Here is a 113,477-nt window from a genome sequence, read left to right as displayed (position 1 = left end):
CATGGCGAGCGCTCGCCTGCGATCACGCCCGCATTCCCTCCGCGACCAATGACCGCTTCAGCCCTTGGCGCGACCAGCGGATGATGTAGGCTGCGGCGAGACGCAGGACTGGACGAATGATCGGCGGCAACGCAGCGGCCGGCGCACACGCATGAGGGGCCCATGACCGACCATCTGATCGTGACCGACGAGGGCGAGACGCGGACGATCAAGCTCAGGCGCCCGGAGAAGAAGAACGCGATCACCCAGGCCATGTATCTCGGCATGAGCGATGCGATCGACACCGCGCAGAACAATCCGCTGGTGCGATGCATCATCATCACCGGCGGCTCCGGCGTGTTCACGGCCGGCAACGATCTCGAGGACTTCCTGCATGCGGGGTCGGCCGGCAACGACGCCGCGCGCACCTCGGCGGCGACCAAGTTCCTGTATTCGCTGGCGCATAACGTCAAGCCGATCATCGCCGCGGTCGACGGCGTCGCGATCGGCATCGGCACGACGATGCTGTTTCACTGCGACTACGTGCTGGCCTCCACCACGGCGACGTTCTCGACGCCCTTCATCCATCTCGGCCTGGTGCCCGAGGGCGCCTCGAGCCTGTTGATGCCGCAGACCATGGGCTATCAGCGGGCGTTCGCGATGCTGGTGATGGGGCGCACCATGACGGCGACGGATGCGCAGATCGCCGGCTTCGTCAACACGGTGGTGGCGCCGGGCCACACCGAGGTCGAGGCGCACAAGGTGGCGCGCGACATCTGCCGGCTGCCGGCCGAGGCGGTGGCGATCGGGCGCAAGCTGATCCGCACCGCGCCGGACGAATTGACCCGGCGCATCGACCAGGAGGCCTATCTGTTCGCCGAGCGCATGACCTCCGAGGAGGCGGTCAGCGCGTTCAAGGCGTTCCTATCGCGCAAGAAGAAAAAATGAGCGAGGCCGCGGCGGGCGCGCATGGCGCAGTTTGATGTCATCGTGATCGGCTGCGGCGCGGTCGGCAGCGCCGCCGTGCTGCATCTCGCCAAGGCCGGGAGGCGCGTGCTGGGCATCGACCGCTTCCAGCCGCCGCACCGCTTCGGCTCGACCCATGGCGAGACCCGCATCACCCGCGCGGCAATCGGCGAAGGCGTCGACTACACGCCGCTGGCGCAGCGCTCGCACGCGATCTGGCGGGCGCTGGAGCGAGAAACCAGCACGCGGCTGTTCGAACAATGCGGCTGCCTGTTCATTCCGAGCCAGCACGGCGGCGAGGTCCACGGCGTCAGCAGCGCGCAGTTCTTCAGCAACATCGAAACCGCGGCGCGGCTGCACGGCGTCGACGGCGAGACGCTTTCCGCGGAGCGGTTGCGTGCGGATTATCCGGCCTTTGCCACCGCGCCCGGCGATCGCGCCTTTCTCGATCGAGAAGGCGGCTATCTCCTGGTCGAGGACTGCGTGCGCACCGAGCTCGCGGTCGCCGCGCGCCATGGCGCCGAGTTGCTGACCGGCCGGCGCGTGACAGCGTTTCGCCGTGCCGCGGGCGCCCTCACCGTGACCATGGACGACGACACGACGGCGTCGGCCGACAAATTGATCGTCACCACCGGACCATGGATCACCGAGATGATCGCGCCGCTGCGCCGCCGCGTCCACGTCACCCGGCAAGTGCTGTACTGGTTCGAGCTCCTGTCCAATCCGCAGCATTTTGGACCGGGCACGCCGGTGTTCATCTGGGACGTCACCGGCCGCGATCGCGCGGCCTCCGACATCTATGGCTTTCCCTGGCTGGGCTCGCAGGACAATGGCGTGAAGATCGCGAATGAAGTGATGACCGGCGAGACCGATCCCGACGACGTGGCGCGCGAGGTGACCGCGGACGAAATCGCCGCGACCTATGAGACCTATGTCCGCTCCTTCGTGCCGGATCTCGGCCCGCGCTGCCTGCGCAGCGAGGTCTGCCTCTATACCAACGCGCCGGGCGGCCGCTTCGTCATCGACCACGATCCGGGTGACGCCGACGTGATCTACGCCTCGGCCTGCTCGGGCCACGGCTTCAAGCATTCGCCGGCCGTCGGCGAGGCGCTCGCGGCGATGGCCCGGGGCGAGACGCCGTGCGTCGACCTCTCCGGCTTCACACTGGACCGGCTCGCCGCCGCCGATCCAGCATAGCGGGCGCCGCAACTACTTTGCGGACTGCAGCGCAGCCGTCTGCTTGGCGAGGCCTTCGTTGAACTGCGTCTCGAGCTTGTCGAGATAGGCGTTGAATTCACCCGGCTTGACGAACGGGTTGGGCGCGCCGTCGGCAATCTTCGCTCGCTTTCCGGCCATGTCGTACATCTCCGGATGCGGCGCCAGCAGGATGTCGGGATGCGCCGTCTTGGCCCAGGCGAAGGTCTTCTTGTAATCGTCGACGATGCCCGGATAGGTGGGACGGCCGACCAGCCGGTTCAGCGCCACCGTTGCGCTGCAGAAGAAGATCAGGCTGCGGGTGGCGTCGCCATCCTTCACGTCGGTCGTCCAGCTGGTGCAGCCCGGCGAATGGCCCGGCGTCTCGTGCGCCGTCAAGGTGACGCCGCCGAGCGTCACGGTGTCACCCTCGCGTACGGCGCGGTCGACCTTGACCGGCGGGAAGCCGAGATAGCGCTCCTCCTCGCGGCCCGGATAGAAGCCGCCTTCCAGCAGCGGCACGTCCTTGGCGCCCGCCACCATCTGCGCCCCGGTCTCCTGCTTGACCTGCGCCAGCCCGCCGGTGTGGTCGATATGGGCGTGGGTGTTCAGGATGTATTTGATGTCGGCGACCTTGAAGCCGAGCTTGCCGATGCTGGCCTCGATCTGCGCGGTCGATTCCGGCATCACGGTATCGATCAGGATGTGGCCCTGCGGCGTGGTGATCAGGTAGGAGGCGAGCCCGTTGGTGCCGACGTAATAGACGTTGTCGATCACCTTGAACGGCTCGGTCGGCTTATTCCACGCCGCGACCATCTCCTTCATCAGGTCCGGCAGCGATTGCGCTGCAGCGGAGCCGGCCACGAGCGACAGTGTGGCGGCGAGCAGCATCATTCTTTTCATTCCGGCCTCCCGATGTATTGTTGTTATGAAATCATTTTATGTCATTGCGACCGCGGCGGGGCAATCGCGCTTCGTCCCGCGGCCCCTGCATCACACGTGACCCTGCCATGAGCCGTCTCTCCCGCTTCGCCCTCGCCTGCCTGCTGACCGGTGCCGCCGTTGCCAGCATCGCCGGCCCGCCAGCATCGGCCGAGGACGAGCCGGTGGCGTTGCGCATCCTCGCCATCAACGACTTCCACGGCAATCTGAAGCCGCCCGCCTCCGGCATCCGCGTCGCCGATCCCGCCGATCCAACCAAGACCACCGTCGTTCCTGCCGGCGGCGCCGAGCACATGGCGAGCCTCGTCAAGCTGCTCGCCGACGGCCAGCCCAACACGATCTTCGTCGCCGCCGGCGACCTGATCGGCGCGAGCCCGTTCCTGTCGGCGATGTTCCACGACGAGCCGACCATCGAATCGATGTCGCAGATGGGGCTCGCGCTGTCGGCGGTCGGCAACCACGAGTTCGACGAGGGCAAGGCCGAGCTGTTGCGGATGCAGAACGGCGGCTGCCATCCGACCGATGGCTGCGGCGGGCCGCAGCCGTTCACCGGCGCCAAATTCCATTATCTCGCGGCGTCGACGTTCCTCGCCGGCACCGACAAGACGGTGTTTCCGCCCTATGAGATCCGCACCTTCGAGGACATCCCGGTCGCCTTCATCGGGCTGACGTTGAAAGGGACCGCCGGCATCATCTCGCCGGCGAGCGCGGCCGGCCTCGACTTCCGCAACGAGGCCGAGAGCGTCAACGCGCTGATCCCGGAATTGAAGGCCAAGGGCGTGCAGGCGATCGTCGTGCTGATCCACGAGGGCGGCTGGCCCTCGGGCGGCATGAACGAATGCCCCGGACTGTCCGGACCGATCGTCGACATCGTCAAGGAGCTCGACAGCGCCGTCGACATCGTCATCTCCGGCCATACCCATCAGGCCTATGTCTGCACCGTCGACAAGCGGCTCGTCACCTCGGGCGACAAGTTCGGCACGTTGGTGACGGCGATCGACGTCAAGCTCGACCGCACCACGCGCGACGTGATCAGCGCCACCGCGACAAACATCGTCGTCGACACCACCCTGCCGAAGGATCCGGCGCAGACCGCGCTGATCGACGCCTATGAGAAGCTCGCGGCGCCTTACGCTAACCGCCCCGCCGGCGTGCTTGCCGCGACACTGTCGCGGCTGCCGAACGCCTCCGGCGAGAGCGTGCTCGGCGACGTCATCGCCGATGCCCAGCTCGCAGCGACAGCCGCGGCGGACAAGGGAAGCGCGGTCATCGCGATGACCAATCCCGGCGGCATCCGGACCGATCTCGTTCGCCGCGACGGCGGCGCGGTGACCTATGCCGACGTGTTCGCGAGCCAGCCGTTTCGCAACCAGCTGACGACGGTCACCCTGACCGGCGCCGAGATCAAGGCCGCGCTGGAGCAGCAATGGCTCGACCCGGCGCGGCCGCGCATCCTGCAGGTCTCCAGCGGTTTCTCCTATGCCTTCGATGCGAAACAGTCCGCGGGCGCTCGGATCGACGCCGCCAGCATGATGCTCGACGGCAAGGCCATCGACCTCGCCGCGTCCTACCGGGTCACCATCAACAACTACCTTGCGCTCGGCGGCGACGGCTTCACCGCGTTCAAGAGCGGCCGCGATCCGATCACGGGACCCTATGACGACGAGGCGCTGTTCGCCTATCTCAAGTCCAATGGCCCGCTGGCCCCGCCGCCGCGCGGCCGCATCGTCAACAAGGCTTCGTGACGCCTGCCGCGCCCGCCGGAAAGCCGGTCATATCGCCCGCGGGGCTCTTTCCGAGGCTGCGTTCAGCGCATAGATTGGGCACTCCCGCAACGCGCGAGTGGCAGAGCCCTGATGTCGACGCTGTATCTCTCTCATGAAGCCTGCCTCGATCACGCCACGCCGTCCGGCCACCCAGAGCGCGCCGACCGCCTGCGGGCGGTCGAGGAGGCCCTGACCGAGGAGCGCTTCGCCCTGCTCGATCGCGACGAGGCCCCGGAGGCCGATATCGAGCTGGCCCTGCTCTGCCACAACGAGCACTACGTCACCGAGCTGCGCCAGATGGCCCCGACCTCGGGCATCATCTATCTCGACGGCGACACCTCGATGTCGCCGGGCACCTGGGAAGCCGTGATGCGCGGCGTCGGCGGCGCCGTCGCGGCAACCGAATCCGTGATGTCCGGCCGCCACCGCAACGCCTTCGTGGCGGTGCGTCCGCCCGGGCACCATGCCGAGATCGCGAAGCCGATGGGCTTCTGCTTCTTCGACAATGTCGCGATTGCCGCCCGCTATGCCCAGCGCACCTTCGGCATCGAGCGCGCCGCCATCGTCGACTTCGACGTCCACCACGGCAACGGCACCCAGGACATCTTCTGGGCCGACAAGAGCGTGATGTACTGCTCGACCCACCAGATGCCGCTGTTCCCGGGCACCGGCGCCCGCGGCGAGCGCGGCGAGCACGACACCATCGTCAACGCGCCGCTGGCCTCCGAGGACGGCAGCCTCGAGTTCCGCTCCGCCTTCGAAAACCTGATCCTGCCGCAGCTCACCAAGTTCAGCCCCGAGCTCGTGATGATCTCGGCCGGCTTCGACGCCCATTACCGCGACCCGTTGGCGTCGCTGAACCTGCGGGCGGAGGATTTCGGCTGGGTCACCCGCAAGCTGATGGATCTCGCCGACAAATCCGCCGGCGGGCGGGTCGTTTCGGTCCTGGAAGGCGGCTATGACCTTCAGGGGCTTAAAGAATCCGTCTCGGCCCACGTTGCGGCCCTGACCGGGGCGTGATCCCCAGGTTCCAGCCGATCCCACCCTCGGCGGGGCCTGACATGGCCGCGACCGGGGTGTAAAAGCACGGCCCCGGAGTTGAGTGAGCTGCAGGGAACCCGCATGGCGGACAACACCGTAACCGACGTCAAGAAGCTGTCGTTCGAGCGCGCGATCGAGGAGCTGGAATCGATCGTGAAGCGGCTCGAGGACGGCAAGGTGCCGCTCGAGGAGTCGGTGGCGATCTATGAGCGCGGCGAAGCACTGAAGCGGCGCTGCGAGGAGCTGCTGCGCCAGGCGGAGGCCCGGGTCGAGAAGATCACGACCGACGCCAGCGGCCATGCGACGGGAACCGTGCCGCTCGACGTGCAATAGCGGCTTGCGGCCGAACGGCCCTCTCCGAGCAACAGTCCGGATTTATTTCGCTGCCGCCGGGCGCGAGTTGACGCGGGCAAAGCGCGCCTCTCAATCGTGCAATTCAGCCGCAGATCGGCGCAACTGCATCGAAGAGCTCGGCCGCGAGGTGGCCCTCGGCGAAGTCTCGGCCGCCGCGTTGGCCACTTGAGACCCAGAGGTGCGTCCTTCGTTTACCATGCGACACGATTTGAATCGGCAGTTCGCCCCTGATCCTGTGATCGTGCCGATCCAGGTCCGCGATCATCCGGCGCAATCATGACGACGTGCTTCGCTCGCAGCTCTTTCGCATCGACTTGACGGCCAACGAAAGGCCGCACGCCGACGACTTCTTCATGATCGTCTACGGACCAATCCCTTACGCGAACGCATGGCTCACGGCGCCGCGGCGTGCGCAATCACCGCATCGGCGGATTTTGCGCCGCGGGAAAAGGCCTGGACCGAGCCGGCTTCCCCGGTCTATTCCGGAGCGCCGGCTGCCGTCGATTTGAGCAGTTGAATGGAACCTCCGGCACGCCGCCGCGGTTGAGAGGTGGCGCAAGGGTACCGTTTGCGGGCTTGCCAACTCCCGTCGGGTTGGCTTTAAGACGCACTTTGGTGTAAAGCTTCTCGCAACTGCGGGTTTTTGGAAGTGTTTATCCTCTCTGGAGGGAGGAAACTAAGCGCTTGCAGGAGCTAGCAAAACTGACTTGGCTGAACGACTTGGCGATCTTGGGCGACTAACGAGGACGGCAAGGCCACCAAGAGTGACTTACATCACATAGATCGATCCCAAACCCGGCTAGTCTCCGGACTGCGGCTTCGATCCGCGCGGATGTCACCTTCAAGACTTCAGGTTTCGCCGCCCGTTACGATGAACCTCTCAGATGTCGGCCCTTGAACCCGACCTGCAAAATTGGAATGTCACCGTGACCACATTTAGTAAGACGCCGCTTCTCGACACCATCAAGACTCCGGAAGATCTGCGCCGGCTGAAGGTCGAGCAGGTCCGGCAGGTCGCCGACGAATTGCGCCAGGAGACCATCGACGCGGTCTCGGTAACCGGCGGTCATTTCGGCGCGGGTCTCGGCGTGGTCGAGCTGACCACGGCCATCCACTATGTGTTCGACACGCCGCGCGACCGCCTGATCTGGGACGTCGGCCACCAAGCCTATCCGCACAAGATCCTGACCGGTCGCCGCGACCGTATCCGCACCTTGCGCACCGGCGGCGGCCTCTCCGGGTTCACCAAACGCGCCGAGAGCGACTACGATCCGTTCGGCGCCGCGCACTCGTCGACCTCGATTTCCGCCGGCCTCGGCATGGCGGTTGCGCGCGACCTGTCGGGCGGCAAGAACAACGTGATCGCGGTGATCGGCGACGGCGCGATGTCCGCCGGCATGGCCTATGAAGCCATGAACAATGCCGGCGCGATGAACTCGCGCCTGATCGTGATCCTCAACGACAACGACATGTCGATCGCGCCGCCGGTCGGGGCGATGTCGGCCTATCTGTCCCGCCTCTACTCGGGCAAGACCTACCGCACCCTGCGCGACGCCGCCAAGCAGCTCGGCCAGCATCTGCCCAAGGTGATCGCCAACCGCGCCAGCCGCGTCGAGGAATATTCCCGCGGCTTCATGATGGACGGCGGCACGCTGTTCGAGGAGCTCGGCTTCTACTACGTCGGCCCGATCGACGGCCACAACCTCGACCATCTGCTCCCCGTCCTGAAGAACGTCCGCGACATGGAGACCGGCCCGATCCTGGTCCACGTCGTGACCCAGAAGGGCAAGGGCTACTCGCCCGCGGAAGCGGCGGCCGACAAATATCACGCGGTGGCCAAGTTCGACATCGCCACCGGCACCCAGGCCAAGGCCAAGCCGAACGCGCCGGCCTATCAGAACGTGTTCGGCCAGAGCCTGGTCAAGGAAGCCGAGAAGGACGACAAGATCGTCGGCATCACCGCCGCGATGCCCTCGGGCACCGGCATCGACATCTTCGCCAAGGCGTTCCCGAAGCGCACCTTCGACGTCGGCATCGCCGAGCAGCATGCCGTGACCTTCGCCGCCGGCCTCGCGGCCGAAGGCTACAAGCCGTTCTGCGCGATCTACTCGACCTTCCTGCAGCGCGGCTACGACCAGATCGTCCACGACGTCTGCATCCAGAGCCTGCCGGTCCGCTTCGCGATCGATCGCGCCGGCCTGGTCGGCGCCGACGGCGCGACCCATGCCGGCTCGTTCGACAACGCCTATCTCGGCTGCCTACCGAACATGGTGATCATGGCGGCCTCCGACGAAGCCGAGCTGGTGCACATGGTGGCGACCCAGGTCGCGATCAACGACCGGCCGAGCTCGGTGCGCTATCCGCGCGGCGAAGGCCGCGGCGTCGAAATGCCCGAGGTTGGCGTTCCGCTGCCGATCGGCAAGGGCCGCATGATCCGCCAGGGCAAGCAGGTCGCCCTGCTCTCCTTCGGCACCCGGCTCGCCGAGTGCGAGAAGGCGGCCGACGAGCTCGCCGCACACGGCCTGTCCGCCTCGATCGCCGATGCGCGCTTCATGAAGCCGCTCGACGAAGAGCTGGTGCTGAAGCTCGCCCGCGAGCACGACATCCTGATCACGATCGAGGAAGGCTCTGTCGGTGGCTTCGGCTCGCACGTAATGCAGTATCTCTCCGATCAGGGCATGCTCGACGGCGGCCTGAAGATGCGCACCATGGTGCTGCCGGACGAGTTCCAGGACCACGACACGCCGGCGGCGATGTACGCCCGCGCCGGGCTGGACGCCAAGGGCATCGTCCGCAAGGTGTTCGAGGCGCTCGGCAAGGATTACACGACCGAGTCGGTCAAGCTCGCCTGAGGCGAGCTTGCGTCCCGCCGTGGTGGTGAGCCATGAAGATCTATCTGGCAGGTCCCGACGTGTTCCTGCCGGATGCCATTGAAATCGGCCGGCGGAAAGTCGCGATCTGCGATCGCCATGGCTTGATCGGCCGCTACCCCCTCGACAACAGCGTTGACCTCGCCTCCTCCGACGCCTCGCGCCAGATCTTCCATGGCAACGAGGCGATGATGGACGACGCCGATGCCATCATCGCCAATCTCACGCCGTTCCGCGGGCCCGGCGCCGATGCCGGCACCGTCTACGAGCTCGGCTACATGGCGGGCCGCGGCAAGCTCTGCCTGGGCTATTGCAACGATCCCGCCGTCTATGCCGACTGCGCCCGCCGCTTCACGACGGTGACGGAGCAGGACGGCCGCCTGGTCGATGCCGAGGGCCTGACGGTCGAGGATTTCGGCCTGCCCGACAACCTGATGATGATCCACGCGCTCGACCTGTACGGTGCCCCGCTGGTCCTCCCGCGCGAGCGGTCGGGGGATGTGTGGCACGACCTGGCGGCGTTCGAGATCTGCGTGAAGCTGGCGGCGGAGCGGCTCCTCGGCAAGACGCCGTAGGGTGGGCAAAGCGGCGCCGTCAGGCGACGCGTGCCCACCGTGGATCCGCGCCCACAATCGAAATGGTGGGCACGGCGCGTCAATTGCGATACGAGCTTGCGGAGCGGCCGGTGCACGCGCCTTTGCCCACCCTACGAACTCACTATATGAGGCGCGATCTCGCCTCACACCACTGTCGTCCCGGCCTGGTGCGCAATTGCGCACGCGGCGCCGGGACCCGACCACAGGACGTCGTGTTGGGCAGACTCGTAGTTGCCATCTCCCTACAAACTAAGTCCTGTGGTTATGGGTCCCGGGTCGGCGCATCAACGCGCGATGCGCGCTGATGCTTGCCCGGGACGACACTGAATTTGGTGTGCGTGCTCAACAATTCATGACGACTGATCAAACTCATGCCCCCTGCCCGCAAACGCGCTGATATCCTGCTCGTCGAACGCGGCCTGTTCGAGAGCCGCGCGCGGGCGCAGGCGGCGATCGAGGCTGGGCTCGTGTTCGCAAACGACAAGCAGGTCGGCAAAGCCTCGGAGAGCATCCCAGTTGATTCCGTGCTGCAGGCGGAGCCGGCGCATCCCTGGGTGTCGCGTGGCGGAGTCAAGCTTGCGGCAGCACTGGAGCATTGCGGCATCGAGGTCGAGGACCATGTCTGCCTCGACGTCGGCGCCTCCACCGGCGGCTTCACCGAGGTGCTGCTGGCCAATGGCGCGGCTGTCGTATTCGCCATCGATGTCGGCCGCGACCAATTGCATCCCTCGCTGCGCAATCATCCGAAGATCGTGTCGATGGAGCAGACCGACATCCGCAGCTATGACGGCAAGCGCCTGCCGCAGCGCCCCGACATCGTCGTGATCGACTGCAGCTTCATCTCGCTCAAGGCGGTGCTGCCGGTCGCATTGTCGCTCGCGGCCTCGCCGATGAGCCTGCTGGCGCTGATCAAGCCGCAATTCGAGGCGAAGGGCGCACACGGCAAGGGCGGCATCATCAAGGATGCAGCGGTGCACGCCGCCGTCTGCGACGACATCGCCACCTTCGCCGCCTCGCTCGGCTGCAGTGACATCGAGATCTTCCCATCATCGATCAAGGGCGGCGACGGCAACGCCGAGTTCTTCCTGGGAGCACGCCGTCATGGTTGAGCGTCTCGTCATCGACCATGTCGGCCATCGCGGCGACGGCGCCTCGCTGTCATCGGGCGAGGCGCTTTACGTGCCCTATACGCTCGCCGGCGAGACCGTCGAGGCGGCCGTCGTTCCCGGCCATCCCGATCGCCGCAAGCTGCTCGCGGTGGAAATTCCGAGCCCCGAGCGGATCGCGCCGTTCTGTCCGCATTTCGGCGTCTGCGGCGGCTGCGCCATCCAGCACTGGGCGCCCGAGCCCTATCAGCAGTGGAAGCGCAACATCGTCGTCGAGACGCTGCGGGCGGCCAAGGTCGACTGCGACGTGGCCGATCTGATCGATGCCCACGGCGCCGGCCGGCGCCGGGCCACCTTCCACGCCCGGATGGGCACGCACGAGGTTCTCCGCGTCGGATTCTCGGCAGCCAACAGCCACGACATCGTACCGATCGACCGCTGTCCGATCCTCGACCCCGCGCTGGACGGTGCGCTGGAAGCCGCGTGGGCGCTGGCGGAGGCGCTGAAGCCGACCGGCAAGCCGCTCGACATCCAGGCGACCGCGACAAGCAACGGCCTCGACGTCGACATCCGCGGCTCCGGCCCGCTGCCGCCGCCGCGCATCGCGGCGCTGTCCGTCGTCGCCGAGCAGCACCGGCTGGCACGGCTGACGCGCCATGGCGAGCTGGTGCTGATGCGCAATGCGGCCGTGGTCGCGATGGGCACGGCACAGGTGACGTTGCCGCCCGGCTCGTTCCTGCAGGCCACCGTGCAAGGCGAGGAGACGCTGGCGCAATTGGTGCTGGAGCGGATCGGCAAAGCCAAGCACGTCGCCGACCTGTTCTGCGGCGTCGGCCCGTTCGCGCTCCGGCTCGCTACGCGGGTGCGCGTCACCGCCATGGACAATGATGCCGGCTCGGTCGCGGCGCTGCAGAAGGCGGCCGGTACGCCCGGCCTGAAGCCGATCAAGGCCGAAACGCGCGACCTGTTCCGCCGTCCCCTGATGCCGCCGGAATTGCGCGACATCGACGCTGTCGTATTCGACCCACCGCGCCAGGGCGCTCAGGCGCAGGCCAAGCAGCTCGCGGCCAGCAAGGTGCCGGTGATCGTCGCGGTGTCCTGCAACGTGACGACGTTCGCGCGCGATGTGCGCATGCTGATCGACGGCGGCTACAGGCTCGAGACCGTGGTGCCGGTCGACCAATTCCGCCACACGCCGCATGTGGAGCTGGTGGCACGGCTGGTGCGGTGAGCTGATCTCGATGCCTGCACGTCATCGCGAGCGAAGCGGCGAAGCAACGCAGGCATTCTTCTTGGCCCTGGATCCTTCGCTACGCTCGCGATGACGAGGACATGTCTACCTGACCACGCTGACCTTAACCGGCGCGACGCCGGAGGTGACCATGCCGAGCGCCTGCGCGGCTGAGTAGGACACGTCGACCACCCGCCCCTGCACGAACGGTCCGCGATCATTGACGCGCACCACCACGGAGCGGCCGGTCTTGACGTTGGTGACCTGCAGCCGGGTGCCGAACGGCAGGCTGCGATGCGCGGCCGTCAGCTCGGACGGATTGAAGCGCTCGCCGCTCGCGGTCTTCTGGCCTTCCGAATAGTAGCTGGCGAGACCGGACGCTCCGGAGTGCGCCGGCGGCGGGCTGAGCTCGGCCCGCCGGACGCGCACCACTGACTCCGGCGCCGTCTCCGCACGCTGCACCTGCGGCCGGAATTCGGCTCCGGCTTGCTTCGTCGGCGCCGCCCAGCGCGCCTGCCGGACCGCCGATGATTGCGCGCAGGCTGCGAGCGAAGCCGCCGCCGCACACACCAGCGCTGCCCTGAGAAGTTGGCAAGCGAGCCCTGCACGCGGACCTTGGATGACTGACGAGCGCCTGACGCGCTGCGCGGGATGGGCTGTCCGGTCGATGATACGCATGTTCTGTGCGCCTCCGCCTCAACCCGCTCATGGTCGCGGCCCAATCGCGGCAGCACGGTGGCGAAGGGAAACTTGCGAGAGGTGCAACCCCTGGTTTTTGGAAGATTGTGGCTTAATGGCAACAGATCAGCCTGAACGGCGGCCCTGTGGAGTTTTTCCACGCAAGAACTTCATACTGTCATGCTGGGAGAACACGTGAATGCCTGACCCGCTGCTGACCCGCATCGTTGGCGAACTTGCCGATGTCCCGGGACTGCGCGCCATCGCGCTCGGTGGATCACGTGCGCGCGGCACCGCGCAGGCGGGCTCGGACTACGACGTCGGGCTCTACATCGCATCCAGGCACGACCTCGACACCGCCGCGCTGCGCGAAGCAGTGCGGCGGCTCGTCGACGCCCCGCAAACGGTCGAACTGACGGCGGTCGGCGGCTGGGGACAGTGGGTCGTCGGCGGCGGCTGGCTCAGAATCGACGGGCACAAGGTCGACCTGCTCTATCGCGAGATCGATGCGGTCGGCGGCGTGATCGACGACTGCCGGAAAGGGCGGATCGAGATGCACTACCAGCCAGGCCATCCGCATGGCTTCGTGTCGGCGATCTGGATGGGCGAGGTCGCGCTCTGCCGCCCGCTGCACGATCCCGCGCAACTGCTGGCGGGACTGAAGTCGCGCTGCACGCCCTATCCGCGCCGCCTGCGCGACGCGATTATTGCGCGCTTCCAGTGGGAGATCGCATTCAGCATCGATAATGCCGAGTTGGCTGTCGGGCGTGGCGACCATACCCACGTCGCGGGCTGCGCCTATCGCGCCCTCGCCTGCCTTGCGCAGGTGCTGTTTGCGGTCAACGGGCGCTACCTGATCAACGAGAAGGGTGCGCTCAAGGAGGCCGCGACGTTTGGACTGGCGCTCGGCGGTCTCGCGGCGCGCGTGGAGCTCATCTGGCAATCGATCGGCAATGGCGAATTCGGTGCGGCGCTCCGCAGCCTGCGGGAGGTCGAGGCCGAATTGAAACAGGCGTTGGTCCATGCTGCGACGGCCGGCTGAGATCGGCGGCGCCTTACCAATCAAGCCTCCCCGCGCGCTCGTCTGCTCGGCAGCCCGGGCCTGCTGGTCACCGCCCCCAGCGGTCCTGCCAGATCTTCTCGCCGATCGTGCAGGACACGCGCGGCTCCTTGTCGGCATCGTCGGCGACCGGCACGATGCGCGGCGGCGGTACCCGTCCGGCGACCTCCATCAGCAGCTTGGTGCGGATGGCTTCCTTGAATTCGTCGCGGCTCTTGATCGTCACCACGAACGAGCCGTGGCCGCCGGTTACGCAATCCTTGTAGTAGAGATCGAGGTTCTCGATATCCATCGTCGAGTAGGACGGCTCCTTGACCATGATCGGCAGGCCGTTGATCGTGATGCCCTTGTCGACGGCCTCGTCGCGCGCGATCGTCACCGGTGAGGGACCATTGTTGTTGGGCCCGTCGCCGGAGATGTCGATAACGCGGCGCAGCCCGCGATAGGGGTTCTCATCGAACAGCGGCATGGCAAAGTAGATCGCGCCGGAGATCGAGGTGCGCGACGCGCGGCGGATCGGCGTCTTCATGATCTCGGCGGCCACGGCGTCGGCACTTTCCGGTCCGTCGATCAGGCGCCATGGAATGATGATCTTCTGGTCGCTCGAGGCCGCCCATTCGAAATAGGTCACGGCGATGCGGCCGTGCACGCCGCTCTTCAGTGCCTGCAGGAACTCGCGCGAGCTGAGCGCCTGGGCGTAGCCTTCGCGCTGGATCGCCAGCTCGTCCAGATCCATCGAGTAGGACACATCGACGGCGAGGATCAGTTCGACGTCGACGGACGCTTCCTTCTCGCTCAGTTGCTGAGCCGGCTGGGCCCTCGGCGCTGCCACGACGGTGGCGACGTCGCCGCCGGCCAAGGCGCCTGCCAGACACGCCACCCCGATCGAGATCCACCAGCGCATGAGCTGCCCTCCAATCGCGTCTGACGATGGTGACATGCAATCCGCAGAGCGCAAAGCGGGAACGCACACATCCATTCACATTCCGGTTAGTCCCCGGGGTTTGCCCGGATGTCAGGCAGCTGCGTGCGCCCATCGCGCAAGGCATGCAGCCCGTGGTTTCCCGGAGCAGCCGAAGCCTGTATCGTGGCCCGACTGCCGCATCAGGAACACAGGCGCGCCCTTAGAATGAACGATGCCGTCACCAAGCCCAAGACGAAGGTACGCACCAAGACCGAGCGTCCGCGGCTCTACAAGGTGATCCTCGTCAACGACGATTTCACCCCGCGCGATTTTGTGGTGATGATCCTGAAGGCGGAATTCCGCATGACCGAGGACCAGGCCTACAAGGTCATGATCACGGCGCATAAGCTCGGCGTCTGCGTGGTGGCCGTGTTCACCAAGGACGTTGCCGAGACCAAGGCGACCCGCGCGACCGATGCCGGCCGCGCCAAGGGATACCCGCTGCTGTTCACTACCGAGCCGGAGACCTGAGCCGGCGGCGAACTAATTCCCTTCCTCACGCAGCCCATACACACGTTGTGCGGTCGCGAGGCCAGCGATCGGAAATTCACCGAGATCGGTCCAGAGATCGGTCAGCGGCTCGGGACAGGCGCCGGCAAAGGCCTCGGACGCGACCACCGTCCGCTGCAGCCGCGCGGCCATCTTCTCCAACCGTGCGGCGAGATTGACGGCCGGGCCGATGCAGGTGAAGTCGAGCCGGTTGCCGCCGCCGATATTGCCATAGAGCAACCGTCCGACATGCAGGGCGACGCCGAAGCGAAAGCGCTCGACCCGGCCGCCAACCGCATATTCCAGCGCATCGACACTGGCGCGCGAGGTCCGCGCCGCCGAGAGCACGCGCCCGCAGACCGCGCTCGGATCACCGTCCTGTTCGGGAATCGGAAACACCGCGAGCAGACCGTCGCCCATGAACTTCAACACTTCGCCGCCCTGCTCCCGGATCGCGGCAACCTGGCAGTCGAAGTAGTTGTTGAGGATCTCGACCACGTCTTCGGCCGGCAGCCGGTCCGACAACGGCGTGAAGCCGCGCAGGTCCGACAGCCAGATCGCCGCATCCATCGTATCGGTATGGCCGCGGCGGATCTGGCCGCCGAGAATGCGCTCGCCGGCGCTGTTGCCGACATAGGTGTCCAGCAGCATCGAGGCAGTCCGGCGCAGCGTGACGATCTCGGTGTAGCGTGCCAGGGCCGGCATCAGCGACCGGATTGCGTTCACGTGCTGCTCGCTGAAGCCACGGGGATCCCTCGTGGTCCAGCTCGAGGCATGGATCGCCCGATCGACGAAGGTCAAGGGCAGCGCGAGATAGTCGGTCGCCCCCTCGGCGCGCACATCCATCAGGATCGGAAAGCGCTCGGCCTCCGAGCCGCGAGGATCAGCCCTGAATTCCGCCCCGCTCTCGAACACGAGCGCGAGCGGGCTGCTCCTGTAAATCGGGCGGCTCTCAAAGCCGAAATCAACGGTGGAGGTCTCGACCTCCGCTCCCGGCCGCCAGATGAAGCTGCGGCCCGCAATGTCCGGATGCAGGGTGCGGACGAACACGCCGACGCGCCACAACGGCACACCGAGCCCGACCAGCCGCTCGCAGCATTCGGACATCATCTGGCCCGGCGTCGCTGCGGACCGCGCACCGTCGACCAGCCAGTCCTTGATCTCCTGCAACTTGGGGATGTCCATGGGACGACATTAAGCGAGCAGCGTGACAACAGCAAACAGCCGCGGCGGCCGCGTGCCTCTACCCCACCTGGCCGCGATGGCGCAGCAGGTGATCGGCCAGCACGCAGGCCATCATCGCCTCGCCGACCGGAACCGCGCGGATGCCGACGCACGGGTCGTGCCGGCCCTTGGTCAGGATCTCGGTCTCCTGGCCTGAGCGGTCGACGGTCTGGCGCGGGGTGAGGATCGACGAGGTCGGCTTGACCGCGAAGCGCAGCACGATCGGCTGCCCCGTCGCGATGCCGCCGAGAATGCCGCCGGCATTGTTGGAGAGGAAGCGCGTGCCGTCATTGGCCGAGCGCATCTCGTCGGCATTCTCCTCGCCGGTCAACTCGGCGGCGCCGAAGCCGGCGCCGATCTCGACGCCCTTCACCGCATTGATGCTCATCATCGCCGCGGCGAGCTCGGCATCGAGCTTGCCGTAGAGCGGCGCGCCAAGTCCCGCCGGCACGCCCTCGGCGACGATCTCGAGCACGGCGCCGATCGACGAGCCGGACTTCCTGATGCCGTCGAGATAGTCCTCGAAGAACGCCGCCTTGTCCTTGTCGGGGCAGAAGAAGGGATTGCGCGCGACCTCGTCCCAGTCCCAGTTGCCGCGGTCGATCTTGTGCGGGCCCATCTGCACCAGCGCGCCGCGCACCTTCACGTCCGGCAGGACCTTGCGCGCGACGGCGCCGGCCGCGACGCGCGTCGCGGTCTCGCGCGCCGAGGAGCGGCCGCCGCCGCGATAGTCGCGCAGGCCATACTTGGCCTCGTAGGTGAAGTCGGCGTGACCCGGACGAAACTTGTCCTTGATCTCGGAATAGTCCTTGGAGCGCTGGTCGGTGTTCTCGATCAGGAGCGCAATCGGCGTGCCCGTGGTGACCTGCGCTCCCGTGTCGGGATCGGCCATCACGCCGGACAGGATCTTCACCTGGTCCGGCTCCTGGCGCTGGGTGGTGAAGCGCGACTGGCCAGGACGGCGGCGGTCGAGATCACGCTGGATCTCCTCGGCCGTCAGCGGAATGCGTGGCGGACAGCCGTCGACGACGCAGCCGATGGCGACGCCATGGCTCTCGCCGAAGGTGGTGACGCGGAACATGTGGCCGAAGGTGTTGAAGGACATGATCTGATCACCCAATCGGAAAAACCGTCATTCCGGGATGGTCCGAAGGACCAGACCCGGACTCTCGAGATTCCGGGTTCGCCTCTGCGAGGCGCCCCGGAATGACGGGGATAACTAACTGTACTTCTCGAACCCGTTCTCGCCGAACACATAGACCGCGCCCTGCTGGATCGGCAGGTCGACGGCGCCGTGCGGCGTCTCGAAGCCCAGCGCGACCATCAGCGCCCGCGCCGTGCCGCCATGGGCGACCGCCACGATATCGCCAGACAGCCCATCGTACCAGTCGCGCACGCGGCGCTCGACGTCGGCATAGGTCTCGCCGCCCTCGGGCGCCAGCGACCATTTGTCGGTCAGCCGCCTGGCATAGAAGGCGGGATCTGCCGCCTGCATTTCCGGCAGCGTCGCCCCTTCCCATTTGCCGTAGCCAATCTCGCGCAGCCGGGCATCGAGCGCATAGCCCTCGGCCGGCAGCCTCAGGGTCTCCCGCACCAGCTCCATGGTCGCGCGGGCGCGGCTGAGCGGACTCGCGACGTAAGGCAGGCCTGCCGCATCATGGCCGTTGCGCGCAACGATCTCGGCCAGGATGTTGCCGGCCTGGACCGCCTGCACCTGCCCGAGCGCGTTCAGCGGAATGTCCTGCGTGCCTTGCAGTCGGCCGAGCGCATTCCATTCCGTCTCGCCGTGGCGGATGTAGTAGATCGTGGGCCGTGGCATTGCGCGTTGACGTTATTCCTTGAACGCTATTCTTTGGCGCCGACGGAATTGCTGAGCGAGATGTCGGGCGCCTCGGGCCGCTTCATGCCGACGACGTGATAGCCGGAATCGACGTGATGCACCTCGCCGGTGACACCGCGCGACAGGTCGGACAAGAGATACAGCGCGCTGTCGCCGACCTCGTCGATGGTCACGGTCCGACGCAGCGGCGCGTTGTACTCGTTCCACTTCAGGATATAGCGGAAGTCGCCAATGCCCGAGGCGGCCAGCGTCTTGATCGGTCCTGCCGAGATCGCGTTGACGCGGATGTTCTTCTCGCCGAGATCGGCGGCGAGATAGCGCACGCTGGCCTCCAGCGCGGCCTTGGCGACGCCCATCACGTTGTAGTGCGGCATCCATTTCTCGGCGCCGTAGTAGGTCAGCGTGATGATCGAGCCGCCGTCCGTCATCAGCTTCTCGGCGCGCTGCGCGATCGCGGTCAGCGAGTAGCAGCTGATCAGCATGCTCTTGGAGAAATTGTCCTGCGTGGTCTCGATGTAGCGCCCGTCGAGCTGGTCCTTGTCGGAGAAGGCGATGGCGTGGACGACGAAATCGATCTTGCCCCACTTCTCCTTGAGCACGTCGAACACCGCATCGATGGTGGCGGGATCGGTGACGTCGCAATGGCCGAGCACGAGGCCGCCGAGCTCGGCCGCCAGCGGCTCGACCCGCTTCTTCAGCGCGTCGCCCTGGTAGGTCAGCGCGATCTCCGCGCCCGCCGCACGCGCCGCCTTGGCAATGCCCCAGGCGATCGAGCGGTTGTTGGCCACGCCGAGAACGACCCCGCGCTTGCCCTGCATCAAACCTGAAATCTGCGCCATGCGGCTTCCCATCGAACTGATTATTAAGGACTGGACGTACACCACCGGTCTGGCCCGGTACAGCCCCATTCCGCCCGCTCTGTGGCAAACTCCCCGCAGGGCTTGCGGCCCGGAATAGGCGCGTCATCGCGGTGTTATGATCTTTGCAAGGCACAGGCTGCGGCCTGCGCCCGTGTCATCGCAGCGAACAGCCGCAGGGCATTCCATGAACGCGTTCCGCCAGAGCGTCGAGGCCATGATTCCGGCACTGCGCCGTTATGCCCGGGCGCTGGCGCGCGACATGGACGCGGCCGACGAGCTGGTCCAGGACACGCTGGTGCGGGCGCTGCGCTCGGAACGGCTGTTCCTGGGCGGCGACATCAGGAGCTGGCTGTACACGATCCTGACCAATCTGAACAAGAACCGCCGGCGTTCACTGGCGCGCCGGCCCCACTTCATGCCGCTTCGGGACGACAATCCCGACGCCAGCGGCACCGAGGCCGAGGGCCGGGACATCGAGCGCGCACTGGCGACCCTGGTGGAGGAGCAGCGCGCAGCGCTTCTCCTCGTCGTGCTCGAAGGCATGAGCTACCGCGAGGTCGCCGACATCCAGGGTGTCCCGATCGGCACCGTGATGTCCCGCCTCGCCCGCGCTCGCGCCCATGTCCGTGCCGTGCTCGAGGGCGAGCGGCCGGCGCTGCGGAGGGTGAAATGACCACTGCACAAAAGCCGCCCTGCCATGTTCGCCTGCTCAAGCCTGCAGCGACCGCGCATCGCCGCAGCCGCTCGATTGCCATGAGATCCCGATGATGACCGACCCGACCATTCCCGTCACCGAAGACGAGCTGCACGCCTATGTCGACAACGAGCTGCCGGCCGAGCGCCGCAGCGACGTCGAGCGCTGGCTGGCCGAGCATCCGGCGGACGCCGAGCGGGTGCAATCCTGGCGCAGCATGGCCGAGGCGCTTCACGCCCGCTACGATTCGATCGTCAACGAGCCGGTGCCGCCGCGGCTCGACCTCGACGGTCTGGACCGCCAGCCGCGGCGCTGGGTCATCGGTGCGATAGCTGCAAGCGTGGCGGCCTTCGCGGTCGGCGGCGCGGTCGGCTGGGTCGCGCGTGGCGCCGCGTCCTCGCCGTCGCCGCTGCAGGCCCTCGCCGGCGAGGCGCTCGATGCGCACCGGCTCTACGTCGTGGAGGTGCGCCATCCGGTCGAGGTCCCCGGCGACGAGAAGGCCCATCTGCAGCAATGGCTGACGCGGCGCTGCGGTCGCACCGTGCAGGCGCCGGAGCTGGAAACCACCGGACTGAAGCTCGTCGGTGGCCGGCTGCTGCCGGGACCGACCGGCCCGGCCTCCTTCCTGATGTATGAGAGCACGTCCGGCGAGCGCTTCACGGTGTATGCGACCAAGGTCGGGATCGAGGCGGCCGAGATGCGCTATACGGCGCAGGGTACCACCGCTGCGCTGTCCTGGGCGGAGCGCGGCGTCAGCTACGTCGTCAGCGGCAGCAGCGACCGGACGCGCCTCACCCAGGTTGCGCGCCTTGTTTATGATCAGTCCGAACGGACGGGCGGCTAGCGGCGAGACGCCGGAGATCTTGGCCCCCACGAGTACCGTCACAATTCCCGATACGATCTGAAGGGCTTGCTCGCAGGCTACAGGAGATGAGCGAGGGGAAGCGGTGCCTGCGTCCTCCCGCGCAGGGGGACACGCCAAGGTCGGCGCCGCAATTCGGTCACCGGAAATCTGGAATCCGGTCACCGGCACGTCTCAATATAGCGCCAAATGTTCACGAAAAAATGAGGAGTGTTCGATCCGCCGATCGACACGGAAGCGGCCTCGATTGGGGTTTTGTACCGCGCTGGTCCCCCTTTCGAGGCCGCACTTTTTTCTCGGCTTTCCAGCCCGCACTTCAACTTCTAGACTACATATCCGCAATATGCAACCTCAGGAGATGTTGCTGCGCGGATTGTAGGGATGGCGATCGCGCCACTTGGTCATCAGCGCCTCGAGCTCGGCGTCGTTGCCGTCGGGCAGCACGATCCGGGTGGTGACGAACAGATCGCCGGCCGAGCCATCGCTCTTGGGCAAGCCCTTGCCCTTGAGCCGGAAGGTCCGGCCGCTGGACGTGTTCCTCGGGATCGACAGCTCGACCGCGCTGCCGAGCGTCGGCGCCCTCACCTTGGCGCCCAGGACCGCCTCGTAAAGCGTGATCGGCAGATCGAGCCTGAGGTCGCTGCCCTCGACCTTGAAGAACGGATGCGGCGCGATCTGGATGGTGATCAGGAGATCACCCGGCCGGTGTCCGGGCGCGCTCTCGCCCTGCCCCTTCAGCCTAATCTGCTGGCCGGCGCTGACGCCGGCGGGGACCTTGACGTTGAGCTCCTTGCCCGACGGCAGCCGCACGCGCTTCTCGCCGCCCTTGACGGACTCCTCGAGCGAGACCGACATCGCAACCTTCAGATCGAGGTCGAGGCCGACACCGCCGGCGTCGAACTCGAACGGGCTGCCCCCGCCGCGCGCGCCGCGCTGGGCGCCGCCGAACATGCTGTTCAGAATGTCCTCGAAACCGCCGCCGCCGAAGCCGCCGGCCGGCCCGCCGCCACTGCGGAAGGTATAGTTCTCGAAGCCGCCTCCTGGACCGCCGCGCCCGGCGCCGCCACCAGGAAAGCCCTGGAAGCGCGGCTTGCCGTCAGCGTCGATCTCGCCGCGATCGAACTGCTTGCGCTTCTCCTCGTCGCCCAGGATCTCGTTGGCAGAACTGATCTCGGCAAACCTTGCCGATGCCTTCGGATCATCCTTGTTGCTGTCGGGGTGGTGCTTCTTGGCGAGCTTGCGATAGGCGCTCTTGATGGCCGCAGCGCTGGCGCTTCGCGGCACCCCCAAGACCTCATAGGGGTCGCGCATCCGTCACGTCTCCTTACAGAAAGTCAGATACTAACCTATGGGCTCCCCGCCCGCTTTGCATTTCATCTGGGGAGTCCGTTGTATTTTTGCAACGGGTTTCAGACGATCCCAGCTAGCTTTGCTGCCAGGGCTTGAGCGTCTGGATGTCCCAGCGCCCCCGCTCGATCCGGCACGCCGACCCCTGCAGCCAGCGCTCGGTCTTGCCGTTGACGTAGCTCGCCAGGAAATCCCGGCAGGTACGGCCGTTGTCCGCGGTGTAGGACTTGGCGATCGGCGTCACCGAGCCGCGGGCGCCGGTCTGCGGATTCTGCCAAGGCTGGCTGGAATCCTTGGTCCCCTTGGTCAGCACGTCCGACGCAGCGTTGCGGGCAAAAGCGAGATCGGCTTCGGTCGGCTCGCGCTCGGGCGGCGGGCTGATCGCGCCGGTGACCTCCGCATCGTCCATCTTGGCAAAGGCCGTTTCAGGGTGCGACAGGCTGCAGCCGCTGCCGGACAAGCCGATTAGAATGAGTGTCAAAGCGGTGCCGGCATGACCGATCGCGGATAGGCCAAGCCGGACCGATGCCCTATATAGGGCCGGACCAGAATGGACTTGCACGCGCCTGGCCGCGGGTGAACGCAAAACTCGGACTCCCCATACACATGACCGACCCCACGAGCATCAAACACCAGACAACCTTAACATCCGGTACATCGGCCGATTTTACCCAGGCCGGCGAGCCGTTTGCGCTGTTTGCGGCGTGGTTTGCCGAAGCCGGCAAGAGCGAGCCCAACGATCCGAATGCGATGGCGCTGGCAACGGTCGACGACAGTGGGTTGCCTGACGTGCGCATGGTGCTGATGAAGGGCTATGACGCGGACGGCTTCGTCTTCTACAGCCACAAGGCCAGCCAGAAGGGCCGCGAGCTCGCCGCCAATCCGAAGGCCGCGCTGCTGTTTCACTGGAAGTCGCTGCGCCGCCAGGTCCGCATCCGCGGCCTCGTGACGCCGGTGACCGACGATGAGGCCGACGCCTATTTCGCGACCCGGCCGAAGCAGGCGCAGCTCGGCGCCTGGGCCAGCAAGCAGTCGCAGCCGCTGGAAAGCCGCTTCGCGTTCGAGCAGGCGATCGCCAAGGTCGCCGCGCAATACATCATCGGCGACGTGCCGCGCCCGCCAGGATGGAGCGGCTGGCGCATCACGCCCGTCAGCATGGAGTTCTGGCACGACCGGCCATTCCGCCTGCACGACCGCATCGAATTCCGGCGCGAGGCTTCGGGCCAGCCCTGGACCAAAGTGCGGATGTATCCGTAGGGGATCGCCGCGCGCGCTTGCGCCCGGCCTCTAGACGTCCGACGCGCCAACGAATCGCCATCGCGCGCGTGAATCAGGCGCCGAACACACAACCATTGTGGTAAGTTGATCCGTCCGGGATCGTGAAAGACGCAATTCATGCCGACCTCTTCCAACCAGCCACGGCGCACGATGCTGCTGACCGGCGCCAGCCGCGGCATCGGCCATGCCACCGTGATCCGCTTCTCCTCTGCCGGCTGGCGCGTCCTCACCTGCTCACGGCACCCCTTTCCCGAAGAATGCCCGTGGGGCGCCGGCCCCGAGGACCATGTCCAGGTCGACCTGTCCGATCCCGAGGACACCGTGCGCGCGATCGCCGAGATCAAACAGCGGATCGACGGCGGCGAGCTGCACGCGCTGGTCAACAACGCCGCGATCTCGCCGAAGGGCGCCGGCGGCGCCCGGCTCGGCACCGTCGACACCGACCTCGACACATGGAATCACGTCTTCCGCGTCAACTTCTTTGCGCCGATCATGATGGCGCGCGGCCTGATCAAGGAGCTGAAGGCGGCCAAGGGCTCCGTCGTCAACGTCACCTCGATCGCGGGCTCGCGCGTGCATCCCTTCGCGGGCGCGGCCTACGCGACCTCCAAGGCGGCGCTGGCCGCCCTGACCCGCGAGATGGCGTCGGATTTCGGCCGGGTCGGCGTCCGCGTCAACTCGATCGCCCCCGGCGAGATCGACACCTCGATCCTGTCGCCGGGCACCGAGAAGATCGTCCAGGAGCAGATCCCGATGCAGCGCCTCGGCACCCCCGACGAGGTTGCCAAGATCATCTATGTGCTGTGCTCGGAGACCAGCTCCTACGTGAACGGCGCCGAGATCCACATCAACGGCGGCCAGCACGTCTGAGGCAATCGACGCAGAGACGCTTGCCCGTCTTCGATTTGGTTCATAGCGGCGATTTGGTTCATAGCGGCTTGCCACGTTCGGCAAGTTCCGGATGACCGGACGAAGGCGCGATTAACGCCATCTCCGAAGATCGCTACGGAACCTACCGACCACCACAAACAAGACAGCGCTCCCGGAGGGAACGCTGTTCATGGGATGGGATCGGCGCACCGAATTTCCGATCATTGGCAGCGCGGGCGGCATTGCCTGAATACCGCCCGGTCGAGAACGGTCGTTCAGCCTTCGCACACCAAACCGCGCAGAATCTGCGCGGCGCGCCAGCGCAGGCGGTCGGACTCGACGTTGAGAGCGCTGGAGCAATCATCATCGCGCTCGTCGTCCTCGAGTTCGGCGCCGCAGTAGCGGCAGGTACGCGGCGACAACGCCACGACAATGTCGGCGCGGCTGCGCTGATAGCTGGCAAGATCGATCACGTTGTTCGATGCCATTATGCGTTTCTCAACCATTGCCGCCGCCTCTTGGATAAGGCGCGATGAACGCGCCCTCGAGCTCTGCCTTGCATGCCACGCGCCGAGGCGCTCGTTGTTTGTCATGCTGGTGCAGATTTATCGCAGAGAAGTTTCGATCAAACGTTCAGCGTTCCCGTCAAATTTTACCTGAGGAATTGGGGCGGCTTTGCAGCGGCATTGCAGCCGGCCTAACAAGTATTTCCTATTATGTGTTGCATCTCACCGCTTGTGTCACCTTAAGTGCATAGCGACGGACAGCATGACGATCAATCAATGACATGTCTACGCCGCTGCTAACAACAGGGCGCGAATGAGGCATCGCCTGGAATGACGGCACAATGCCGCAGGCCTCGCGCAGATTCGTCCCTCTCGCGTAGAGCCTGGATTTTCAGGCCCGCGGCACTACAGCCACTTCTTCAATTTGAAGATGTAGTACGGCACGATCGCACAGATCAGCATCAGCACCAGCGCCATCGGATAGCCGTGCACCCATTCGAGCTCCGGCATCATCTTGAAGTTCATGCCGTAGATCGATGCGATCAAGGTCGGCGGCATCAGCACCACCGCCATCACCGAGAACAGCTTGATGATGTTGTTCTGCTCGAGGTTGACGACGCCTAACATCGCATCCAGCACGAAGGTGATCTTGCTCGCGAGGTAGGACGCGTGGTCGGTCAGCGAAGCGACATCGCGCTGCATGGTCTTGAGCTGCTCACGCATGTCCTTCGACCACTTCACGCCTTCGACCACCGCAGACAGGAAGGTGACGAGGCGGCCGATCGACACCAGGCTCTCACGTACCTTCGAGGTCAGGTCGCCCTTGCGGCCGATCGCGATCAGGATCTGCGAATATTGCTTGGCATGGCCGTGACGCTCATTGTTAGGCTCGAAGATCTCGTGGCTGACCTGGTCGATATCAGCCCCGACCTTCTCGAGAATGTCGGCGCAGCGGTCGATTACCGCATCGAGCAGCTCCATCAGCACCATCTCGCCGGTGATCCCGGGCGCACAGTTGCGGGCGAGCTTGGCCTCCACCACGGCGAACGGGCGCGGCTGGTCGTAGCGCACCGTCACGAGACGGTGGCCAGCCAGGATGAAGGTGACGGCCGTGGTCCTGGGCATATCGGAATCCGAGTGACACATCAGCGTGGCCGTCATGTAACGGGCCCCGTTCTCGATGTAGAGACGGCTGGAGATCTCGATCTCCTGCATGTCCTCGCGGGTCGGCACCGCAATCCCGGCCAGCTTTTCGACGGCCCGATCCTCGGCGTTGCTCGGGTTGACCAGGTCGACCCACACCGCATTCTCGGGCAGAGCCGCGGGATCGGTGACCGCCATCTTCTTCAGCGCGGCTTCCGACGGGACGAACACCGAGAACATGGACAAACTCCGAATCGCGAAACGTGAATTTCGGGGACTTAGCGGTGGGATGCTGCTGCCTTGTGACGCAGCCTGCGGGCCCGGTCCATGGGCTTTTCTCGCCAATGCCCCGCAGCCTCTCGCGCAACGCCCAGCGGAGCATGACCGTGCCATTCGGAGCACAGCTGTGGATGACTGCCCGCAACTTTGCGGCAAAAAAGCAACAATCGCGGCGCTGCAGCGTGACCTGTGCGTGTAGCGGCTGGAATTGAGAACGATTTTGACGATAATGGGACATGTGGAATCGCGCTGCAGTGGCGCGGCCGTGTCATTGCAACGTCAGCTGTCGATTGGAATTGGTGACATGTCGCTGAAGGTGAAACTCGGACTCCTGGCCGCCGGCCTGATGCTGTCGGGCTGCATGCAGGCCACGACGTACGAGGCGACCAACACCCAGGCCTTCAAGCCGAAGGACAAGGAGCTTCTCGCGAAGATCCGCTACACCAACACGCCGGTGGCCGAGCCCTATCGGCGCGCAATCGTCGACTATCACCGCAAGGAAGCCCCGGGCTCCATCGTGGTCGATTCCGACAGCCACTACCTCTATTACGTGCTCGATGGCGGCAAGGCGATTCGCTACGGCATCACCGTCGGCGAAGAGGCCATGGCGTGGTCGGGCATCGCCAAGGTCGGGGCCATGACCGAATGGCCGGCCTGGCATCCGACCAAGAGCGAGATCGAGCGCCTGGGCGTCCCGACCTTCGTGGCGGCCGGTCCGGACAATCCGATGGGCTCGCGCGCGATGTACCTCTATGCCAACGGCAAGGACACGCTGTTCCGCATCCACGGCACCAACCAGCCGGAATATATCGGCGCCTCGATCTCCTCGGGCTGCATCCGCCTGACCAACGAGGATGCGATCGATCTCTATAACCGGGTGAAGGTCGGCACCATCGTCGTGGTGCTGGATCCGAAGAAGGGTGATTCGCCCTACAAGCCGCAGATGGCGCTGCAGGGCGGCGGCACCTACGCTGCGATGCAGTGAGCATCGCCTGCGGCGGACGAAATTCAAAAGCCGAGAAACGCGTTTAGCATCCTTCTTTGAGAGCGCCGGGCAACCGGCGCTCTTTTGTTTTGGGCGCTAGAGCGCGATGCCTCTTGGTTGAATCGACTTAACCGCAGGCTCGCTTCACCTCTCCCGCTTGCGGGGGAGGTCGGCGCGAAGCGCCGGGTGGGGGCTCTCTCCGCTCGGGCAGCCTCAATCGCGGCAACACCCCCACCCCAGCCCTCCCCCGCAAGCGGGAGAGGGAGCGCACCTTCGTTCGCAGCTAGCAACCAGACCTCGTCTCATCACGCGCTAGAACAATCCACGGAACGGATCCCAGCTTCGGCGACTGTGATGGCGCTTCCGCGACGCCGGCTTCGAGGGCAAGGCTCGCTCCCCATTCTGGCTCGTCTGCGCGCGCTGGTCGCGCCCGGCTGCATCGCGGGTTTTGTCCGACGCTGCGGATGGACCGCCTGCCGGCGGCTTGGCGGTCGAGGATCGCGCCTCTGGCGCAGCGGCTTCGACCTTTTTCTGCTCGGGCGCCGGCTTTGACGCCGTGCGCCGATTGCGGGCCGAATCGGCTGGTTTTTGCGCGGGAGAGCGCTCTTCCACGGCGGACCGTTCGGTCCCCTCGTCAGCTGACGGAGCGGTGCCGTCCGCTGCGGTAGACGTTCCGGCCTCCATCTCCGCCGAGACGCCGCGACTGGTGCCGTTGCGCTCGGCCGGGGTGCTCGCGGTCTTCCTGGAGCGTTCAGTGCCGGCCTGTTCGGTCTCGCGCGGCGGCGCATCGTCAGGCCGGGCCGCGGGCATCAGGGGCGCGACCTTCGGCAGCGGGTCGAGCACGTCCCACTGGCAGATCCGGTAATTGTTCCGCCGCTCCATCAGGTCGAGATGGATGTGATCCTCGTGGTACCAGTCGGAGTCGGGGCCGAGCACGGTGGAGAAATGGGTGCACACCGCGTGCAGCACCGCCTCGCGCAAATCGCGCGGCTGGGTGCGGTCGGTGAGATCGATCATGCGGCCGTCGGCCAGCCTGAAGCCGTGGACGTCCAGCGCATTGGCACGGCCGTGCTCCGATAGCTGCGCGCCGCTGACATTGTTGCGGCCGCGGCACTGATATGAATCGAAATTGTCGAGCGCGGTGACCGCGCTGCCGAGCCGTTCGGCCAGCGGCGCCACATCGTCGCGCACCCAATTGACGACCGCAGTCGCCATCGGACAACGCATGGTCGCCGCGGGCGTCAGCGCCACCCTGCGCTTGTCAGGCAGCACCACCGCCTCCAGCCGCACCAGATCCTGGCCGCCGCAGCCGCCAGGACCCTTGATCGGCGGAATCGACGGCGCGATCGCGACCTCTTCGGTCAGGGCCAGCCTGCAAGCCGAAGGCGGCGGCGGGGCTTTGGCATCCACCTTCGGACCGGTGCTGGCCTCGTCGCGCGGAGCGGCATCCTCGCCCTTGGCCGCCTCCCGCGCCGGCGCGTCGGCCGGCCGCGGCTGCGGAAGCGGCACTTTGGCAACGCCATCGGCCAGCTTCGCAGCGAGCTCAGAGGCCGCGGGCGGGCTGCGGTGCGCCGATTTCGCGGCCGCCGCCGGCGCCGCCATGAGCCAGCTCAATGCGATCGCCACGGCCACAGCGCTAACCATCACGCCCGGCGCGACGTCGTGGCCATCACAAGTCCATTTGCGTCGGATGCGGCACGCGCTAAAATTGACCAAAGAGACCAAAAGACCCTCGCTGCAAGCGAATACCGGAGGAACGACCTGATGCTTGGTTTGATGCAAGACTGGCCCCTGCTTTGTCACCGGATCATCGAGCATGCGGCGACAATCCACGGCTCCCAGGAGGTCGTGACCCGCTCGGTCGAAGGCCCCATCGTTCGCACCACCTATCGGCAAATCCACGACCGCGCTCTCAAGGTCTCGCAGAAGCTGACGCGCGACGGCATCAAGCTGGGCGACCGCGTCGCCACCATCGCCTGGAATACCGGCCGCCATCTCGAGGTCTGGTACGGCATCATGGGAATCGGCGCGATCTGTCACACGGTCAATCCACGCCTGTTTCCCGAGCAGATCGGCTGGATCATCAACCATGCCCAGGACCGCATCGTCATCACCGATCTGACGTTCGTGCCGATCCTCGAGAAGCTCGCCGACAAGCTGCCGAGCGTCGAGCGCTACATCGTGCTGACCGACGCCGCACACATGCCGCAGACGACGCTCAAGAACGCCGTCGCCTACGAATCGTGGATCGGCGAGGCCGACGGCGATTTCGCCTGGGGGACCTTCGACGAGAACACCGCAGCCGCGATGTGCTACACGTCCGGCACCACGGGCGATCCGAAAGGTGTGCTGTATTCGCATCGGTCCAACGTGCTGCATGCGTTGATGGCCAATAGCCGGGATTCACTCGGTACGTCCGCAGCAGACACAATGCTTCCGGTGGTTCCGCTGTTCCATGCCAACAGCTGGGGCATTGCCTTCTCCGCTCCCTCGATGGGCACCAAGCTGGTGATGCCCGGCCCCAAGCTCGACGGCGCGTCCGTCTACGAGCTGCTCGACACCGAGAAGGTGACCTACACCGCCGGCGTGCCGACGGTGTGGCTGATGCTGCTGCAGCATATGCAGGCGCATAACCTCAAACTGCCGCATCTGAAGATGGTGGTGTGCGGCGGCTCGGCGATGCCGCGCTCGATGATCCAGGCCTTCCTCGACATGGGCATCGGCGTGCGTCACGCCTGGGGCATGACCGAGATGAGCCCGATCGGCACGCTCGCCACCCTGAAGCCGCCGTTCCTCGCCGCCGACGGCGACGCCAAGCTCGACGTGCTGCAGACGCAGGGCTTCCCCCCGTTCGGCGTCGAGATGAAGATCACCGACGATGCCGGCACCGAGCTGCCATGGGACGGCAAGACCTTCGGCCGGCTCAAGGTGTCCGGACCCGCGGTGTCGAAGGCCTACTACAAGGTCGACAGCAACATCCTCGACGATGAAGGCTTCTTCGACACCGGCGACGTCGCCACCGTCGATGAACATGGCTACATGCGCATCACCGACCGCTCAAAGGACGTCATCAAGTCCGGCGGCGAATGGATCTCCTCGATCGACCTGGAGAATCTCGCGGTCGGCCATCCCGCCGTCGCCGAGGCTGCCGTCATCGGCGTCTATCATCCGAAATGGGATGAGCGCCCGCTGCTGATCGTGCAGTTGAAGCCCGGCCAGACGACGACGCGCGAGGACATCCTGAAATACATGGAAGGCAAGATCGCCAAATGGTGGATGCCCGATGACGTCGCCTTCGTCGACGGCATTCCGCACACGGCAACCGGCAAGATCCTGAAGACCGCGCTGCGCGACCAGTTCAAGAGCTATCGCTTCCCCAACGCCGCGGCCTGAGCAGGCCACGTCCAACGGCGCATCATTACGAGCGGCCTCTCCATCACCGGGGAGGCCGTTCTGCATTGCAGCCGGCATACAGCGTTGACGTGGCGCAAGGCTCGACGAGATCCAATCGCTACAATGCCGTGATGAACACGACAGGATCACGGACCGCGCGCATGACATGGCGCGACGTGCCGTCGACGGTGCTGACGCTCGGGCTGGTGTCGCTCCTGATGGACATCTCCTCGGAGCTGATCCACGCGCTGCTGCCGATCTTCCTCGCGACCGTGGTCGGCGCTTCTACGGTGACCATCGGCCTGATCGAAGGCGTGGCCGAGGCCACCGCGGCGGTGACGAAGGTGTTCTCCGGCGCTCTGTCGGACCGGATCGGCAAGCGCAAGCTTCTGGTCGGGATCGGCTATGGGCTGGCGGCACTGACCAAGCCGGTGTTTCCGCTCGCCAGCACGTCGTGGCAGATCCTCGCCGCACGCTTCGTCGACCGCATCGGCAAGGGCATCCGCGAGGCGCCGCGCGACGCGCTGATAGCCGACGTGACGCCGGAAGGCATCCGCGGCGCGAGCTACGGCCTGCGCCAGGCGCTCGACACGGTCGGCGCCTTTGCCGGTCCCCTCCTCGCCGTGGCACTGATGGCGCTCTACGCCAACGACTTCCGCGCGGTGTTCTGGTGGTCGGCACTGCCGGCCGCGCTCGCCGTGCTGCTGATCCTGTTCGGCCTGCGCGAACCGGTGGAGACCGCGCCTGTGCCGCGCCGCGATTGGCCGATCCATGCGCGCGAGCTGCGCCGGCTACCACGCGCCTATTGGATCGTGGTCGCCATCGGCGCGGTATTCGCGCTGGCCCGCTTCAGCGAGGCGTTCCTGGTGCTCAAGGCGCAGGCCGACGGCCTTCCCCTATTCCTGATCCCGCTGGTCTACGTGCTGATGAACCTGGTCTATGCCGGCGTGGCCATGCCGGCCGGAATCCTTTCCGACCATATCGGCCGCAGCAACGTGCTGACCTGTGGCCTCGTCGTGCTGACAGCCGCCGACCTGACGCTGGCATTCCTGCCCGGCCTGATCGGCACCGCGATCGGCGTCGCGCTTTGGGGCCTCTATCTTGGACTGTCGCAGGGGCTGCTCTCGGCGATGGTCGCCGATACCGCCCCACCGGACTTGCGCGGCACCGCCTTCGGCCTTTTCAACCTCGTCACCGGCGGTGCGCTGCTCGTCGCAAGCCTGCTGGCGGGCTGGCTGTGGCACGCCTATGGGCCGCGGGCGACGTTCACGACCGGCGCAGCATTCTCCATCGCGACCGTCCTGTTGATGCTGACGGCCTTGCGCGTCCGCCCCAGCGAAAGCACCTGAGACGGTGTCCGGATCATCCGCCCTCTCCGGACCAGACGCCTCTTGAATTTACCCCATCCGCGTGGTCTCACACGGATGACTCGGCCGCCCGGCGCAACGCAGGCAGCGGCCCAACCCGGCAGTTCCTGACACGATGGCACGCAGGTTTCACGCCCCCTATCTGTCGGAGCCGATCTCCAGCCTCGCGACCTGGACCCGCAATCTGGCGGTGTTCTCGGTCGTCGCCGTGCTGGTCTCGATCCTGATCCTGCGCTTCGATTTTCTGGAGATGAAGCCGGCGCTGGCGACGTTCTTCGGCGCGCTGGGGCTTGCCGCGCTGTCGATCCTGCTCGGACTTGCCGCCTTCGTCGCGATCTGGCGCAACGGCAGCCGCGGCATGAGCCGGATCCTGCTCGCCTTCATGATCGATGCCGTGGTGCTGGCCTATCCGGCCTACCTCGCGCTCCAGTACCGCAAGCTGCCGAAGATCTACGACATCACCACCGACCCGATCGATCCGCCGCGCTTCGAGGCTTTGGCGCCGCTCCGCAACGGCGACGGCACCAACACGGCCGTCTATGCCGGGCTGTACTCGGCCGAGCAGCAGCAGAAATTCTATCCGGACATCGAGCCGGTGCAGATCGAGCTGCCGCCCGATCGCGCCTACGCGATCGCCCTGAAGCTGGTCAACCGGCGCAAATGGTTCGTGGTCGACGAGCGCGCGCCGCAGCCGCCGCGCCGCGTCGGCCGCATCGAGGCCGTCGCACGCACACCGATCATGGGCTTCCGCGAGGACATCTCGATCCGCATCCAGCCCGACGGCGAGGATTCCCGCGTCGACGTCCGCTCCGCCTCGCGCTATTTCGAGTCCGATATCGGCAGCAACGCCGCGCGCGTGACCAAGCTGATCGAGGACCTGTCCAACGCCGGCGAGGCCGAGGCGCAGAAGCCGGTGAAGAAGGTCACGCCGCCGCCGGTGGCGGCGAAGGGGAATGCGAAGACGGTGAAGAAGTGAGCGGGGCGAATGGCGAATAGGGAGTAGCGAATAGGGAATGAAGTCTTCCCGGCTCGCACTCTTCCCCTACTCGCTATTCCCTATTCGCTATTCGCTACACCAGCCGATACGTCCCGCCGATCACCGGATCGCCCTCCGTTGCGACGATGCCGCGGGCGACGAGGTCTTCCAGATGGGCGAGAACGGAGTAGCCCGCCGCCGTGGTGAGCCGCGGGTCGATGCCGATGTAGATCGCGCGCACCATCGTCGGGATGTCAGCCTCGCCCTTGGCGAGACGATGCAGGATCGAGGCTTCGCGCGCTTGGCGGTGGCGCATCAGGAAGCGCGTGTAGCGTGGTCCCTCCGGAATTTCCGGGCCGTGGCCTGAGAAATACAGCTCCTCAGGTCGCGCGGCGAGCCGCTCCAGCGAGGCCATGTAGTCGACCATCGCGCCGTCGGGCGGCGCCACGATCGAGGTCGCCCAACCCATCACGTGATCGCCGACGAAAGTGGTGCCGCGCTCGCCCCAGGCGAAGGCGAGATGGTTGGCGGTATGGCCGGGCGTCGCCACGGCTTCGAGCTGCCAGCCCTGCCCTTCGATCACGTCGCCGTCAGCAACGGTGACATCCGGCGCAAAGTCGCGGTCGACGCCGGATTCCGGATTGTGCTTCTCGCTCTCGTAGCGCGGCCGCGAGGCGCGATGCGGGCCCTCCGCATAGACGGTGGCGCCGGTCGCGGCCTTCAGCCGGCCGGTGTTCGGCGAGTGATCGCGATGGGTGTGCGTCACCAGAATGTGCGTTACCGTCTCGCCTCTGATGGCATCGAGCAGCGCCTGCGCATGGGCCTCGTTGTCCGGGCCGGGATCGATGATCGCGACGTTGCCGGTGCCCACGATGTAGCTGACCGTGCCGGTGAAGGTGAACGGACTCGGATTGTTGCAGAGGACGCGGCGAATGCCGGGGCGCACCTCTTCGACGACGCCCGCGGGAAGCGGGAAATGACGGTTGAACGGGACGTCTTCCTCGGCCATCACTTGCCTCATCTTTCGACGGGCACTTGATGACCCGTTTCTCGGACGTCATGCCCCGCGCAGGCGGGGCATTCGGTACGCCGCGACATCTCGACTGATCCTGTTGTTTCCGAGTACCGGATCGTCCGCTGGAGCCTGTCCTCAAGCTCGCCAAAGGCGAGACCCGGGGGCGGACGATGACAGTTGGGGACTCCTGCCGAGCCCCCGGAACGACGAAGACTAGAAGAACGCCTGGATGCCGGTAATGGCGCGGCCCAGGATCAGCGCATGAACGTCATGCGTGCCCTCGTAGGTGTTGACCGTCTCGAGGTTGGCAGCGTGGCGCATCACCTGATACTCGATCGAAATGCCGTTGCCGCCGTGCATGTCGCGCGCGACGCGGGCGATGTCGAGCGCCTTGCCGCAATTGTTGCGCTTGACGATCGAGATCATCTCCGGGGCCATCTTGCCCTCGTCCATCAGGCGGCCGACGCGAAGCGAGGCCTGCAGGCCGAGCGCGATCTCGGTCTCCATGTCGGCAAGCTTCTTCTGGACCAGCTGCGTGGCAGCCAGCGGCTTGCCGAACTGCTTGCGGTCGAGCGTGTACTGGCGAGCGCGATGCATGCAATCCTCGGCGGCGCCGAGCACGCCCCAGGAGATGCCGTAGCGGGCGCGGTTGAGACAGCCGAACGGCCCCTTCAGACCGGACACGTTGGGCAGCAGCGCGCTCTCCGGCACCACCACGCCGTCCATCACGACCTCGCCGGTGATAGAGGCGCGCAAGGAGAGCTTGCCGCCGATCTTCGGCGCCGACAGGCCCTTCATGCCCTTCTCGAGGATGAAGCCACGGATCTGGTTGTCATGCGCGGCCGACTTGGCCCACACCACGAACACGTCGGCGATCGGCGCGTTCGAGATCCACATCTTGCTGCCGGTCAGGCGGTAGCCGTCGGCGACCTTCTCGGCGCGCGTCTTCATGCCGGCCGGATCGGAGCCGGCATCCGGCTCGGTCAGGCCGAAGCAGCCGACCCATTCGCCGCTGGCGAGCTTCGGCAGATACTTCTTGCGCTGGCTCTCGTCGCCATAGGCGTAGATCGGATACATCACCAGCGAGGACTGCACCGAATTCATCGAGCGATAGCCGGAATCGACCCGCTCGATCTCGCGCGCCACCAGGCCATAGGCGACGTAGCTCGCATTGGCGCAGCCATATTCCTCCGGCAAGGTGATGCCGATCAGGCCGAGCTCGCCCATCTCGTTGAAGATCTCGCGGTCGGTCTTCTCTTCGAGATAGGCCTTGGTCACGCGCGGCAGCAGCTTGTCCTGGGCGTAGGCGCGCGCGGTGTCACGCACCATGCGCTCGTCCTCGGTCAGCTGATCGTCCAGCAGGAAGGGATCGTCCCACTGGAAGCTCGACTGGGCCGGCTTGTCCTTTGCCTGAGGGCGCGCGCTCATGAATGGTCCTTTCGCGTCTCGCTGCGCACGGGTCGCAGCAGTCTAGAGGTTAAATCCTGGAGGTTCAGCCTTCAAGCCGCTCGTTGGCGACGATCTCGATGCCGAAACCCGACAGGCCCTTGTAGTCATGCGCCGACGACGTCAGGTTCCGGATCGAGGTCACGCCGAGATCACGCAGGATCTGCGCACCGACGCCGACCTCGCGCCACTGACGATGGCGATCGGCCTCCGCGGTGTGCGGCTCTTCGACCGGCTCGACGGGAACGCCGGCCGCCCCGTCGCGCAGATAGATCAGCACGCCGCGACCGGCCTGCTTGAAGTGCTGCAGCACCGCCTGGATACGCTGCGGACCTGCGATCAGATCCTTCACGATGTTGGGCTTGTGCAGCCGCGTCAGCACGTTCTTGCCGTCGCCGATGCCGTTATAGACGAACGCGGCGTGGGTGATCGGATCGAACGGCGAGCGGTAGGCGAAGCCCTGCAGCGGCCCGATCGGGCTGTCGGTCGTGAAGGTCGACACCCGCTCGATCAGCTTCTCGCGCGCCTGCCGGTACGAGATCAGATCGGCGATCGTGACATGCTTGAGATTGTGGGCCCCGGCGAAACGAACGACCTGCTCGCCTTTCATGACCGTGCCGTCGTCGTTCATCAACTCGGAGATGACGCCGACCGGCGGGAGCCCCGCGAGCTTGCAGAGATCGACTGCCGCCTCGGTGTGGCCGGAGCGCAGCAGCACGCCGCCGTCGCGCGCGATCAATGGGAAGATGTGGCCGGGGCGCGCGAAATCAGCGGCGCCGGCATTCGGGTTGGCGAGCGCACGACAGCAGGAAGCGCGCTCTTCGGCCGAGATGCCGGTGCCACCGTCCGGCTTGTAGTCGATCGAGACGGTGAAGGCCGTGGTGTGGTTGGAATCATTGTGCGCGACCATCGGGTCGAGCCGCAGCCGCCGCGCGTCGTCGGCCGTGATCGGCGCGCAGACGATGCCGGAGGTATGGCGAATGATGAACGCCATCTTGTCGGGCGTGCAGAGCGAGGCGGCGACGATGAGATCGCCCTCGCCCTCGCGGTCGTCGTCATCGGTCACGACGACCATCTCACCCTTGGCGAAGGCGTACAGAACTTCCTGGATCGAGTCGGCCATTGCAAGTCTCGCTGCTTTTCCGGGCTGCTTTAGCCGGGATCGCAGGCGCGCGCCAGAGCGGTGGAACCGCCGTTCGAAGGTCGCCTTCCCCCGGGAAAAGGACCTGCCCTGCGAGGACAAGCGCCCTGGTATCTGTTTAAAGTCGCCTCAAATCGAGAACAAGGGAGCCGCGCCTCATGGCCGCATTCGATTTTGCACCCCTCTTCAGCCCCGGCCTGCCCGCACCGGCCGCGCGCTGGACGGGACTCGCAAAATACAGCTTCGTCGGTGGCAACAACGACGCCGATGCCGTGCCCGTGGAGGGCTTGCGCGCGGCCGCCGACGCCGTGCTCGCCCGCGAGGGACGCGCGCTGGCTACCTACGGCCTCGCGCATGGGCCTCAAGGTTACCGGCCGCTACGGGACTTCCTTGCCGCCAAGCTGACGCGGGACGCCGGCATGTCGGCGCGCGCCGACGACATCATGATCCTCTCGGGCTCGCTGCAGGGCCTCGACCTCGTCAACCAGGCGCTGCTCACGCGCGGCGACACCGTGCTGGTCGAGCAGGACAATTACCAGGGCACGCTGACGCGGCTGGCGCGACTGGGCGTCAAGGTCATCGGCATCCCGCTCGACCGCGACGGCATGCGAACGGATGCGCTGGCGACGGTGCTGGCCGATCTAAGGGATCGCGGCATTCGGCCGAAATACATCTATACCATTCCGACGGTACAGAACCCGACCGGCACCATCATGCCGGAAAGCCGCCGGGCCGAGCTGCTATGGCTGTCGCGCGCCTATGGCGTACCGGTGTTCGAGGACGACTGCTACGCCGACCTGATCTGGGATGGCAAACGGCCCCGCGCGATCCACGGCATGTCCGACCATGGCGGGGTGATCCATCTCGGGTCGTTCTCGAAGTCGGTCGCGCCCGCGTTGCGGGTCGGCTTCCTGGTCGCCCCCTGGGAGATCATGTCGGTGCTGCTGTCCCTCAAGACCGATGCCGGCTCGGGCGCGCTGGAACAGATGGTGCTTGCGGAATATTGCAGGCCGCATTTCGCGACCCACGTGCCGCAGCTGGTGCGGGGCCTGCGCGCCAAGCTGGACACCCTGATCGAGGCGCTCAACGCCGAGTTCGGCACCGCCGCCGAGTTCGAGGCGCCGAAGGGCGGAATCTTCCTCTGGCTCAAGCTGCCGGACCAGGTTGACGCGATGAAGCTGTCACAGGCCGCGCTCAAGCGCGGCGTGTCGATCAATCCGGGACCGGAATGGTCCACCGACGCCGCGCATGCGCGGAGCCGCCTGCGGCTGTGCTTCGCCAGCCCCTCGCATCAGGACATCCGCGAGGGCATCGCGGTGCTCGCCGACGTCTGCCGGGAGGAGTTCGGCGTGCCACTGCGCTCGTCCAATGTGGAGCGGACGCGCGCGATCGAGTGATCGCGCGCTGCTCATCGCACCGAAAATGGCGACTGGTAGGGCCGTCCGAACGGCACGCCATTGATCACCGTCTGCACCGGCTTGAGCTGCAGCTTGCCCTCGCGCTTGTTGCCGCGGGTATCGACGAAGCTGACGGGACCCTCGACCAGGTCCATGATTGCGACGTCGGCCGGCGCGCCGACCTGCAAGCTGCCGATCTTCGGCGCACGGTTGATGATCTTGGCCGGCGCCGAGGTCGCCATGCTCACCACCTGCTCCAGCGAGAGTCCCATCGCCATGAATTTCGCCATCACGTTGGGCAGGAACGGCATGCCCGGGCTGTTGCCGGAGAACACGTGGATGTCGGAGGAGATGGTGTCCGGGCCGCAGCCGCCGGGGATCGCGACCTCGGCCACGGTGAAATCGAAGCTGCCGCCGCCATGGCCGACATCGAACAGCACGCCGCGCTGCTTGGCGGCGAGCGCCGCGGGCAGCAGCTTGCCGTCCTGGACGATGTTGGTGAAGGCGCCGCCCATGTTCGGCGCGCCGGAATAGGCATGGGTCAGGATGTCGCCGGGGCGCAGCAGGTCCAGGATCTGCGACATCAACTCACCGGTCTCGACGCCACCGATATGCACCATCATCCGCGCCGGCCAGCCGCACAACTCGCAGGCCTTGATGCCGCGCTTCAGCGGCTCGAGCCCATGCTTGAAGATCACGTTCTCCGACATCCGCACCTTGACGCCGAGCAGAAAGTCCGGGTTCTCGGCCAGCGCCATGGCGCAGGCATCCACCTGGGCGTTGTCGATGTTATAGAGCTCCGCGACCGGAAATGCCGACAGACCATTGTTGGCGATATGCACGAAGGCGTAGATGCGGGCGCGCGACTGGGCGGCGATGAAGCGGCGCAGCGCCGCCAGATTGTTCACCCCGGCATCGCCGGCCGAGACGACCGTCGTGGTGCCCTGGAATTGCACGAGCTCGTCCGGCGGAATCCCGATCGCCGAGCCATAGGGATAGACGTGGCTGTGGAGGTCGATGAGGCCCGGCATCACCAGCCGGCCGGCAGCGTCGATCGACCGCAGCGCACGCTCGACCGGAATGTCCGGTTCGAGGGCCTCGACCACGCCCCAGCGGATCCCGATGTCGCGCCGGCCGCGCAGGGCCTGGCTGGGATCGATGACGTCGCCGCCCTTGATGAGAAGGTCGAACTTGTCGGCCGGCCCCATCGCCGCGTGAGCCGGGCCCGACACCGCAGCCATGGCGGCCGCTCCGGAAGACAACAGGAAATGACGGCGCGACAGCGCGGACATGCTCGGCCTCCCCCACATCTTATTTGTAGTTGCCGATAGCATGCGCCTTGTCGGCGGCTCCGGCAAGACCCGCACCGGAAGATCGACGCTTCGGGCCTATCTCGCAGGTCCGACATTGCGCCGTTGACGCGGTGCATTAAGATGGACGGACGACATTCCTGCGAGACCCCATGACCTCGATCTCCCAACGCCTGCTCGCAATCCTCCTGCTCGCATCATCCTTTGCGCCGGCCGCCTCGGCGGACGATACGGCCGAGGTGGCACGTGCGTGGGGCCTGATCGGAACCTGGGCTGCTGATTGCAGTGCGCCTCCGGTCAGAGGCCGCGGCGCCATCATCTCCTACGAGATCTCGCCGGACGGCAGCCTGGTCTATCGCCGCGACCATGATCCCTCCGACGTCAATGAGGTCGCCACCGCGCGGATCGAACCCGACCAGACTCTAGTCCTCTCGATCGTCCTGTCGAGGGCGCGCCAGACGCGCGAGAATGGGATCATCAAGACGACGGACGGCGGCATCCGCTCGGTGTTCAATCGTGGCGAGGACGGCAGCTATACCATTCGCGAGGCGCGCTTCGTCGCCAACGGCAAGCCGACGCCAGCGCTCAGGAAGTGCGACTGACGCGGCAGGCTCGAGACGCAGCTCGCCCGCAAGCGTGAAGACCAAATCTGAACGTGTATTCAGCAACTTCGTGGAAGGTCCTGCGGAACGTTCTTTCACACTTCAAGTTGATCCCGCACTTTCATTCTGGAGGACAACATGAAGAAAATCGCTCTCGCGCTCGCTTCCCTTGCAGTCGTCGCTCTCGCGGCACCGTCGATCGCCAACGCCGAGACGGTGGTCATCAAGCGTGGCGGCCATCACTACCACCACGGCTGGGATCGCTCCCACGCCGAATACCGCATGCATCGTGAGTACCGGCCTCACCACTATGTCCGGCCGCTCCACCGCCATCATGACCGCACCGTGATCATCAAGCGCGACTGATCCGCGGACTTCGACGCAGCAATGGCCCCGCAAGGGGCCATTTTCTGTGGTCCATTCACCCTGGCCCGATGCACGGTCGTCAGCGATCCCAGTCCGGCGCAAAGGCCGGATTGACGAAGCGCTTGTCCTTCGGGAGGGACGCGATGGTGGCACGATCCTCATCATCGAGTTGAAGCTTCATCGCATCCCAGTTCGCCCGCTGACTTTCCGGGCGCGCTGCCTTGGGGATCGCCGCCACCCCATCCTGGTCCAACAGCCATTTCAGCGCGACCTGGGCGGCGCTGGCGCCATGCTTCCTGCCGATGGCCCCCAGCGTCTCGTCGGCGGCGGCGCGTCCCTGCGCCAGCGGGCAATAAGCCACCAGGGGAATTGACCGGCTCGCCATGTAAGCCATCAGCTTCGACTGATCGAGCATCACGTGATACTCGACCTGGTTGCACGCCACTGGCGCCCGAATCTCCTCGACCGCCTGCTTCAGCAGCGCGACGGTGAAATTGGCGACGCCGACCGCGCGCGTGCGCCCCTCCTCCTTCAGCTTCAACAGTGTCTCCAGCGCAGCCGGCAGGTCCATTCCCTTGGCCGGCCAGTGGATGAGATAGAGGTCGACGAACTCCAGCCTGAGCTTTTTCAAGCTCGTGTCGAACGCGCGGCGGATCGCATCCGGCGCAAGGTTCTCCGGCCAGACCTTCGTGGTCACATGCAATTCAGCCCGCGGTACAGACGCGGCCGCAAGCGCGGCGCCGATCGCATCCTCATTGGCGTACATCTCGGCAGTATCGATGTGGCGGTACCCGAGCGCGAGCGCGCTCTCGACGGCCTCGCGGCAGACGGTGCCCTGCATGCGAAAGGTGCCGAGCCCGAGCTTGGGCAGACGAATACCCTGGGTGTCGATGGCGTTCATGAATTCTCCTGGAATCGCGCGAACCACTCGCCAGCGAACGCCGGCGGCAGCCTCGAAACATCAAGACCTTGGCGGGAAGCGCTCAGCTTGCCTTCGCTCCGCTTGGGAGTTCAAGCGAGCCGGCATCCACCTCAATCAAGATGTCGGGAGGTCGGTTCCGGCGTGCAGGCGCACGCCGAGCCTGTCTGCTCAGCGCCAGTTGCAGATGCCGCCGCTGCCGGGCCGGCACGGCCAGGTCTGGATGCGCGTATCCATCGCCTGCGCGTCCAGCGGATTGCCGCGCCGATGGACGAGCTTGGTGCGAGCGGCGCCGCGGGGCCGCTCGGCCGTCCTGGTGCCATGAGCGCGCCGGGTGGCGACGGCGCGCGGGATGCCGGAGCGCTCGTCCGGGTCGATCGCGGAACGGACGGCGACCGCAGGTCGATCTGATTTGGCTTCGATAGGCACAGGTTCGAAATGCGCCTCGGGGCCGAGCGGCTCCGGCGACAACACGGCCTTCGACAGATCAAGCTTGAGGAAGTCACCCGGCCGATAGGCCCCCGCCACAGCATCGCTCGCCGTGAGCAACACCGCGCATGTAATCGTGCCGATAACAGCTCTCAACACCATCCCATCCTCCCGTTCCCCGCGTAACGCCACTTACGCGCCCCCGCCGCGAGATCTCTGCACGCCGGCTGATGGCGAACTCGCAGCGCCGCCCGGCTGCAAGAGCCAGCTAAGAGCGCCTGACATCACGCCGCACATCATGTTCGATGATCGACCGTTATCAGTTCGGAGAAAGCGCCCACCAACCGCCGGTCGTTCGACGCATCATAGCCAAAGTTCCGCGCTCGTCTCTGATGTAGGTCACGGCGCCGTCATTTCCAGGCCCAAAACTGCGAGTCACAGTTACCGCTGTGCACGCAAATGGGCGCTGCGAGCATCAGTCATACCAATCCGTCGACCCGGATGCGGCATCGCAGCGTCTCTGCAGAGTCCGGGGCGATGTGCATGACGCCGGGCTTGGCCACAAACTCGCCGTCGAAATCGAGCGGACTGGCGAAACCGCGCCACGGCTCGATGCACAGGAACGGCACGCCGCCGGGCTTCGACCAGATTCCAAGCTGACGAAAATGATCCCAAGTTAACTCAAGCGCCGGTCCTGTGGTTCCGACGAGGCGAACCGAACGGCTGGCCGGCTGATCGAGGATCACGGCATCGTCGTCGAACAGACGTTCGCTCAACGGGAGAACGCGCCCCTCGATCGGTGAAGGCTCCGGCCGCTCGCGCAGCAAACCGCCAGTCAGACGGCGGATCGGCGCCGGCTCCGGCTCTGCAAAAATCAGCCGATAGCTCTCCTTCGGCTGGCCGGGGAGCAGCGGCCAGTTGAAGGCGGGATGGCCGCCGAACGAGGCGGGCAGAACCTCCGCGCCGGGGTTGGCGATCTCGACCGCCACGTCCAGCGCATCAGCGGTGATCCGGTAGCTCACCGTGAGACGGAAGGCGAACGGATAGCGCGCCCGCGTCGTCTCGTCGTCGGTCAGCTGCAACACGCACGACTCGGCCCCGCGCTCCAGCCAGGTGAATCGCAGGTCGCGGGCGAAGCCGTGCTGCGTCATCGGATAGGTTTGGCCGCGGTGGTGGAGCTGGTCATTCTTGAGTCGGCCGACGATCGGAAACAACCATGGCGCATGGCGCGGCCAGACGGCTCCGGCCTGCCAGAGCAACTCCAGGCCCCCGCCCGTCTTCAACGAGCACAGCTCGGCGCCATCAGCCTTGACCGCGGCAGTGATGCCGCCCGCGCTGATCGTGTGAAGGTCGTCGCTCATTGCCGTCACCGACGTCGCAAAAGAATCGCACGAGGTGATGCCGGATTGCGGCAGCAACGTCCAGGGGTGTGGTTCATCACCAGCGCGTAGACCACCGCCACAAGCACAGGGGACGGGAATGTCGAACACGCGACCGAAGCCGCACTCATAGGGCCCGCGCTGTGTCTGAAGGGTAGGCAACCCGCGCCAAATCTTCGTGCAGGCCGCAGCTTGCCGGCCCTGATCATTCGTGTACGAATGACCGAAACCGGCTTGATGCTGCGCCGCGTGCAGGCGCAGACTGCCGCAAATGCTTTGCCAGGAGAGAAGGATATCCCGATGGCCCATGACGCGCCGCAAGCGACCGGTCCCAGCAAGCTGGTCATCCGCAACATCGGCCTGATGCTGTCCGGCGCGCTGGAACGGCCCATCCTGGATGCCGACACGATCGTCGCCGAGAACGGCAAGATCACGGGAATCGGCCGCTTCAAGGACGTCGACACCGAAGGCGCGACGACCATCGTCGATGCCCATGGCACGACGGTGGCGCCGGGCCTCATCGACAGCCACGTCCATCCCGTCGCCGGCGACTGGACGCCGCGGCAGAACCAGACCAACTGGATCGACTCCTATCTGCATGGCGGCGTCACTACGATGATCTCCGCCGGCGAGGTGCACATGCCCGGCCGTCCGCGCGACGTCGTCGGCCTGAAGGCGATGGCGATCTTCGCGCAGCGCGCGTTCTGGACGCTGCGGCCCGGCGGCGTGAAGGTGCATGCCGGCGCGCCCGTCATCGAATGCGAGATGGTCGAGGACGATTTCAAGGAGCTCGCCGCGGCTGGCGTCAAGCTGCTCGGCGAGGTCGGTCTCGGCGGCGTCAAGGATGGCCCCACCGCACGCAAGATGGTCGGCTGGGCACGCAAATACGGCATCCAGAGCACCATCCACACCGGCGGTCCGTCGATCCCCGGCTCGGGCCTGATCGACAAGGACGTGGTGCTGGAGGCCGGCACCGACGTCATCGGGCACATCAATGGCGGCCACACCGCCCTGCCCGACGACCAGATCCGCTGCATCTGCGAGGGCTGCAAGGCCGGGCTCGAGCTCGTGCACAACGGCAACGAGCGTTCGGCGCTGTTCACCCTGCGCACCGCGCGCGAGATGAACGAGCTCAACCGCGTGATCCTCGGCACCGACGCGCCGGCCGGCTCCGGCGTGCAGCCGCTCGGCATCCTGCGCATGGTGTCGCTGCTGTCCTCGCTCGGCGACGTGCCGGCCGAGATCGCGTTCTGCTTCGCCACCGGCAACACCGCGCGGATGCGCGAGCTCGACTGCGGCCTGATCGAAATCGGCCGCTCCGCCGATTTCGTCATCATGGACAAGGCGCAGCACTCGCCGGCCAAGACGCTGCTCGACAGCGTCCAGCTCGGCGACCTCCCGGGCATCGGCATGACCATCATCGACGGCATCGTCCGCACCCAGCGCAGCCGCAACACGCCGCCGGCCACGAAGATCCCGGAGATCGTGGCGAAGTAGGATCGACCGGCTTTCTCCGCCGTCATTGCGAGCGCAGCGAAGCAATCCAGGGCCGCATGTGAAGCTCTGGATTGCTTCGGCGCAAGGGCGCCTCGCAATGACGCCGTGAGTTTGATGAAGATTGCGTAGCAAGGTTGGGCAAAGGCGCGCGCGACGCGCCAGCGCCGTGTGCGACGCACCCAGCGTCTTCGTCGCAGCATGGATGGTGGGCACGACGTATTCGCTACGCGAATGCGTCTTTGCCCACCCTACACGACCTGCGCTCGTGGCGACTACCGCAGCCTGTTCAACAGCGCCAGCAGCGTCTCGCGTTCCTTGGCATCGAGCGGCGCCAGCGTCTCCTTGGAGATCGCCAGCGCGAGCGGTGCGGTCTTCTCCGCGAGCTGCTGGCCGGCGCGGGTCAGGCTGACTAACAGCCTGCGACCATCCTGCGGGTCCGGGCTGGTTTCAGTGAGACCGCGCGCCGTCAGCCGATCGATCACGCCCTTGATGGTCGCGACATCCATCGCCGTGAACCGTCCGAGCTGGTTCTGAGAGCACGGTCCGGTCTCGACCAGCTTCGACAGCGCCGCCCATTGCGTCGGCGTCAGGTTGCTGCCGATGTCGCGCGCGAAGATCATGGTGTGGCGCTGCCACACCTGCCGCAGGATGAAGCCGATCTGGTCGTCCAGCACATAGGCCGTCCGGGCCGGCTTTGGCGCAGCCTTCGCGGCTTGCTTGGCCTGTGGCTTCGGCGTCGTCTTGGTCGCCGCTTTTGTCGATCGCTTCAGCGGGGCGCTCTTGGCCATATCTTTCCTCGCCTCAGATCGACAGATGCGCGTCGCGGATGTCGGGCCGCGCGTCGAGCTCGGCCATGGTGCCGGAGAAGCAGATGCGACCGCGCTCGATGATGTAGGCGCGGTCAGAGATCAGCTTCGCGAAATGCAGGTTCTGCTCGGAGACGACCAGCGAGACGCCTTCCTTCTTCATGGTCAGGATCGCATCGACCATCTGCTCCACGATCTTCGGCGACAGGCCTTCCGAGGGCTCATCGAGCAGGACCAGCGACGGATTGCCCATCAGCGTGCGGGCGATGGTCAGCATCTGCTGCTCACCACCGCTCATGCGGCCGCCCGGGCGGCTCTTCATCTCGCCGAGATTGGGAAACAGCTGATACAACTTCTCGCGGGTCCATTGCGGGGCATTGGGCCGCGGCTTCTGGCGCCCGACCTCGAGATTCTCCTCCACCGTCAGCTCGGTGAAGATTCTGCGCTCTTCCGGAACATAGCCGAGGCCGGCGCGGACGATCTCATGGGTCGGCGCGGACGAGATGTCCTTGCCCTCGAACATGATCTGGCCCTCGCGCAGCTCGACCAGGCCGACGATCGAGCGGAAGGTTGTCGATTTGCCGGCGCCGTTGCGCCCGAGCAGTGCCACCACCTCGCCCTCGCCGACCTCGAGGCCGATGTCGAACAGGATATGCGCAGGACCGTAGTGGCTGTTGAGATTGGCGACGGACAGCTTCATGCCGGAGCTCCCTCGCGATGATCGGCATCATACAGCAGGCCTTCGCCGAGATAGATCGCCTGCACCTCGCGATTGGCCCGCACCTCGGCTGGCGATCCCTCGGCAATGAGGCTGCCGCGATTGAGCACGAGAATGCGGTCCGCATGCTCGAACACCACGTCCATGTCGTGCTCCGTGAAAAGGACGCCGATCGACTGCTCACGCGCGATTCCGGCGGTCAGCCGCATCAGCTCGACGCGCTCGCGCGGCGCCATGCCGGCAGTCGGCTCGTCCATGAGCAGCAGCTTCGGCTGGTTGGCGAGCGCGATCGCGAGCTCCAGCCGTTTGAGGTCGCCATAGGCGAGCTCGCCGCAGGGACGCTCGGCATAGCCGGCCATGCCGACGAGATCGAGCAGGCGATCGGCTTCGTCGCGCTCGATGCCAACCATCGGGCTCCAGAAATCGAACAGGCGGCGATGATGCGAGACCAGCGCGACCTGGATGTTCTCACGCACGGTCATGGTCGGATAGGTCGCGGTAATCTGGAAGGTCCGCCCGACTCCGAGCCGCCAGACCTCGCGCGGCTTGCGCCCCGTGGTCTCCTGCCCCATCACGGTGATGCGGCCGCTGTCCGGCACGTTCTGGCCGTTGAGCATGTCGAAGCAGGTGCTCTTGCCGGCGCCGTTCGGACCGATCAGCGCGAGGATCTCGCCGGCCTGCAGCGTGAACGACACGTTGCGGACGGCGTGAATGCCGCCATAGGATTTAGACAGGCCTTCGACCGAGAGCAGCGACACGCCGAGACTCATTGTGCACCCTCCATCTTGGCCGACAGCGAAGCCCCCTTGGGGGCCGCTGCGCGGCGCCGATGCATGACGGTTTCGACCACGCCCACGATGCCTTTCGGGAACACCACCACGATCAGCACGATGAAGATGCCGAGCACGAGCTTCGACCAGTCGGTCTGGCTGACCAGCCAGATGTTGAGCGCCTTGTAGACGATGGCGCCGAAGATCGCGCCGGGCACCGTCTCGACGCCGCCCAGCAGCACCATGACCAGGGCATCGACCGACAGCGAGATGCCCATGTTGTCCGGAAAGACGCTGCCCTTGAGATAGGCGAACAGCGCACCGCCGAGGCCGGCCGTCGTGCCGGCGATGATGAACGCCGTCCACTGGATACGCTTGCCGTTGATGCCGATCGACTCGCTGCGCAGCGGAGAGTCGCGCATTCCGCGCAAGGCGTAGCCGAACGGCGAGAAGGTGATCAGACGCAGCACGCTGACGACCAACGCGGAGACGCCGAGCGCGAGCCAGTAGAAATGCGACGGCGACGCGGCCCATTTCTCCGGCCAGAGCCCGAGAATGCCGTTGTCACCGCCGGTGACCGCGACCCATTGGAACGCGATCGACCACACGATTTGCGCAAAGGCCAAGGTAAGCATCGCGAAATACACGCCCGAAAGCTGGACGGCGAAGGCGCCGAACACGGCCGCACCAAGCGCGCCGAGCAGCGGCCCCAGCAAGAGGCAGGCGATCATCGGCAGCCCCGCCATCTTCGCGAGGAAGGCGACGCCGTAAGCGCCGAGGCCGAAATAGGCGGCATGACCGAACGAGGCGAGCCCGCCGACCGCCATCAGGAAATGCAGCGACGCGGCGAAGATCACGAAGATCGCGATCTCGGCGCCGACGGTCAGCGCGTAGTTGCCGGCGATGAAGGGCAGCATCGCCGCCAGCGCCAGCGCGACGAGAGACGCCAGCCGCTCGACCGAGCTCAGCGGACGCCAGGGAATGACGGTGAGACCGGGTGTGCGCCGCGCCGGCGCCTCCTTCTTGCCGAACAGGCCCCAGGGCCGCACGACCAGCACGACGGCCATCACCAGGAACACCAGGATCAGCGAGATCGTGGGGAAGATGAGAATGCCGAAGGCATTGAGCTCCGAGACCAGAACCGCGGCAACGAAGGCGCCGAGGATGCTGCCGAGGCCGCCGATCACGACGACCACGAACACCTCGACGATGATGCGCAGATCCATCGCGTGATGGACCGCGTCGCGCGGGATCTGCAGCGCGCCGCCGAGCGCGGCGAGGAAGACGCCGACGGCGAACACCGAGGTGAACAGCCACTTCTGATTGACCCCGAGCGCTGCGACCATGTCGCGGTCCTGCGTCGCCGCGCGCACCAGGATGCCCCAGCGGGTGCGCTGGAACAGCAACCAGAGCACACCGAGCACGATCGGACCGAGCGCGATCAGGAACAGGTCGTAGCTCGGGATGTTCTGACCGAAGAAATCGACCGCGCCCTTGAAGCCGGGCGCGCGGCGGCCAAGCAGATCGTCCGGCCCCCAGATCAGGACGACGAGATCCTCGACCATCAGCGTCAGGCCGAACGTCGCGAGCAATTGGAACAGCTCGGGCGCATGATAAATCCGGCGCAGCAGCACCATCTCGACGAGCACGCCGACCGCTGCGACCACCAGCGCGGCCACCACGATGCCGCCCCAAAAACCGAGCGCGCCGGATAGCCGCTCGGTCAGCGTGAACGCGACATAGGCACCGAGCATGTAGAACGCGCCATGGGCGAAATTCACGATGCGGGTGACGCCGAAGATGATCGACAGTCCCGACGCCACCAGGAACAGCGAGGCTGCACTGGCAAGGCCGGTCAGGAACTGGACGAAGTAGAAGGCCATGGGCGGTCCGCGTGAGGAGATCGTCGAATCGATGAGCCGCATTTGCGCTCGGGCGCTCCTTCAGAGAGCTGACGAGCAAGCGTGGGGTGAGGGATCTCGGCCCGAACCTGTAGATCAGGCGTCGTATTCCCTCACCCCGCCCGCTCTCCCCCTGCGGGAGAGGGAGAAGCAGGATCGTGTGGATCAGTCCTTCGGCCGGAGCTTGCCGACTTCCGCGTCACCAGGCAGATAGTCCGAGCCCTTGCGGTAGACGGTGTCGACCATGATGCCCTTGCCGTCCTTCAGCGCGGTCTTGCCGACGTAAGCGCCGAGCGTCGACTGGTGGTCGATCTTACGGAACGTGATTTCACCGAAGGGCGACGGCACGGACAGTCCCTCGGCCGCGGCGATCAGCTTGTCGGTATCGGTCGAGCCGGCCTTGGCGAGAATGGCGGCCGCCGACTTGATGGTCTGGTAGCCGACGATCGAGCCGAGCCGCGGATAGTCGTTGTACTTGGCCTGATACGCCTTCAGGAACGCGTCGTGCTCGGGCGTCTTGATCGAGTACCAGGGATAGCCGGTGACGATCCAGCCCTCGGGCGTCTCCTCCTTGAGCGGATCCAGATATTCCGGCTCGCCGGTCAGGAAGCTGACGACCTTGCGGTCTTTGAACAGGCCGCGGGTGTTGCCTTCGCGGACCAGCTTCACGAGATCGGCGCCGAAGGTGACGTTGAGGATCGCCTCCGGATTGGCGGCGGCGACGGCCTGCACCACCGGACCGGCGTCGATCTTGCCCTGCGGCGGCCACTGCTCGTCCACCCACTGGATGTCGGGCCGTTTCTCCGACAAGAGCTTCTTGAACACCGCGACGGCCGACTGGCCATATTCGTAGTTCGGCGCAATGGTGGCCCATCGCTTGGCGGGAAGCTTGGCAGCCTCCTCCACCAGCATCGCCGCCTGCATGTAGTTCGACGGACGCAGGCGGAAGGTGTATTTGTTGCCCTTCGCCCAGGTGATGGCGTCGGTCAGCGGCTCGGCCGCCAGGAAGAACACCTTCTTCTGGTTGGCGAAGTCGCTGACGGCGAGGCCAATGTTCGACAGGAACGTACCGGCGAGCATCGCGACGTTCTCGCTCGAGACCAGCTCGTTGGCTGCGGTCTGCGCATCGGCCGGCTTGCCGCTGTCGTCCTTGGAGACGACGACGAGCTTCTTGCCGTTGATGCCGCCGGCTGCATTGACCTCCTCGACCGCAAGCTGCCAGCCCTTGCGATAAGGCTCGGTGAACGCCGGCAGCAGCGAATAGCTGTTGATCTCGCCGATCTTGATGACGTCCTCGGCGCGCGCCGCGCTCGTCAGTCCCGCGACGGCAAGGCCCAGGCCTGCCGCAAGCATCGTTCTCCGTCGCATCCCTTCAGCCTCCATGTTGAGTCGAATTACCGTAGACCGTCCTCGCCCTTGATCTCGGCGACCGTGAGCCCGCCGACGCGCGGCAGCGGACGGCCGCTGTCGGTGACCGCGAGCGCGACCATGATCTCATTGGCGCGTGGCGCGTCGTTGATCTGCACCTCCATGCCGTCGAAATGACTGCGCACGAAGGCCGCATCTTTGTGGCCGAGCGGAATGTCGAGCGTGCAGCCAACGCCGCCGCGCTTCTTCGACGAGGGGATCAGCGCCGCGCCCTTGCCGAGCACCTTGCGCACCGGCGCCCCCATCTTCGGATGCAGGATCGCGGCCGCATGCTCCAGCTCGCCATCGCTGCCGACGGCCGCCGCCTTGCCATAGCTGTGCGCGGCCGGACCCTCGATGCCGAGCGCGGCGACCGCGCGCTTGGCCAGCATCTCGCCGAGCTCCTCGCCGATCGCGATCAGCGGCGACAGGTCCTCGACATAGCGGCCGGCAAACGGATTCTCGATCACCGCCACTGCCGCAGCCCGCCGCGTCGGCGGCGAGACGGACCGGCCCATCTCCTGATGGACTTCCTCGACCACGGTCACGATCTTTCTGATGACGGCGCTCATCGTCGACCCTTCGTATTCTGGCACATCATGCATCAAACCTCACGCCGCCGCCGCCCGCAACTGCGGCCGACGAACGATCTCGAGCGCGCGCGGACCGACAACGCGAATGTTGCCGCGGAGCTGCAGAACAGCGCCTTCGATCAGACCGGCCGACAGCAGCGACTGCCCACGATGCTCGCCCGCGGCCAGCGCTTCGGCAACCTCGACATCACGGAGCTCTCCGACCTCGCATGTGACGAGGCGGTCACCGAGATCGCTCTCCGGTTGCAGCTCGCACGCAGGTCGGCGAAGCACGGCCGGATGACCCGGAAGGTCGACCGCGTTGCCGATCACCGTCGCAGCCGCATCGGCCTGCGCTGCGCTACGCGCGAGCACCGTCACCGCATCGGCAATGCCCAGTGAGAAGCTGCGACCGTGGCGGCCCGATGTGGCGACACCGCCGATCGCGTCGGCAGCACGAAGCGTCATCCTCCGCATCACGCCCGCGCCGTCGGGACGGTCCATCAGCCCGACGCTGAAGGTGGCGGCATCCCGCAGATGGAGTGCGATGTCACCACCATTGTTGACATAAGCCCGCGTCAGCTTCGCCGCGCCGCACATGGCGCCGAGGATCTCCTCGGCGACGCTCCCGGCAACCGCGGCCATCGGCGTGATGAACATTTCGCGCGCGAACGGCGACACGGCCGCATGCATCCGCCTCGCGACGACACCTTTTAATTGGCATCGATCGTGATCGGCTCCCCTGCGCAGATCGGACAGTTCGGCACACAGCTCGTCCAAGAGACCCGTGAAACGCTCGGCCGCCGCACGATAGGCCGCACCAATATCGCCATCGGCCGCATCTGCGCCGATGATCAGATCGATCGGGCCGTCCTGCAGATGCAGCCGCCGGTCGGGCAACAAGGCGATCTGTGGCCGCCGGCTCATGCGCCCGGCCTCGGCCACGGCAGTTGGCGGATGTCCTTGCTGACATCCTTGAGCGAAGCGAGCGGCTGGACGTAGTCCATGTGCCCGCCGAGCGCCGCATAGTCCGATAGCCTCAGCGTGAACTCGATCGGCGCGACGATCGCCGGCGTCGGCACATAGCCGAAGGCGCCGGCCGGCATCTGGGTCACGTCGACCATATAGGTGATGCCGCCGCCCGGCCAGACATAGACCGGCGCACCGCCGCTCGTCACCCGCGTCAGCGTATCCTTGACCGAGCGCGTCAGCCGCACCGGATTGTCGGTGACGCCAGCGCGCAGCGAGCCGCCGGCACCGGCCATGAACAGCACGGTGCACAGCGCCGGCTCGCAGTTCTCCTGGATGCGCTCGACCGAGAACTGCAGCTCCGGCGGCATCTCGCGCTGCACCGGCCTGAGCGACTCGTCGAGCACGTAGTATCCGGCATGCTCGCCCGTCGTGGACACCATCAGCAGCGTCGTTCCCGGCTTCGCCGTCTTCGGATCGAACGGCCCGAGAATCGACAGCGGATCGGAGATGTCGGTGCCGCCCCAGCCGGTTCCGGGCTGCGCCACCTGGAAGTAGCGGCCCGGCGTGGAGCGACGTCCCTTCATCTTGATACCTGTCGCGGGAATGTCGAGCAGCTTGCCGGCCTGGTGCTCCGAAAGAACGCCGGTGATGTGATCATCGACCACGACGACCTCGTCGACCTTGCCCTGCCATTGCTTGGCGAACATGCCGATCGTGGCCGAGCCGCAGCCGACGCGCATGCGCTCTTCCTTGACGCCGTTGACGATCGGGGACTGCCCCGCCTGCACGATCACGCTGGAGCCCCCGTCGACCACGAGTTCCACGGCTTTGCGGTTGCTGAGGTCCATCAGCGCGTCACAGGTGACACGCCCCTCCTTCTTGGAGCCGCCGGTGAGATGATGCACGCCGCCGAGCGACAGCATCTGCGAGCCGTATTCGCTGGTCGTGACGTGACCGACCGCCTCGCCGTCGACGCGCACCGTCGCCGCTTCCGGTCCGAGATAGCGGTCGGTGTCGATCTTCACCTTGACGCCGCAATAGCTGAAGATGCCCTCGGTCACGACCGTGACCATGTCGACGCCATCGACCACCGACGACACGATGAACGGCGCCGGCTTGTAGTCCGGATAGGTGGTGCCGGCGCCGATCGCGGTAACGAACAGCTCGGGCTGATGCACGATCTTGCCGTCCCAGTCGCCGCTCGCCTGGAACGGCACCAGCTTGCCGCCATGCGACACCGTGCGCTCCAGCAGGATATGCGGATCGACGCGCACCAGCACACCGTCCTGATTGGCATAACGGTCGCAGGCACCTGCCGCGCCCGGCTTGATGTAGCACATCACCGGACAGGCATCGCAGCGGATCTTGTCCGCGGCACCGTCGCTCGCCGTTTCGGTCACCATGCAGAGAAGCCTATCTTGAAGCGGAGCTGGCGGCAAACGTCCACACGCCGCGGCAATTCGTTCGTACACGAATGATGTCGCGCCCCTCCGCCGGCTGTCAAGCGCCACCGCGAACGAAAAGCACGATTGCCGGATAAACGATCAGTTTGCCCTGCACAATGACGACAAATCGTGCATACGCTGCAGCGCAAAACGTGGCACTTGCATGTTAGTACACAAACGATACGCTCGGAGCGATCGCCATCGCATCCTCGTTGACGATAGCATAGCGGACGACAGAAGGGCATGACGCCAGCAACGATTCGGCTGACCGTGAACGGACGGGCGCACGACGTCGCCGCCGCGCCCGGCACGCCCCTGCTTCATGTGCTGCGCAACGACCTCGCCCTGAACGGTCCGAAATACGGCTGCGGCCTGGGTGAATGCGGCGCCTGCACCGTGCTGATCGACGGCCGCGCCGCCCGCTCCTGCGTCATTCCGGTGGAAGGCTGCATCGGCCGCGATGTCACCACGCTGGAAGGGCTGGGCTCGCGCGAGGCGCCCGATCCGGTGCAACAGGCCTTCATCGCCGAGCAGGCTGCGCAATGCGGCTATTGTCTCAACGGCATGATCATGACGACCAAGGCACTGCTGGCGATCAAGCCCGATCCGTCACGCGACGAGATCAAGCAGGCGCTGCGCTACAATCTCTGCCGCTGCGGCGCCCATGTCGAGATCCTCCGCGCGGCGATGCGGGCGGCCGGCCACACGCTCGAGGCGCTGGACTGATGAACGATCGCCTCACCAAGGACGAAGACATGCCTCGCGGCTGGCTGGTCGTCGAGCGTCCCATGGCCGGCAACAATGGCCGGTTCGAAACCTTCATCCGGATCACGGCGGCAGGCGAGGTCTCGGCCTTCAACGGCCATGTCGATCTCGGCACCGGCATCCGCACCGCGCTGGGACAGATCGTTGCAGAAGAGCTCGACGTCTCCTTCGCCCGCGTCGTGGTCGTGCTCGGCGACACCGCGGTCGTGCCGAACCAGGGCGCGACCATCGCCAGCGAGACAATTCAGATCACCGCCGTACCCCTGCGCAAGGCGGCGGCGCAGGCGCGCGCCTTCCTCTTGGCGCGAGCGGCCACGCAGCTCGGCCTCGACGTTCAGGATTTGACGGTCGAGGACGGGCTGATCCGCGGGCCCAACAACCGCGTCCTCAGCTATGGCGAACTGATCGGCGATGAGACGATCAGCCTCGCGCTCGCCGACGATATCATCGTCAAGTCGGTGAACGACTATCAGGTCGTCGGCCGCTCGGTGCCGCGCGTCGATCTGCCGGCGAAGGCGACCGGCGAGCTCATCTACGTACATGACGTGCGCGTGCCCGGCATGCTGCACGGCCGCGTCGTGCGCCCACCCTATGCCGGCGTCGATGCCGGACCGTTCATCGGCACCAGCCTGCTTGACGTCGACAGAGACTCGGTGCGCGGCGTCCCGGGCCTGATCGACGTCGTCGTCATCGGCGACTTCATCGGCGTCGTCGCCGAGCGCGAGGAGAACGCGATCCTGGCCGCCGAGCGCCTCGAGGTGAATTGGAAGCCGGTGCCGACCTTGCGCGATCTCGACGATGTCGAGAACGCGCTGCGGGCCAATCCGTCCGAGCCGCGACGGCTGCTCGACAAGGGCAATGTCGATGCCGCCATCGCCGGCGCCGCCAAGCCGATGCGGCGGACTTATCTCTGGCCTTATCAGATGCACGGCTCGATCGGTCCGTCCTGCGCTGTCGCCGACTATCGCGACGGGCAGATCCGCATTTATTCCGGCACGCAGAATCCGCACATCCTGCGCGGCGATCTCGCCAGGCTGATCGAGTGTCCAGAGGATCACATCGAGCTGGTCCGGCTGGAGGCCGCCGGCTGCTATGGCCGCAACTGCGCCGACGATGTCACGGCCGATGCGCTGCTGCTGTCGCGTGCGGTCGGCCGCCCGGTGCGCGTGCAGCTGACGCGCGAGCAGGAGCATCTGTGGGAGCCCAAAGGCACCGCGCAGCTGATGGACGTCAATGGCGGCCTCAATGCCGACGGTTCGGTTGCGGCCTATGAATTCGCCACGCGCTATCCCTCGAACGGCGCGCCGACGCTGGCCTTGCTGCTCACCGGCCGCATCGCGCCGGAGCCCGCCGTGTTCGAGATGGGCGACCGCACCGCGATTCCGCCTTATGATTACGACCATATGCGCATCACAGCGCATGACATGCCGCCGATCGTGCGCGCCTCCTGGATCCGCGGCGTCTCGGCGCTGCCCAATACCTTCGCGCACGAGTCCTATATCGACGAGCTCGCTGCGGAGGCCGGCGTCGACCCGATCGAATACCGGCTGCGCTATCTGAAAGACGAGCGCGCGCGTGATCTCGTGAACGCCGTGGCCGAACGCGCCGGCTGGACGCCGCGCCCCGTGCGGGAAGAGAAGACGCCCGAGAACGGCGTCGTCCATGGCCGCGGCTTCGCCTACGCGCTCTACGTCCACAGCAAGTTTCCCGGCTACGGCGCGGCATGGTCGGCCTGGATCGCCGATGTCGCCGTGAATACGACGACCGGCGATGTCAGCGTCACGCGGGTGATCGCAGGCCAGGACTCCGGCCTGATGATCAATCCGGACGGGGTACGCCACCAGATCGAAGGCAACGTCATCCAATCCACCAGCCGGGCGCTGATGGAGGAGATTCCCTTCACGCGCGGCAAGGTCGCGGCACGGGAATGGGGCGCCTATCCGATCATCACCTTCCCCGACGTGCCTGAGATCGACGTGCTGATGCTGCCGCGACCGGATCAGCCGCCGCTCGGCGTCGGCGAGTCCGCGTCCGTGCCAAGCGCCGCCGCGATCGCCAATGCGATCTACGACGCCACCGGCGTCCGCTTCCGCGAGCCGCCATTCACGCCGGAGCGCATCCTGAAAGGACTGCGCGGCGAGCAGGTCGACCCTGCGAAGCCACAGTCTCTTCCTGCACCCGAAAGGCCCACGGCGACATGGCTCAAGCCGTTCGCGAAGCGCGGCGGCCTCATCGCCAGCGCCGTCGCGGCCTGCGCCGCGGCCATCAGCGTCGCGGCAGCCGTGCTGCCCTGGCGCGCCATCGCGCCGATCACCCGCCCCGATCCCTCGGTCTATTCCGCTGCGACGATCGCGCGCGGGGAGGCGCTCGCGGCGCTCGGCAATTGCGCGGTCTGCCACACCTCGGACGGCGGCCTGATCAATGCCGGCGGCCGTGCGCTGGAGACGCCGTTCGGCACCCTGTTCAGCACCAACATCACGCCCGACGTCGAGACCGGGATCGGCGCCTGGTCCTATCCCGCCTTCGAGCGCGCGATGCGCGAGGGCGTGCATCGCGACGGCCGGCAGCTCTATCCGGCGTTCCCCTACACGCATTTCGCACGAACCGATGATGCCGACCTGCAGGCGCTGTACGCCTACCTGATGGCACAGGCACCGGTCCGACAGCAGGCGCCGGACAACGCGCTGCGCTTCCCGTTCAACCTGCGGCCGCTGGTCGCCGGGTGGAATGCACTGTTTCACGACACGCAGCCGTTCAGGCGTGATCCAACACGATCAGAGCAGTGGAATCGCGGCTTCTATCTCGTCGAAAGCCTCGGCCATTGCAGCGCCTGTCACTCGCCGCGCAACGCGCTCGGCGCCGAGCAACGCAACGCATATCTCGCTGGCGGCTTCGCCGATGGCTGGGAAGCCCCAGCGCTGACCTCGCTCTCGAGTGCCCCGATCCCGTGGACCGAGGACGAGCTCTACACTTATCTCCGCTCCGGTCAGTCGCGCTTCCATGGCGTGGCCGCCGGTCCGATGGCACCGATCGTCAAGGATCTCGCGACGCTGCCCGATGCCGACATTCGGGCTATGGCGATCTATCTCGCCTCGTTCCAGACGCCCTCGCCCGCGGCAGCGAAGCTGGAGGCGATGGCCGCGGAGTTGGAAGCGCGCACCAAGGTGACCTCGACGCCGTCTCCGGCGGCACGGCTCTATCTCGGCGCCTGCGCGGTCTGTCACGAGGTCGGCGGCCTGCCATTGTTCGGCAGCCGGCCTTCGCTGGCGCTGAACAGCAACCTGCACAGCGCCACACCCGACAATCTGATCCAGGTGATCCTGCACGGGATCATGAAGCCGGCCTCGTCCGACCTCGGCTACATGCCGGCGTTCAAGGAGCATCTCAGCGACGTCCAGCTCGCCGAACTCGTCGCCTATCTCCGTCAGCAATTTGCCCCGGACAAGCCGGCCTGGACGGGCGTCGACGCCGCCGTCGGTCGCATCAGGTCCGCCGTGGCGCAGTGAGGCCGAGCATGCTCCTTCAGCGCCCGGCGCCCCGACCACCACCCTGACGCGCATTCGGGCACCTCCTTGCCAGTAATTTCGCCTTGCGACAGTCGCCCTGCCGCTTCTAGAATTTGAGACTATGTTCCAAAAAATGGAACAAACGGTATCATCATGAGCGCCCTGACCAACGCCATCGACATCCTGCGCTGCTTTTCGACCGCGCGACCCGACCTCTCCTTTGCCGACGTCCAGGTCCTGACCGGCAAGCCGAAAAGCTCGACCTCACGTCTGCTCCGCTCGCTGCGCGATTGCGGCCTGCTCGAGCAGGACCCGCATAGCCGACGCTACCGCCCGGGCCTGCTGACCTTCGAGCTCGGGCGGCTTCACCGTGCCCATGACGACCTGATCGCCACCGCCGAGGGCGAACTGCGCGATGTCTGCGCGCGCACTGGCCACACCGGCTACATCGCCGTGCTCGACGGCTATCAGCAGGTGGTGCTGCGGATCGTGCCCGGCTCCAATCCGCTGCGCGTCGTCAACCCGCCCGGCCAGCGCACGCCGGCAATCATCACCTCGAATGGCCGCGCCATGCTGGCGCGTCTGTCAGACCAGGAGATCCGGGCGCGCGTGCCGCTCGACTACCCGAAGGTCCCGGCCAACTCGCCGCAGAACTTCACCGAGCTGATGGCGCGGCTGAACGAGATCCGCCGGACCGGCATCTCGGACGCCGCCGACGAGGCCATCGAGGGCGTCGGCTCGCAGGGCTTTGCGCTGGCGAGCGGCGAGAGCGGTGAGCTGATCGGCATCGCCGTCTCCTATTCGGTGCAGGCGACCACCGAGATCGAGCGCGCCAACGTCCGCCGCGAGCTCGGCGCAATGGCCGCCAAGCTGCGGCGCATGACCGGCGATCCGCTCGGCCAGACCATCGAGCAACTGGCCGGACTGGCCTCCTGATGACGAGCAGCAGCGCGCCGCGCGTCAACAGCATGGCGCTGTTGATCCTGCCGAGCGCGTTGCTGTTCGCGCTGTTCTTCTTCCTGCCGATCGGATTGATGGCGCTGATGAGCGTCCTGACCGGCAACCCCGTGGTCATGCCGAACGTCGCCCTCACCGCCAAACACTATGCCCGCATGGGCGATGACGGCTACTATCTCGAGGTGATCTGGACCACGATCCGGATCGGCCTCTGGACGACCCTGGCCGCGCTCGTGATCGGCTACCCGCTCGCGCATTGGATGGCGCGGATCAAGAGCCGCACCGGCCATGCGCTGCTGCTGATGGCCGTGCTGGCGCCGATGCTGACCGGCATCGTGGTGCGCACCTTCGCCTGGATGACGCTGCTGTCCGACAAGGGTGTCATCAACCAGATCCTGACCGCGCTCGGGCTGATCACCAGGCCGTTGCAGCTGATGTACAATGAGACCGGCATCATCATCGGCCTCGTCCACATCTATGTGCCTTTCATGGTGCTGACGCTGACTGGCGTGATCGGCCGCATCGACGAGCGGCTGGAGCAGGCGGCGGAGAATCTCGGCGCCAGCCCGTGGCGCGCTTTTCTCGAAATCACCCTGCCGCTCAGCCTGCCCGGCATCCTCGCCGGTTCGCTGCTCGTCTTCGCGCTCGCGATCAGCGCCTACGTCACGCCGATGCTGCTCGGCGGCTTCCAGATCATGACCCTGCCGATCCTGATCTACCAGCAGATCTCCGCGAACTTCAACGTCGGATTCGCGGCTGCGCTCGGCATGGTGCTGCTCATCATTTCGCTCTCGCTCGTTGTCGCGTATAATCACGTGCTCGGCCTCGTTTCGGGCCAGCGCGAGCTGCAATGAGGGCCAATATGACGAGCCTTGCTCCAGGATCGCGGCCGCCGCTTGCTGCGCCGATCGATCTGGCGGCCACACCTGCCCTTCGCAGCAAGACGCGGCCGCTCCGGTGGGGTCGCAGGCTCTATCTCACCGCCAATACCGGCATCCTCGCCTTCCTGCTGACGCCGATCGCGATCGTGATCGTGTTCGCGCTGAACCCCACGCCTTTCATCCAGTTTCCGCCGGTCGGCGTCTCCTTGCGCTGGTTCGAGAAGTTCTTCGCCTCGCGCGACTTCATGCACGCGCTGCTCTTCAGCATCGAAGTTGCGGCCATGACCACGGTCGCGGCCACGGTGCTTGGCGCGTCGGCCGCGCTGGCGATCGCCCGCGGCAACCTGCCAGGCTCTCGGCTGATCGTGGCGACCATGCTGTCGCCGCTGATGCTGCCCGCGATCCTGACCGGTCTTGCATTGTTCCAGTCCTACGTGCTGCTCGATGTCGGGCGTCCCTTGTGGGGCCTCGTCGCGGGCCATACGCTCGTGACGATTCCCTACGTCGTGCGCACCACGCTCGCGGTGTTGCATAATTTCGATGTCAGGCTGGAGGAAGCCGCGCAAAATCTCGGCGCCAGCCCCACCCGGGCCTTCTTCGAGATCACTCTGCCGCTGGTGAAGCCCGGCGTTCTGGCAGGCGCGATCTTTGCTTTCATCGTCTCGTTCGACCAGTTTCCGGTGTCGCTGTTCCTGGTCGCGCCGGGTAGCGAGACCTTGCCGATCACGCTGTTCAACTATCTGAAGTTCGATCTCGACGGCACCATCGGCGCGGCCTCGGTGGTCTCGATCCTGCTCGCCTTCATCGTCGTCATCGCGCTCGACCGCACCGTAGGTCTTCGCTCCTACGTCAAACTCTAAGGGAGATCCCGGACATGACCGCCTCATCGCGTCGTTTTCCTCTGAGCCGCCGCCGCCTGCTGACCGCGGCTGCGTCGCTCGGCGCCGGCGTTGTCGCTGCTCCCTATGTCGCGCGTGCGGATGAGCCCGTTCTCAACGTCACCGGCTGGGGTGGCAAATGGGGTGACGTGATGAAGGCCGAGATCGGCCCGGCCTTCGAGAGCGAGTTCAAGTGCAAGCTCAAGACCGACACCGCGCTGCCGTTCCTGCCAAAACTGCAGGCGAGCTCACGCTCGGCCCCGGTCTACGACGTGCTGCACACCAACTCCAACGAGCAGTGGGCGGCCGTGGAGATGGGTCTCGTCGAGCCCAAGGTCGACCCCAAGCTGGTTCCGAACGTTGCCGACGTCTACCCTTACGCCGTCAGCGACAAGATCGTCGGCGTCTGCATCTTCACCAGCGCCATCGGTCTCGGCATGCGCACCGACAAGGGCTATGGGAGCGTCACGTCGTGGAAAGACTACTGGGATGCGAAATTCAATGGCGCGCGCGGCGGCTATGTGATCCCAGCCAATAGCCTGGGACAGGCGTTCGTGATGATGTGCGGCGCGCTGTATGGCAAGGGCCAGACCGACCTCGACGCCGCCTATGGAGCGCTGGAGAAGCTGAAGCCGATCAAGCTGGTCGACTTCACCGGCGCGATGGAGAAGCTGATCCTGTCCGGTGAGGTCGGCCTCGGCATCCTGCATGATTCCGGCATCTATCGTTACGACGGTCAGAACCAGCCGGTCGACTTCGTCACGCCGAACGAGGGCGTGCTGTCGCTCGAGCAAGTGCTGAGCATCACGCCCGGCAGCAAGGTGAAGGAGCTCGCCAACGCCTATATCAACTACATGCTGCGCCCCGAGGTCCAAAAGCGCCTCGCCGAGACGGTGTGGTATTCGCCGGCCAACAAGAAGGTCAAGCTCGACGCCAAGTATGACGCCAAGCTGCTGACGACGCCGGAGAAGGTCAGCAAGCTGATCCAGGTCGACTGGAAGTGGTACAATGCACGAAAAGACGAGATCGACAGCCGGGTCAACCGGATCTTCCGCGCATGAGCGCTGCCATCGAGATCGCCGCGGTCAGCAAGATCTATGACGGCGGCGTACGCGCACTCGATGCGGTTGCCGTGAACATCAGGCCTGGCGAGTTCTTTTCGCTGCTCGGCCCGTCCGGCTGCGGCAAGACCACCACCCTGCGCATGATCGCCGGCTTCGACAGCCCAAGCGCCGGCGAGATCCGCCTCGACGGCGCCGACATCACCCATGTGCCGGCGCACAAGCGCGACATGGCGATGGTGTTCCAGAACTACGCCCTGTTTCCGCACCGGACCGTGGCCGAGAACGTCGCCTTCGGCCTGCGCATGCGCAAGATCGACAAGGCGACGATTGCCGCGAAGGTGAAGGCAGCGCTGGCGATGGTTGAACTCGGAGGCCTGGAGAACCGCAGGCCGGCGCAACTGTCCGGCGGACAGCAGCAGCGCGTCGCGCTCGCCCGCGCCATCGTCATCTCGCCGCGCGTGCTGCTCTGCGACGAGCCGCTCGGCGCGCTCGACAAGAAACTGCGCCAGCAGATGCAGTTCGAACTCAAGCAGCTGCAGAAGACGCTCGGCCTCACCCTCGTGTTCGTCACCCACGACCAGGAAGAGGCGCTGGCAATGTCGGACCGTATCGCGGTCATGAACGCCGGCCGCATCGAGCAGATCGGTACCCCGGTCGAGATCTACGATCAGCCGCGAACGCGTTTCGTCGCGGATTTCATCGGCGACACCAACATTTTTCGCGGCCAGCGCGTGACCTTGGACAATGGCGTCGGCATAGCCGTCGGCAACGGTCTGGTGCTGGCCCTGGCGGACACGGTCGCAGCAGCCGAGGGCGAGGTTCTGTCGGTCGCGCTGCGGCCGGAGAAGATATCGGTGTCGCCAGCCGAGGTGGCCGATGCCAAGCGGACGGGCATGTCCGTGCGCGGCACCGTCGAGAGCACCAATTTCCTCGGCGGCGCGGTGCTGTACCGCATCGCCCTGGAGAGCGGACAGCACGTGCTGGCGCAACAGCCGAATTCCGGAGCTGGTCCGCTCCACGCGCCCGGTCAAACGGTCACGCTCGACTGGCGTCCGGCCGATCTCGTCATTCTCGAGGATTGATATTGTGAACGTTAGATTCTTATTCCCGCAGCAGTACCGTGCGCTGCAGTCACAGAGCAGCGTCGAAGAGCTCGTGCCGTGAGCGCAGCCGTCATGAAGACGATCAGCATCGACGACATCGAGGCGCTCGCGGTCGGCGCCTGGATCCTCGGCACCGGCGGTGGCGGCAGTCCCTATCTCGGCCTGCTCAACCTGCGCCGGCTCTATGCGGAAGGACATCGCGTGCAGATGATGTCGCCGCTCGACCTCGCAGACGACGACTGGGTCGCCGTTGTCTCCAACATGGGCGCCCCCTTGGTCGGGCAGGAACGGCTGGCCGACAGCCGCAGCATCGCGCGTGCGGTGCGCATGCAGGAGGAGATCAACGGCATCACATTTCGCGCCGTGATGTCGGTCGAGATCGGCGGCGGCAACGGCATGCAGGCGCTGATGGCGGCGGCGCATCTGAACATCCCCGTGGTCGACGCCGACTGCATGGGCCGCGCCTTTCCTGAGGCGCAGATGACGTCGGTCGCGATCGGCGACCTCAAGCCCTATCCCTGCACGCTCTACGATCCGCGCGGCATCGAGGCCGTCGTGACCAAGGTGCCGAGCTGGAAGTGGATGGAGCGCGCCAGCCGCAAGATCTGCGTCGAGATGGGCTCGATCGCCTCGACCAGCAAGGCGCCGCGCACGGGCCGCGAGGTCAAGGACTGGGGCATCCATTTCACCACCACCAAGGCCATCGCGATCGGCCGCGCGGTCGAGGCCGCCAACAGGAGCCACCACGATCCGATCGCGGCGATCCTCGATTGCGAGGGCGGCCAGCGGCTGTTCAATGGCAAGATCGTCGACGTCGAGCGCCGCACCACCGAAGGATTTCTGCGCGGCAGCGCCGTCGTGGAAGGCAGCGACGACGATCGCGGCACCCGGCTCAAGCTGTCGTTCCAGAACGAATGGATCGTGGCTTGGCGCGATGGCGAAGCCATCGCGATGGCGCCGGACCTGATCTGCGTGCTCGACAGCGTCAACGGCCACGGCATCGGCACCGAGACGGTGCGCTACGGCCAGCGCGTCACCGTGATCGCGCTGCCCGCACCGGCCGTGCTGACCAGCCCGCGCGGGCTCGAATTCGTCGGCCCACGCGCCTTCGGCTATGACCTCGATTTCCGGTCGCTGTTTGCGACCCCTGGAGCTCCCTGAGAATGAAGCGGATTGGCATTGACGTCGGTGGCACCAACACCGACGCCGTCCTGATTGCCGACGACGAGGTCGTCCACTCCGTCAAGAGCGCAACCACCGCCGACGTCACCTCCGGCATTCTCGCCGCGCTCAAGGCGCTGCGAGAAAATCCCGCGGCGGCCGTGCCGGTCGACGCGGTCGTGATCGGCACCACGCACTTCATCAATGCGGTGGTGCAGCGGCGGCACCTGCAGAGGATCGGCGCCATCCGAATCGGGATGCCCGCCTCCGCCTCGCTGCCGCCGTTCTGCGACTGGCCGGCCGATCTCGCCGCGCTGGTCAGCGCCGAGACCTTCATGCTCGAAGGCGGCCACGATTATGATGGCCGCCCCTTCATGCCGCTCGACACGGCCGGACTAAGGGCCGCCGCGCACGCGATCAAGGCCAAGGGCCTGCGCGCGGTCGCGGTCGCCTCGTCGTTCTCGCCGCTCGACCCGAGCTGCGAAAACACTGCGCGCGAGATCCTCGCCGAGATCTGCCCCGAGGTCGCCGTCACCCTGTCGCACGACCTCGGCCGCATCGGACTGCTGGAGCGCGAGAACGCCGCCCTGCTCAATGCCGCGCTCCACGACCTCGCGGTCACGACGGTCGCCGCCTTCCGCAAGGCGATCGCGGAGTCCGGCATCGATGCGCCGCTGTTCCTGACGCAGAACGACGGCACCGTGATGCAGGCGGAGATCGCGACCGCCTTCCCGGTCATGAGCTTCGCCTCCGGCGCCACCAACTCGATGCGTGGTGCCGCGTATCTCTCCGGCCTCGACGACGCCATGGTGGTCGACGTCGGCGGCACCACCAGCGACATCGGCCAGCTGCACCACGGTTTTCCGCGCGAGGCCAACGCCGTCGTCGAGGTCGGCGGCGTCCGCACGCTGTTTCGCATGCCCGATTTGCTCTCGATCGGGCTCGGTGGTGGCAGCCATGTCGAGCAGGATCCGGTCCGCGTCGGCCCGCTCAGCGTCGGATACCGGCTGACATCCGACGCGCTGGTATTTGGCGGCGACCGTCTGACCGCGACCGACATCGCGGTCGCGGCGGGGCTGATCGACATCGGCGACAGATCGCGCGTCGCGCATCTGCCGAAAAGCCTGATCGACGCCGCGCTCGCCGACGCCCACCGCAAGCTCGAGGGCGACATCGACCGCATGAAGACCGAGGCCGGCGACGTGCCGCTGCTCGCGGTCGGCGGCGGTGCCTTCCTGGTGCCGGAGCGCCTCGCCGGCATCTCCAACATCGTCCGCGTCGACCATGGCGACTGCGCCAATGCGGTCGGCGCCGCCATCGCCCAGGTCTCCGGCGAGGCCGACCAGGTCTTCCGCGACCTGACCCGCGACGAGGCCATCGCCGCCGCGCGCGGCATCGCCGAGGCACGCGCCGTGCAAGCCGGCGCCGCCCCCGATACGCTCAAGACGGTCGACGTCGAGGACATGCCCATCGCCTACCTCCCCGGCAACGCGCTGCGCGTCCGTGTTCGCGTCGCCGGCGCCATCGCCGAGCCGACCATCGGCGCGGCGGCGTAGTCCATTGTCATCACGCCAGCTCGGCGATCCGCTCGACCCCGGCCTCCGCGCCTTGCGCCTTGGCCGCCGCCATCGAGCCGCCGAGGTCAATGCCCCGGCAGGCGTTGTCGACGACGATGGCCGCGAAGCCGAGCCGCCGCGCATCGACCGCCGAATAGTGCACGCAGAAATCGGTGGCGAGACCGACGAGAAAAACCCGCTTCAGGCCGCGCTCGCGCAGATAGCCGGCGAGGCCGGTGGGCGTGGTCTTGTCGTTCTCGAAGAACGCCGAGTAGGAATCGATCGTGGCACGAAAACCCTTGCGGATGATGAGCTGCGCCTTGTCGGTCGCAAGATCGGCATGGAAGGCCGCGCCCGGCGTGCCTTGGATGCAGTGATCCGGCCACAAGGTCTGCGGTCCGTAGGGCATCGTGACGCTCTCGAACGGCGCCTTGCCCGGGTGGCTCGAGGCGAACGAGCTGTGTCCCGCCGGGTGCCAGTCCTGGGTCAGGACGATGTGATCGAACATCCCGCTCAGCCGGTTGATCACCGGCACCACGGCATCGCCGTCGGCCACGGCGAGCGCGCCGCCGGGGCAAAAATCGTTCTGCACATCGATGATGAGCAGCAAATCCTCGTTGGCCTTGATCTGCATTCCGGTCTGCATCCGTTTCACGCGTACTCCGTCAAGGATGGCCCCAGCCCGCGGCAATCTCAAGCCGGACCGCCGAACAATCCGCGGCAAGCCAGCCCCACCATTTTGGAATCCCTGCCCTGCAGGCCGGGCCTGGAAACGCCAGCCGATTCATGGATTCTCCCGGCGGGAGAGAATGGCCGATGCAGACTGCCGTCACACACCATTCCAAGAGCCAGCGTCTCGAGCGCTGGGCGGTCGCCACCCTGCGCGAGGCCGGCGCGATCGTCGAATGCGAACAGCACGGCTGGATGCGCGAGCGCGGCGATCCGCATGCGCTGGCTCTTGCGCTTCGCATCGCACGCGACGATCCGCCACGCGGCTTGTGTAGCTCGGAAGCGGTCGCGGCGATCGAGGACGTCCTGGCCGCGACCGGCGACACCTGCCCTGATTGTTCACGGCACGGAGAGCCGGAAGATCCGCCGCGATTCAAATAAGTGATTCCGCAGCTACCCCAAGATGCCCTAGCCTGAGGCCTCCAGCGGGAGACGCCATCATGCCGAATCATCCGGTCCCGTGGCTGCTGCGCAAGCCATGCCCGACCTGCGGTCGCGCGCTCGCGGTGCGCGAGGGCAAGGGCGGGCGCCGCGAGCTTACTTGCCCGACCTGCGATGGGCCCGATCCGCTGCACTCGCCCAAGGCGCTCCGCTGGGCGAGGGGATCGCTTCGGCCGCCGGAGCGGCCGAAGCAACATTGACGTCACTGGCGCGTAAGTTTGCGCTCGACTTTCTTGCGGCTGTTGCCGACCTTCTTCACCGCGGACGCCGAGCGGCCGCTTTTCTTGGCTTCGTAGCGGACTTCGTAGTCCTGTCCACCCGCGACGCGGGCGCGATCCTGCTTGCGTCCGCGCGCTGACTTTGCGGTCGAGGCCTTCTTCTTCGTTGCCATGGTGCATCTCCTTCTCAGCGCGCAACGCACGACCCATCGAAGCGGTTCCGCCGATGAGGAAGGCCCATCGCATCGATCAGCCGACGTCGAACTTGACGCCCTGCGCCAGTGGCAGGCTGCGGCCGTAGTTCACGGTGTTGGTGGCCCGGCGCATATAGGCCTTCCATGAATCCGAGCCGGACTCGCGGCCGCCGCCGGTCTCCTTCTCGCCGCCGAACGCGCCGCCGATCTCGGCGCCCGAGGGACCGATATTGACGTTGGCGATGCCGCAATCGGAGCCGCGCGAGGACACGAACAATTCGGCCTCGCGCAGATCATTGGTGAAGATCGACGACGACAGGCCCTGCGGCACGGCGTTGTGCAGCTCGATCGCGGCATCGAGATCACGATACGGCATCACGTAGAGGATTGGCGCAAAGGTCTCGCGCTCGACCGGGCCTGATTGCGCTTCGATCTCGACCAGCGCCGGCCGGACGTAATAGGCCTGCTCGAAGCCGCCGACGGCGACACGCTCGCCGCCGAACACGCGGCCACCGTGATCGCGCGCGGCGCTCAGCGCGTCCTGCATGGCGTCGTAGGCGCCGCGATCGATCAGCGGGCCGATCAGGGTGCCCTGCTCCAGCGGATTGCCGATCGCCACCGAAGCGTAGGCCTGCTTCAGCCGTGGCACGAGCTGGGCGTAGACGTCGGCATGCACGAACAGGCGGCGCAGGCTGGTGCAGCGCTGGCCCGCGGTACCCATCGCCGCGAACGCCACGGCGCGCAGGGTGAGATCGAGGTCGGCCGTGGGCGTGACGATCGCGGCATTGTTGCCGCCGAGCTCGAGGATGGCGCGGGCAAAGCGGCCGGCAAGGCAGGCGCCGACGACGCGGCCCATGGCGGTTGAGCCGGTCGCCGACACCAGCGGCACCCTGGCATCGTCGACCAGCATCTCGCCGACCGTGCGGCCGCCGAGCAGCAGGCCGGCAAGCCCCTCCGGCGCCTCACCGCCCTCGCGGCGATAACGTTGCAGCGCGCGCGCCAGCAGCGCGTCGGTCGCGAGCGCGGTCAGCGGCGTCTTCTCCGACGGCTTCCAGACGACGCTGTTGCCGCACACCAGCGCAATCGCCGCGTTCCAGGCCCACACCGCCACCGGGAAGTTGAAGGCGGAGATCACGCCGGTGACGCCGAGGGGATGCCAGGTCTCCATCATGCGATGCTCGGCGCGCTCGGTCGCGATGGTCAGCCCATAGAGCTGGCGCGACAGGCCGACGGCGAAGTCGCAGATGTCGATCATCTCCTGGACCTCGCCGAGCCCCTCGGAGACGATCTTGCCGGCCTCGATCGAGACCAGGCGACCGAGCGCAGCCTTGTGGGCGCGCAGCTCCTCGCCCAACAGCCGCACCAGCTCGCCACGCTTCGGCGCGGGCACGAGGCGCCACTGCAAGAACGCGGCATGGGCGCGCGCGATCACCGCGGTCGCATCCGCCCTGGTGTCGTCGTGCACATGGGCCAACACCTCGCCGGTCACGGGCGAACGCGCGGCGCGCGTCCCACCGCGCAGCCGCTCCGGCGCAACGCCGAGCGAGGTCAGGATCTCGGCCGCTTCCGCAACGAGGGTCAGGGGCGATGCTTGGCTGGGCGACATATGCAACTCCGGATTGTCTCCCGCGCCGGTGCGCGCGAGACGTCATGAATGGTCCATCATAAACGCCCCCGTGTAGATCAAATCCGGCTGCGGCGCGAGCACCCGGGCGCTGGGCAAACGGCCACTGGGAAGGTCGCTCGTCGGCTCATGGGGCGTCCTCCCGCTCGTTCTGCCTCGCGCGCGCAGGCTGAGCCTTCTGGCGCGCATCGGCGAGATCCCGCGACGCAGCGCGCCCGGGCTGATGGGATCGATGAGCCCTCGCGAAACACGAGGGCGCAGGGAATGCCGGGAGCTGGCCGCCCCCATGGCCCGCCTGCGAAAAAAATGCAGGCGGCAGGAACCACAGGTTCAGCCGAGACATCCCGGCATTCCCCGCGCGATGGTCTTCACGATTATATCGTGCTCTCCCCGGTGTACGGCTCTTTAGCCACCGTCGCCCTCGGAATCATCGCCCGAAAGCTTAGCGCCAGCGTCGCGGCGCCAGGACCACACGACTTCACGTCCGCCAGCTGCCGTTCGTCCGCGTGCAAGCACGCTGCGGCAGACAAGCGGCCATCGCCTCCCCGCCTCACGTGTCGTGACGATCGCGATACGCCCCTCGTGGCGAAGCAGGATGGACGCAGTAGAGCACATTTTCTGGAAAAGCGAAAGCGTTTTTTGGAGCGCCGCAGCGACCGAAGATCGTCCATGACACGTCTTGCGTTGGCAGACGGATTGTGATCGTCGAGGAGAACTGCGAAGCGGGTCTCGTAACAAAGATCATTGCGGCCCGATCCGCCTCGATATACCAACGTCGCATATCTCCTCGCGAGAGACGATCAGCATGACGATCGAGACTTGGTTCGCATTTGCGGGAACGTCCATCATCCTCCTGGTGATCCCTGGGCCGACGGTTCTGCTGGTGGTCTCCTATGCGCTGGGCCAGGGGTGGCGAACCGCGCTGCCGACGGCAATCGGCGTCGCGCTGGGCGACTTCACCGCCATGACCTTGTCCATGCTGGGCGTCGGTGCGTTGCTGGCGACCTCGGCGCTGCTGTTCACCGTGCTGAAATGGATCGGCGCGGCCTATCTCGTCTGGCTCGGGATCAAGCTGTGGCAGGCTGGCGGCGCGCTGAACGCCGTGCCGCGGACCGACAGGACCTCGGCGCTGAAGATGCTCGGTCACGCCTGGATCGTCACGGCGCTGAACCCGAAGAGCATCACCTTCTTCGTCGCGTTCTTGCCGCAGTTCCTCAGTCCGAACGGCAGCTTCCTCACGCAGATGGTCGTGTTCGAATCGACTTTCGTCGTGCTCGCCTTCGCCAACGCCGTCGGCTATGCGCTGATCGCCTCGCGCGCCCGCGCGCTCGTAGGGAGCGCGAAGATGATCAGCATTTTCAACAAGGCGGGCGGCACCCTTCTGATCGGTGCGGGCGTCGCCGCCGCGGCGGCGCGGACGGCGCAGAACTGAACGGGCTGCGACCTTCGGCAGGGATTGTCGCCGGCCACATCGGATGACAACGCCCGCGAGGCGTCGTCCAGGTTTCTGCAACGCGCAGGTCAGGCTATATTGCCGCCGTCACCTGTTATCGAGCAGGCTTTGCCATGGCCGACACGCACCCATCCAGTCCCGAGCTCTGGCCGTCGATCCAGCACGAGGCCCGGCGCATCGCCGCGGCCGATCCCGTGTTCAGCCGCGCCTTGTCGGCTGCAATCCTCGACCATTCTGATCTCGGCAGTGCCGTCGCGCAGCAGATCGGCATCCGCCTCGGCAGCGGCGATGCCGCGCGCGCCCGATTTGCCGCGGTCGCGCGCGAGGCGTATGCCGCCGCGCCTGAGCTCGTCGAGGCGGCGGGTCGCGACCTCGGCGCGATCGCGACGCAGGATCCAGCGACGACGGCGCTGCTGCCGCCGCTGCTGAACTACAAAGGCTACGTCGCACTGCAGGCGCATCGCGTCGCGCACTGGCTCTGGAGCAACGGGCAACCCGACCTGGCGCTACTGCTGCAGGCGGACTCGTCAACATCCCTGCAGGTGAGCATCCATCCCTCGGCGCGGCTCGGGACCGCAGTGTTTCTCGATCATGCCACCGGCATCGTCATTGGCGCCCACAGCAGCATCGGCCACGACGTCACCATTCTGCAGAACGTTACGATCGGACGACGCGACGCGCTGCCCGGCCGCGCCCCGCGGATCGGCCGCGGCGTGCTACTCTCCTCGGGCGCGACCGTGCTGGGCGACGTCGCGGTCGGCGACTTCGCCAAGATCGGCGCCGGTGCCGTCGTCACCACCGATGTGCCGGCCGGCTGCACCGCCGTGGGCACGCCGGCTCGCCTGACGAACTGCCCGGAGCAGCCGATCCCGACCTGACCACGACTCCTCGCGACTCCTGGGACGGCCGGTTCTACGGCAATGTATCAAGCTTGCCCGCGGTGACGGAGATCAGGTCACGGATCTTGTCGCACTCGGCCGCAAGCGATGCGAGGGCCGGATCCGACCTGATGCACCGGTCCAGATTGTCGACCGCGCTTCGCCAAAGCTCCAATTCGCACCGCAGCCGTCCGACCTCGCGGGTTGCCACCGCCTCGCGCAGCCGTTCTGCCTTCGCGCCGACGATCCGCAACGAGGCCCGAGCGGGAAATGCGAGGATATCGGCCACGGATCGCCCCGGTGAGAGTGGTGGAATTCGGCAAAGGGGCGACAGGCGCATGACGCGTCGGGCGGCGGCATCGCCTGCAACCGCGCGGCGGCCTGGGTCGGCAGGCCGCCGCGCGTCGGCGCTTTTCGATCCAGCCTCAAGCCGCGGCGCGCTCGGCCAGAGCCTGAGCTTCTGCAGCGGCACGCGCCATGCTGGACGACATCTCGCTCGTGACGGTGCTCTGCTCCTCGACGGCGGCGGCCGTCGACGTCACATACTCGCTGACGTTCTGGATCGCCTGCTTGATCGAGCCGAGAGACGTGACGACGCCCCCGGAGATATTGTTGAGACTGTCGATCTCGGTCGCGATCTTGTCGGTGGCGGTCTTCGCCTGGGTGGCGAGGTTCTTGACCTCGGATGCAACGACGGCAAAGCCCCTGCCCGCTTCGCCGGCCCTGGCGGACTCGATGGTGGCATTCAGCGCCAGCAGATTGATCTGGCCGGTGATGTTGTGGATCATCTCGACGATGCCGCTCATCGACTGAGCGGCATCGGAGAGCCGCTGTGCCTGCGCGTCGGCTGCGGTGACACGGTCCACCGCGCCCATGGCGGTCTCGCGCGACTTCGTCATCGCTTCGGAAATCTCGCGCACGGACGCGTTGAGCTCCTCTGCGCCCGCCGCCACCGATTCCATCATGGCCCGCACGCGCTCGTTGCCCATGCGAACGAAGACCTGCCGGGTGACGTCGGTCGCATATTTGACCACCTTGAACGGCTTGCCGTTGAGGTCGAGGATCGGATTGTAGGAGGCCTGGATATAGACTTCCCTGCCGCCCTTGCCGATGCGCTTGTACTCGGCCGACTGGTACTGGCCGCGGTTCAGGCTCGTCCAGAAATCGCGATAGGCAGCGCTCTCCCGCTCGGACGCTTCGACGAACATGCTGTGATGCTTGCCCTGGATCTCGGCCAGGGTGTAGCCGAGCGCGCGAAGGAAGTTGTCGTTCGCGGTGATGATCGTACCGTCCATGTTGAACTCGATCACCGCCTGGGACTTGCCGATGGCCTCGATCTGCCCGGCGAGGTCGGCGTTCTTCAGCTTCTGCGCGGTGACATCGGTCGCGAACTTGACGACCCCGATCGGCCTGCCCGTCGCATCGAGCACCGGATTGTAGGTGGCGAGGATCCAAACTTCCTTGCCGCCCTTGCCGATGCGCTTGTATTCGCCGCCCTGGTATTCGCCGCGATTGAGCGCAGCCCAGAACTCGCGGTAGGCCGGGCTGTCGCGCAGCGCGGGTTCGACGAACATGCTGTGATGCTTGCCCTGGATCTCGTCGAGGCGGTAGCCCAGCGCATCGAGGAAATTCTTGTTGGCACTGACGATGGTGCCGTCGAGCTTGAACTCGATCATGGCCTGCGCGCGATCGATGGCGGCAAGCTTGGAGCCGTCGGCCATGCTGCGCAGCTTCTTCTCGGTGACGTCGGTCGCGAACTTGACGACCTTCACCGGCTTGCCGGCGCTGTCGAGGACGGGATTGTAGGACGCCTCGATCCAGACTTCGCGACCGCCCTTGCCGATCCGCTTGAACTCGGCAGCCTTGAACTCACCCTGGCGCAGTGCGGCCCAGAACTCGCGGTAGGCGGCACTGTCGCGCTCCGAAGGATCCACGAACATGCTGTGGTTCCCGCCCTGGATTTCCTGCAACTGATACCCGACCGCGTTCAGGAAGTTCTGGTTGGCGGTGATGATCGTGCCATCGAGCTGGAATTCGATCACGGCCATCGCACGACTGATTGCTGCAAGCTGCGCTTCGGCGTCCGAGCGGCTATTCGATCGAAACAACAAGGTGACCTCCAGATGATGAGTACGTTTTCAGATGATCGGCGACGGTGACGGTTGCCCATGCGACCGACGCACATGTCTGCGCAAAGATTGATGCAACTTGTTCCACTCTCGTTAAAGCGCGTTGATAAATCCGGTTTTTCCGTAGTTCTACCGTTGTGGCATGATGTCAGACATACAATGACGCCGCGCGGAAGCTGCGCTGCGGCGCCCCAACATCAAAGGTGAAGCGTACGATGCTGCATCCAGAGATCGCGGGCGGAAGGATCCGGCGATCCGCACGGACAGGGCGGACCGCCGCTCCCGTCATATTTCATTTCGCAGGCGCACCCGGTCGGAAAGATTGCCGCAGCCCATCTCGTTGGCCCTTGGGCGCGTCAGGTCGGGATCGCGGTAGGCGCCGATCAGCGGATCGCCGCCGCGGGAGCGGACCTGGAACGTGCAGCAGATATCGCCGCGTCGACGACCAGGCTGACGTCATGGTGCCGGAGATGCTGGTTGGCGCCCTCGATATGGTCGCACAGCCACGAGCGGGCGGACGGCGGCGCGGATCACCCGGCGCCATCCTGAAATGATAGATGATCAACTGGCTCCGTCCACCCAACCTGCATCGATCAGGCATTCCTCAGGAGATGTGCGCCTGCGACCAGACGTTTTCCATCTTCACCGCGTCGAGCGCGGCCGCCGGCTCATCGATGCAATACGGCTTCGACAGGATGCGGACGTCCCGCGGCGCCGGTGATGGTGTCACGCAGAGTCTGATGCTCCAATTCGGCATCGAGCTCGGCGCCGATCAGGATCACGATGGCGGAGATCCAGATCCAGGTCATGAAGCCGATGGCGGCGCCGAGCGAGCCGTAGGTCGCGTTGAAGCTGCCGAAATTGGCCGCATACCAGGAGAACAGCGCCGAGCCTGCGAGCCACAGCACCGCTGCCAGCGCGCCGCCCCAGCTGATCCAGCGCCATCTGGGCTCCTCGCGGTCCGGCCCGTAGCGGTAGATCAGAGCCAGTCCGAGCGCGACGCAGATGAAGATGACCGGCCAGCGGCCGATCCGCAACACCAGGTCGCCGGCCTCGGACATGCCGAGATAGTTCAGCAGCACCGGGAGCACGACGACGGCTCCGATCGCGAGCAGCGCGAACAGGATCGCGCCTCCGGTGAACAGCAGCGAAATCGCGTTCAGCTTGATGAAGCCACGCCTCTCCGGCTCGCGATAGACGACGTTGAGCGTATCGAATAGCGACTTCATCGCGGCATTGGCGCTCCATAGCGAGATCGCGAGGCTGACCAGGAAAGTGATGCCGAGCGCCTGAGTGCCGTTGGCGGAGACGCGCGTCAACTGGTCGCGCGCGATGTCGATGGCGCCGCCCGGCATCACGCCCTGCAACTGCTCCAGATGTCCGGTGATCCTGGCCGGATCGGAAAACAGGCCGTAGATTGCCACCAGCGCGGCCAGCGCCGGAAAGATCGCCAGCAGGGTGTAGAATGTCATGCCTGCGGCGAGCGCAACGATCCTGTGCTCGGTGACGTTCTCGTAGACCCGGAACAAGACGTCCTTCCAGCTGCGCGCGGGAATCTCCGAGGGCGAACGCGCCAACCGGCCGTGTCCATCGTCGACCCTGCTCGCGCGTCCCGTGCGCCCGGCCTGTTCGGGCCGCTGATCGAAATAGTGGATCAGGAACGCGAACCCGAGCAGAGCCAGCATCCCGCCGGTGCCAGGTGAGCGCGGGCTGCTCGCGAAAACGCTCGGGGAGTCGCGATGGGCGGCGTCTGACGTCCTGGATCGGCGAAACATGGGATCGGTCCATCACTAGCGGCGAAAAAGGCAACCGGGGCGGTGGACGAATGTTCCGGCATCACGCCATGACGCGCGTTGCCGAGCTCCGCGACGGTGGGGCTGCCTCAGATCTTCAAAAGGCCAACTCGGGCAAGCGCCGACATGCAGATATTTTCGTTCGTCGGTGAACGCGAAGCTGCGACGCCGACACAACAGTTAATGCTGCGCGCGAGGAACGGGCCTGCGTACCCTCGCGTTGCAACGGTACTTTTCAACGCAAGGATGAACGCATGCGCCGCCTGCTGTTTGCTTCGCTGTCTGCCACCGCCGTCCTCGCGGGCTTCGCCGCGATCTCGCCCGCCTCCGCCGCGCAGGACCGCTACTGCCTGCAAGGCAGGATCTGGGGCTATCCGGGCAACTGCCAATTCTCCACCTATCGCCAGTGCCTGGCTGCGGCCTCCGGCACCGATGCCGGCTGCGGTATCAACCCCACCTACGCCTATGCCCGGCAGCGCGGCTACGACCGACGCTATTGAGCGCGGGTCATTGCATCAGCCTCTCGCGCGGTGAACGGGCAGCGCCATCGATCGAGACATGGCTGCGATCGGAAGGTGGCTGCGATTGAAACATGGCTGGCGGCGACATCTCTGGCCGCCACGCCCCCTGGCCCTGCCCTATTGCGTCGCGCAACGGCACCATGATCCGTTAGCTGTTGCGGCAACTCCCATCTGAGGCCGGCAGCCGCGCGTCCTCTCCTCCTCCGCCGCTCCGTGCGCGGAACATTGCGCCTCGCTGTCGCTTATACGGCGACCAATGTCGAACCGGAGGAGGACCATCATGGACGGACTGATTTATCTCGTGGGGTTGATCGTGGTCATCATGGCCGTTCTGTCGTTCTTCGGCCTGCGCTGAGACGGCATCATGGCCATGGAAACCGCGCCGGTCGTCACGTCACCCGTTGCAAGCGCGACGGCCGATAGCTGGACCCTGCAATGGACGCCGGTCGTTGCAGGAGCCATCACCGCCGCTGCGGTCTCTTCGATCCTGATCGGCTTTGCCATGTCGGTCGGCCTCGGTGTCAGCTCCACCGCGCCGACATGGCGCGACGCCTCGGTGGCGCTCTGGCTCCTGTCAGGGCTGTATCTGGTGCTGCAGGCGCTGATCAGCTTCGGCTGCGGCGGCTACATGGCGGGCCGCCTGCGCGCGCCGCACGGGCTTGCCGAAAGCGAAGAGATCGAAAAGCGCGACGGCCTGCATGGCGTCGCGGCCTGGGCGCTGGCGGTCGTGCTCGGCGTCACCCTGGCCGTGCTCGGCGCGTCCGCGGCGACACGGACCAATCCGCTGGCTGCGCCGGCGACGGCCAATGAGCCGTCGGTCCTGAGCTATGAGCTCGACCATCTGTTCCGCGCGCCGCGGCGGGCGCCCAGCCCGGATCTCGCACCCGCGCGCAGCGAAGCCGGACGCATCCTGCTCACGGCATCGAGCCACAATGGCGTCAGCCCGGAGGATCGCGGCTATCTCGTGCAGATGGTCAGCGGCACGACCGGTCTCGCTGCTCCCGATGCCGAGCGGCGGGTGGACAGCGTGATCGCACAAGCCAAGAGCGCGATCTCGCGCACGCGCGCCGGCACCGTCATCCTGGCGTTCTCGGTTGCCACCGCGCTGCTGCTCGGCGCCGTCGCAGCCTGGGCGGCCGCGGAGAGCGGTGGCCGTCACCGCGACGGCAAGCCTGTCACCGGATGGATGCTGCACGCCAACCGCTTCAGCCGGCGGCGCGACATGTGGCGCCGGCCGATGTCGATGCCGGAATAGAGCACGTCATGAACCGCAAGTGGCCCGGCCCATCGCCGGGCCGCTTCGCATGGCACCGCCACCGCGAAAGAAGCGCGTGCAATTCAGGCGAGCCGCAGAATCATCAGGTTCGCGTCGCCGCCATAGCTGCCGGTCGGATCGGTGGCGGCGGCTGCCTTGTCGACTGCAAATCCCTGCCTCTCCCAGAATTGCGTCGAGCCGTTGACGGCGATCAGCGACAGCGACGTCAGGCCGAGCGCACGCGCGTGTCGGATCAGCTCCTCAACGATCACTGTCGCCGAGCCGCTGCCGCGGACCTCGGGCAGCAAGGCGAGATCGTGGATGTAGTAGGTCGATGCGGGCGACGGAATGCTTCCGATCAGCACGTTCAAGGCCGGCGGCCGGCCGAGCTGCCAGGGATGGCTGAGCACATAGCCGGCGATCCCGGCGCCAGCCGCGAGCAGCACGCGGCATCCATCGGGGTGGAGACGCAGGCGCTCCGCGAAAACACGCCTGTCCTCGGGATAGTTCGGGTGCACGCGGGCCGCGATCCCATCGACATCAGCAAGATCGCCTGGCGCCATTGCACGCCAACTCATGCGGCCCGCGCCGGGCTGGTTCTCGCTCACTCGTCCTTGCTCACTTGTCGTTGCTCACTTGGCGAGCGCCAGCCAGCGCTCGCCGGCCGACAGCGCCGCCGGCCACAGCGCCTCCGTCGGCTGCCCGCGATGCAGCGCCTTGCCGACCTCACAGATCGACATGAAGGCCGCCGAGCGCGCCTCCTCCACCTCGAGCGGCTGCTCCGCGCTCGGGCTGCGGACCAGGCCCATCAGGCCGTTCAACGTCTGCAGGGCCGCTTCCGGCGGGCTCGCCTCCGCCGCCCTCAGCGCAGCCACGATCTGCTGCGCCTTTTCCGATTCGGTCATCACGTCGGTCATCGTCGCTTCGTTCGCCCGTGCCTCACGGGAGAACGCTAGCAGCCGGACGAAGGTCGGGCAATGCTTGGGCAGACGGCGCCCCAATGCCGAACGCGCAGCGCCGACGTGCTCCTCAGCTCAACCCTGCCGATGACGTTGGTGTCGATGACGCGCCGGATGTCCAAGAGGTTCTGATCGTGAGGGCGTAGAAGCCGATCGGCGGCGCGCCGCCGCGGGTCCATTTCGCCCCGCACGACCGAGAGCTCAGGGAGTGCGTGCATCCCCTCCGAGTGCCCGAGCCAGCACGCTGCCAAGCATGCCGGCCTGCGCAGCGCTCCCGCGCCAGGCCACGATCTGGTCGGGACGGATCAACGCGAGGTCGGCCTCGTAGAGATCACGCAAGGCCCGCGGCAAGGTGACGATCTCGACGTCGGCACGCAGCGGCCCCATGGCCTCACGGAGTTGATCCTCATCGAGGTCGCTGCCCTCACAACGCAGCAGCGTCCATTCGAAGCCGAAGCGGTCGTACAGCGAGATACCGTGCTCCAGCCAGGCATGCGGCGCGCGGCCGCCGGGACAAGCGCTCGGCACGTAGACGTTGGCCGCATCCGGCGGCGGCCGAGTGCCGTCGGGGACGACGATCGGTGAGCCGTCGTAGCGGCCGCCGAAAGTGATGCCGGGGATGTTGAACTCGGCGCGCGCATGCCGATCGAGATGGGCGCTGGCGATGCGCCGAGCCTCGTCGCCGGCCGCTGTCGCGTCCTCGATCTCGGGCACCGCGGCAAACAGGCCGAGCGAATCCGCAAATCGGCGCGCGTAGTCGGTGTTGCGCAGCGCCACCGGACGACGCTCGGCTTCGTAGCTGTCGAGCAGCGAGACGGGACTCGTTCCCTTGACGACGCTCGCGAGCTTCCAGCCCAGATTGACCGCGTCCTCGATCGCGGTGTTGTAGCCGAGTCCGCCGGTCGGCGTGAACAGATGCGCCGCATCACCGCCAAGGAAGACCCGGCCGCGCTGCATGCTCTCGGCGACCAGCGCATGACCCGCGGTCCAGGTGAGGTGCGAAAGCACCTCGCAGGGAATGGGCGCACCGCAGGCGCGCTGGAACGCTGTCCTTGCATCATCGGCAGTGATCGCGCGTTCGTCCTCGCCCGGCCGCAGCTGGGTGTGGAAGGCAAACTCGTCGCGGCCGTTCACCGCGGCCATGAAGGCGCGACGGTCACGATTGAAGCAGACATACATCCAGGCCCGCGCATGGGGGATGCTGGCGTAGAACTCCGGCGAGCGGAGATAGACCGCGAGCATGCGGCCGCCCATGAAATCGCGCTCTATTCCCGTCGTTCCGCCATAGGAGATCCCGAGCGTTTGTCGCACCCGGGAGCGCGGACCGTCGGCGCCGATCAGGAAATCAGCCGCGACCTCGCAGCGCGCACCGTCGCTGACACGCTCGACGTCGGCGGCAATGCCGCCGTCATCGGCGACGTAGCCGATCAACCGATGCCCGTAGTGCAGCTGAATGCCTGCAAGCCGCGCTGCGTGCCGGCGCAGGATCGCCTCGACGAACTTCTGCGACACCCGATGCGGCAGCTCGGCCGCGCTCCATGAGCCGGACAGACCCTTCACCAGTTCCGTCGCGCGTGCTGCGGACGGCAATTGAAAACGTGCCAGCTCATGCGCCGTGTAGCGCGTGAAATAGGCGACGTCGGTCGGGTAGTCCGCGGGCAGGCCGGCGCGCCGGACCTCGTCGGCGAAGCCGAGCCGGCGGAAATGCTCCATCGTCCGCGCCTGCGTCGCGTTGGCCTGCGGGTTGAAGGCCGTTCCCGGCTTCTCGTCGACCAGGATTGCGGACACGCCGCGGCGGCCAAGCTCGTTGGCCAGCATCAGCCCGCACGGCCCGCCACCCGCGATCAGCACCGAGGCGCTCAGACGTTCGATCACGGCGCTTCTCCTCGCAATGGAGGAAGGCTACCGCGCCCCGCAAAATAGTCAAGCAACCTGACTATCTGACGTCGCTGAGCGTATCGAAGCGGGCGCCGTAGGCCTGCAATCCCTGCAGGATCGCGTCCATCGCCGCCTTGCCGAGCTCCTTGCGCATCTCGCCTTCGGCCACATCGACGGCATCGCCAAACGCCTCTAGCCATTTCAGTCCGGCCGGCGTGAAGCGGACGAGGCGCGCGCGCCGGTCGCTCGGATCGGCCTCGCGCGACACCAGCCTCAGCTCGGCGCATTGATCGACCAGTTCGCCCATCGCCTGCTTGCTCATCGAGGCCCGCCGCGCGAGCTCGGTCAGCCGCGTGCCCTCGACATCGAGATTGCGCGTGAGGCTGACATGAGCGATTCGCGTTTCGCCGTGACCGCTCTCCGCCATCAGCTGGAGAACCCGGGATTCGAACCGGCGCACCGCATTGTTGAGCAACCGGCCGACATTGGCGTGCCGCCAGGCCGTTCCGGTTCGTCCCGCAAGCGGCGCCGTGCGTGGAGATCGCGCTGTCATGTCGGGAACACCTCGCTTCATCGAGCTACGCTGGACCAGGGTAGCAGGCGCAAGGTGACATCGGGAAAAGCGTGAGTTGTCACGCCAAGAAATGGTCGGAGCGGCAGGATTCGAACCTGCGACCCCTGCGTCCCGAACGCAGAGCATATTTCTTAAGTTATTGATTTTTCTTGATGTGGCGGGTGCTTCCATCACGTTCTGTTCACGCTCGTTTCACCCAATTCGTTGCGATTTCGTTGCGGCGTTCTCGGTGAGAACAGCTCATACATTCCCGATGATCTCGGCTTAACAGCTTGCCTCTTACCTAGGGCGTGATCTCGCGAAGCTCCCCTGAGAACCCGATCGTCAAGATAGCCGGCTTGGCTGTCTGCTTTTGAAATCGATCGGTGCTGTGCACGCGCGAAGAGCGCCGCGAGCGTGGGTCACGACAAGGGATCGAACTTGAGACCCTAACCATGTCAAGGTAGTCCGGGACACAAATTCTCGCGTGAAATCAAAGCGAAAGGGCCGATAGAGTGCAAAACGGAGCATGAACGAGACTGGAACAACGGGCCATTTACTGTTGACGTGCTGTTGACGGGACCCTGCTTTGTCGTTCGACGCGCGAGTTCTCGCATCCCGGCACCTCGGGCGACATCATCCCGGAATGCTGGGTGGCATCGAGCGGAGTCAGCTCACGGCAATGCCGGTGATCCTGAGCACCAAGGAAGAGCGGGACGTTTTGATGCGCGCACCGGACGAGGCCAAGGCACTGCAGCAGCCGACGCTCGACGGCACGCTGAAAATTGTGAAGCGTGGCGCGGACAAGGAAGATTGTGCTGCGGCTTGAGGTTTCCCGGCCTTCATCTCAGCTAGGTCCGTTGATGCTTCAACAGCCGAAATCTTAAGACTGCCCTTGCGTGTCCGTCTAGGGCGAATTGCGGACGTGACCGGGCCGCCGGACCGTACCCTGAATGGCCCTGGAGGCTGCCGACTTGCGGCGCTGCATCAAGTCGGCAACTATCCGAGGTACACCGGCCGTGACGCTAGCTCGTTCGGGACGGCAGCAAGTGACCCATTGCAGACGAACGTTACCTAGATTTCAGCTTCGTTGACGGTGGGCTTTTGAAGCTCCGTCTCCACCTTGCCCTCCTTCTGCTTCCGTGCCCGGAAGAATATTGCGTTTCTCGGCCTACCGCCCACCTTCCATCCGAAACGATTACCGCAATCCTCAAGGTAGTACCTTAGCCATTCGTATTTGGTGGATATACGATGATCTTTGTATTTGGGTTTGCACAGTTTCCGGACCAACCGTGTTGTTACTCCGCCGAGGTCTTCTATCGACCTCGAGTTCTTCAATGTGAGAGTCCTTGGTCGACTGTCAATATAAAACGGGCCGAAAATATCCAAGTGAAACATACCATCGAAATCTTCGCGGCAGGGTGGATGTTCGATAAACCATTCGACTCCCATTGTGATTGAGAGAGAGATGTTCAAGTTGCCGTAAACTTTCCTCGGGACGACAATACGCGGATATTGCGCGAACTGACTTTCCAGTTCATACGCTTCAATGAGAGCTGGTCCAAAGACCGCTTGCTCAACGTGGTATAAGTTTCCAACCGTAAGCGCGCCTCGGACGAGGATTCCCCTGGTCAACATTTCCAAGGCTAGACGGCCCCCGTACGACGCCAGAAATGCAGCCGGCATAAAGTTGTTTCGAGCAAGCAGCCGAACGGAAGATACGATACAATCTGAAAAAGCCGTGACCCGAAAGTCAAAGTCCGACATCGCCGCGTCCTTGTACTGAATCTGACTGTGCGCCGAGACGTTAAGAGCATCAATGATGTCGCTCTCTCTACCGTTTCTGACCAGATTTCGAAAACCCAACAAATCGAGAAAGAGCGTCGCCCGCCGCTGATACACAGACATTGCAGCCTCGCCAGCATTCGTTCGATCCAATTAGCATAATTTCGTATTGTGAACGAGAAAGTGTCGGTTAGCCGAGGCTAAGATCATCCATTCGTGGGCGGAATTGTAATCGCGAGAACGAACCGGATCACGACAAACGTCAGAATGAGCACGAAAAGGCACCATTCAGACCAATGCACGCGGCCGCCAAGAAAGTAGCCAAACAAGGTCCCCCCGACTATTGATGTCGCTCCCATAAGAAGGACACCGTTGGCCATACCAAACTGGTCGTTCCTGCCGAAGAAATAAAGGGTCAGCAGAAGAAGCAGCGATGCCGTCCCAACCAAAAATGCAAAACCAAACGTAGCGGTACTGAACATTGATTGCCATTCGCTTACAGATGATGCCGTCCTTGCCGACAAGAAATTGAGCGCAATGTTGGCAGACGACACAAGAAACGAGAATATGAGAATATATGCCTGCGTCATGGGTCTGTTCCTCCAATCAACGGGATGAGCAAGTCTAGTCAAGCGAAGGAAGTCATACAATCGGCCAATGACTGCTGCCGCCCCGCTCCGGCTGTACGCGCGATCTTCGTGCAGGACTTGGAGTCGCGACTGCTTTCTCCAACGGAAGGGATCGGACGGCAAGCCGTCGAATCGCTGGAGCGAACGTCAACTTCTGCTGCTGAGGCTAGATCGACCGTCGTTGGTCGTGCATCGTGACAGTCGGAACTGACCCATAACAGACACGGCAGTCAGGCGGGAGGCCAAAGAATGCGCCGAGCCTAAGTGACGCGCCTACTTGGCGTGGACTCTAGGGCGAGAAGTCTATCAAGCGCCATCGCGAAGTCAGTGGACGTCAGTCTCTTAGCTATGCTCGCTCCTCGTTTGTCTTGCATTTCCTGTTCCAACCGCTTCACCTCGTCGAAATGCTTGCCTCGGCGCGCGTCGTAGAGCTGGCCGGCGTAGCTCAGATCAGCTAATATCGGGCCATATTTCGCAGCGTTCGCTCCTGCTCTTGAAGCCAATTTCCCGAATATGCGAAGATAGCCTTTAGACTCGGGCGCGGGATCCATTACGTCGAAAAACGGTACTTCGATCAATCTATCGTGTGACAGACCAAACAGCTTGACGAGTTGAGGCAATCTGCGTGGTAACTGAAACGAGCCCCGCTTGTCTTCTCCGTCCTTGATGCATTCGAGCAGACGCCTCAATAACATCGGGCCACAAACAATTCGCGACCATTGCGCTACCTTAGATTCCAGCGTGTATGCATCTACCAGGGCAGGTCCAATGGTTTCTGTTTCAGACCAATAGATATCGCCAACTTCGATTCCACCTCGTATCGTGTATCCCTCATCCAATGCACTAATCCACGCTCCTTGTATGCTGAAGTACAACGTCCTGAACGCATCCCAAAACACCTCGGGTGTTAGTCGTTTCGGAAGCGCGTAACAAAGCACCAGCGAGTCAGACACGGTGTGAACCCGCACGCCATGCAATGACCACTCCGGGAATGTAGCTGTCAGCCCACGCGCCGTTCGCCGGATTTTCCCCCAGCCCTGCTGTCCGCTCAATCGTTCACCTCCCCGCTGCACGCGCCCCTTAAGGCGCATCAATCGTTCGAGCGGAGACTTTGTCTTACTCCTCCAGTGGCGTTTAACGTCCGCCGAAAAACCAAGTAGATCAATAAATGCGATTATAGCATTGCCTTGGAAGTCGCGGGGCTTGCCATGGACGCGCTGTCGGGTGCCAAAGACCGTCTCTTTGCTGAAGTGAATGGTTCGAGGATCTGGCATGCTGGTTTGGCTTACTCAAGATTGCCTCTGATTATAGACACACCAATTGCGCGACGGAACCCCTTTGCCTCATCGGCGGAGACTCTTTCGCGAGTCTTTCAACGTCCGGAGTCGGCCCATGGCTGCTGACCTTCGATGTCCGCGCTGACGGTCGCGACCGGAGGTAACCCGGACATAGTGATCCAGCCCGGTTCGATCGTGAATACCAGCAGCCCTCCACGTCCGTAACGGGCTGTTCGTGTCGTGCCGATCGCCGGCCCGCCACTTCTGGTCTGCCCCGATCAACGGACATATTCCGATACTGTCCAGGTTGAAAGCGAGCCGCGCGCGGACGCGCCATTTCGAAAGCCGACCGAGACGCTCCTACATCGGTCAGCCATCGATGGTCTGACTCACCTGCCCCAGCATCCTCGAGCCGCGCGACTATAGCTACGTATATGTGGCCCATAGTGATATCGCCGATTGACGAAACCAGCGCGAGAGCGCCAGCTTGGAAGGGTTTCGGCGGCTGAATACTTTCAAGGCGCATTCGGACAAAAAGGCAGCTCTAGGAGCTATTGAACCGCAATAGCTTTTCCGGATTGTCCGAACTGACCAAGGCCAACGAACTGACCAAGGCCAAAAATCGCCCCCACCCGCCCATCCACGGGCCGGAGACGTTCACTCTGCCTGAAAACAATGCGGCAGGACGCCACATGCGACCCAACATGTAGGAGCCGCCATCTTGAGGCGTTGGGGGGGCGAGTCAGTGGTCCGCTACATCGCTAGACTCACTATTTCGGAAGCCCTGTTTTCTTATCGGCGGGCAGCCTAACTGGCCTCGCGGCGGTTTGATAGTCCGCCAAATACCGCCGTTTGCGAGCGATCCAACTACGCCCTGAAATGCCAATGAACAAGTTCAAATCCCGGGGCCCGCAACACCCAATTCTTGCGATCGGTGGAACGGTCAATTCCCCGGCTCGTTGCTTAGCGTCAGGCTTCGTTAAGGCGAATGCAGAGGCCTTCGCCTCAATGCGTTCACATCGCCTTGGCGAGCGCGAACAACCGAAAATCCTCGAGCGCCGCGTGCCGATGCGGGGCGGCTTCGCGCCGGTAAGTCTCGGTGTCGACGATCGAGCGGAAGGCGGCGAAATTGCCGTATTCATTGATCGCCGCTTCGTCCCAGCGTTCGCCTTGCGGGCCGACGAGGCTCGCCAGGACCGGCCCGGAAAACATCCGCACGAGCGGCTTACCGGCCGCGAGACGCCGGAATGCCGGCCTGTAGCGTTCATGAAAGGCTTCGCGGCCCGAGCAGGGCGCGGCGTCGAAGCCGTTCTCGTAACGCGCATGCGCGCGGTAGCGCAGCAGATTGAGCATATAGACCGGCTGGCCGGGGGGAATCGCGCGCTCGGCAGCGTCGAGGGCTTGCAGCGTGATTTCGATGGGGTTCATGGGACTTTCCGCGGTTTCTAGCGGCGCAGATTGCGCGCTGACGCTCCCCATTTGGCCCCTCGGGAACCGCTCTTGTAGCGACCGCGACGCCATGATTATGTGGACTGAATGTCCACAACGGCCTTGCCTCCCGACCTCTCGCGTCTCCTCGCCTTCGTGCGCGTCGTCGAGGCGGGTTCCTTCGCAGAAGCCGCGCGGCGGGCGGGGACGACCACCTCGGCGATGTCCAAGGCGGTCGCCCGCTTCGAACAGGCTCGCGGGATACGGCTTTTGCATCGCTCCACCCATTCGCTGGCGCTGACCGAAGAGGGCGACCGACTGATGGCGGCGGGACGCGCGCTGGCCGAAAGTCTCGCCCGTGTCCAATCCGCGCTCGGCGAAGTCGCGCGCGACGACGGCGGACGGGTGCGCGTTACCGCCCCCGCCTCGTTCGCGCGCGCGTGCATCCTGCCGCGCCTGCCCGCGTTCCTGCGGGAGCGCCCGGAAATCGAGATCGAGGTCAAATTCCGCAACGAGATTCTCGATCTCGCGGCGGAAGGCGTCGACGTCGCGATCCGCTCAGGACCCCTCGACCGCGCGCCCGGCCATCAGGCGCGGCGGCTATGCACGTTCTCCTGGATCGCTTGCGCCTCGCCTGCCTATCTGAACGCGCGCGGCGCGCCGGCGACTCCATACGAGCTTTCCGCGCATGAGCACGTCGGCTTCCGCAATCCCGCGAGCGGCCAGATCCTGACCTGGCGCTTCGCCGACCTGCGCGGCAAAGGACCCGTTCGCGTCGCGCCCAAGCCCAAGCACATTTGCGACGACGCGCACGCTTCGCTCGCGTTGATCGCGAATGGATTCGGCGTCGGCTGGGGGCCGGCGTGGCTCGTCCATGAAGATCTGCGCACCGGCCGGCTCGTCGAAGTGCTTGCGCCCTGGCGCGCACAGGCGGAGCCCCTATGGATGCTGCGCACCTCCAACCGCCGCCCGCCCCTGCGCACGCAGCGCGTCATGTCGTTCCTCGCCACGCTTCCCGCCGCGTTCAGCGACAAGGCGGGATGAAGCGTCGGCCGTCAGCCGGGCTCCGCGGTCGGCGTGTAGGACGCGAGCCGCTGGGGAGGGGAAATCGGGGACAGACCGGATTTCCCCGGCTTCCTGCGCTTCCGCCAGGGCACGGTCAGCGATCTGCAGACGGGGATCGTGCAGATCACCAACTACGATCTCGACTTTTCGTGCATCGGCCTGATCGACAGCCAGTTCAAGGTGCTGGGATCGCAGACCCTCAACGAGATCACCAACACCTAATCTGGTGCTCAACGCGTCGGGCGGCGCGACCATGACGACCCCGACGTCCAACTCGCTGATGCTACAGCAGCATCTCCCCGATGCGCAGCTCTATCCGGACGTCAATCACGGCTCGCAATACCAATACCAGCAAGCCTTTGTCGGCCACGTCGCGACGTTGGACACCAATGCCGCGCTGCGGCTGCCGAGCGGCATGGGGTCGCCCGGGACAGGGATGAGAAACAAGACGCGCGAATTTGAACGCGATTGGCAGGCCCTCTTGACCGTCCGCAATGTTCGTCGTTAGATTGAGACTGTACGTAGCTTTTTCCTTGGGTTGTGATTGGTTTGGCTGAGGCACGCTTCGTCGAATTCGCTGGTGCGGACCAGTCGAAAGTCGTCGCGTATCGCCAGCTCTTGAAATCGGCAATCTTCAGAGTGCTGTCGTCTTTGTGATCAATTCAAAATGGAGATTTCAAATGAGTGCCGGGGCAAAAAATCTAGGTGCCGAACATCTCAAGATGGCCGGAGAGCACCTCGAACTTGCCGCCAAACAATATCGTGATGCGGCTAAGTCCTACGATGCCGGAAATGACGAAAAGGCTGCGCACCACGCGCTCGTTGCGCGTGGCGAATTAGTTCTCGCCCAAGATCATGAAAAGGAAGCTAGCAAGCATCACGCGAAGGAGCACGGCTAGCGCGAATAGTAATTGGCGGCGCGACTGAAAGCCGCGCCAGCTTTTCGAATCGCGCGCGTCATCGGGTGTGTGTGCCCGAAGCAGAATTGCGCAACGAGGAGAGCCAATACGGCATTCGCTAAATTCAAGATTGCTTGGCGCATCCTCGTGGCCTTCAAGCGCGAAGCCGAGAACGGCTCCTTCGCAGTTGTTCAGCTGCGATAGGTGAAAAGCGCCTAATCTCTTGCTGGGTCAGACCGTCGCGGTGTTCGCGACGACAGCGTCCGGTCTACGCGCGTACTGCGTCAGAGGAGCGCGATGCGGAACCGCTAACTCGATGCAACTGCCGCCGCATCGCGCGACCGTATCGATCTTATATTGCATATGTTTCGACTCCGGCGATGGCGGGAGGTAACGATATGTCTTTGGGCACGCCAGTCTTATTCCCAGAAGTCTTGCCGCCTGAACGTTGTGCGAATTTGATCGCGGAAATGTCGGGGCGGCTGAGCCAGGCAATGTTCTGGACCAAAGGGGAACGTGTCTACGATCCCAAGATCCGGGATGCCTATAACTACAAATGGGTCGATGAGGATCTCGCCAAGTTGAGTTGTGGGCTGATCGAGCGATACGACAAGACGCTGGTCACCCGAGAACGCGTTGAGCCAATGGAAATTGTCTGCTACCCGCCGGGAAACGGCAGTGAACGGCACCTTGATGGCCCGCACCGCTCGCACTCGATCGTCTATTTCCTGAATGGCGGCTACTCTGGCGGCGAGTTGGCGTTCGACAGCGGCGAGGTGTTTCACGACCTCCCGGCCGGCAGCGCGGTCGTTTGGCAGAACGGGCCAGAGGCTTGGCATGCCTGCTTGCCGATCAAGAGCGGTTTCAAGTGGATAGTTGTCAGCTGGGTGCGCCATGCGCACGCACTCGACGCCGAACGCGACATTCACGCCCAATTCCGCCCCAAGGTCGAAGCGGAATCGGCCTGAGGCCGTATAGGCATCTATCTTGTCGGCAACTCATCGAAAAGGTGAAAGATGCGAGCTCCTGATATCCGGACCAACATCGATGCGGACGGCTTTTTGCGCCGGCTGGATCAGTCGATCGCGACATCATACCCCGAACATCCCTTCAGCAACGGCATAGACCGAGAGGGTTTCGGCGAGCTGATGGGGCAATATGCGGCGATGTCCGTCGCGTTCCCTTATATTCAGAGCGGCGCAATCTACCAAGCCTACCGGAGAGGACTCGGTCAGTCTGAGCTAAAGGACAACATCCAAATTAGTGCTGCGGTCGGCGCGTTTCTGACGTGGGACGAGTTCGGCGGGCATGAACTAATCACGCGCCATGGGGCGCTTGGACTGCTAAGCCTGACCGACGTGAATCGCAATTTTCACTCGGCGATGTTGATCACCGACGTACGTAAGCTGATTGGCGCCGGGTTCACGGAGGCCTTACCCAACCGGAGGACGGCCGATTATCTAGACCAGCTCTTCGATGGGCTGTCCGATCCGGCTGGAAATCGCAATATCGCTTATATGCTCGCCTTCGAGCGGCACGCCTTCGCAATGATCACCGCGTTGCATCGCACGGTTCAGTCGCTGTTCGGTTCGGACGCCTCAAGAAGGCTGGAGTATTTCCAGGCTCATATCGGAAGCGATAGCAGCGGCGAGGCCGTTCATGTCGCAATGACCGGCAAGATGATAGAGAGACTGGTCAGGCTTGATGAGGAAGCCGACATCCTTCAGGAATGCATGAGGGCTTATGCTATGAACCTCGAATGGTGTGCCGGTCTTGTGGCGGCCTTGCCCGTCCCCGCCTGATCGTAGGCATCCAAGATGCCGACCATCATCGTGATGAACAACGCGACCGAGCAGATGCTCGGTCAGCGGCTCAACCAGCAGCAGGCATTATTCGCGGCACAGGCCGCGATGCGGAACGTCTGGTTGGCGCGTCCCGGCGATGTCGTGATAGCGACCGCGCGGCCCGACGACGATTTTCTGGCCTATCTGGCCGACGTCCTCGGCTGGCATGCGCAAGATGGAAGCCCGCCACTCGAATTCGTAACACCCGAGATCGGCGCGGACAGCGTCGTCTTGAACGACGAAGCTCTCCTGGATAGGGACGTGATCCGGGCGCTTCGTCGCGCGATCGGCACATCTGACGGATGGTCGATGCTCGCTTGCTACCAGACGGCTGGGACCGCCCGATTGCAGGAGGAGCTGGGCTTGGGCGCTTCGGGCGGGCAAGCGATCGCCCGGCGGTATGCGGAGCATTTTGGCACCGACCTTCTCAACCGGAAAAGCCATTTTCGCCAATTCGCGGTGGGAACCGGATTGCCAGTACCGGAGGGGGCTATTGTTACCGACGAGGCTGGTCTCAAGCGTGCTATCGACGCGCTTTTGCCGCAGACGGGGAAGGTGATGGTGAAGCTCGACAACGGCGCGGGCGGAACGGGCAACGTTGTGCTGAGCGAGGGAGAAGTTGGCCCGTCTCCTGGTGCCTTCCAGTCAATCTTGCTCCCGGTCGCAAACGTGGACAATCGAGCAGAGATGGTCTCTGCGCTTTGGCAGACTTTGCAACAACGCAGCTCCGGCCCTCTCGTCGTCGAGGCGTATTACCCGGCCGACGCCATGTTCTATCTCGAGTTTGTCATCGAGCCCGACGGACGAGCGGAGTTCACGAACTCCGGTTCCATCCGCCTGCGCCGAAGCACGGATCCTGCGGCCGCCAGCCTGTTCTGGGTCGGCCTCGAATTGCCCGCCGCGTTAGCGCCTGCGCGCCTGGCGGAGGCCACTCTGCATTGCGGCCGACTGTTGCAGCTCGCCGCAATGATGGGATACCGGGGCCACATCAATATTGACGCGATCATAACTCCTGCCGGCAGGTTGCTTTTCAACGAAGCCAACGCACGCTGGGGAGGCGGCACTGTTCTCCACGAGGTCGCAACTCGGCTCCTCGGAGCAGGCTTTACCGCATCGCATGTCGCGGCCTCGTTCCGCGACGTACCGTCACCCGGCTTTCGACGACTTGTGGCCTTGCTCGAAGCAAGCGGCCTCGCATTCAATGCCAGCAATTGCACCGGGATCGTCGTGTTGGCCTGCGACGATGCGCATACCCAGACATTCGAGGCGCTCGTCATCGCCCCAAGCAGCACTGTGGCACGGGCCATGGAGCGCCGTTTGCTCGAGTTGGTCCATCACGAACGGGGCATCGCGGCATGAACCCCGCCTTCGGGAAAACCGGGCCGCTGCGAACGCCCATACCGAGCCCCTCCCGGACCCTGGCGCGGACCGCAGTGATCCTGGCCGCCTACGCGGTGCTTGCGTCGGCGGCGTTGGCGGTCGTCCCTTCCGCATGGGCAGCATTACCCGTTCTCGGCTGCGCCTTCATCCTGTCCGGCTTTCTGAACGCGGGACATGACTGCGTTCATTCGACGCACTTCGGAGCAGCTTGGTGGGACCGTATCGCCGGTGCCGTCTGGTGCACGTTGATCCTGGTGAACTTCACGATCTACCGTCGTCAACATCTGGTTCACCATCGCTTTCCAGCGACTGCGGGAGATTCTGAAGAGCACGTCCAGTTCGCAAGCTTGCATAGCTATTTGTATGCACAGTCGGGTGTAGGCTTTTGGATGTCGATCTTCCGCCGCATCGTCCGGACATGGCAGGGCGAACTCCCAGCAAGCATCAATAGCCCACTCTGGGCGCGTGCCGCCAGAATTGACAATCTTGTCATCTCGCTTTGGTTGGCCACCTGCGGAGCGGCGACCCTTTGGCAGACCCGGGCCATGTTCATCGCCTATTGGCTGCCGCTGCTGCTCTATCCGGCGTTCGTGTTGTTCTTCAGTCTGGCGGAACATTTCGATTTGGCTGACGAGCAGATGCCATGGCCCCGCGCTCGCAACGTCCGCTCGAACGCCGTCGTCCGTTTCTTCCAATGGCACGCCAATTATCATGCCGTCCATCATCGTCGGCCGGCGCTCCCTGCCTTCGCGCTCCAATCAGCGCATGGCGCCGACACGGAGCGCGTCGATCCGCTGGAGACGTCGTATCTGGCGTTTCATTTCCGTCTTGCCCGTCGTCTCGTCCTGAGCGCGCCGGTCTGAGGCGAGCCTGCGTCGTTGCTGAGGAGGAGGCTCTTGTTTGACCTGCCAGCCGAGTTCGTCGATGAGAAAGGCGTGCGGCGCTTCTGGTACCACGGCAGCTGCCACTGCGGAGCCGTACAATTTTCAGCTGCGGCGACCCGAAACCTCACGATCACCGTCTGCAATTGTAGCATCTGCTACAAATCAGGCCATCAGGAGCTGATGGTGCGCGAAGAACACTTCTTGCTCCGCCGAGGGCAGGAATACCTGAAGCAGTATCGTTTCGGCGACTTCATCGCCGTTCATACGTTTTGTGTCGTCTGCGGCGTCAAGCCATTCTATCAGCCCCGATCGCATCCGACAGGGTTTCGCAGCGTCAATGCCCGCTGCGTTGAATTCCCTCACGATGTCGTATTCGAATATGTCGAGTTTGATGGCAGGAACTGGGCGGCCGGCATTGCCGCCGGGACGCACAAGACAACGGAATAGACGTAGGCCGCGAGACCATGGATGAGGGGTTGATGATGCGCGACGTCGTCGAAATGTCGCTCGCCGATCAGTTCAAGCAGACGGGCTACCTTGCCTTCGGCCTACATGACTGCCCGTTCTCACCGGAGGAACGAGCGTCCATCCGCCATCTTGCTATGAGCGATCCCGGTCGCTTCGTCGTCGTCACCACCGGTGATACGGACGAGGCTGTATCAGTTCGTGTCCACCGTTTTCTTATCGACGGCGACGAGCCGCGAGCGACAGACCCGGTGCTGGTCGAGGCGCTGCTCGCGATTGTCGCGTCCCCCGGTAGATTGGCGCTGTTCGAGAAGATCCTCGCCTGCGATCCACTCGTCGTGCGCCGCATGCAGGCGCATGTCTTGTGCGCGGGCGAATTCATTGGCCGACATCGTGACAGCGACTCCAGCAAGCGCTATTTGGCCGCCGTGATCGTCCAGCTCGACGCCGCCGAGGCAGGCGGCGCATTCGCGATCTACCCACCCGACCGTCCCGCACTGCTTTTGCAGGACTTTACGGTGTTGGTGACCGATGCCGAACTGGAACACGAGGTGAGGCCGGTCCTCGCGGGCCGCCGCTGCACACTGGCGTTCTGGCTGGCCCGTGCCGAGGAGCGCTGATTGAGTTCGTCGCGCGGCAGCGGCAATCTCGGCGTCGGCCGCTGGCGGCCGGATCTGCGAAATTCACTCATGGTTGGAGGTCGCGATGGCGCTCACGAAACGGCACAACTACTTTCCATTCGATCTCTTCGAATTCTGCGACCTGCCAGGACAGCTCGGGAGCGATATTCGCATGCTTGCCCGCTATAGCATGTTTCCTCCGTTTCCTTGGGGGCAATGGCTGTACGCGCGGTTGATCGAAGAGAATATCAATCAGATTGAGGGAGAGTTCATCGATCTCGGCGTTGGAATGGGCGGAATGTCACTCTTCCTCGGCCTGCGGGCACGCGAACATCAGCGCAAGATGTATTGCCTCGACAGTTTCACCGGCCTGCCAGCACTTCACCCCGAACTGGATAATCCCGTATTTCGCGAAGGCGACTACGGTCCGCCTGACGGACGCGATATGACGCAATGGAAGGACAGACTTGAAAGAAGGACCCGCGATTTCGGGCTTGAAGAGGTCGTCGAGGTCGTGCCCGGTTTTTTCGACGAGACGCTCCGCCGATTGCCTCCTCAGGCCAAATTTGCGTTCGTCCACGTTGATTGCGATCTCTACACGAGTGTTCGACCAGTTCTGGACGCGCTCTATGATCGCGTTTCAGATGGGGGATTCATCGTGATCGACGACTTCTTTCATCCGGCGCAGGGACCACTTCGCGCGGCAGTGAGCTTTTTCAACGCAAGACGGATCACGTCGCTCTTCCACGTCTCGTTTCCGTACACTGTGGTGATCAAGAAGGGAGAGAAAGCTGACACCGAGAACACGCTCGCCAGCTTTGATGGAAACATCTACAGCTTGGACTACCTCCGGAGTGATCGCATCTTCATCGAAACGCTGGAGAAGTGCTGGCGCCGCGCCAATGAAAGCGCCGACGGTCGCGAGCCGGCCCGGAATGCTGGCCTGCTGCTCTCGCTTCTGAGAGATCACGACAGCGCCAAGAAGTCCGACATTTATGGCTATTGGTACGCCTTGCGCGACTTCTGGAATGGTTTTCAGGATTCCCGTTACGATCGGCCGGTCTACACGATTTAGATTTCCGCTGCCTATCGGATGCGGATAATCTTGGCCGAAGCCCGTCTGCGTGAGCCCTCGCGCGCCGAGAACCGCCTTCCCTGAAGCGAACAGATGAAGAATTTCTATTGGATCGATTCGTTCAACGGCTATCCGGAGACCATGGATGACGTCATCAGGACGTCCCTGGAGACCTACAACGGTCTATACGGGGCCTATACCAAGGCCTTGGGCTACAAGTTTCGACTTGTCCATTTGGAGGATCTGGACATCGCGAGCGGCGAGGCTCCCATTGTCCAGCACAAAGAGTACGGGAATATCCTGGCCCAGGACGGAGCCGCGTATGTCGGCCTAATACATCCAGATCTGCAAATGGAAAGAAAGCAGGAGTTACTTTATCGGCTGATCGCGAACTCGGCGAATGTACGGCTACTGAATTATACGTCAAAGTTCCCGATGGTTTGTAAAGATAAGTTTCGTGGCCTCGATATCGCGCGCAAACTCGGGCTACAGGTATTACCTACGGCTCTGCTCGGACCGGAAGGCTCCACGCCTCCGCAAATGGACTTTGCCGAGAGAACCGTGGGCTCCTATCCAATGTTCATCCGGCCGCTCGATTTGACATCCGGACTGGGCAAGAAAGTCATAAACGACCGAGTTGGGCTGCGGAGGTATTTTGAGAATCCTCCCTTTTCGGGGCGATTGTATATCGTTCAACCCTGTGTATCGATCGAAGCCGAATATCGCGTTTACTTGGACGGCTACGAAATCGTCGCGTGCCGAAGGCGCGAACCCTTGGAGAACGGGAAATTATGTACCGTCCCGGATGCCATACTGGAAGGCTCCCGAACTCTCGCTAAATATCTTGAAACGACCTACCTGTGCGTTGACTGGCTATGGAACGGTTCTGAATTCTGGTTTTGTGAGTTTGAGACAGGCGGGGGATTTAGCGAACTGAGCGAACCGCATTGCAGCCGCGTTGCCGCAGCATTTTTTCGCAAGCTCGCGACCTAGACCGTTTCACATTTTGACGGAAGCATATCCCGCGTTCCCGAAGTAGTTGCTGCATTCATTGGGAAGGATGGTTTCGAGGAGGCTTCCGATGTGTCGCCAGGTATCCTCGACGGTGCGCTTCTGTGCGGCGCGCATCCAGTGTTTGATCTTAGCGAAGGCCTGCTCGATCGGATTGAGATCGGGTGAGTAGGGAGGCAGGTACCAGAGCCTGGCGCCGGCTGTTTTGATGATGCGGCGCAGGGCAGCTGATTTGTGGCTGCCTAGATTGTCCATGATGACGATGTTGCCAGGCCTGAGCACTGGAACGAGCTGCTGTTCGACATAGGCGCGGAAGCATTCACCGTTGATCCGCGGACCGGCGTGAACTGGACGATCGTGGAGGGAGACGGAAATCAGCCAGATTTTTCAATGATTTAAGGAAGCATTTGAAAAATCGTCCAAAAACGCCCTCCTGCAATTTCAATAGCTTGGTTGTCGCTTCCAAATGAAGAAGTTGCCTTCGTAGAGAGGATCACTTCCGAAAGACCTGAGGCAACTGGGCTGCGCACGTAGCGACCGCGAAGAGACACCAGCCCTCAGACTTCCGATAGAACCGCCGATTAAGAGCTAGTGTTTTATTTCGCAGTCGCAATCACTTAGGTGTAACGGTGGCCGATCTCCGCGCGCGGAATCAGGGATCCGCCCGGCCGCTGGGCCGGCCGCGACGCCGTACGGCTGAGCCTGTTGGACCGGCTACAGACGCCGAGTTCGACGCTGCGCTGCAGGTCATCGAACCCAAAAACCGGCGGCTGGCGCAAGTAGGCGGGCGCGGACGGGAGCATTCGAACCGACTGGGACATGGCCCGCGCCCCGAAATCGGTCTCGGCGTTATCGGCAAACTGTGACATTATTGTCTATAGACTTACGTTTGCCAGGATTTCCACCCGGTCCTAGCTAGCAGTCCGCTGAAGAACCGACATGAGGCCGACGGTTTGACTTTTGAAGTCTGAGCCGACGGGGGCGTTGCGAGGATCGCAAGACCGTCCGCCCGCGAGGGACGGTGTTATGCGGCGATCAGCTTGGGTATCCGAACGAGGTTATAGCCGATCAGGTTGAGCAGGAAGTCGCCGAGGACGCGTTCGCGACCACGGTGCTTGGTCTTGCGCATGGTTCCGTGCTGCTTGCCCCATCCGAAGATGCATTCGACCATGGCCCGGCATGTCTGAGACATGCCGTAACCGGCGTGCCGGGTGGTGCGATCGTCGATGGCACTCTGGCGCCCGTTGGGATTGCCACTGTTGTATTGGGCGACGTGCGGCGTGACATTCATCTTCCGCAGCCGGGCGACGTGCTCGGCGGTGTCATAGGCCTTGTCCTCGCCCACGGTGATGCGGCGGCTATCCCTGTTGGCTTTGGATTTGAGCATGGCTTCCGACGCGGAGCGTTCGGCGGTTCCGTTGGCATGGGTGACCCGCCCATCGACCGCCAGGCCGTTCCGGTTCTCCATGGTGACGTGGCCCATGTAGCAGAGCCGGGCTTCCTTGCCCTGCGCCTTCCGATACAGCCGGCTGTCGGGATCGGTCACGCTGGCATGGGTGTCGTTCTTGCGCTTCTGGCCGTGGAAGTTCGCACCATCGTCGCCGTCGTCCGAGCCATCTTTCGGCCGGAAACTCTTATGCGAGGCCCAGGCCTCGATCAGCGTGCCGTCCACCGAGAAGTGCTCGCTCCACAACAGCGGCTTCACCTCGGGATGGTTCAGTAGCTTCGCCATGAACTTGGCGAACACCTCGCCGTTTTCCAGCCGGGTACGGTTCTTCGTGAATGTCGTCGGGTCCCACACCCGATCGTCCGGCGCCAACCCCACGAACCAGCGGTAGAGCAGATTGTAGTCCAACTGCTCCATGAGCTGACGCTCAGAGCGGATGCCGTAGAAAACCTGCAGCAGCAGAGCGCTGAGCAATTGCTCGGGCGGGATCGAGGGGCGGCCTTCCTTCGAGTAGAGCGCGCCCAATGCGCGGTTCAGGTCGCGAAGAACGTCTCGCACCAGCTCCCGGATCTTGCGCAGCGGATGATCCTTTGGAACACGCGCCTCCGGCGAAACGTACGAAAACAGCCCGCCCTGATCCTCGAACTTGCCCCGCATCCGCGCCTCCGAGACTCGCTAAGATCAGTGAATCACGAAAATCCGACAAAAACGATAGTTTTTCAGCGGACTGCTAGGGAATTGAACTCCTGTTGGCGGGTTGCTTCGAACGATTATTGAAACAGACGACGTGCCCACCAATCCCTGTTGATATAGTACCCTCGAATTTATTTGCCCGTATAGGACTTGAGCAGCCATTCGAAGGCGCCCTTCACCAATGGATTTTCCGCTAATCGTTTCAGAAGACCCTTTGCTTCTTCTTTATCGTGAACGCTCGCCCCCGAGCTATCAATAAAGCTATTTAGCCGCTCCACATCCAGTGTCACGTTTAGTACGTTCCCCTGCCCGCCAACTTGCACTCCTTGCGAACCATGGACGTTGACGCTTGCATCAATCGTAATTGCGATCGGCGGCTGGGTAGCGCCTTCAACAACGTCTACTCCAAAGCTGGATATGCTAGCCATTATGACCGTATACCGGTTCGGGCCGCCCATGTTGTTATTTCGCGGATTCCAGTTGATTAGCCTTTGTTCACCCAGCTGTTCCAGAATCCTCTCGACGGTATTCCTTGGCAAACCAGTGGTCTCTAGATCTGCCATTTCAAGGTGGGACTGTTCGCCCCGAAGGTCATAGAACTTCTTCAACACTATCCCGCGCGCTTCGCTGTCATTCATCTAACCCTCCCAATTTCTCCCATCCTAGCTTGACTACCCGACGTTGCAAGTCGGGTAGGCCGGTCAGGATACGATTAATCGAGCTTGCCCAGGAATTTTTGGCCTATCATCTCCAATTGCTGTTTTCTCCATGTGTCGAAGTCTCCCTCATTTACCTTCGCCTTCCAGGGACGGAACGCCAAAAGAAGTGAAGCTTCCTTTCGACTGGGACCCGGGATCACGCGATGCCGTTTGCTGCTCGACTCGCGAGCGAAGGCTTTCGTGTATCGACGATGGGCTTTCCCAGAGCGACGTCTCTGCTCGGTTATGTGGAGGACGACTTCAAGATTCTAGGCGATCGGGTTATGCCTCTGCTCGCTCAAGGCTATTTCGACACCGCGGTCCGCGAGGCATGCATCGGCATCGAAAGCCTCATCAAAACATCGATTGCCAGCAATTCCTGGGGCGATGCGCTCGCAAACGAATTCATCATTGATTTGCGGAAGGCCGACCGCCTCCTGGAAAGCTATCTGAGGGTTTTGCGCGGCCAGCTTCGCACGGCTCTCAAGTTCATCCGAAATGACGTGATGCACAATTTCCTGCGCATTAACGACACGGAATGCCGCGCGATCCTACTCCGCTTGGCGCGCGTTCGAAGCCAAATTGAGTACGTTTGTGCTGACATGACGCCGAGATGGCCGCCGGCGACACCTACCGCCGATTGCCTAAGCCGATATCCCCTGCGCGCGCCATTGGAGGCGGTCAAGGCGCTGAAGCGGCCGTTGCCAAATAACGCGCTGGCGATCGTAACGCGTGAAGCCGACAAGGAAGATCGTGCAGGGGCTTGAACCTTCCGAAGCTGTCTCAGCCAAGTCCGTTTATCCCCCGACAACATACGTCTCGTGACGGCAGCGTGGTGTCCGTTTGGGGCGGATATTGTTGCAAAAGTCGAAAATCGAGCAACCTAAGAATCTCGCGAAAGTTGATCTTCGGACTTCTCTGCCGCTGCGTCACATTGCGATTGCTGACGGTTTGTGTAAGGTATCTGTTTCAGGTCATTCTCCTCAGGCCAATGCCTTCTCTATACGGCAATCTCTTCAGATATCGGGAAAGCGAGCTGCGGTCTCCTCGCGAGGATTACCTCAGCGAATGCTTGGCCGATTTTTTTAATCGGTTGCCGTTACCGCTTCAAAGTGCCTTCGTTTCGCAGATATTTATACCAGATGGTCTGTTAACCGCGTTTGCTGCTGTCGTTGCAGAGGTTACGTCGTTTAGGCTTGAGACTCAGCGCCAGATCGGGTCCGGTCGGATCGACATAGTGCTTCTGGCTGACGACGTTCCGATTGTTGCCATCGAGAATAAGATAGCAGCACAGTTTCAGGATGACCAACTCACGTCTTACGGTCGTTGGATAAAGGCCGCGGCGCGTTCACGTCGGTTCGCCGTTGTGTGTCTACTGACCCACCTCACCTCGCCGCCGCCCGAGTTCATGAGAGGTGGCGAAGGGAGCGGTAAAGCGACGCCGCATCTCGTCAGGTGGTCGTCTATTGCTGGGCTGCTCTTAGAGTTTGCAGTGAGCGCGGACGCTCGCGACGACGTAAAATTGTTAGCTCGCGAACTCAGACGTTTTCTGGAGGAGAATGATATGAGCACCGAATATGCGGGACGCGACGAATTTGCCGCGGCCTTGGTCTATCTTCGGGCCGGCGCCCAAATGGACCACACATTCAGCACGATCTTTACACACGTAAAAGAGAAGGATGGCGCCTTCGCAAAAAATGAAACAAAGAATGAGTATCACCTAAAGTTCGATACCCCTTACAAGCTCATTTGGGGGTGGACCTATCTCGCGCACGGAAGATTCGATGGGCTGCTGTTTGGATATGGCATTTCGCTTGAGCCCAACACTGTCTTCACGTCGGGTGCGATTTCGACTCAGGCACCCATTCCCGCGACGGATTCCGCATTCATCTGTGTCGGCGCAGACAACAAACGAAGCATTCAAGCTGTCCGAGCTGCAAAGAGTGCGCCCTCCAAGCCCTGGACTTATGCCGAGATAGGCAAGTGGGTGGCTGTGATCTCATTCAAGCCGCTTCACGACATTATGGAGAAGCCTCAGAGCTTTGCTCAAGAAATGATCCGCTGGATCGATCGAGAGACAGATAATGTTAACGAGTTCGTTGCGGCTTTGAAATAGTTGTCCGCTCCTTTAAGAGGCCGCCCCAGTCGACCCGGCGCGGTTCCCACCAACGCTCGTATCGGCCGGAACTGTCCTTCGCTTTCCTCTCTTAGCTCGCACCTCTCCAATATCAACCGCTTTGCGGCCGTCATGCCTTCCCGCACCACAGCAAGGGGCCTTGTTGGGCCACTTGCCAGCGTACCGGTCCCCCGGTAGACCGCCGCTAGACCTGTACTTCTCGATATCCTCCCTTCCTGTTGAAGGCGGCGTGGCCAGGACGCCATTGCGCCGACCCCGGACCAGACCTCTCCGTTTTGGTCCGCGGTACTCGACGGGGCGTTCTGGCTTGCGCTTGCCCTCGCCGGGCTTGAACCCAAGCGCGCGGATCTCCGCCTCAAGCTGGAAGACGCCGCACGCCTTGGCGGGCTCGAATGCTGCGGTGATCTCGGGGTAGGCCCGGCTCTGCTCGTCAGCGTCAGCGCCTTTAATGCGGCAACAATTCCAGCCATGCAACCGCCCGCTGTTGTCAGCCATAGGCTATGCTTTGCGCCGGAGATGGCCAAATGGGATCCAGGGGGCAAGGGAGGCAGGGAATGAGCGAGGAGATAGCGGCCAAGTGCCGGCTCCTTGAGGAGATGGTCAAAGAGTTCGAAGGCCGCACGAGAGCCTTTCAGATGTCGCGCTATGAGGCGGATGACGAAGCGCTGAACCTCATGCAGCTAGCTTGCCGGAACGTCACAGGCGTCATCACCCTCGCACGGACAAGCCTTAAACTACTCCCTCCGGCTGAAGTCGCGGCCCGAGCAGCCTACGAAGCTTCAGTCAAGGCCGCATGGATGCTTGCCCCTGCTGACCCATATGATCGGGAGGCACGATGGACGACTCACCTGTCGGGTGAAGTAGATTTCCTGGACAAGCAGATTCGGGAAGGCACCGACTTAGGGATAGACATGACGCGCGCCCGAGAGCGGCGCGACGTGCTAGACCAGTTTGGCAATGACGTCGCTCAATTGCTGCGTCAAAAGGGGTACGCGACCAAGGGCCGTTCACCGATCCCGCAAATGCTCATCGATATCGGCGAGCGCCGCACTTACGGCCTCTATTCTCAGCTATGCGAGACAGCCCACGGCGGGCACTCCGCCACGTGGATTTTCAGGTCAGGCGGCGTTGGCTCGAAGAAAGTGCGCGGTGAGTTCATCACCGACAGCAAGTGGGACCTTCCGCTTGCCATCGCACGCTTCGTGTTCAAATGCCCCGTCCTGCTGCTCTATGAGAGGTTCGGGCTTGATTCAGACAATCTGCGTAGGCTGATCGGGCCTATCACCTAACAATCAAGAATGCATCGAGCTTGAGCCGCTGCCAAGTCAGCCGCACAAAATCTATGATGGCGCCCCCTGCGCTTTGTCGCAGGAGCCGGCGGCCGAGGGCGGGCTGCGCGCTCACAACCGCCACCGGATCGCGGTGTTTCGGAGCGCGCACGGTTGTTGCCGTCGTCACCGACCACGGTGCGGAACGGCGAGACCTGCAGCAGCGCAGATCGCACGTTCGGTCGAGAACAGCAGCAGGCGGTAGCCATCCTCTTCATACATAGGATATTGGCCGAAATCGTAGCGCTCGCGCACATACCGCAGCGCCGCGGCCACTCCGGTCAGGCTCGCCGGCACTGTCTTGGCGAGCCGAAGCGAGGCTTGCATCTCGATACGGCCGAGTCGTCCTTCCGTCTTGCAGAGGTTAGCCAATTGGGCCTCCAGCGCGGCCCGCCTGCCCTTGCGCGCACGCCGCAGCTCGCGCTCGGCAGCATCCTGCTCAGCGAGCAAGCGTCCTAGCTCCTCGTAATCCCGGCGGTGGCCCTCGATGGCGGCGAGGATCGGGTCGGGTGCCTCCGGGACAGGAACGCTGGCGGCCCGCGAGGCGGTGACGACCGCGGCCAGAGCGGCGGCGGCACCGCCGGTGACAAACTGCCGACGCCGCAGGGCCAGACCGGCGGGAAGGATCGAACGACTCGTGGTATAGGCAGAATCAGCCTGAGACATGGGTCACTCCATGTTGAGGGTTAGGCCCGTGCAGGTGTTCGTAGCACCTGTGCGGGCTGCTCGTCTGGCCAGTAGCGGCCAGTGCAGTGAATCGAATCACGGCGGCTCCGTCCCGTCAATGGAAAGCGCCGCCGAGGCGCTCCGACAACGGTCAGGCATCAACGGCTTGACTCGCCGCCTCCAGCATGTTCTGGCCGAACGATCCTCGCTGCGGATTGAAGTCTCGCAAGACTGCCGCCGCTTTGTAGGGTCCATCCTAACGTCGCCGATTTGACAAAATTCGCACGAGAGCGCCAGGCTGAGCGGATGGTGCCGGTCCGGCTCCATGGCGATAACCGGGTGATCAGGCGCGTCACCCTCATGACTCCAGCCTCCCGCTTTGTGAAGTCACCGATGCCGCCGGCTAGAGTCGCTTGGATCTAATTCTCGGAATCAGAGCATAGCTCGCGTGGGTTCTGTCTCCGCTGTGACTAGACGAACGATTCCAAGAAAGTTGTCATATGGGTGGGATTCATTTGTCGTTTCAAGCTCCTATATATGCAGTTGAGGGAGCTGGAACGGGGGATTGGCGATATGGCTGCGTGGCGGCGGGCGATTGAATTGTCGCTCGGAGATCTGGATTTGGAGAAGTTGAGGATGATAGCGCGATCGCGCACCGAGCCTGCGAGCCGGGTCGAGCGTGCGCGAATTCTGCTCGGGTATTGGGAAAATTCGTCGTTTTTCGCGGTGGCCAAGCGCTCGGGCTGCACCCTCAGACGGTGCAGCGCTGCGTCGAGCGGGCGGTGGCCGAAGGCCCGATGGCGGCGCTGGACGATCGCCCTCGACCCGGCCGGGAGCCCAAGATCACGCTGGAAGCGAAGGCCTGGTTGACATCGCTGTCGTGCCGGAAGGCGAAGGAACTGGGTTATCCGCATGAATTGTGGACGACGCGGCTGCTCGCCCAACATGCTCGCGAGCACGGTCCCGCAGAAGGGCACCCCTGCCTGGCGAACCTGACCCAGGGCACGTTGTGCAAGATCCTCGATTCCGAGGAAGTGAAGCCGCACAAGGTCCGTTACTATCTGGAGAAGCGTGATCCTGAGTTTGCGCAGAAAATGGCCGAGGTGCTCTGCGTCTATCGCAGAGTGAAACTGCTCAAGAAGGCGGCGCGGTTGAAGCGGAAGCCGAACGAACGGGTGGCGATCGTCTCCTACGACGAAAAGCCCGGCATTCAGGCGATTGCAACCACGTCCCCCGATCTGCCGCCCGAGCCCGGCGTTCATGCGACCTTCACCCGCGACCATGAGTACAAACGCCATGGCACCGTCACCCTGCTGGCAGGCATCGACCTCGTGACCGGCAAGGTTCACGCCATGGTCGCAGACCGCCATCGCAGCCGCGAGTTCGTCGCGTTCCTCAAGCGTCTCGACCAAGCCTACTCGGCCGATACGGCGATACACATCATTCTCGACAATCATTCCGCACATATCTCGAAGGAAACCAAAGCCTGGCTCGCCGAGCAACCTGCGGGCCGCTTCAAGTTTACCTTCACGCCCAAGCATGGCTCGTGGCTCAACCTCGTCGAGGGTCTCTTCGCCAAGCTCGCCCGCTCCGTACTGCGCCATATCCGGGTCTCGTCCAAACAAGAGCTCAGGGAGCGCATCGTGGCCGCCATCGACTTCTTCAATCGCGATCCCGTCGTTCACACTTGGACCTACAAACTCGACAAGGCCACTTGATTATGATTCGAACTTCAAAATCGCTCGTCTAGGCAGCCCAAGTCTTCGGCGAATGTCTGAGCCGCCAACGCTTGAACCAGCGCCGCCTCGCAGACGTCCTTTGGCTTCGCGGATCCGGCGTGCTGCACGATCCCAATCACGGGGTGTTCGCCCGGTGCAGCGGATTGCACAGGCAGGCTCACGGTTGGAATGACGAGAGATTTCGCTGACGGGGAAGCGAGTGGCGCCGCGCCGTCGCACACCTGTGGCACATCGGGTGCTCGGCGCGCTGGCATTCTGCTTGGTCGGGCACGTGGCGTAGGCTTGTTGGCGCACGCTGCGCGCGGACCTCGCCGAAAATATTACGGGTCCCCTATCGTTCACCGAGCCCCTTTTTTGACCGACCCCATGCCCCCCGGCTTCGAAATACGAGCATAGCGCCAATCCGGTTCTGCAAAAAAAGAACGCCACGCCGAACCACGGCAAAACAAAAGCATCACCACACCGTCATTAATCCGCGCCGCGCGACCACTCTGACCGCGCCATCGACCTTCGGGATCCAATCAGGTCTGCGTGAATGCGATTGCATCCCTGTCGTACAACAGAATGCGTCCGCATACGTCGTGCGGGAATAGCGTACAAGATCGCAGTGTTTTCGGTGCCGAATGTTTTCTTGCTGATCGAAGAATCGGCGGTCCGGAGATTCAAAAAAGAACATATTGTTTCAACGATATCCGATGCGGGGCGACGATCGGATCGTCGGTGATATCAGCTGGTTGAGGCTCTTTGGCCGGAGTGAGCCGTGCGGCTCTTTGATCTGAGCCATCATCGATGAGCATGCGAGGCCGAATCCATCCTCGACAACGGCTGGACATCAAGCGAAGACCTCTCGATCGATCGCCTCGGCAAATTTGTTGGGGCTTTTGGTGATTGACAAGACAAAACCTGTCTCGATCCGGTTGGCAAGATGCGAGATCAACCAGCTTCAGGCGCGTGCCTACACCCTTTCGTCAAGCGTCACGGGCGTTGCCCGAGACCTGATCCGCACTGGCCTTGCCGGCGGCGACAACAAAGCGCTCGCCGATCGGCTGCTGTTGATCGAGCGGCGGATTGTCGCGCTCGAACAGCAGGGTCAGGAAACGCTTGCTCTGACACACTCGATCGACCAGGCGACGCGCGACCTGCTTGCCATGTTCGAAGCGCTATTGAAGGCGCTGACCGGCGAGAGCACCGGGAGGGCGGCATGACCCGGCTCCTGCGGATCATCTCCTTCCTCGCGGCACTTGGCTGCTTTGCCTTGGCGGCTGGTGTCTATCACCTCGGCTTTGAGCTATGGCCGCCCAGCGCCACGATGGCGAATGGAAGGACCGAGCCCCTCCGATCGGCGGATGTTGAAGCCTGTCTCAAGGGCCGAATCCTGGCGTGGCTTGGGGACAGCTATGGGGACGCCTATTGGCGAACATGCTGAGCGCAGCTGTTGCACTATCAAGCGCTGGATGGGCTCGAGCTTTGGTTCTGGACTGTTGTCGGCCTCGGTCTGGTCGGGCTCGTGGCGCTGTTTGGCTTTGCGCTGAGCCTTCGGATGGACTCGGCGTCGTTGAAGGTCATTCGCGGGGCACGGCTGCAGGTGGGGGGGGGCAAGGCCTGAAGGCCTTTGCCCGGGCCTGCGCTGCCGAGTGCCGGATCCACGGCAAAGGCGTCGCCCTGATGCCATCCACCCCCTTGGGGCGCGAGCGCGAGGCCCGGCATTTCCTGATCCTCGGCAGCGTCGGTAGCGGCAAGACCCAGACTATGCTGAACCTGATTGACGAAGCTATTGCCCGCAAGGACGGCGTGCTGGTGCTAGACACCAAGGGCGACATGATGGGCGGTCTTCCCTCGAAGGGAGAGCCCCTCCTTGTCGCTCCCCATGACCAGAGATCGCTGGTCTGGGACATCGCGGCCGACTGCAGCGTCAAGCAGGACGCCCGCGAACTCGCCGCCCGCTTCATTCCGCCGAGCTCCGATCCGATGTGGTCGGAAGCCGCGCAGGAGATCTTTGTCGCCTGCATCGTCCATCTGCAAGAGACCAGAGGACGCGATTGGGGCTGGGCCGACCTGCAAAGGGTCGTGACCTCCGATGTCGAACAGCTCACGACCTTAGCAAGGAATCACAACCCGAATGCGCTGAAGTTGCTCGGCCAGCCTGACAGCAAGACGACCATGAGCATTCTGACGACCTTCCAGGCCCACATGCGGATTGTCTCGGTCCTGGCCGAGGCCTGGCCCGATCCGCTCGCCCGTCGCTTCTCGATCCGCGCCTGGCTGCACAAGCCGACACCCAATCGCCCGCTGATCCTGCAGCATGACCCCGGCTATCCCGAACAGTCACGGATCTGGATCGGCATCCTACTCGGCCTGCTCGCCTCAGCGGTCGGCAGCACCACTTTGGCGGAAAGCCCGGAGCGGCGGGTATGGCTGTTCCTGGATGAGTTCCCACAACTGCCGGCGATCAAGCAGTTTCCGACCTTTCTCGAGCTTGGCCGTTCCAAGGGAATCGCCGTCGTCATCGGGGCTCAGGACACCGCCCAGATCCGGGCGGTCTACGGCCAGGACCAGGCCAAATCCTGGTTCGGCATGACCGGCACCAAGATCATCACCCGCATCAACGCCAGTGAGGCGGCCGAGGACATCAGCCGCCTGATCGGAGACCAGGAAGTCGAGCGGCGCATCAAGAGTTCGACTCAGGCCGGTGGCAAGACCAGCATCACCGAAAGCCTCCACCGTGAGGTGCGCCGCGTAGTCACGGCTTCCGAGCTGGCTTCCCGTCTCGGCCCGACTAAAGCCGGCGTCCGGATCCTGTTCGTCGGACTCGGTGAAGACGTCTACGAGTTGGAGCTTCCCTATATCCGCCTGCGGAAACTGCGGGAGCCAATCATGCCGGCCGATTGGACACGCCCCCCACCTGAAGGACCCTCGACACCCACCGAAGGAGAAATGAATCCTGAGGCGTTACCGCCCCCCTCACGGCTGACCAAGGACCTGGCCGACCAGATCCTCAAGACGCGGCACTGACCATGGTGGCCTCGATCTCCGCGCGAGGAAATGCTGCCTCCGCCTTGCGCTATTACGACCATCTGCAGCGCGACGACTACTATAGCCGGGAAGGACAGCCGCCCGGCCGCTGGGCCGGCCGCGGCGCCGAGCGGCTGAGTCTCGTTGGACCAGTCACGCATGCCGAGTTCGACGCCGCGCTGGGAGGCGTCGATCCCAGGACTGGCGAGCGGCTTGCGCAGGTTGGCGGGCGCGGACAGGAGCATTCGGCCGGCTGGGACATGACCTTCAGCGCCCCGAAATCGGTCTCGGTGTTATGGGCACTCTCCGAAGGGCACGACCGGGAGGGGATCGAGCAAGCCCATCGCTCGGCGGTGCTGGCCGCAACAGCGCATCTGGAAGCGACTGCCGGCTGGGCCAGACGTGGCCGGGGCGGCGCCACGCGGGAGCGAACGGCGGGACTTCTAATGGCACAGTTCGACCATCACACCAGCCGCGAATCCGATCCGCAGCTGCACACCCACGCCTTCATCTTCAACCTCGCCCCGCGCCGCGACGGCAGTTGGGGCGCGATCCTTAGCCGTGAGCTCTACAAGGCGCAAAAGGAGGCGGGCCTGACTTACCGCCGTGCACTTGCCTCGGAGCTGGAGCGGCAGGGCATTCGGATTGAGCGGCGGACTGATACGTTTCGGGTTGCAGGCATCCCGCGCAATGTTGAGCGGGCTTTCTCCAAGCGGCGCCAGGCCATCGAGGAAGCCGCCCGTGTTCACGGTTATAGCACGCCAAAGGGCATGGAGCTGGCCGCCCTGCGAACCCGCCGGCCCAAACGCGACGCAAGGCTCGGCGATCTCGTCAAGCATTGGCAGGCAGAAGCCAGAGCGCTCGGATTCGAGCTTGGCCAAAGCCACCAGCACGTACAGACGATGGTCGCCTCCAGCGGCCGACCTGGTCCAACGCGGTCCGCTGGCTGGCAAGCTGCCCCCTCCCCGCGGTCGGCGTCCGCACCATCAGCGGTCGCGCCGGCAATCACAAACACGGAGCAACACCGCGCTGCCCAACTCGGATCTCGGCTCGGCCACGCCATTCGTGCGCTGGATCAACCTGCCGAAATGTCCGGCGTCAGGATCAAGATTCGCTATCGAGAACGCGAGCGGGAATGACCGATAGCCAGAAGGTCGAACCGATCCGGCTGCGGCTTGACTACGTCACCGGCTCCGGCGGCGACCGCCCAAGACGCTCGTCTCTCACCTCACGGCTTGCGTTGCGGTCAATCGATGCTCGCAGGGATTTCGTTTTCTGGAGCACCGCCAACGCTCGGGCCGGTCGACTTCGTCGGCCTGACCACCCGCGTGAAACCGAACGAATTCTGGCACCGGATCGATGGCAAGAACTGCGCCCCGCCGCTGTAATCGCGTCTCACGCGCGCCAAGTCGTTGTTGGAAAATTGAATTCCGGCCGGTTAGACGGCAGGCCGTCAGCGTTTTTTCCTCATGTGTAAACAGGGTTCCATAGAGAAAAATCGTCTCACCTCAATGAGATAGCCGCATGCGGCCTGCGAAGCGTCAGCACCGGAGGTGCATAGGGTGTGAAAAACTTCTTCCTTCTCTTCCCTGAACCTTACCTCTGCTATTCATTGCCTTTCCCCGCTTGTGAAGTAGCCCAATCCCAGCCCGCCGGAATGCACAACTACTGCAATGGACCCGTTGATGAGGCCTCGATCATGATGCAACCCGGAGGCTTTCCGAGTGCGTAATTCGTGCAGCCTCTTTGCAGAGAATCGGCGAGAGCGCCGCTTCCACCGCCGTACGGAAATGAAACTGTCTTGGCAGTCTGCGGCAAGCCGATTGCGGCTCATAGCGCCCGTCGAGGCTGAGACTCGCCATCCGATAACGATGGGCAGCGACGAGGCAGCACCGCCGAAGGCCAAGGTTGAAGCTGCTTCCATCACGTGGCGACCGCGGCGCTGCTACCGACTTTTTGCCCGGCCGCTGTAAATCGGATGTCCGTTCGCGGTACGCTGTTGGCCAGAAGCCAGCGCCAGCCTCGTCACTATGTACCGATGTCGGAGATGATATCGTACCATGCTGAATGCGCACGAAGCCGACGATCTTGGGAGATCGACAAACCAGCGCAAACCAAAAACGTCGGACAATTCGTCCGTCCGACTGGCAGTCGTATCGGTGGTTGATTGTCAAACTGTGCTCTCTCGCGAGCCGGGCCGAAGGCCCGGCGAACCTCGGCCGCGTCCACGCGGCCGCGCCGCCGCTCCGGGTTGCGGGAGCGGCGGCGCTGAAGATCAGACATGCAGACGGCCGCGCAACCGGTGTCACCCGGTTGCGCGGTTTGTGGTCAGCTAACACGCTCCATCAGACGCCTGGCCTTGCCTTCCAGTTCGAGCCTTGCGTCCTGATGCGCCTTGCTTCGGGCCACGACGGTGATGCCCTGCACGAAGTCGAAAATGCTCTCCGGCTTGCGGTTCTCCTCGCCAAGAACGGCTTCAATGACCTTCGACGTCTCGGTTTTGGAAAAGCCATTCTTGCGCAGAAAGCTCTCGCGATCCTCATCCGTGCGGGCAACGATCCGCTGTCTTGCGGCCGCAATGCCGGCAACGAATGGCGCGGGCGAGGAATTGGCGAAATTCGACAATGCCGGTGCAGCCTCATGGGCAAACCGTTGCGCGGCGAACTTCGAATGCCGGATGGTGATCTGCTCGAAATTCTCCACGCCCCAGAGGTTGCGGTTCATGCAGACGGCGCGCAGATAGAAGCTGGCGATGCCAAGCGTCTTGCTGCCGACCTCGCTGTTCCAACAGTAGAAGCCCCGGAAGTAGACATCCGGCGAGCCGTCCGGCAGCCGCCCCGCTTCGATCGGATTGGAGTCGTCGACCAGAAACAGGAACACGTCGCGGTCGCTGGCGTAGAGCGTGGTCGTGTCCTTGGTGACATCCACAAAGGGATTGTGGGTCATGGTCGACCAGTCCAGCACACCCGGCACCTTCCATCGGGTATCGCCGGTGCTATTGCCTGCGATCTGCATAACGGCGGCAACCAGTTCGTGATCCCAGATGCGGCCATAGTCCGGACCGGTGACGGCACGAAGCTCAACCCGGCCGCTGTCGGCCTCCAGGGTTTTCACCAGTTCGGCACGGTGCGACAGCAGGCCGTGTTGCAGGTTGATGGCCGATAGCGGGGCCGGCAGTTGCCGCAAGTAAACGCCCGGGGCGCCCACCAGCGTGCACAGCTGGCCAAAACTCCAATGCGTCGGCGCGACAGGCTCAGTTTGTCCCGGAACGATCAATGCCAACCGCTCGGCATTCTCCCGGGCAGCCTCGACGCGGATAGCCCGACTTTCGACGGTGCGGGCCTGCGCGCATTCGGCCCGGCCGCGTACGGCGTCATAGAGGTCCGGCAAATTGAGGAAGCGTTCGTCATCTGGACGCGCAAACCACTCCGACGACACCCGGCCAATGCGCTGGCCGCGCGAGATATCCACCCGGAATCCGCTGGAAACCGATTGTTCGCCGTGCTGTGACATCGTCACGTTCATTGTCACTCTCCTGTTCAGGTTGAAGCGCAGCGCTGCGCTGCAACCCTGCCCGTCGGCGAGACCTGGGGTAGCAAGGGCAAGGGCGGCCGGTCGTGGAGGGGATCACCCGCCTGACAAGGGCGCGCGGGATCCGCGCGCGTCTGCACGCGCCATTCAATTCGATATTCTTGTGATCGATGGAGGCGCGGAAGACCGGGGAACCGCACCGGCCGGCACGTGGTCGTACTTCACCCTTGCCTGCGCGAGGGCGGAGCCCTGAGCGATCGCTCTTCAGAAAAAGAGCCTTGGCCTTCCTTTTGGACGGCGATGAGCATGCAAAAAGCCCCGCCTCCGAAGAGGCGGGGCAGATGATCCCAGGGATCAATCGCCGCTGCGGCGCGACCAGATCAAAGTGAAACCGTCGTCGCCCTCGATCTTGACCAGTGAGGCGTAGATCGGCGCCGGGAAGCTCGGATCGTCGAGCTTGACCGAGAGATATTCGCGGTCGCTGTCGCGGCCGGTCTTCTTCCAGGCCGCACCGAACTCGATGGCGCCTGCCCAGATGCGGTAGTCCGGCGCCCTGTCGTTGTCCTTTTCGGACGCGACGAACTTGACCTTGATGTTGAGCGTCAGCGTCTTGATCGAGCCGGTATAGCCGTTGTCCGACGCGGTGAAGGTGCCGATGGTTGCCATGGTGGTCTCCGTCTGTTTGCTCGGGCCGCGCCCATCGCGGCCTCGATGGCGGTCCTTGGCCCGGGGAGCGATCGGCCCGCAGCCGTCAGGCCCGCAGCGCCAGCGGAGGACGGCGAGAGTCGGCTTTTTTGGCTTCCCGCGAGGAATGCCGCCGCTTGGCGGCAGGGAAAAAAGCAGGCATCGAGCCGTTGCGGGAAGGCGATCGAGGCTTTTGCCGGCCCTCGGGCCTGATCAGCCATTCGAGGCCCGCGTCGGACGCGCGCCATGACGAACGGACGGAGACCCATCGCGACCGGACCGACGCGACACACCAACACGGCTGGATCGATCAGACCCGCGCTGACGTCTCGACATCGACACCAGATCGAGCACTGCGAAGGCGAAGGGCAGCGGCCGACATCGCAACGTCTCGCACGAAATCGAAAGCGTGGCTGGCGTTGCCGCGCAATGGATCGACGGTCTCCAGAGGTCAGGCCATCCCGAGCTCAGAGCCCCTGCCCCGGCTGCATCGCGATGGTCAAGGTCGAAGGCGTCACGCACCGATCCCTCGTCTGCACCGCCAGCCTGGGAAATCGCCGTCCGCGTCATCCTTCAGGCGGGGCTTGCATGGGGCAGTCGGCACAGTTGGCATCCTTCGAACCGGCCGCGCGCCGATCAGCGCGCGGCCACATTTTTTTTGGAACCAGTCGGAGCCGCTCACGCGGCCCCGAGCTTCCTTTCATTCGGCAGCCATCCGGTATGTCGCCCCGTTTTGCTGGCTCGGCGTTTCGCTTACGCGCTCCTGATCGGATTTGGGCGTCCTCAACAGCGCCGGCAGCCAACCGGTCGCGGCCAGCAATTGCTCAGCGGCTTCCGCCATGTCGCGCTTCTTCATGTCAGCGATCCGCTCGGCAGCCTCCGTGCTGACCCCTTCCCGCACGGCATCCAGAATGTGTGCCTTGGTCACACGGCCGAGATAGCTGCGCGCCGTTGGCCGCCAATATCCGGTCATATGTAGTTCAACCGCTTGCGCCAGCCGGTCGGCTGTGGCCAGGGCGCGCGGCCGCCGCTCCCATGGCAGCTTGACGGCATTGACGGTCAGCGCAACGCAATGCGCGAACAGGGCCATGCGGCTGTCGTGATCGAGTGCGGCCACGAAGCTCCACAGGCCGGCAACGTCGCGCGGCATCTGCCTTGCCCAATTGGCGTGGCGATCCGCCCACGCCTTCCCGGGCGCGGTATCCTCGATCCCATCGGCATGTGATGCCAGATCGATCTTGACCGGCTGGATGCTGACGACATGGGCATTGGCGCCGATGTAGAAGATTTGCGCGGCCAGCGCATGGGTCACGGCAACAATGGCTGTTTCCGGCTGTTCGCTCAGATCAAGCCGCAGCCCCAAGGTGCGGTGCGCGGTGAGGTCACGGACAAGCAGGTCCGACAACCGACTGTCCTCATCCTCGTCGTCGGTCTCACTCTCCTCACCCTCCCCACCCTCGGCAGCTTCGCCACCTGCGCCTTCGGCCTCCAGCGGCTCCGATGCATCGCCGACCTGCTCCGGTTGCGATCGCGGCTTTTCATCCTCAGGCCGGATGAACCCGCGTTCGATCCGAAGGTCCCCGTCATGGCTGAGGATCACGAAGGCACCGCCACGTGCGATATCATCCGGATCATACGCCTGCCGCTTGGCCTCCAGCCGGTCGATCTCGGCCTCAAGCTCGCAGAACCGGACGTCGACATGGTCGGGGATTTCGTCCGTGGTCTGATGCCATTCGGACAGCTGGTCAATCTGGTTCCGCGCGGCCTCCAGTGCCGCCTGATCCTCGGCCGACAGCTCGACCTGATGGGAGTAGACCCGCCGCAAGCCATGCGCGCGCGGGAAATCAAGATGGGCTTCCGTCCATTTCCAGCCCTCAGTCGCTCGCAGCCTATCGGCTTCGCGGCCAAGCCGTGCCGTCACCAGCAGATCGAGCAGGGCCACGTCTTCCAGATAGCCGCCGCGATCCTCCGTAAACAGGTCACGCAGGACGGTGCCGCCCGCCTCCACATAGGCTTCGATGCCGACAAAGCGAGCGCGGCGGTCCGTGGCAGGCACATGGGTTTCGGTGAGAAGACGGCGGATGGTGCCGGCGTCGCGGCTGTAGGACAGCCGCTCAAAGACAGCTTCCTGCCGAGGATGATCCTCGGTGAGCGCAAACGCCATCAACTGCTCAAGGGTCAAATCGCCATCGCGATAGACCTGCATCAGTTTCGGTGAGACTACGGCCAATCGCAGCCGCTGCCGCACCACCTGGGCAGTCACACCGAAGCGGGCCGCGATCTCCTCGACGCCAAACCCGCGCTCGTCGGCAAGCTTCTTGAACGCCTCGAACTGGTCGGCGGGATGCATGTTTTCCCGGGTGACGTTCTCGTCGAGGCTGATCTCATGGGCATCGTTGGCGGTGTCGACGATGCAGCGGATCGGCTCGGTCTTCTTGATCTCCTTCCGCTTCACGCGCAGGAGCTGGGCCAAGCGCCTGCCCTCGCCGATGGTCACGAAATAGAATTCGGTCGCGGCCCCCTCTCCATCCAACTCCGGCTCGACAACGAGGTTCTGCAGGATACCCTTGGCAGCAATGCTCGCCGCCAGGGCCTCGATCGCCGCCTCGCTGTGCGGCGTCTTGCGGGCATTCCTCGGGGACTTCTTGAGCTTGTTGAGCGGAATGAAAATCTCCGTCCCGCTCTCCACAACGGTTTCCACTGATTTGGCCGACATGATCGATCTCCCTTCTCCGGCTTGATGGGCGCAAAGCGCGCACACTCCGCGCCTGCGCCCCTGCCCGTCGGCGAGACCGGGGGTAGCAAGTGCCAGGGCGATCCGAGCGGAGGGGGATCGCCCGCCCGAAAGGGCCGCTCGAAGAGCGGGTCTGCACAAGCGCATGACTGGCCGCGAAGATTCAGGACGTGAGGAAGCGCGGAAGACCGGGGAGACCGCTCGGATCGGCGGCGGCGTTGGCCGGCGCTTCACCCTGGCGCGCGGGCGGGGCAGCGCCCCATAGTTCTTCAACAGAGAAAAAGAAGCGTATGGGCGGAGCGCCAGCGGAGACCACTCGCGGGTCGCGAGACCGGTTAATAGGGCAGCCGCAGGAGCGTCAGCATAGCGCCGCCGAAGGCGGGACGCGGGACCGACTGCCCCCGGCGAGCGAATCGAGCGCAACTTCACGACCCGTTAGTATCAATTTTGCCGTTGTGATATCGTCTCAATGTTGTGCATGTCGATACACGGCGTGTGCATGTTCACTGAGCTAGTTTTTTCGTTGAGGACCACATGGCTAAGAAAGCGAAGAAGGCAAAGAAGACCGCCAAGGCAGCCACCAAGAAAGTGGCTAAGAAGACCGCAAAGAAAAAGAAGTAGTCGCTCCTACGACTAAGAGATTGCGCCTCCGGGTCGCACCCCGGACGCAAAGCGAAACCTCTCCCAGGGATCTGAAACGTCCTTTGCAGCCGTACGGTTTCGCGGCAAAGTAAGATAAGGCCGGACCTTTGTGCAGGTGGCTAATGCATAAAGGTCCGGTTCTTCGTTTCTGACCTGAAGCGCATGATCTGCTCTTGCGCGAAGGATCCATGCCGCATGGCCGCGACGCTCTTGCGGCGCGGTTCACGAGAGTCTGGTCCGCGAATGCGGGCGCGCCCCCAACGATATCGTTTACCCCACCTGTCTGATCTTCCGCCAGGCATCGAACTCTTCGTCAAACATCTAATCGCGTAACTTGACCGCATTCACAGTGCGTT

At 64.3% G+C, this 113,477-nt stretch carries 104 protein-coding genes and 2 pseudogenes; 58 read left to right on the top strand and 48 right to left on the bottom strand.

Annotated features, from left to right (window positions below; all coding sequences use genetic code 11):
- Positions 1–162 precede the first annotated feature (162 nt).
- The gene (locus QX132_RS22330) at positions 163–927 is read left to right on the top strand and encodes a crotonase/enoyl-CoA hydratase family protein (RefSeq protein ID WP_315758028.1); all 765 of its coding nucleotides are present in this window, start codon (positions 163–165) and stop codon (positions 925–927) included.
- A gap of 21 nt (positions 928–948) precedes the next feature.
- Positions 949–2,142 (top strand): N-methyl-L-tryptophan oxidase, encoded by a 1,194-nt coding sequence (gene solA / locus QX132_RS22325; protein ID WP_316162906.1) that lies wholly within the window; start codon positions 949–951, stop codon positions 2,140–2,142.
- Positions 2,143–2,154: 12 nt separating this feature from the next.
- On the opposite strand, the gene bla is transcribed toward solA, so the two are convergent.
- Positions 2,155–3,042 (bottom strand): subclass B3 metallo-beta-lactamase, encoded by an 888-nt coding sequence (gene bla / locus QX132_RS22320; RefSeq protein WP_316162905.1) that lies wholly within the window; start codon positions 3,040–3,042, stop codon positions 2,155–2,157.
- Between the two features lie 107 nt (positions 3,043–3,149).
- Between bla and QX132_RS22315 the strand changes: the two genes are divergently transcribed.
- From QX132_RS22315 to QX132_RS22285, 7 genes are all read left to right on the top strand, one after another.
- Entirely contained in the window at positions 3,150–4,826 is a 1,677-nt protein-coding gene (locus QX132_RS22315; protein WP_316162904.1) for a bifunctional metallophosphatase/5'-nucleotidase, read from the top strand.
- 111 nt (positions 4,827–4,937) lie between these two features.
- Positions 4,938–5,867, top strand: a complete 930-nt coding sequence (locus QX132_RS22310; RefSeq protein WP_315740876.1) for a histone deacetylase family protein — start codon at positions 4,938–4,940, stop codon at positions 5,865–5,867.
- A 102-nt stretch (positions 5,868–5,969) separates the two neighbouring features.
- Entirely contained in the window at positions 5,970–6,221 is a 252-nt protein-coding gene (locus tag QX132_RS22305) for an exodeoxyribonuclease VII small subunit (protein WP_315740877.1), read from the top strand.
- Between the two features lie 947 nt (positions 6,222–7,168).
- Complete coding sequence (gene dxs, locus QX132_RS22300; protein WP_315740878.1) at positions 7,169–9,094, top strand: 1-deoxy-D-xylulose-5-phosphate synthase; 1,926 nt, start codon at positions 7,169–7,171, stop codon at positions 9,092–9,094.
- A gap of 32 nt (positions 9,095–9,126) precedes the next feature.
- On the top strand, positions 9,127–9,687 hold the full coding sequence (locus tag QX132_RS22295) for a nucleoside 2-deoxyribosyltransferase (RefSeq protein WP_315740879.1): 561 nt from the start codon (positions 9,127–9,129) through the stop codon (positions 9,685–9,687).
- A gap of 392 nt (positions 9,688–10,079) precedes the next feature.
- Positions 10,080–10,817, top strand: a complete 738-nt coding sequence (locus QX132_RS22290; RefSeq protein ID WP_316162903.1) for a TlyA family RNA methyltransferase — start codon at positions 10,080–10,082, stop codon at positions 10,815–10,817.
- A complete protein-coding gene (locus tag QX132_RS22285; protein ID WP_316162902.1) occupies positions 10,810–12,045 on the top strand; it encodes a class I SAM-dependent RNA methyltransferase in 1,236 nt (411 codons plus the stop codon). The genes QX132_RS22290 and QX132_RS22285 overlap by 8 nt, the downstream gene beginning before the upstream one ends.
- Before the next feature lie 105 nt (positions 12,046–12,150).
- Here QX132_RS22285 and QX132_RS22280 read toward each other — a convergent pair whose 3' ends face one another.
- A complete protein-coding gene (locus QX132_RS22280) occupies positions 12,151–12,723 on the bottom strand; it encodes a septal ring lytic transglycosylase RlpA family protein (protein ID WP_315772919.1) in 573 nt (190 codons plus the stop codon).
- A 199-nt stretch (positions 12,724–12,922) separates the two neighbouring features.
- On the opposite strand from QX132_RS22280, the gene QX132_RS22275 reads away from it, so the two are divergent.
- Complete coding sequence (locus tag QX132_RS22275; protein ID WP_316162901.1) at positions 12,923–13,765, top strand: nucleotidyltransferase domain-containing protein; 843 nt, start codon at positions 12,923–12,925, stop codon at positions 13,763–13,765.
- 67 nt (positions 13,766–13,832) lie between these two features.
- Here the strand turns inward: QX132_RS22275 and QX132_RS22270 are convergent, their stop codons facing one another.
- Entirely contained in the window at positions 13,833–14,687 is an 855-nt protein-coding gene (locus QX132_RS22270; protein ID WP_315740884.1) for a DUF1194 domain-containing protein, read from the bottom strand.
- Between the two features lie 225 nt (positions 14,688–14,912).
- Between QX132_RS22270 and clpS the strand changes: the two genes are divergently transcribed.
- A complete protein-coding gene (gene clpS / locus QX132_RS22265) occupies positions 14,913–15,218 on the top strand; it encodes an ATP-dependent Clp protease adapter ClpS (protein ID WP_035654766.1) in 306 nt (101 codons plus the stop codon).
- A 12-nt stretch (positions 15,219–15,230) separates the two neighbouring features.
- On the opposite strand, the gene QX132_RS22260 is transcribed toward clpS, so the two are convergent.
- The 4 genes from QX132_RS22260 to fabI all read right to left on the bottom strand — a co-directional run bounded on the left by QX132_RS22260 (position 15,231) and on the right by fabI (position 19,139).
- A complete protein-coding gene (locus QX132_RS22260) occupies positions 15,231–16,421 on the bottom strand; it encodes an adenylate/guanylate cyclase domain-containing protein (protein ID WP_316162900.1) in 1,191 nt (396 codons plus the stop codon).
- Between the two features lie 58 nt (positions 16,422–16,479).
- Positions 16,480–17,565: a chorismate synthase gene (aroC, locus tag QX132_RS22255; protein ID WP_315740888.1), complete on the bottom strand. Its 1,086-nt coding sequence runs from the start codon at positions 17,563–17,565 to the stop codon at positions 16,480–16,482.
- A 114-nt stretch (positions 17,566–17,679) separates the two neighbouring features.
- Positions 17,680–18,279 (bottom strand): histidine phosphatase family protein, encoded by a 600-nt coding sequence (locus QX132_RS22250; protein ID WP_315758041.1) that lies wholly within the window; start codon positions 18,277–18,279, stop codon positions 17,680–17,682.
- A gap of 26 nt (positions 18,280–18,305) precedes the next feature.
- On the bottom strand, positions 18,306–19,139 hold the full coding sequence (gene fabI / locus QX132_RS22245) for an enoyl-ACP reductase FabI (protein ID WP_315740890.1): 834 nt from the start codon (positions 19,137–19,139) through the stop codon (positions 18,306–18,308).
- A gap of 205 nt (positions 19,140–19,344) precedes the next feature.
- Here fabI and QX132_RS22240 point away from each other — a divergent pair, with 205 nt between their 5' ends.
- Together QX132_RS22240 and QX132_RS22235 are read left to right on the top strand one after the other, a co-directional pair.
- Positions 19,345–19,833 carry a sigma-70 family RNA polymerase sigma factor gene (locus QX132_RS22240; RefSeq protein WP_315740891.1) on the top strand — a complete coding sequence of 163 codons (489 nt, stop codon included), beginning with the start codon at positions 19,345–19,347 and terminating at the stop codon, positions 19,831–19,833.
- 91 nt (positions 19,834–19,924) lie between these two features.
- Positions 19,925–20,698 carry an anti-sigma factor gene (locus tag QX132_RS22235; RefSeq protein ID WP_316162899.1) on the top strand — a complete coding sequence of 258 codons (774 nt, stop codon included), beginning with the start codon at positions 19,925–19,927 and terminating at the stop codon, positions 20,696–20,698.
- Positions 20,699–21,067: 369 nt separating this feature from the next.
- Here QX132_RS22235 and QX132_RS22230 read toward each other — a convergent pair whose 3' ends face one another.
- Both QX132_RS22230 and QX132_RS22225 read right to left on the bottom strand, forming a co-directional pair.
- Positions 21,068–22,027 (bottom strand): DnaJ C-terminal domain-containing protein, encoded by a 960-nt coding sequence (locus QX132_RS22230; RefSeq protein WP_316162898.1) that lies wholly within the window; start codon positions 22,025–22,027, stop codon positions 21,068–21,070.
- A 112-nt stretch (positions 22,028–22,139) separates the two neighbouring features.
- Positions 22,140–22,544 carry an RT0821/Lpp0805 family surface protein gene (locus QX132_RS22225; protein WP_315740894.1) on the bottom strand — a complete coding sequence of 135 codons (405 nt, stop codon included), beginning with the start codon at positions 22,542–22,544 and terminating at the stop codon, positions 22,140–22,142.
- Between the two features lie 125 nt (positions 22,545–22,669).
- Here QX132_RS22225 and pdxH point away from each other — a divergent pair, with 125 nt between their 5' ends.
- Complete coding sequence (gene pdxH, locus QX132_RS22220; RefSeq protein ID WP_316162897.1) at positions 22,670–23,320, top strand: pyridoxamine 5'-phosphate oxidase; 651 nt, start codon at positions 22,670–22,672, stop codon at positions 23,318–23,320.
- A 138-nt stretch (positions 23,321–23,458) separates the two neighbouring features.
- Positions 23,459–24,211: an SDR family oxidoreductase gene (locus QX132_RS22215; RefSeq protein ID WP_315776225.1), complete on the top strand. Its 753-nt coding sequence runs from the start codon at positions 23,459–23,461 to the stop codon at positions 24,209–24,211.
- Between the two features lie 275 nt (positions 24,212–24,486).
- On the opposite strand, the gene QX132_RS22210 is transcribed toward QX132_RS22215, so the two are convergent.
- Both QX132_RS22210 and QX132_RS22205 read right to left on the bottom strand, forming a co-directional pair.
- Positions 24,487–24,717: a hypothetical protein gene (locus tag QX132_RS22210; RefSeq protein ID WP_315740931.1), complete on the bottom strand. Its 231-nt coding sequence runs from the start codon at positions 24,715–24,717 to the stop codon at positions 24,487–24,489.
- 405 nt (positions 24,718–25,122) lie between these two features.
- The gene (locus QX132_RS22205; protein ID WP_315782504.1) at positions 25,123–26,100 is read right to left on the bottom strand and encodes a magnesium transporter CorA family protein; all 978 of its coding nucleotides are present in this window, start codon (positions 26,098–26,100) and stop codon (positions 25,123–25,125) included.
- A gap of 343 nt (positions 26,101–26,443) precedes the next feature.
- On the opposite strand from QX132_RS22205, the gene QX132_RS22200 reads away from it, so the two are divergent.
- Positions 26,444–27,124 (top strand): L,D-transpeptidase, encoded by a 681-nt coding sequence (locus tag QX132_RS22200; protein ID WP_315740898.1) that lies wholly within the window; start codon positions 26,444–26,446, stop codon positions 27,122–27,124.
- Positions 27,125–27,703: 579 nt separating this feature from the next.
- On the opposite strand, the pseudogene QX132_RS22195 reads toward QX132_RS22200, so the two are convergent.
- A pseudogene (locus QX132_RS22195) lies at positions 27,704–28,768 on the bottom strand (extensin family protein); the annotation flags it as partial.
- Positions 28,769–28,888: 120 nt separating this feature from the next.
- Here QX132_RS22195 and QX132_RS22190 point away from each other — a divergent pair.
- The 3 genes from QX132_RS22190 to QX132_RS22180 all read left to right on the top strand — a co-directional run bounded on the left by QX132_RS22190 (position 28,889) and on the right by QX132_RS22180 (position 32,860).
- Positions 28,889–30,517, top strand: coding sequence for a fatty-acid--CoA ligase (locus QX132_RS22190; RefSeq protein WP_315752068.1), 1,629 nt, complete (start codon positions 28,889–28,891; stop codon positions 30,515–30,517).
- 161 nt (positions 30,518–30,678) lie between these two features.
- Positions 30,679–31,866 carry an MFS transporter gene (locus QX132_RS22185; protein ID WP_316162895.1) on the top strand — a complete coding sequence of 396 codons (1,188 nt, stop codon included), beginning with the start codon at positions 30,679–30,681 and terminating at the stop codon, positions 31,864–31,866.
- 133 nt (positions 31,867–31,999) lie between these two features.
- Entirely contained in the window at positions 32,000–32,860 is an 861-nt protein-coding gene (locus QX132_RS22180) for a DUF1499 domain-containing protein (protein ID WP_315758050.1), read from the top strand.
- A 94-nt stretch (positions 32,861–32,954) separates the two neighbouring features.
- On the opposite strand, the gene QX132_RS22175 is transcribed toward QX132_RS22180, so the two are convergent.
- The 3 genes from QX132_RS22175 to ribB all read right to left on the bottom strand — a co-directional run bounded on the left by QX132_RS22175 (position 32,955) and on the right by ribB (position 36,444).
- Positions 32,955–33,869: an MBL fold metallo-hydrolase gene (locus tag QX132_RS22175; protein ID WP_315740902.1), complete on the bottom strand. Its 915-nt coding sequence runs from the start codon at positions 33,867–33,869 to the stop codon at positions 32,955–32,957.
- A 219-nt stretch (positions 33,870–34,088) separates the two neighbouring features.
- The gene (locus QX132_RS22170; protein ID WP_315715517.1) at positions 34,089–35,303 is read right to left on the bottom strand and encodes an acyl-CoA dehydrogenase; all 1,215 of its coding nucleotides are present in this window, start codon (positions 35,301–35,303) and stop codon (positions 34,089–34,091) included.
- Positions 35,304–35,367: 64 nt separating this feature from the next.
- Positions 35,368–36,444 carry a 3,4-dihydroxy-2-butanone-4-phosphate synthase gene (gene ribB / locus QX132_RS22165; protein WP_316162894.1) on the bottom strand — a complete coding sequence of 359 codons (1,077 nt, stop codon included), beginning with the start codon at positions 36,442–36,444 and terminating at the stop codon, positions 35,368–35,370.
- Positions 36,445–36,620: 176 nt separating this feature from the next.
- Between ribB and QX132_RS22160 the strand changes: the two genes are divergently transcribed.
- The gene (locus QX132_RS22160; protein WP_316162893.1) at positions 36,621–37,859 is read left to right on the top strand and encodes a PLP-dependent aminotransferase family protein; all 1,239 of its coding nucleotides are present in this window, start codon (positions 36,621–36,623) and stop codon (positions 37,857–37,859) included.
- An 11-nt stretch (positions 37,860–37,870) separates the two neighbouring features.
- Here QX132_RS22160 and QX132_RS22155 read toward each other — a convergent pair whose 3' ends face one another.
- Positions 37,871–39,151, bottom strand: coding sequence for an amidohydrolase/deacetylase family metallohydrolase (locus QX132_RS22155; protein ID WP_315740905.1), 1,281 nt, complete (start codon positions 39,149–39,151; stop codon positions 37,871–37,873).
- Positions 39,152–39,321: 170 nt separating this feature from the next.
- Here QX132_RS22155 and QX132_RS22150 point away from each other — a divergent pair, with 170 nt between their 5' ends.
- A complete protein-coding gene (locus QX132_RS22150) occupies positions 39,322–39,771 on the top strand; it encodes a hypothetical protein (RefSeq protein WP_315740906.1) in 450 nt (149 codons plus the stop codon).
- A gap of 138 nt (positions 39,772–39,909) precedes the next feature.
- On the top strand, positions 39,910–40,137 hold the full coding sequence (locus tag QX132_RS22145; RefSeq protein WP_315740907.1) for a hypothetical protein: 228 nt from the start codon (positions 39,910–39,912) through the stop codon (positions 40,135–40,137).
- Positions 40,138–40,216: 79 nt separating this feature from the next.
- Here QX132_RS22145 and QX132_RS22140 read toward each other — a convergent pair whose 3' ends face one another.
- From QX132_RS22140 to QX132_RS22130, 3 genes are all read right to left on the bottom strand, one after another.
- Positions 40,217–41,038, bottom strand: coding sequence for an aldo/keto reductase (locus tag QX132_RS22140; RefSeq protein ID WP_315782498.1), 822 nt, complete (start codon positions 41,036–41,038; stop codon positions 40,217–40,219).
- A gap of 189 nt (positions 41,039–41,227) precedes the next feature.
- On the bottom strand, positions 41,228–41,647 hold the full coding sequence (locus QX132_RS22135; RefSeq protein ID WP_315782496.1) for a hypothetical protein: 420 nt from the start codon (positions 41,645–41,647) through the stop codon (positions 41,228–41,230).
- A 317-nt stretch (positions 41,648–41,964) separates the two neighbouring features.
- Positions 41,965–42,846 (bottom strand): aldose 1-epimerase family protein, encoded by an 882-nt coding sequence (locus QX132_RS22130; protein ID WP_316162923.1) that lies wholly within the window; start codon positions 42,844–42,846, stop codon positions 41,965–41,967.
- 318 nt (positions 42,847–43,164) lie between these two features.
- Between QX132_RS22130 and QX132_RS22125 the strand changes: the two genes are divergently transcribed.
- Positions 43,165–44,361: an amidohydrolase family protein gene (locus tag QX132_RS22125; RefSeq protein ID WP_315740910.1), complete on the top strand. Its 1,197-nt coding sequence runs from the start codon at positions 43,165–43,167 to the stop codon at positions 44,359–44,361.
- Between the two features lie 272 nt (positions 44,362–44,633).
- Here the strand turns inward: QX132_RS22125 and QX132_RS22120 are convergent, their stop codons facing one another.
- The 8 genes from QX132_RS22120 to QX132_RS22085 form a co-directional block, all read right to left on the bottom strand.
- A complete protein-coding gene (locus QX132_RS22120; protein WP_316162892.1) occupies positions 44,634–45,149 on the bottom strand; it encodes a MarR family winged helix-turn-helix transcriptional regulator in 516 nt (171 codons plus the stop codon).
- A 13-nt stretch (positions 45,150–45,162) separates the two neighbouring features.
- Positions 45,163–45,867 carry an ABC transporter ATP-binding protein gene (locus QX132_RS22115; protein ID WP_315740912.1) on the bottom strand — a complete coding sequence of 235 codons (705 nt, stop codon included), beginning with the start codon at positions 45,865–45,867 and terminating at the stop codon, positions 45,163–45,165.
- Positions 45,864–46,655, bottom strand: coding sequence for an ABC transporter ATP-binding protein (locus tag QX132_RS22110; protein WP_316162891.1), 792 nt, complete (start codon positions 46,653–46,655; stop codon positions 45,864–45,866). Before QX132_RS22110 ends, QX132_RS22115 begins: the two co-directional genes overlap by 4 nt.
- Positions 46,652–48,538, bottom strand: a complete 1,887-nt coding sequence (locus QX132_RS22105) for an ABC transporter permease (RefSeq protein ID WP_316162890.1) — start codon at positions 48,536–48,538, stop codon at positions 46,652–46,654. The genes QX132_RS22110 and QX132_RS22105 overlap by 4 nt, the downstream gene beginning before the upstream one ends.
- Positions 48,539–48,721: 183 nt before the next feature.
- Positions 48,722–49,924, bottom strand: coding sequence for an ABC transporter substrate-binding protein (locus tag QX132_RS22100; protein WP_315776217.1), 1,203 nt, complete (start codon positions 49,922–49,924; stop codon positions 48,722–48,724).
- A gap of 26 nt (positions 49,925–49,950) precedes the next feature.
- Entirely contained in the window at positions 49,951–50,535 is a 585-nt protein-coding gene (locus QX132_RS22095; protein WP_315715503.1) for an amino acid synthesis family protein, read from the bottom strand.
- Positions 50,536–50,574: 39 nt separating this feature from the next.
- A complete protein-coding gene (locus tag QX132_RS22090) occupies positions 50,575–51,462 on the bottom strand; it encodes a UPF0280 family protein (protein WP_315782488.1) in 888 nt (295 codons plus the stop codon).
- Positions 51,459–52,910, bottom strand: a complete 1,452-nt coding sequence (locus QX132_RS22085; protein ID WP_316162889.1) for a 6-hydroxynicotinate reductase — start codon at positions 52,908–52,910, stop codon at positions 51,459–51,461. Before QX132_RS22085 ends, QX132_RS22090 begins: the two co-directional genes overlap by 4 nt.
- Before the next feature lie 285 nt (positions 52,911–53,195).
- Here QX132_RS22085 and QX132_RS22080 point away from each other — a divergent pair, with 285 nt between their 5' ends.
- The 9 genes from QX132_RS22080 (at position 53,196) to QX132_RS22040 (ending at position 64,823) form a co-directional block, all read left to right on the top strand.
- On the top strand, positions 53,196–53,678 hold the full coding sequence (locus tag QX132_RS22080; protein WP_316162888.1) for a (2Fe-2S)-binding protein: 483 nt from the start codon (positions 53,196–53,198) through the stop codon (positions 53,676–53,678).
- Positions 53,678–57,223 (top strand): molybdopterin cofactor-binding domain-containing protein, encoded by a 3,546-nt coding sequence (locus QX132_RS22075; protein ID WP_410052878.1) that lies wholly within the window; start codon positions 53,678–53,680, stop codon positions 57,221–57,223. The genes QX132_RS22080 and QX132_RS22075 overlap by 1 nt, the downstream gene beginning before the upstream one ends.
- A gap of 153 nt (positions 57,224–57,376) precedes the next feature.
- Positions 57,377–58,159 (top strand): IclR family transcriptional regulator, encoded by a 783-nt coding sequence (locus tag QX132_RS22070; RefSeq protein WP_315740919.1) that lies wholly within the window; start codon positions 57,377–57,379, stop codon positions 58,157–58,159.
- A complete protein-coding gene (locus QX132_RS22065; protein ID WP_316162887.1) occupies positions 58,159–59,034 on the top strand; it encodes an ABC transporter permease in 876 nt (291 codons plus the stop codon). Before QX132_RS22070 ends, QX132_RS22065 begins: the two co-directional genes overlap by 1 nt.
- An 8-nt stretch (positions 59,035–59,042) precedes the next feature.
- On the top strand, positions 59,043–59,921 hold the full coding sequence (locus QX132_RS22060; protein WP_315776213.1) for an ABC transporter permease: 879 nt from the start codon (positions 59,043–59,045) through the stop codon (positions 59,919–59,921).
- Positions 59,922–59,935: 14 nt separating this feature from the next.
- Complete coding sequence (locus QX132_RS22055; protein WP_315782482.1) at positions 59,936–61,000, top strand: extracellular solute-binding protein; 1,065 nt, start codon at positions 59,936–59,938, stop codon at positions 60,998–61,000.
- Positions 60,997–62,085 carry an ABC transporter ATP-binding protein gene (locus QX132_RS22050; protein ID WP_315774187.1) on the top strand — a complete coding sequence of 363 codons (1,089 nt, stop codon included), beginning with the start codon at positions 60,997–60,999 and terminating at the stop codon, positions 62,083–62,085. Before QX132_RS22055 ends, QX132_RS22050 begins: the two co-directional genes overlap by 4 nt.
- 78 nt (positions 62,086–62,163) lie before the next feature.
- Positions 62,164–63,267: a DUF917 domain-containing protein gene (locus tag QX132_RS22045; protein ID WP_316162886.1), complete on the top strand. Its 1,104-nt coding sequence runs from the start codon at positions 62,164–62,166 to the stop codon at positions 63,265–63,267.
- A gap of 2 nt (positions 63,268–63,269) precedes the next feature.
- Positions 63,270–64,823, top strand: a complete 1,554-nt coding sequence (locus QX132_RS22040) for a hydantoinase/oxoprolinase family protein (RefSeq protein ID WP_316162885.1) — start codon at positions 63,270–63,272, stop codon at positions 64,821–64,823.
- Between the two features lie 10 nt (positions 64,824–64,833).
- Here QX132_RS22040 and pncA read toward each other — a convergent pair whose 3' ends face one another.
- Positions 64,834–65,469 (bottom strand): bifunctional nicotinamidase/pyrazinamidase, encoded by a 636-nt coding sequence (gene pncA, locus QX132_RS22035; RefSeq protein ID WP_315776269.1) that lies wholly within the window; start codon positions 65,467–65,469, stop codon positions 64,834–64,836.
- A gap of 170 nt (positions 65,470–65,639) precedes the next feature.
- On the opposite strand from pncA, the gene QX132_RS22030 reads away from it, so the two are divergent.
- Positions 65,640–65,933, top strand: a complete 294-nt coding sequence (locus QX132_RS22030; protein WP_315782478.1) for a hypothetical protein — start codon at positions 65,640–65,642, stop codon at positions 65,931–65,933.
- Positions 65,934–65,992: 59 nt separating this feature from the next.
- Positions 65,993–66,193 carry a hypothetical protein gene (locus QX132_RS22025; RefSeq protein ID WP_315740927.1) on the top strand — a complete coding sequence of 67 codons (201 nt, stop codon included), beginning with the start codon at positions 65,993–65,995 and terminating at the stop codon, positions 66,191–66,193.
- A 2-nt stretch (positions 66,194–66,195) separates the two neighbouring features.
- On the opposite strand, the gene QX132_RS22020 is transcribed toward QX132_RS22025, so the two are convergent.
- Positions 66,196–66,384 (bottom strand): DUF3606 domain-containing protein, encoded by a 189-nt coding sequence (locus QX132_RS22020; protein WP_316162884.1) that lies wholly within the window; start codon positions 66,382–66,384, stop codon positions 66,196–66,198.
- 76 nt (positions 66,385–66,460) lie between these two features.
- Positions 66,461–68,011, bottom strand: coding sequence for an aldehyde dehydrogenase family protein (locus QX132_RS22015; protein ID WP_316162883.1), 1,551 nt, complete (start codon positions 68,009–68,011; stop codon positions 66,461–66,463).
- A gap of 823 nt (positions 68,012–68,834) precedes the next feature.
- On the opposite strand from QX132_RS22015, the gene QX132_RS22010 reads away from it, so the two are divergent.
- Both QX132_RS22010 and QX132_RS22005 read left to right on the top strand, forming a co-directional pair.
- Positions 68,835–69,461 carry a LysE family translocator gene (locus tag QX132_RS22010; protein ID WP_316162882.1) on the top strand — a complete coding sequence of 209 codons (627 nt, stop codon included), beginning with the start codon at positions 68,835–68,837 and terminating at the stop codon, positions 69,459–69,461.
- A gap of 134 nt (positions 69,462–69,595) precedes the next feature.
- Positions 69,596–70,360, top strand: coding sequence for a serine O-acetyltransferase (locus QX132_RS22005; protein WP_316162881.1), 765 nt, complete (start codon positions 69,596–69,598; stop codon positions 70,358–70,360).
- Between the two features lie 34 nt (positions 70,361–70,394).
- Here the strand turns inward: QX132_RS22005 and QX132_RS22000 are convergent, their stop codons facing one another.
- From QX132_RS22000 to QX132_RS21990, 3 genes are all read right to left on the bottom strand, one after another.
- On the bottom strand, positions 70,395–70,649 hold the full coding sequence (locus QX132_RS22000; RefSeq protein ID WP_316162880.1) for a hypothetical protein: 255 nt from the start codon (positions 70,647–70,649) through the stop codon (positions 70,395–70,397).
- 136 nt (positions 70,650–70,785) lie between these two features.
- Entirely contained in the window at positions 70,786–72,408 is a 1,623-nt protein-coding gene (locus QX132_RS21995) for a PAS domain-containing methyl-accepting chemotaxis protein (protein ID WP_316162879.1), read from the bottom strand.
- A 749-nt stretch (positions 72,409–73,157) separates the two neighbouring features.
- Positions 73,158–74,174, bottom strand: a complete 1,017-nt coding sequence (locus QX132_RS21990) for a YihY/virulence factor BrkB family protein (protein ID WP_315740174.1) — start codon at positions 74,172–74,174, stop codon at positions 73,158–73,160.
- Between the two features lie 362 nt (positions 74,175–74,536).
- Here QX132_RS21990 and QX132_RS21985 point away from each other — a divergent pair, with 362 nt between their 5' ends.
- Together QX132_RS21985 and QX132_RS21980 are read left to right on the top strand one after the other, a co-directional pair.
- The gene (locus QX132_RS21985) at positions 74,537–74,782 is read left to right on the top strand and encodes a DUF3551 domain-containing protein (RefSeq protein ID WP_315773929.1); all 246 of its coding nucleotides are present in this window, start codon (positions 74,537–74,539) and stop codon (positions 74,780–74,782) included.
- A gap of 385 nt (positions 74,783–75,167) precedes the next feature.
- Positions 75,168–76,058, top strand: a complete 891-nt coding sequence (locus tag QX132_RS21980) for a hypothetical protein (protein ID WP_315776198.1) — start codon at positions 75,168–75,170, stop codon at positions 76,056–76,058.
- Positions 76,059–76,141: 83 nt separating this feature from the next.
- Here QX132_RS21980 and QX132_RS21975 read toward each other — a convergent pair whose 3' ends face one another.
- From QX132_RS21975 to QX132_RS21960, 4 genes are all read right to left on the bottom strand, one after another.
- Positions 76,142–76,636 (bottom strand): GNAT family N-acetyltransferase, encoded by a 495-nt coding sequence (locus tag QX132_RS21975; RefSeq protein WP_316162878.1) that lies wholly within the window; start codon positions 76,634–76,636, stop codon positions 76,142–76,144.
- A 54-nt stretch (positions 76,637–76,690) separates the two neighbouring features.
- Complete coding sequence (locus QX132_RS21970; protein WP_315740183.1) at positions 76,691–76,963, bottom strand: hypothetical protein; 273 nt, start codon at positions 76,961–76,963, stop codon at positions 76,691–76,693.
- A gap of 255 nt (positions 76,964–77,218) precedes the next feature.
- Positions 77,219–78,892, bottom strand: coding sequence for an FAD-dependent oxidoreductase (locus QX132_RS21965; RefSeq protein ID WP_316162877.1), 1,674 nt, complete (start codon positions 78,890–78,892; stop codon positions 77,219–77,221).
- A gap of 61 nt (positions 78,893–78,953) precedes the next feature.
- Positions 78,954–79,448, bottom strand: a complete 495-nt coding sequence (locus tag QX132_RS21960) for a MarR family winged helix-turn-helix transcriptional regulator (protein ID WP_316162876.1) — start codon at positions 79,446–79,448, stop codon at positions 78,954–78,956.
- A 646-nt stretch (positions 79,449–80,094) separates the two neighbouring features.
- Here QX132_RS21960 and QX132_RS21955 point away from each other — a divergent pair.
- Complete coding sequence (locus tag QX132_RS21955; protein ID WP_316162875.1) at positions 80,095–80,277, top strand: hypothetical protein; 183 nt, start codon at positions 80,095–80,097, stop codon at positions 80,275–80,277.
- Between the two features lie 245 nt (positions 80,278–80,522).
- On the opposite strand, the gene QX132_RS21950 is transcribed toward QX132_RS21955, so the two are convergent.
- From QX132_RS21950 to QX132_RS21935, 4 genes are all read right to left on the bottom strand, one after another.
- Positions 80,523–81,356, bottom strand: coding sequence for a hypothetical protein (locus QX132_RS21950; RefSeq protein WP_316162874.1), 834 nt, complete (start codon positions 81,354–81,356; stop codon positions 80,523–80,525).
- An 83-nt stretch (positions 81,357–81,439) separates the two neighbouring features.
- Positions 81,440–81,823, bottom strand: a complete 384-nt coding sequence (locus tag QX132_RS21945; protein WP_316162873.1) for a hypothetical protein — start codon at positions 81,821–81,823, stop codon at positions 81,440–81,442.
- 299 nt (positions 81,824–82,122) lie between these two features.
- Positions 82,123–83,136: a hypothetical protein gene (locus QX132_RS21940; RefSeq protein ID WP_316162872.1), complete on the bottom strand. Its 1,014-nt coding sequence runs from the start codon at positions 83,134–83,136 to the stop codon at positions 82,123–82,125.
- Positions 83,137–84,153: 1,017 nt separating this feature from the next.
- Positions 84,154–84,567 (bottom strand): hypothetical protein, encoded by a 414-nt coding sequence (locus tag QX132_RS21935; RefSeq protein ID WP_316162871.1) that lies wholly within the window; start codon positions 84,565–84,567, stop codon positions 84,154–84,156.
- 108 nt (positions 84,568–84,675) lie between these two features.
- Between QX132_RS21935 and QX132_RS21930 the strand changes: the two genes are divergently transcribed.
- The 11 genes from QX132_RS21930 (at position 84,676) to QX132_RS21880 (ending at position 93,792) form a co-directional block, all read left to right on the top strand.
- Positions 84,676–85,611, top strand: a complete 936-nt coding sequence (locus QX132_RS21930; RefSeq protein WP_316162870.1) for a LysR family transcriptional regulator — start codon at positions 84,676–84,678, stop codon at positions 85,609–85,611.
- Positions 85,612–85,885: 274 nt separating this feature from the next.
- Positions 85,886–86,140, top strand: a complete 255-nt coding sequence (locus tag QX132_RS21925) for a hypothetical protein (RefSeq protein WP_316162869.1) — start codon at positions 85,886–85,888, stop codon at positions 86,138–86,140.
- Positions 86,141–86,312: 172 nt separating this feature from the next.
- On the top strand, positions 86,313–86,531 hold the full coding sequence (locus QX132_RS21920; RefSeq protein ID WP_316162868.1) for a hypothetical protein: 219 nt from the start codon (positions 86,313–86,315) through the stop codon (positions 86,529–86,531).
- A 398-nt stretch (positions 86,532–86,929) separates the two neighbouring features.
- Positions 86,930–87,499, top strand: a complete 570-nt coding sequence (locus QX132_RS21915) for a 2OG-Fe(II) oxygenase (RefSeq protein WP_316162867.1) — start codon at positions 86,930–86,932, stop codon at positions 87,497–87,499.
- A 48-nt stretch (positions 87,500–87,547) separates the two neighbouring features.
- On the top strand, positions 87,548–88,333 hold the full coding sequence (locus QX132_RS21910) for a hypothetical protein (RefSeq protein ID WP_316162866.1): 786 nt from the start codon (positions 87,548–87,550) through the stop codon (positions 88,331–88,333).
- A 15-nt stretch (positions 88,334–88,348) separates the two neighbouring features.
- Entirely contained in the window at positions 88,349–89,734 is a 1,386-nt protein-coding gene (locus QX132_RS21905) for a peptide ligase PGM1-related protein (RefSeq protein ID WP_316162865.1), read from the top strand.
- The gene (locus QX132_RS21900; RefSeq protein ID WP_316162864.1) at positions 89,731–90,618 is read left to right on the top strand and encodes a fatty acid desaturase family protein; all 888 of its coding nucleotides are present in this window, start codon (positions 89,731–89,733) and stop codon (positions 90,616–90,618) included. The genes QX132_RS21905 and QX132_RS21900 overlap by 4 nt, the downstream gene beginning before the upstream one ends.
- Before the next feature lie 33 nt (positions 90,619–90,651).
- Positions 90,652–91,086 carry a hypothetical protein gene (locus QX132_RS21895; RefSeq protein ID WP_316162863.1) on the top strand — a complete coding sequence of 145 codons (435 nt, stop codon included), beginning with the start codon at positions 90,652–90,654 and terminating at the stop codon, positions 91,084–91,086.
- A gap of 32 nt (positions 91,087–91,118) precedes the next feature.
- Entirely contained in the window at positions 91,119–91,724 is a 606-nt protein-coding gene (locus QX132_RS21890; protein ID WP_316162862.1) for a 2OG-Fe(II) oxygenase family protein, read from the top strand.
- Positions 91,725–91,809: 85 nt separating this feature from the next.
- Positions 91,810–92,799, top strand: coding sequence for a TylF/MycF/NovP-related O-methyltransferase (locus tag QX132_RS21885; RefSeq protein WP_316162861.1), 990 nt, complete (start codon positions 91,810–91,812; stop codon positions 92,797–92,799).
- Between the two features lie 93 nt (positions 92,800–92,892).
- Positions 92,893–93,792 carry a hypothetical protein gene (locus QX132_RS21880; protein ID WP_316162860.1) on the top strand — a complete coding sequence of 300 codons (900 nt, stop codon included), beginning with the start codon at positions 92,893–92,895 and terminating at the stop codon, positions 93,790–93,792.
- 6 nt (positions 93,793–93,798) lie between these two features.
- Here QX132_RS21880 and QX132_RS21875 read toward each other — a convergent pair.
- From QX132_RS21875 to QX132_RS21865, 3 genes and pseudogenes are all read right to left on the bottom strand, one after another.
- A pseudogene (locus QX132_RS21875) lies at positions 93,799–94,158 on the bottom strand (transposase); the annotation flags it as partial.
- A gap of 676 nt (positions 94,159–94,834) precedes the next feature.
- Entirely contained in the window at positions 94,835–95,914 is a 1,080-nt protein-coding gene (locus QX132_RS21870) for an IS5 family transposase (protein ID WP_316162859.1), read from the bottom strand.
- Between the two features lie 167 nt (positions 95,915–96,081).
- On the bottom strand, positions 96,082–96,588 hold the full coding sequence (locus tag QX132_RS21865) for a hypothetical protein (RefSeq protein WP_316162858.1): 507 nt from the start codon (positions 96,586–96,588) through the stop codon (positions 96,082–96,084).
- Positions 96,589–96,812: 224 nt separating this feature from the next.
- Between QX132_RS21865 and QX132_RS21860 the strand changes: the two genes are divergently transcribed.
- The 3 genes from QX132_RS21860 to QX132_RS21850 all read left to right on the top strand — a co-directional run bounded on the left by QX132_RS21860 (position 96,813) and on the right by QX132_RS21850 (position 100,074).
- Positions 96,813–97,415: a hypothetical protein gene (locus tag QX132_RS21860; RefSeq protein ID WP_316162857.1), complete on the top strand. Its 603-nt coding sequence runs from the start codon at positions 96,813–96,815 to the stop codon at positions 97,413–97,415.
- A 305-nt stretch (positions 97,416–97,720) separates the two neighbouring features.
- On the top strand, positions 97,721–98,764 hold the full coding sequence (locus tag QX132_RS21855; RefSeq protein ID WP_316162856.1) for a PD-(D/E)XK nuclease family protein: 1,044 nt from the start codon (positions 97,721–97,723) through the stop codon (positions 98,762–98,764).
- 575 nt (positions 98,765–99,339) lie between these two features.
- A complete protein-coding gene (locus QX132_RS21850) occupies positions 99,340–100,074 on the top strand; it encodes a hypothetical protein (protein ID WP_316162855.1) in 735 nt (244 codons plus the stop codon).
- A 165-nt stretch (positions 100,075–100,239) separates the two neighbouring features.
- On the opposite strand, the gene QX132_RS21845 is transcribed toward QX132_RS21850, so the two are convergent.
- Complete coding sequence (locus tag QX132_RS21845) at positions 100,240–100,779, bottom strand: hypothetical protein (protein ID WP_316162854.1); 540 nt, start codon at positions 100,777–100,779, stop codon at positions 100,240–100,242.
- A 701-nt stretch (positions 100,780–101,480) separates the two neighbouring features.
- Here QX132_RS21845 and QX132_RS21840 point away from each other — a divergent pair.
- From QX132_RS21840 to mobF, 5 genes are all read left to right on the top strand, one after another.
- A complete protein-coding gene (locus tag QX132_RS21840; protein ID WP_316162853.1) occupies positions 101,481–102,497 on the top strand; it encodes an IS630 family transposase in 1,017 nt (338 codons plus the stop codon).
- A gap of 905 nt (positions 102,498–103,402) precedes the next feature.
- Positions 103,403–103,723, top strand: coding sequence for a hypothetical protein (locus QX132_RS21835; protein ID WP_316162852.1), 321 nt, complete (start codon positions 103,403–103,405; stop codon positions 103,721–103,723).
- 230 nt (positions 103,724–103,953) lie between these two features.
- Positions 103,954–104,124: a hypothetical protein gene (locus QX132_RS21830; protein WP_316162851.1), complete on the top strand. Its 171-nt coding sequence runs from the start codon at positions 103,954–103,956 to the stop codon at positions 104,122–104,124.
- 59 nt (positions 104,125–104,183) lie between these two features.
- Positions 104,184–105,530 carry a type IV secretion system DNA-binding domain-containing protein gene (locus QX132_RS21825; RefSeq protein ID WP_316162850.1) on the top strand — a complete coding sequence of 449 codons (1,347 nt, stop codon included), beginning with the start codon at positions 104,184–104,186 and terminating at the stop codon, positions 105,528–105,530.
- Positions 105,531–105,532: 2 nt separating this feature from the next.
- Entirely contained in the window at positions 105,533–106,669 is a 1,137-nt protein-coding gene (mobF, locus tag QX132_RS21820; protein ID WP_316162849.1) for a MobF family relaxase, read from the top strand.
- Positions 106,670–107,858: 1,189 nt separating this feature from the next.
- Here the strand turns inward: mobF and QX132_RS21815 are convergent.
- From QX132_RS21815 to QX132_RS21805, 3 genes are all read right to left on the bottom strand, one after another.
- Complete coding sequence (locus QX132_RS21815; RefSeq protein ID WP_316162848.1) at positions 107,859–109,055, bottom strand: DUF932 domain-containing protein; 1,197 nt, start codon at positions 109,053–109,055, stop codon at positions 107,859–107,861.
- A 360-nt stretch (positions 109,056–109,415) separates the two neighbouring features.
- On the bottom strand, positions 109,416–109,727 hold the full coding sequence (locus tag QX132_RS21810) for a DUF736 domain-containing protein (protein WP_316162847.1): 312 nt from the start codon (positions 109,725–109,727) through the stop codon (positions 109,416–109,418).
- Between the two features lie 718 nt (positions 109,728–110,445).
- Complete coding sequence (locus QX132_RS21805; RefSeq protein ID WP_316162846.1) at positions 110,446–112,461, bottom strand: ParB/RepB/Spo0J family partition protein; 2,016 nt, start codon at positions 112,459–112,461, stop codon at positions 110,446–110,448.
- Positions 112,462–113,477 lie beyond the last annotated feature (1,016 nt).

The sequence above is a fragment of the Bradyrhizobium sp. SZCCHNRI20481 genome, assembly GCF_032485055.1.
GTDB lineage: Bacteria > Pseudomonadota > Alphaproteobacteria > Rhizobiales > Xanthobacteraceae > Bradyrhizobium.
This window is presented reverse-complemented; position numbering and strand designations above follow the sequence as displayed.

What these genes read in the sequence shown, in the direction of transcription:
- QX132_RS22330 (WP_315758028.1), top strand. Translation starts at nt 163, where the DNA reads ATGACCGACCATCTGATCGTGACCGACGAGGGCGAGACGCGGACGATC.
- solA (WP_316162906.1), top strand. Translation starts at nt 949, where the DNA reads ATGGCGCAGTTTGATGTCATCGTGATCGGCTGCGGCGCGGTCGGCAGC.
- bla (WP_316162905.1), bottom strand. Translation starts at nt 3,042, where the DNA reads ATGAAAAGAATGATGCTGCTCGCCGCCACACTGTCGCTCGTGGCCGGC.
- QX132_RS22315 (WP_316162904.1), top strand. Translation starts at nt 3,150, where the DNA reads ATGAGCCGTCTCTCCCGCTTCGCCCTCGCCTGCCTGCTGACCGGTGCC.
- QX132_RS22310 (WP_315740876.1), top strand. Translation starts at nt 4,938, where the DNA reads ATGTCGACGCTGTATCTCTCTCATGAAGCCTGCCTCGATCACGCCACG.
- QX132_RS22305 (WP_315740877.1), top strand. Translation starts at nt 5,970, where the DNA reads ATGGCGGACAACACCGTAACCGACGTCAAGAAGCTGTCGTTCGAGCGC.
- QX132_RS22295 (WP_315740879.1), top strand. Translation starts at nt 9,127, where the DNA reads ATGAAGATCTATCTGGCAGGTCCCGACGTGTTCCTGCCGGATGCCATT.
- QX132_RS22290 (WP_316162903.1), top strand. Translation starts at nt 10,080, where the DNA reads ATGCCCCCTGCCCGCAAACGCGCTGATATCCTGCTCGTCGAACGCGGC.
- QX132_RS22285 (WP_316162902.1), top strand. Translation starts at nt 10,810, where the DNA reads ATGGTTGAGCGTCTCGTCATCGACCATGTCGGCCATCGCGGCGACGGC.
- QX132_RS22280 (WP_315772919.1), bottom strand. Translation starts at nt 12,723, where the DNA reads ATGCGTATCATCGACCGGACAGCCCATCCCGCGCAGCGCGTCAGGCGC.
- QX132_RS22275 (WP_316162901.1), top strand. Translation starts at nt 12,923, where the DNA reads ATGCCTGACCCGCTGCTGACCCGCATCGTTGGCGAACTTGCCGATGTC.
- QX132_RS22270 (WP_315740884.1), bottom strand. Translation starts at nt 14,687, where the DNA reads ATGCGCTGGTGGATCTCGATCGGGGTGGCGTGTCTGGCAGGCGCCTTG.
- clpS (WP_035654766.1), top strand. Translation starts at nt 14,913, where the DNA reads ATGAACGATGCCGTCACCAAGCCCAAGACGAAGGTACGCACCAAGACC.
- QX132_RS22260 (WP_316162900.1), bottom strand. Translation starts at nt 16,421, where the DNA reads ATGGACATCCCCAAGTTGCAGGAGATCAAGGACTGGCTGGTCGACGGT.
- aroC (WP_315740888.1), bottom strand. Translation starts at nt 17,565, where the DNA reads ATGTCCTTCAACACCTTCGGCCACATGTTCCGCGTCACCACCTTCGGC.
- QX132_RS22250 (WP_315758041.1), bottom strand. Translation starts at nt 18,279, where the DNA reads ATGCCACGGCCCACGATCTACTACATCCGCCACGGCGAGACGGAATGG.
- fabI (WP_315740890.1), bottom strand. Translation starts at nt 19,139, where the DNA reads ATGGCGCAGATTTCAGGTTTGATGCAGGGCAAGCGCGGGGTCGTTCTC.
- QX132_RS22240 (WP_315740891.1), top strand. Translation starts at nt 19,345, where the DNA reads ATGAACGCGTTCCGCCAGAGCGTCGAGGCCATGATTCCGGCACTGCGC.
- QX132_RS22235 (WP_316162899.1), top strand. Translation starts at nt 19,925, where the DNA reads ATGATGACCGACCCGACCATTCCCGTCACCGAAGACGAGCTGCACGCC.
- QX132_RS22230 (WP_316162898.1), bottom strand. Translation starts at nt 22,027, where the DNA reads ATGCGCGACCCCTATGAGGTCTTGGGGGTGCCGCGAAGCGCCAGCGCT.
- pdxH (WP_316162897.1), top strand. Translation starts at nt 22,670, where the DNA reads ATGACCGACCCCACGAGCATCAAACACCAGACAACCTTAACATCCGGT.
- QX132_RS22215 (WP_315776225.1), top strand. Translation starts at nt 23,459, where the DNA reads ATGCCGACCTCTTCCAACCAGCCACGGCGCACGATGCTGCTGACCGGC.
- QX132_RS22210 (WP_315740931.1), bottom strand. Translation starts at nt 24,717, where the DNA reads ATGGTTGAGAAACGCATAATGGCATCGAACAACGTGATCGATCTTGCC.
- QX132_RS22205 (WP_315782504.1), bottom strand. Translation starts at nt 26,100, where the DNA reads ATGTTCTCGGTGTTCGTCCCGTCGGAAGCCGCGCTGAAGAAGATGGCG.
- QX132_RS22200 (WP_315740898.1), top strand. Translation starts at nt 26,444, where the DNA reads ATGTCGCTGAAGGTGAAACTCGGACTCCTGGCCGCCGGCCTGATGCTG.
- QX132_RS22190 (WP_315752068.1), top strand. Translation starts at nt 28,889, where the DNA reads ATGCTTGGTTTGATGCAAGACTGGCCCCTGCTTTGTCACCGGATCATC.
- QX132_RS22185 (WP_316162895.1), top strand. Translation starts at nt 30,679, where the DNA reads ATGACATGGCGCGACGTGCCGTCGACGGTGCTGACGCTCGGGCTGGTG.
- QX132_RS22180 (WP_315758050.1), top strand. Translation starts at nt 32,000, where the DNA reads ATGGCACGCAGGTTTCACGCCCCCTATCTGTCGGAGCCGATCTCCAGC.
- QX132_RS22175 (WP_315740902.1), bottom strand. Translation starts at nt 33,869, where the DNA reads ATGGCCGAGGAAGACGTCCCGTTCAACCGTCATTTCCCGCTTCCCGCG.
- QX132_RS22170 (WP_315715517.1), bottom strand. Translation starts at nt 35,303, where the DNA reads ATGAGCGCGCGCCCTCAGGCAAAGGACAAGCCGGCCCAGTCGAGCTTC.
- ribB (WP_316162894.1), bottom strand. Translation starts at nt 36,444, where the DNA reads ATGGCCGACTCGATCCAGGAAGTTCTGTACGCCTTCGCCAAGGGTGAG.
- QX132_RS22160 (WP_316162893.1), top strand. Translation starts at nt 36,621, where the DNA reads ATGGCCGCATTCGATTTTGCACCCCTCTTCAGCCCCGGCCTGCCCGCA.
- QX132_RS22155 (WP_315740905.1), bottom strand. Translation starts at nt 39,151, where the DNA reads ATGTCCGCGCTGTCGCGCCGTCATTTCCTGTTGTCTTCCGGAGCGGCC.
- QX132_RS22150 (WP_315740906.1), top strand. Translation starts at nt 39,322, where the DNA reads ATGACCTCGATCTCCCAACGCCTGCTCGCAATCCTCCTGCTCGCATCA.
- QX132_RS22145 (WP_315740907.1), top strand. Translation starts at nt 39,910, where the DNA reads ATGAAGAAAATCGCTCTCGCGCTCGCTTCCCTTGCAGTCGTCGCTCTC.
- QX132_RS22140 (WP_315782498.1), bottom strand. Translation starts at nt 41,038, where the DNA reads ATGAACGCCATCGACACCCAGGGTATTCGTCTGCCCAAGCTCGGGCTC.
- QX132_RS22135 (WP_315782496.1), bottom strand. Translation starts at nt 41,647, where the DNA reads ATGGTGTTGAGAGCTGTTATCGGCACGATTACATGCGCGGTGTTGCTC.
- QX132_RS22130 (WP_316162923.1), bottom strand. Translation starts at nt 42,846, where the DNA reads ATGAGCGACGACCTTCACACGATCAGCGCGGGCGGCATCACTGCCGCG.
- QX132_RS22125 (WP_315740910.1), top strand. Translation starts at nt 43,165, where the DNA reads ATGGCCCATGACGCGCCGCAAGCGACCGGTCCCAGCAAGCTGGTCATC.
- QX132_RS22120 (WP_316162892.1), bottom strand. Translation starts at nt 45,149, where the DNA reads ATGGCCAAGAGCGCCCCGCTGAAGCGATCGACAAAAGCGGCGACCAAG.
- QX132_RS22115 (WP_315740912.1), bottom strand. Translation starts at nt 45,867, where the DNA reads ATGAAGCTGTCCGTCGCCAATCTCAACAGCCACTACGGTCCTGCGCAT.
- QX132_RS22110 (WP_316162891.1), bottom strand. Translation starts at nt 46,655, where the DNA reads ATGAGTCTCGGCGTGTCGCTGCTCTCGGTCGAAGGCCTGTCTAAATCC.
- QX132_RS22105 (WP_316162890.1), bottom strand. Translation starts at nt 48,538, where the DNA reads ATGGCCTTCTACTTCGTCCAGTTCCTGACCGGCCTTGCCAGTGCAGCC.
- QX132_RS22100 (WP_315776217.1), bottom strand. Translation starts at nt 49,924, where the DNA reads ATGCGACGGAGAACGATGCTTGCGGCAGGCCTGGGCCTTGCCGTCGCG.
- QX132_RS22095 (WP_315715503.1), bottom strand. Translation starts at nt 50,535, where the DNA reads ATGAGCGCCGTCATCAGAAAGATCGTGACCGTGGTCGAGGAAGTCCAT.
- QX132_RS22090 (WP_315782488.1), bottom strand. Translation starts at nt 51,462, where the DNA reads ATGAGCCGGCGGCCACAGATCGCCTTGTTGCCCGACCGGCGGCTGCAT.
- QX132_RS22085 (WP_316162889.1), bottom strand. Translation starts at nt 52,910, where the DNA reads ATGGTGACCGAAACGGCGAGCGACGGTGCCGCGGACAAGATCCGCTGC.
- QX132_RS22080 (WP_316162888.1), top strand. Translation starts at nt 53,196, where the DNA reads ATGACGCCAGCAACGATTCGGCTGACCGTGAACGGACGGGCGCACGAC.
- QX132_RS22075 (WP_410052878.1), top strand. Translation starts at nt 53,678, where the DNA reads ATGAACGATCGCCTCACCAAGGACGAAGACATGCCTCGCGGCTGGCTG.
- QX132_RS22070 (WP_315740919.1), top strand. Translation starts at nt 57,377, where the DNA reads ATGAGCGCCCTGACCAACGCCATCGACATCCTGCGCTGCTTTTCGACC.
- QX132_RS22065 (WP_316162887.1), top strand. Translation starts at nt 58,159, where the DNA reads ATGACGAGCAGCAGCGCGCCGCGCGTCAACAGCATGGCGCTGTTGATC.
- QX132_RS22060 (WP_315776213.1), top strand. Translation starts at nt 59,043, where the DNA reads ATGACGAGCCTTGCTCCAGGATCGCGGCCGCCGCTTGCTGCGCCGATC.
- QX132_RS22055 (WP_315782482.1), top strand. Translation starts at nt 59,936, where the DNA reads ATGACCGCCTCATCGCGTCGTTTTCCTCTGAGCCGCCGCCGCCTGCTG.
- QX132_RS22050 (WP_315774187.1), top strand. Translation starts at nt 60,997, where the DNA reads ATGAGCGCTGCCATCGAGATCGCCGCGGTCAGCAAGATCTATGACGGC.
- QX132_RS22040 (WP_316162885.1), top strand. Translation starts at nt 63,270, where the DNA reads ATGAAGCGGATTGGCATTGACGTCGGTGGCACCAACACCGACGCCGTC.
- pncA (WP_315776269.1), bottom strand. Translation starts at nt 65,469, where the DNA reads ATGCAGACCGGAATGCAGATCAAGGCCAACGAGGATTTGCTGCTCATC.
- QX132_RS22030 (WP_315782478.1), top strand. Translation starts at nt 65,640, where the DNA reads ATGCAGACTGCCGTCACACACCATTCCAAGAGCCAGCGTCTCGAGCGC.
- QX132_RS22025 (WP_315740927.1), top strand. Translation starts at nt 65,993, where the DNA reads ATGCCGAATCATCCGGTCCCGTGGCTGCTGCGCAAGCCATGCCCGACC.
- QX132_RS22020 (WP_316162884.1), bottom strand. Translation starts at nt 66,384, where the DNA reads ATGGCAACGAAGAAGAAGGCCTCGACCGCAAAGTCAGCGCGCGGACGC.
- QX132_RS22015 (WP_316162883.1), bottom strand. Translation starts at nt 68,011, where the DNA reads ATGTCGCCCAGCCAAGCATCGCCCCTGACCCTCGTTGCGGAAGCGGCC.
- QX132_RS22010 (WP_316162882.1), top strand. Translation starts at nt 68,835, where the DNA reads ATGACGATCGAGACTTGGTTCGCATTTGCGGGAACGTCCATCATCCTC.
- QX132_RS22005 (WP_316162881.1), top strand. Translation starts at nt 69,596, where the DNA reads ATGGCCGACACGCACCCATCCAGTCCCGAGCTCTGGCCGTCGATCCAG.
- QX132_RS21995 (WP_316162879.1), bottom strand. Translation starts at nt 72,408, where the DNA reads ATGGCCGTGATCGAATTCCAGCTCGATGGCACGATCATCACCGCCAAC.
- QX132_RS21990 (WP_315740174.1), bottom strand. Translation starts at nt 74,174, where the DNA reads ATGCTGGCTCTGCTCGGGTTCGCGTTCCTGATCCACTATTTCGATCAG.
- QX132_RS21985 (WP_315773929.1), top strand. Translation starts at nt 74,537, where the DNA reads ATGCGCCGCCTGCTGTTTGCTTCGCTGTCTGCCACCGCCGTCCTCGCG.
- QX132_RS21980 (WP_315776198.1), top strand. Translation starts at nt 75,168, where the DNA reads ATGGCCATGGAAACCGCGCCGGTCGTCACGTCACCCGTTGCAAGCGCG.
- QX132_RS21975 (WP_316162878.1), bottom strand. Translation starts at nt 76,636, where the DNA reads ATGAGTTGGCGTGCAATGGCGCCAGGCGATCTTGCTGATGTCGATGGG.
- QX132_RS21970 (WP_315740183.1), bottom strand. Translation starts at nt 76,963, where the DNA reads ATGACCGAATCGGAAAAGGCGCAGCAGATCGTGGCTGCGCTGAGGGCG.
- QX132_RS21960 (WP_316162876.1), bottom strand. Translation starts at nt 79,448, where the DNA reads ATGACAGCGCGATCTCCACGCACGGCGCCGCTTGCGGGACGAACCGGA.
- QX132_RS21955 (WP_316162875.1), top strand. Translation starts at nt 80,095, where the DNA reads ATGCTGGGTGGCATCGAGCGGAGTCAGCTCACGGCAATGCCGGTGATC.
- QX132_RS21950 (WP_316162874.1), bottom strand. Translation starts at nt 81,356, where the DNA reads ATGTCTGTGTATCAGCGGCGGGCGACGCTCTTTCTCGATTTGTTGGGT.
- QX132_RS21945 (WP_316162873.1), bottom strand. Translation starts at nt 81,823, where the DNA reads ATGACGCAGGCATATATTCTCATATTCTCGTTTCTTGTGTCGTCTGCC.
- QX132_RS21940 (WP_316162872.1), bottom strand. Translation starts at nt 83,136, where the DNA reads ATGCCAGATCCTCGAACCATTCACTTCAGCAAAGAGACGGTCTTTGGC.
- QX132_RS21935 (WP_316162871.1), bottom strand. Translation starts at nt 84,567, where the DNA reads ATGAACCCCATCGAAATCACGCTGCAAGCCCTCGACGCTGCCGAGCGC.
- QX132_RS21930 (WP_316162870.1), top strand. Translation starts at nt 84,676, where the DNA reads ATGTCCACAACGGCCTTGCCTCCCGACCTCTCGCGTCTCCTCGCCTTC.
- QX132_RS21925 (WP_316162869.1), top strand. Translation starts at nt 85,886, where the DNA reads ATGACGACCCCGACGTCCAACTCGCTGATGCTACAGCAGCATCTCCCC.
- QX132_RS21920 (WP_316162868.1), top strand. Translation starts at nt 86,313, where the DNA reads ATGAGTGCCGGGGCAAAAAATCTAGGTGCCGAACATCTCAAGATGGCC.
- QX132_RS21915 (WP_316162867.1), top strand. Translation starts at nt 86,930, where the DNA reads ATGTCTTTGGGCACGCCAGTCTTATTCCCAGAAGTCTTGCCGCCTGAA.
- QX132_RS21910 (WP_316162866.1), top strand. Translation starts at nt 87,548, where the DNA reads ATGCGAGCTCCTGATATCCGGACCAACATCGATGCGGACGGCTTTTTG.
- QX132_RS21905 (WP_316162865.1), top strand. Translation starts at nt 88,349, where the DNA reads ATGCCGACCATCATCGTGATGAACAACGCGACCGAGCAGATGCTCGGT.
- QX132_RS21900 (WP_316162864.1), top strand. Translation starts at nt 89,731, where the DNA reads ATGAACCCCGCCTTCGGGAAAACCGGGCCGCTGCGAACGCCCATACCG.
- QX132_RS21890 (WP_316162862.1), top strand. Translation starts at nt 91,119, where the DNA reads ATGATGCGCGACGTCGTCGAAATGTCGCTCGCCGATCAGTTCAAGCAG.
- QX132_RS21885 (WP_316162861.1), top strand. Translation starts at nt 91,810, where the DNA reads ATGGCGCTCACGAAACGGCACAACTACTTTCCATTCGATCTCTTCGAA.
- QX132_RS21880 (WP_316162860.1), top strand. Translation starts at nt 92,893, where the DNA reads ATGAAGAATTTCTATTGGATCGATTCGTTCAACGGCTATCCGGAGACC.
- QX132_RS21870 (WP_316162859.1), bottom strand. Translation starts at nt 95,914, where the DNA reads ATGCGGGGCAAGTTCGAGGATCAGGGCGGGCTGTTTTCGTACGTTTCG.
- QX132_RS21865 (WP_316162858.1), bottom strand. Translation starts at nt 96,588, where the DNA reads ATGAATGACAGCGAAGCGCGCGGGATAGTGTTGAAGAAGTTCTATGAC.
- QX132_RS21860 (WP_316162857.1), top strand. Translation starts at nt 96,813, where the DNA reads ATGCCGTTTGCTGCTCGACTCGCGAGCGAAGGCTTTCGTGTATCGACG.
- QX132_RS21850 (WP_316162855.1), top strand. Translation starts at nt 99,340, where the DNA reads ATGAGCGAGGAGATAGCGGCCAAGTGCCGGCTCCTTGAGGAGATGGTC.
- QX132_RS21845 (WP_316162854.1), bottom strand. Translation starts at nt 100,779, where the DNA reads ATGTCTCAGGCTGATTCTGCCTATACCACGAGTCGTTCGATCCTTCCC.
- QX132_RS21825 (WP_316162850.1), top strand. Translation starts at nt 104,184, where the DNA reads ATGCCATCCACCCCCTTGGGGCGCGAGCGCGAGGCCCGGCATTTCCTG.
- mobF (WP_316162849.1), top strand. Translation starts at nt 105,533, where the DNA reads ATGGTGGCCTCGATCTCCGCGCGAGGAAATGCTGCCTCCGCCTTGCGC.
- QX132_RS21815 (WP_316162848.1), bottom strand. Translation starts at nt 109,055, where the DNA reads ATGAACGTGACGATGTCACAGCACGGCGAACAATCGGTTTCCAGCGGA.
- QX132_RS21810 (WP_316162847.1), bottom strand. Translation starts at nt 109,727, where the DNA reads ATGGCAACCATCGGCACCTTCACCGCGTCGGACAACGGCTATACCGGC.
- QX132_RS21805 (WP_316162846.1), bottom strand. Translation starts at nt 112,461, where the DNA reads ATGTCGGCCAAATCAGTGGAAACCGTTGTGGAGAGCGGGACGGAGATT.